This is a genomic window from Paenibacillus hubeiensis (assembly GCF_032334105.1).
GTDB classification, from domain to species: domain Bacteria; phylum Bacillota; class Bacilli; order Paenibacillales; family Paenibacillaceae; genus Paenibacillus; species Paenibacillus hubeiensis.
In genome coordinates this window covers 115,343-230,685 of sequence record NZ_JAVYAE020000004.1, presented here as the reverse complement: position 1 = coordinate 230,685, position 115,343 = coordinate 115,343, and the positions used below count along the sequence as shown (strand labels likewise).

At 51.7% G+C, this 115,343-nt stretch carries 125 protein-coding genes, 1 riboswitch and 1 other annotated feature (2 of these 127 running past the window's edge); of the genes, 120 read left to right on the top strand and 5 right to left on the bottom strand.

What is annotated here, in order from left to right; all coding sequences use genetic code 11:
- The 3 genes from RSX24_RS14385 to lipB form a co-directional block, all read left to right on the top strand.
- On the top strand, positions 1–807 hold the 3' portion of the coding sequence (locus RSX24_RS14385; RefSeq protein WP_236419924.1) for an alpha-ketoacid dehydrogenase subunit beta. The gene continues 180 nt to the left of window position 1, outside the view; the window shows 807 of its 987 coding nt (coding positions 181–987); its start codon lies off the left edge, out of view; the stop codon is at positions 805–807.
- A gap of 138 nt (positions 808–945) precedes the next feature.
- Positions 946–2,409 carry a dihydrolipoamide acetyltransferase family protein gene (locus tag RSX24_RS14380; RefSeq protein WP_343260980.1) on the top strand — a complete coding sequence of 488 codons (1,464 nt, stop codon included), beginning with the start codon at positions 946–948 and terminating at the stop codon, positions 2,407–2,409.
- Between the two features lie 118 nt (positions 2,410–2,527).
- Entirely contained in the window at positions 2,528–3,232 is a 705-nt protein-coding gene (gene lipB / locus RSX24_RS14375; RefSeq protein ID WP_343260979.1) for a lipoyl(octanoyl) transferase LipB, read from the top strand.
- Positions 3,233–3,261: 29 nt separating this feature from the next.
- Here lipB and prli42 read toward each other — a convergent pair whose 3' ends face one another.
- Positions 3,262–3,363 (bottom strand): stressosome-associated protein Prli42, encoded by a 102-nt coding sequence (gene prli42, locus RSX24_RS14370; RefSeq protein ID WP_236419919.1) that lies wholly within the window; start codon positions 3,361–3,363, stop codon positions 3,262–3,264.
- Between the two features lie 99 nt (positions 3,364–3,462).
- Here prli42 and RSX24_RS14365 point away from each other — a divergent pair, with 99 nt between their 5' ends.
- Positions 3,463–4,596, top strand: coding sequence for a tripeptidase T (locus RSX24_RS14365; RefSeq protein ID WP_236419916.1), 1,134 nt, complete (start codon positions 3,463–3,465; stop codon positions 4,594–4,596).
- Positions 4,597–4,825: 229 nt separating this feature from the next.
- On the opposite strand, the gene RSX24_RS14360 is transcribed toward RSX24_RS14365, so the two are convergent.
- Positions 4,826–4,960 carry a Z-ring formation inhibitor MciZ gene (locus RSX24_RS14360; RefSeq protein ID WP_236419912.1) on the bottom strand — a complete coding sequence of 45 codons (135 nt, stop codon included), beginning with the start codon at positions 4,958–4,960 and terminating at the stop codon, positions 4,826–4,828.
- Between the two features lie 129 nt (positions 4,961–5,089).
- On the opposite strand from RSX24_RS14360, the gene RSX24_RS14355 reads away from it, so the two are divergent.
- The 35 genes from RSX24_RS14355 (at position 5,090) to RSX24_RS14185 (ending at position 38,293) form a co-directional block, all read left to right on the top strand.
- Entirely contained in the window at positions 5,090–5,683 is a 594-nt protein-coding gene (locus RSX24_RS14355) for an NUDIX hydrolase (protein WP_236419911.1), read from the top strand.
- A 2-nt stretch (positions 5,684–5,685) separates the two neighbouring features.
- Positions 5,686–6,921 carry an endonuclease Q family protein gene (locus tag RSX24_RS14350; RefSeq protein WP_343260978.1) on the top strand — a complete coding sequence of 412 codons (1,236 nt, stop codon included), beginning with the start codon at positions 5,686–5,688 and terminating at the stop codon, positions 6,919–6,921.
- Positions 6,922–7,056: 135 nt separating this feature from the next.
- Complete coding sequence (gene spoIIM, locus RSX24_RS14345) at positions 7,057–7,686, top strand: stage II sporulation protein M (protein WP_343260977.1); 630 nt, start codon at positions 7,057–7,059, stop codon at positions 7,684–7,686.
- 106 nt (positions 7,687–7,792) lie between these two features.
- Positions 7,793–8,260, top strand: a complete 468-nt coding sequence (gene fur / locus RSX24_RS14340) for a ferric iron uptake transcriptional regulator (RefSeq protein WP_236419905.1) — start codon at positions 7,793–7,795, stop codon at positions 8,258–8,260.
- A 211-nt stretch (positions 8,261–8,471) separates the two neighbouring features.
- Positions 8,472–8,714 (top strand): DUF4227 family protein, encoded by a 243-nt coding sequence (locus RSX24_RS14335; protein WP_343260976.1) that lies wholly within the window; start codon positions 8,472–8,474, stop codon positions 8,712–8,714.
- 76 nt (positions 8,715–8,790) lie between these two features.
- Positions 8,791–9,681, top strand: a complete 891-nt coding sequence (locus RSX24_RS14330) for a tyrosine recombinase (RefSeq protein ID WP_343260975.1) — start codon at positions 8,791–8,793, stop codon at positions 9,679–9,681.
- Between the two features lie 176 nt (positions 9,682–9,857).
- Positions 9,858–10,682 (top strand): purine-nucleoside phosphorylase, encoded by an 825-nt coding sequence (locus RSX24_RS14325; RefSeq protein WP_339273307.1) that lies wholly within the window; start codon positions 9,858–9,860, stop codon positions 10,680–10,682.
- A gap of 280 nt (positions 10,683–10,962) precedes the next feature.
- Positions 10,963–12,138, top strand: a complete 1,176-nt coding sequence (locus RSX24_RS14320; RefSeq protein ID WP_290371482.1) for a D-alanyl-D-alanine carboxypeptidase family protein — start codon at positions 10,963–10,965, stop codon at positions 12,136–12,138.
- A 170-nt stretch (positions 12,139–12,308) separates the two neighbouring features.
- Entirely contained in the window at positions 12,309–12,656 is a 348-nt protein-coding gene (spoIIAA, locus tag RSX24_RS14315; protein ID WP_438286834.1) for an anti-sigma F factor antagonist, read from the top strand.
- Positions 12,653–13,108: an anti-sigma F factor gene (spoIIAB, locus tag RSX24_RS14310; RefSeq protein ID WP_236419895.1), complete on the top strand. Its 456-nt coding sequence runs from the start codon at positions 12,653–12,655 to the stop codon at positions 13,106–13,108. Before spoIIAA ends, spoIIAB begins: the two co-directional genes overlap by 4 nt.
- A gap of 11 nt (positions 13,109–13,119) precedes the next feature.
- Entirely contained in the window at positions 13,120–13,875 is a 756-nt protein-coding gene (sigF, locus tag RSX24_RS14305; RefSeq protein ID WP_236419893.1) for an RNA polymerase sporulation sigma factor SigF, read from the top strand.
- A gap of 288 nt (positions 13,876–14,163) precedes the next feature.
- Positions 14,164–14,820, top strand: coding sequence for a stage V sporulation protein AA (locus RSX24_RS14300; RefSeq protein ID WP_339273304.1), 657 nt, complete (start codon positions 14,164–14,166; stop codon positions 14,818–14,820).
- Positions 14,807–15,229: a stage V sporulation protein AB gene (locus RSX24_RS14295; RefSeq protein WP_343260974.1), complete on the top strand. Its 423-nt coding sequence runs from the start codon at positions 14,807–14,809 to the stop codon at positions 15,227–15,229. The genes RSX24_RS14300 and RSX24_RS14295 overlap by 14 nt, the downstream gene beginning before the upstream one ends.
- Before the next feature lie 84 nt (positions 15,230–15,313).
- A complete protein-coding gene (locus RSX24_RS14290) occupies positions 15,314–16,924 on the top strand; it encodes a spore germination protein (RefSeq protein WP_236420107.1) in 1,611 nt (536 codons plus the stop codon).
- A 102-nt stretch (positions 16,925–17,026) separates the two neighbouring features.
- Positions 17,027–18,358 carry a diaminopimelate decarboxylase gene (gene lysA / locus RSX24_RS14285; RefSeq protein ID WP_236419887.1) on the top strand — a complete coding sequence of 444 codons (1,332 nt, stop codon included), beginning with the start codon at positions 17,027–17,029 and terminating at the stop codon, positions 18,356–18,358.
- A 215-nt stretch (positions 18,359–18,573) separates the two neighbouring features.
- On the top strand, positions 18,574–19,005 hold the full coding sequence (locus RSX24_RS14280) for a peptidylprolyl isomerase (RefSeq protein ID WP_236419885.1): 432 nt from the start codon (positions 18,574–18,576) through the stop codon (positions 19,003–19,005).
- A 242-nt stretch (positions 19,006–19,247) separates the two neighbouring features.
- Complete coding sequence (locus RSX24_RS14275) at positions 19,248–20,561, top strand: hypothetical protein (RefSeq protein WP_343260973.1); 1,314 nt, start codon at positions 19,248–19,250, stop codon at positions 20,559–20,561.
- Positions 20,562–20,742: 181 nt separating this feature from the next.
- Positions 20,743–20,898, top strand: a riboswitch (FMN riboswitch).
- Positions 20,899–21,269: 371 nt separating this feature from the next.
- Complete coding sequence (ribD, locus tag RSX24_RS14270) at positions 21,270–22,373, top strand: bifunctional diaminohydroxyphosphoribosylaminopyrimidine deaminase/5-amino-6-(5-phosphoribosylamino)uracil reductase RibD (RefSeq protein WP_339273294.1); 1,104 nt, start codon at positions 21,270–21,272, stop codon at positions 22,371–22,373.
- A gap of 24 nt (positions 22,374–22,397) precedes the next feature.
- The gene (gene ribE, locus RSX24_RS14265) at positions 22,398–23,066 is read left to right on the top strand and encodes a riboflavin synthase (protein WP_343260972.1); all 669 of its coding nucleotides are present in this window, start codon (positions 22,398–22,400) and stop codon (positions 23,064–23,066) included.
- A gap of 33 nt (positions 23,067–23,099) precedes the next feature.
- A complete protein-coding gene (locus tag RSX24_RS14260; RefSeq protein WP_290371485.1) occupies positions 23,100–24,344 on the top strand; it encodes a bifunctional 3,4-dihydroxy-2-butanone-4-phosphate synthase/GTP cyclohydrolase II in 1,245 nt (414 codons plus the stop codon).
- A gap of 86 nt (positions 24,345–24,430) precedes the next feature.
- Positions 24,431–24,898, top strand: a complete 468-nt coding sequence (gene ribH / locus RSX24_RS14255) for a 6,7-dimethyl-8-ribityllumazine synthase (RefSeq protein WP_236419877.1) — start codon at positions 24,431–24,433, stop codon at positions 24,896–24,898.
- Positions 24,899–25,002: 104 nt separating this feature from the next.
- Positions 25,003–25,803: a segregation and condensation protein A gene (locus tag RSX24_RS14250; RefSeq protein WP_343260971.1), complete on the top strand. Its 801-nt coding sequence runs from the start codon at positions 25,003–25,005 to the stop codon at positions 25,801–25,803.
- Positions 25,772–26,449 (top strand): SMC-Scp complex subunit ScpB, encoded by a 678-nt coding sequence (gene scpB, locus RSX24_RS14245; protein ID WP_236419874.1) that lies wholly within the window; start codon positions 25,772–25,774, stop codon positions 26,447–26,449. The genes RSX24_RS14250 and scpB overlap by 32 nt, the downstream gene beginning before the upstream one ends.
- A 177-nt stretch (positions 26,450–26,626) precedes the next feature.
- On the top strand, positions 26,627–27,355 hold the full coding sequence (locus RSX24_RS14240) for a DUF2953 domain-containing protein (protein ID WP_236419872.1): 729 nt from the start codon (positions 26,627–26,629) through the stop codon (positions 27,353–27,355).
- A 133-nt stretch (positions 27,356–27,488) separates the two neighbouring features.
- Positions 27,489–27,965: a GerW family sporulation protein gene (ytfJ, locus tag RSX24_RS14235; protein ID WP_343260970.1), complete on the top strand. Its 477-nt coding sequence runs from the start codon at positions 27,489–27,491 to the stop codon at positions 27,963–27,965.
- 154 nt (positions 27,966–28,119) lie between these two features.
- Complete coding sequence (locus tag RSX24_RS14230) at positions 28,120–29,298, top strand: D-alanyl-D-alanine carboxypeptidase family protein (protein ID WP_343260969.1); 1,179 nt, start codon at positions 28,120–28,122, stop codon at positions 29,296–29,298.
- A 75-nt stretch (positions 29,299–29,373) separates the two neighbouring features.
- Entirely contained in the window at positions 29,374–29,976 is a 603-nt protein-coding gene (locus tag RSX24_RS14225; protein WP_438286833.1) for a nucleoside recognition domain-containing protein, read from the top strand.
- Positions 29,977–29,981: 5 nt separating this feature from the next.
- A complete protein-coding gene (locus RSX24_RS14220; protein ID WP_290371481.1) occupies positions 29,982–30,515 on the top strand; it encodes a spore maturation protein in 534 nt (177 codons plus the stop codon).
- 67 nt (positions 30,516–30,582) lie between these two features.
- Positions 30,583–31,404: a S1 family peptidase gene (locus RSX24_RS14215; protein ID WP_343260968.1), complete on the top strand. Its 822-nt coding sequence runs from the start codon at positions 30,583–30,585 to the stop codon at positions 31,402–31,404.
- Positions 31,405–31,624: 220 nt separating this feature from the next.
- The gene (locus RSX24_RS14210; RefSeq protein WP_236419861.1) at positions 31,625–32,374 is read left to right on the top strand and encodes a pseudouridine synthase; all 750 of its coding nucleotides are present in this window, start codon (positions 31,625–31,627) and stop codon (positions 32,372–32,374) included.
- Between the two features lie 139 nt (positions 32,375–32,513).
- On the top strand, positions 32,514–33,041 hold the full coding sequence (locus tag RSX24_RS14205) for a redoxin domain-containing protein (protein WP_236419859.1): 528 nt from the start codon (positions 32,514–32,516) through the stop codon (positions 33,039–33,041).
- 14 nt (positions 33,042–33,055) lie between these two features.
- On the top strand, positions 33,056–34,729 hold the full coding sequence (gene resB / locus RSX24_RS14200; protein ID WP_236419857.1) for a cytochrome c biogenesis protein ResB: 1,674 nt from the start codon (positions 33,056–33,058) through the stop codon (positions 34,727–34,729).
- Complete coding sequence (gene ccsA, locus RSX24_RS14195; RefSeq protein ID WP_236419855.1) at positions 34,726–35,988, top strand: cytochrome c biogenesis protein CcsA; 1,263 nt, start codon at positions 34,726–34,728, stop codon at positions 35,986–35,988. Before resB ends, ccsA begins: the two co-directional genes overlap by 4 nt.
- A 153-nt stretch (positions 35,989–36,141) precedes the next feature.
- Complete coding sequence (locus RSX24_RS14190) at positions 36,142–36,858, top strand: response regulator transcription factor (protein WP_236419853.1); 717 nt, start codon at positions 36,142–36,144, stop codon at positions 36,856–36,858.
- 55 nt (positions 36,859–36,913) lie between these two features.
- The gene (locus RSX24_RS14185) at positions 36,914–38,293 is read left to right on the top strand and encodes an ATP-binding protein (protein ID WP_343260967.1); all 1,380 of its coding nucleotides are present in this window, start codon (positions 36,914–36,916) and stop codon (positions 38,291–38,293) included.
- 195 nt (positions 38,294–38,488) lie between these two features.
- Here RSX24_RS14185 and serA read toward each other — a convergent pair whose 3' ends face one another.
- Entirely contained in the window at positions 38,489–40,084 is a 1,596-nt protein-coding gene (serA, locus tag RSX24_RS14180) for a phosphoglycerate dehydrogenase (RefSeq protein WP_236419852.1), read from the bottom strand.
- A 207-nt stretch (positions 40,085–40,291) separates the two neighbouring features.
- Positions 40,292–40,523 (bottom strand) — a binding site (T-box leader).
- Between the two features lie 326 nt (positions 40,524–40,849).
- Here serA and RSX24_RS14175 point away from each other — a divergent pair.
- The 24 genes from RSX24_RS14175 (at position 40,850) to RSX24_RS14060 (ending at position 61,725) form a co-directional block, all read left to right on the top strand.
- Positions 40,850–41,443 carry a type II CAAX endopeptidase family protein gene (locus RSX24_RS14175; protein WP_236419850.1) on the top strand — a complete coding sequence of 198 codons (594 nt, stop codon included), beginning with the start codon at positions 40,850–40,852 and terminating at the stop codon, positions 41,441–41,443.
- Positions 41,440–41,904 (top strand): hypothetical protein, encoded by a 465-nt coding sequence (locus RSX24_RS14170; protein ID WP_236419848.1) that lies wholly within the window; start codon positions 41,440–41,442, stop codon positions 41,902–41,904. The genes RSX24_RS14175 and RSX24_RS14170 overlap by 4 nt, the downstream gene beginning before the upstream one ends.
- Positions 41,905–41,990: 86 nt before the next feature.
- A complete protein-coding gene (locus tag RSX24_RS14165; protein WP_236419846.1) occupies positions 41,991–42,341 on the top strand; it encodes a hypothetical protein in 351 nt (116 codons plus the stop codon).
- 185 nt (positions 42,342–42,526) lie between these two features.
- Positions 42,527–43,141: a genetic competence negative regulator gene (locus RSX24_RS14160; RefSeq protein ID WP_339273274.1), complete on the top strand. Its 615-nt coding sequence runs from the start codon at positions 42,527–42,529 to the stop codon at positions 43,139–43,141.
- 42 nt (positions 43,142–43,183) lie between these two features.
- On the top strand, positions 43,184–43,876 hold the full coding sequence (gene prsW / locus RSX24_RS14155) for a glutamic-type intramembrane protease PrsW (protein ID WP_236419842.1): 693 nt from the start codon (positions 43,184–43,186) through the stop codon (positions 43,874–43,876).
- A 346-nt stretch (positions 43,877–44,222) separates the two neighbouring features.
- Positions 44,223–45,572: a germination protein YpeB gene (gene ypeB, locus RSX24_RS14150; protein WP_236419840.1), complete on the top strand. Its 1,350-nt coding sequence runs from the start codon at positions 44,223–44,225 to the stop codon at positions 45,570–45,572.
- A gap of 124 nt (positions 45,573–45,696) precedes the next feature.
- Positions 45,697–46,350 carry a flagellar brake protein gene (locus RSX24_RS14145; protein WP_236419838.1) on the top strand — a complete coding sequence of 218 codons (654 nt, stop codon included), beginning with the start codon at positions 45,697–45,699 and terminating at the stop codon, positions 46,348–46,350.
- Positions 46,351–46,426: 76 nt separating this feature from the next.
- The gene (locus tag RSX24_RS14140; protein WP_343260966.1) at positions 46,427–46,651 is read left to right on the top strand and encodes a hypothetical protein; all 225 of its coding nucleotides are present in this window, start codon (positions 46,427–46,429) and stop codon (positions 46,649–46,651) included.
- A 212-nt stretch (positions 46,652–46,863) separates the two neighbouring features.
- Positions 46,864–47,568 carry a (d)CMP kinase gene (gene cmk / locus RSX24_RS14135; RefSeq protein ID WP_236419835.1) on the top strand — a complete coding sequence of 235 codons (705 nt, stop codon included), beginning with the start codon at positions 46,864–46,866 and terminating at the stop codon, positions 47,566–47,568.
- Positions 47,565–48,152 carry a lysophospholipid acyltransferase family protein gene (locus RSX24_RS14130; protein WP_236419833.1) on the top strand — a complete coding sequence of 196 codons (588 nt, stop codon included), beginning with the start codon at positions 47,565–47,567 and terminating at the stop codon, positions 48,150–48,152. Before cmk ends, RSX24_RS14130 begins: the two co-directional genes overlap by 4 nt.
- A gap of 142 nt (positions 48,153–48,294) precedes the next feature.
- The gene (gene rpsA / locus RSX24_RS14125; RefSeq protein ID WP_236419831.1) at positions 48,295–49,509 is read left to right on the top strand and encodes a 30S ribosomal protein S1; all 1,215 of its coding nucleotides are present in this window, start codon (positions 48,295–48,297) and stop codon (positions 49,507–49,509) included.
- 285 nt (positions 49,510–49,794) lie between these two features.
- On the top strand, positions 49,795–51,117 hold the full coding sequence (gene der, locus RSX24_RS14120) for a ribosome biogenesis GTPase Der (RefSeq protein WP_236419829.1): 1,323 nt from the start codon (positions 49,795–49,797) through the stop codon (positions 51,115–51,117).
- Between the two features lie 11 nt (positions 51,118–51,128).
- On the top strand, positions 51,129–51,752 hold the full coding sequence (gene plsY, locus RSX24_RS14115; protein ID WP_343260965.1) for a glycerol-3-phosphate 1-O-acyltransferase PlsY: 624 nt from the start codon (positions 51,129–51,131) through the stop codon (positions 51,750–51,752).
- Complete coding sequence (locus RSX24_RS14110; RefSeq protein ID WP_343260964.1) at positions 51,745–52,785, top strand: NAD(P)H-dependent glycerol-3-phosphate dehydrogenase; 1,041 nt, start codon at positions 51,745–51,747, stop codon at positions 52,783–52,785. The genes plsY and RSX24_RS14110 overlap by 8 nt, the downstream gene beginning before the upstream one ends.
- A 110-nt stretch (positions 52,786–52,895) precedes the next feature.
- Positions 52,896–53,171 (top strand): stage VI sporulation protein F, encoded by a 276-nt coding sequence (locus RSX24_RS14105; protein ID WP_236419824.1) that lies wholly within the window; start codon positions 52,896–52,898, stop codon positions 53,169–53,171.
- A 163-nt stretch (positions 53,172–53,334) separates the two neighbouring features.
- Complete coding sequence (locus RSX24_RS14100; RefSeq protein ID WP_343260963.1) at positions 53,335–53,514, top strand: DUF2768 family protein; 180 nt, start codon at positions 53,335–53,337, stop codon at positions 53,512–53,514.
- A gap of 92 nt (positions 53,515–53,606) precedes the next feature.
- Positions 53,607–54,224, top strand: coding sequence for a hypothetical protein (locus RSX24_RS14095; RefSeq protein WP_343260962.1), 618 nt, complete (start codon positions 53,607–53,609; stop codon positions 54,222–54,224).
- 11 nt (positions 54,225–54,235) lie between these two features.
- Complete coding sequence (locus RSX24_RS14090; protein WP_343260961.1) at positions 54,236–54,586, top strand: 2Fe-2S iron-sulfur cluster-binding protein; 351 nt, start codon at positions 54,236–54,238, stop codon at positions 54,584–54,586.
- A gap of 62 nt (positions 54,587–54,648) precedes the next feature.
- On the top strand, positions 54,649–55,428 hold the full coding sequence (locus RSX24_RS14085) for a YphF family lipoprotein (RefSeq protein ID WP_343260960.1): 780 nt from the start codon (positions 54,649–54,651) through the stop codon (positions 55,426–55,428).
- Between the two features lie 386 nt (positions 55,429–55,814).
- The gene (gene spoIVA, locus RSX24_RS14080) at positions 55,815–57,293 is read left to right on the top strand and encodes a stage IV sporulation protein A (RefSeq protein ID WP_236419814.1); all 1,479 of its coding nucleotides are present in this window, start codon (positions 55,815–55,817) and stop codon (positions 57,291–57,293) included.
- A gap of 217 nt (positions 57,294–57,510) precedes the next feature.
- Entirely contained in the window at positions 57,511–58,608 is a 1,098-nt protein-coding gene (locus tag RSX24_RS14075; RefSeq protein ID WP_236419812.1) for a sugar ABC transporter substrate-binding protein, read from the top strand.
- Positions 58,609–58,736: 128 nt separating this feature from the next.
- Entirely contained in the window at positions 58,737–60,260 is a 1,524-nt protein-coding gene (locus RSX24_RS14070) for a sugar ABC transporter ATP-binding protein (protein WP_343260959.1), read from the top strand.
- A complete protein-coding gene (locus RSX24_RS14065; protein ID WP_236419808.1) occupies positions 60,250–61,236 on the top strand; it encodes an ABC transporter permease in 987 nt (328 codons plus the stop codon). The genes RSX24_RS14070 and RSX24_RS14065 overlap by 11 nt, the downstream gene beginning before the upstream one ends.
- A 144-nt stretch (positions 61,237–61,380) precedes the next feature.
- Positions 61,381–61,725: an HU family DNA-binding protein gene (locus RSX24_RS14060; RefSeq protein WP_438286832.1), complete on the top strand. Its 345-nt coding sequence runs from the start codon at positions 61,381–61,383 to the stop codon at positions 61,723–61,725.
- Positions 61,726–61,813: 88 nt separating this feature from the next.
- Here RSX24_RS14060 and RSX24_RS14055 read toward each other — a convergent pair whose 3' ends face one another.
- Positions 61,814–61,969, bottom strand: coding sequence for a hypothetical protein (locus tag RSX24_RS14055; RefSeq protein WP_236419804.1), 156 nt, complete (start codon positions 61,967–61,969; stop codon positions 61,814–61,816).
- A gap of 166 nt (positions 61,970–62,135) precedes the next feature.
- Between RSX24_RS14055 and mtrB the strand changes: the two genes are divergently transcribed.
- The 32 genes from mtrB (at position 62,136) to RSX24_RS13895 (ending at position 90,331) form a co-directional block, all read left to right on the top strand.
- Positions 62,136–62,357 (top strand): trp RNA-binding attenuation protein MtrB, encoded by a 222-nt coding sequence (gene mtrB, locus RSX24_RS14050; protein WP_236419801.1) that lies wholly within the window; start codon positions 62,136–62,138, stop codon positions 62,355–62,357.
- A 211-nt stretch (positions 62,358–62,568) separates the two neighbouring features.
- Positions 62,569–63,120, top strand: a complete 552-nt coding sequence (locus RSX24_RS14045) for a hypothetical protein (protein ID WP_236419799.1) — start codon at positions 62,569–62,571, stop codon at positions 63,118–63,120.
- Positions 63,121–63,220: 100 nt separating this feature from the next.
- A complete protein-coding gene (locus tag RSX24_RS14040) occupies positions 63,221–64,081 on the top strand; it encodes a heptaprenyl diphosphate synthase component 1 (RefSeq protein ID WP_343260958.1) in 861 nt (286 codons plus the stop codon).
- Positions 64,082–64,092: 11 nt separating this feature from the next.
- Positions 64,093–64,812, top strand: coding sequence for a demethylmenaquinone methyltransferase (locus RSX24_RS14035; protein WP_236419795.1), 720 nt, complete (start codon positions 64,093–64,095; stop codon positions 64,810–64,812).
- 1 nt (position 64,813) lies between these two features.
- The gene (locus RSX24_RS14030; RefSeq protein WP_236419793.1) at positions 64,814–65,680 is read left to right on the top strand and encodes a UbiA-like polyprenyltransferase; all 867 of its coding nucleotides are present in this window, start codon (positions 64,814–64,816) and stop codon (positions 65,678–65,680) included.
- A complete protein-coding gene (locus RSX24_RS14025; RefSeq protein WP_343260957.1) occupies positions 65,681–66,298 on the top strand; it encodes a UbiX family flavin prenyltransferase in 618 nt (205 codons plus the stop codon).
- A gap of 348 nt (positions 66,299–66,646) precedes the next feature.
- A complete protein-coding gene (locus RSX24_RS14020) occupies positions 66,647–67,621 on the top strand; it encodes a polyprenyl synthetase family protein (protein WP_236419789.1) in 975 nt (324 codons plus the stop codon).
- 167 nt (positions 67,622–67,788) lie between these two features.
- Positions 67,789–68,232, top strand: a complete 444-nt coding sequence (gene ndk / locus RSX24_RS14015; RefSeq protein ID WP_236419787.1) for a nucleoside-diphosphate kinase — start codon at positions 67,789–67,791, stop codon at positions 68,230–68,232.
- Positions 68,233–68,256: 24 nt separating this feature from the next.
- Positions 68,257–69,048, top strand: coding sequence for a CheR family methyltransferase (locus tag RSX24_RS14010; RefSeq protein ID WP_236419785.1), 792 nt, complete (start codon positions 68,257–68,259; stop codon positions 69,046–69,048).
- A gap of 243 nt (positions 69,049–69,291) precedes the next feature.
- Positions 69,292–70,461: a chorismate synthase gene (aroC, locus tag RSX24_RS14005; protein WP_339273244.1), complete on the top strand. Its 1,170-nt coding sequence runs from the start codon at positions 69,292–69,294 to the stop codon at positions 70,459–70,461.
- A gap of 1 nt (position 70,462) precedes the next feature.
- Complete coding sequence (aroB, locus tag RSX24_RS14000; protein ID WP_343260956.1) at positions 70,463–71,557, top strand: 3-dehydroquinate synthase; 1,095 nt, start codon at positions 70,463–70,465, stop codon at positions 71,555–71,557.
- A gap of 5 nt (positions 71,558–71,562) precedes the next feature.
- Positions 71,563–71,940 carry a chorismate mutase gene (gene aroH, locus RSX24_RS13995; protein ID WP_236419779.1) on the top strand — a complete coding sequence of 126 codons (378 nt, stop codon included), beginning with the start codon at positions 71,563–71,565 and terminating at the stop codon, positions 71,938–71,940.
- Between the two features lie 523 nt (positions 71,941–72,463).
- Positions 72,464–74,032, top strand: a complete 1,569-nt coding sequence (gene trpE, locus RSX24_RS13990; protein WP_343260955.1) for an anthranilate synthase component I — start codon at positions 72,464–72,466, stop codon at positions 74,030–74,032.
- A gap of 34 nt (positions 74,033–74,066) precedes the next feature.
- Positions 74,067–75,140, top strand: a complete 1,074-nt coding sequence (trpD, locus tag RSX24_RS13985) for an anthranilate phosphoribosyltransferase (protein WP_339278441.1) — start codon at positions 74,067–74,069, stop codon at positions 75,138–75,140.
- The gene (gene trpC, locus RSX24_RS13980; protein ID WP_343260954.1) at positions 75,130–75,921 is read left to right on the top strand and encodes an indole-3-glycerol phosphate synthase TrpC; all 792 of its coding nucleotides are present in this window, start codon (positions 75,130–75,132) and stop codon (positions 75,919–75,921) included. Before trpD ends, trpC begins: the two co-directional genes overlap by 11 nt.
- Before the next feature lie 107 nt (positions 75,922–76,028).
- On the top strand, positions 76,029–76,655 hold the full coding sequence (locus RSX24_RS13975; protein ID WP_438286831.1) for a phosphoribosylanthranilate isomerase: 627 nt from the start codon (positions 76,029–76,031) through the stop codon (positions 76,653–76,655).
- Entirely contained in the window at positions 76,652–77,851 is a 1,200-nt protein-coding gene (trpB, locus tag RSX24_RS13970) for a tryptophan synthase subunit beta (RefSeq protein WP_236419773.1), read from the top strand. Before RSX24_RS13975 ends, trpB begins: the two co-directional genes overlap by 4 nt.
- Entirely contained in the window at positions 77,848–78,654 is an 807-nt protein-coding gene (trpA, locus tag RSX24_RS13965) for a tryptophan synthase subunit alpha (RefSeq protein ID WP_236419771.1), read from the top strand. The genes trpB and trpA overlap by 4 nt, the downstream gene beginning before the upstream one ends.
- A gap of 81 nt (positions 78,655–78,735) precedes the next feature.
- Entirely contained in the window at positions 78,736–79,836 is a 1,101-nt protein-coding gene (gene hisC / locus RSX24_RS13960) for a histidinol-phosphate transaminase (RefSeq protein ID WP_343260952.1), read from the top strand.
- A gap of 23 nt (positions 79,837–79,859) precedes the next feature.
- Positions 79,860–80,954: a prephenate dehydrogenase gene (locus tag RSX24_RS13955; RefSeq protein ID WP_236419767.1), complete on the top strand. Its 1,095-nt coding sequence runs from the start codon at positions 79,860–79,862 to the stop codon at positions 80,952–80,954.
- Positions 80,955–81,515: 561 nt separating this feature from the next.
- The gene (locus RSX24_RS13950; protein WP_236419765.1) at positions 81,516–82,109 is read left to right on the top strand and encodes an RNA polymerase sigma factor; all 594 of its coding nucleotides are present in this window, start codon (positions 81,516–81,518) and stop codon (positions 82,107–82,109) included.
- Complete coding sequence (locus tag RSX24_RS13945) at positions 82,106–82,756, top strand: anti-sigma factor family protein (protein ID WP_236419763.1); 651 nt, start codon at positions 82,106–82,108, stop codon at positions 82,754–82,756. The genes RSX24_RS13950 and RSX24_RS13945 overlap by 4 nt, the downstream gene beginning before the upstream one ends.
- A gap of 23 nt (positions 82,757–82,779) precedes the next feature.
- The gene (locus tag RSX24_RS13940; RefSeq protein ID WP_236419761.1) at positions 82,780–83,379 is read left to right on the top strand and encodes a histidine phosphatase family protein; all 600 of its coding nucleotides are present in this window, start codon (positions 82,780–82,782) and stop codon (positions 83,377–83,379) included.
- A gap of 223 nt (positions 83,380–83,602) precedes the next feature.
- On the top strand, positions 83,603–84,721 hold the full coding sequence (locus tag RSX24_RS13935) for a hypothetical protein (RefSeq protein WP_236419759.1): 1,119 nt from the start codon (positions 83,603–83,605) through the stop codon (positions 84,719–84,721).
- A 44-nt stretch (positions 84,722–84,765) separates the two neighbouring features.
- The gene (locus RSX24_RS13930; protein WP_236419757.1) at positions 84,766–85,272 is read left to right on the top strand and encodes a gamma carbonic anhydrase family protein; all 507 of its coding nucleotides are present in this window, start codon (positions 84,766–84,768) and stop codon (positions 85,270–85,272) included.
- A 23-nt stretch (positions 85,273–85,295) separates the two neighbouring features.
- Positions 85,296–85,475 carry an IDEAL domain-containing protein gene (locus RSX24_RS13925; protein ID WP_236419755.1) on the top strand — a complete coding sequence of 60 codons (180 nt, stop codon included), beginning with the start codon at positions 85,296–85,298 and terminating at the stop codon, positions 85,473–85,475.
- 236 nt (positions 85,476–85,711) lie between these two features.
- Positions 85,712–86,134, top strand: a complete 423-nt coding sequence (locus RSX24_RS13920) for a DUF2487 family protein (RefSeq protein ID WP_236419753.1) — start codon at positions 85,712–85,714, stop codon at positions 86,132–86,134.
- 193 nt (positions 86,135–86,327) lie between these two features.
- The gene (locus tag RSX24_RS13915) at positions 86,328–86,873 is read left to right on the top strand and encodes a QcrA and Rieske domain-containing protein (protein WP_236419751.1); all 546 of its coding nucleotides are present in this window, start codon (positions 86,328–86,330) and stop codon (positions 86,871–86,873) included.
- Positions 86,874–86,888: 15 nt separating this feature from the next.
- Positions 86,889–87,560, top strand: coding sequence for a menaquinol-cytochrome c reductase cytochrome b subunit (gene qcrB / locus RSX24_RS13910; protein WP_017687726.1), 672 nt, complete (start codon positions 86,889–86,891; stop codon positions 87,558–87,560).
- A gap of 21 nt (positions 87,561–87,581) precedes the next feature.
- Positions 87,582–88,472: a c-type cytochrome gene (locus RSX24_RS13905; protein ID WP_343260951.1), complete on the top strand. Its 891-nt coding sequence runs from the start codon at positions 87,582–87,584 to the stop codon at positions 88,470–88,472.
- Positions 88,473–88,749: 277 nt separating this feature from the next.
- A complete protein-coding gene (locus RSX24_RS13900) occupies positions 88,750–89,376 on the top strand; it encodes a DUF1405 domain-containing protein (RefSeq protein ID WP_343261063.1) in 627 nt (208 codons plus the stop codon).
- A 79-nt stretch (positions 89,377–89,455) separates the two neighbouring features.
- Positions 89,456–90,331, top strand: a complete 876-nt coding sequence (locus tag RSX24_RS13895; RefSeq protein ID WP_236419747.1) for a sporulation protein YpjB — start codon at positions 89,456–89,458, stop codon at positions 90,329–90,331.
- Positions 90,332–90,430: 99 nt separating this feature from the next.
- Here RSX24_RS13895 and RSX24_RS13890 read toward each other — a convergent pair whose 3' ends face one another.
- Entirely contained in the window at positions 90,431–91,300 is an 870-nt protein-coding gene (locus RSX24_RS13890; protein WP_236419745.1) for a YitT family protein, read from the bottom strand.
- Positions 91,301–91,512: 212 nt separating this feature from the next.
- Between RSX24_RS13890 and RSX24_RS13885 the strand changes: the two genes are divergently transcribed.
- From RSX24_RS13885 to RSX24_RS13765, 25 genes are all read left to right on the top strand, one after another.
- Complete coding sequence (locus tag RSX24_RS13885) at positions 91,513–91,842, top strand: nucleotide pyrophosphohydrolase (RefSeq protein ID WP_236419743.1); 330 nt, start codon at positions 91,513–91,515, stop codon at positions 91,840–91,842.
- A gap of 52 nt (positions 91,843–91,894) precedes the next feature.
- The gene (locus RSX24_RS13880; RefSeq protein WP_236419741.1) at positions 91,895–92,419 is read left to right on the top strand and encodes a tetratricopeptide repeat protein; all 525 of its coding nucleotides are present in this window, start codon (positions 91,895–91,897) and stop codon (positions 92,417–92,419) included.
- Positions 92,420–92,496: 77 nt separating this feature from the next.
- Positions 92,497–93,300 (top strand): 4-hydroxy-tetrahydrodipicolinate reductase, encoded by an 804-nt coding sequence (gene dapB, locus RSX24_RS13875; RefSeq protein ID WP_343260950.1) that lies wholly within the window; start codon positions 92,497–92,499, stop codon positions 93,298–93,300.
- A 15-nt stretch (positions 93,301–93,315) separates the two neighbouring features.
- A complete protein-coding gene (gene mgsA, locus RSX24_RS13870) occupies positions 93,316–93,756 on the top strand; it encodes a methylglyoxal synthase (protein WP_236419736.1) in 441 nt (146 codons plus the stop codon).
- The gene (bshB1, locus tag RSX24_RS13865) at positions 93,753–94,448 is read left to right on the top strand and encodes a bacillithiol biosynthesis deacetylase BshB1 (protein ID WP_236419734.1); all 696 of its coding nucleotides are present in this window, start codon (positions 93,753–93,755) and stop codon (positions 94,446–94,448) included. The genes mgsA and bshB1 overlap by 4 nt, the downstream gene beginning before the upstream one ends.
- A 113-nt stretch (positions 94,449–94,561) precedes the next feature.
- Positions 94,562–95,722, top strand: a complete 1,161-nt coding sequence (bshA, locus tag RSX24_RS13860) for an N-acetyl-alpha-D-glucosaminyl L-malate synthase BshA (RefSeq protein WP_236419732.1) — start codon at positions 94,562–94,564, stop codon at positions 95,720–95,722.
- 54 nt (positions 95,723–95,776) lie between these two features.
- Positions 95,777–97,087: a CCA tRNA nucleotidyltransferase gene (locus RSX24_RS13855; RefSeq protein WP_343260949.1), complete on the top strand. Its 1,311-nt coding sequence runs from the start codon at positions 95,777–95,779 to the stop codon at positions 97,085–97,087.
- Positions 97,074–98,051: a biotin--[acetyl-CoA-carboxylase] ligase gene (locus RSX24_RS13850; protein ID WP_343260948.1), complete on the top strand. Its 978-nt coding sequence runs from the start codon at positions 97,074–97,076 to the stop codon at positions 98,049–98,051. Before RSX24_RS13855 ends, RSX24_RS13850 begins: the two co-directional genes overlap by 14 nt.
- Positions 98,052–98,542: 491 nt before the next feature.
- Entirely contained in the window at positions 98,543–99,418 is an 876-nt protein-coding gene (gene panB, locus RSX24_RS13845) for a 3-methyl-2-oxobutanoate hydroxymethyltransferase (protein WP_236419728.1), read from the top strand.
- Positions 99,415–100,317 carry a pantoate--beta-alanine ligase gene (gene panC, locus RSX24_RS13840; RefSeq protein WP_339273209.1) on the top strand — a complete coding sequence of 301 codons (903 nt, stop codon included), beginning with the start codon at positions 99,415–99,417 and terminating at the stop codon, positions 100,315–100,317. The genes panB and panC overlap by 4 nt, the downstream gene beginning before the upstream one ends.
- Positions 100,310–100,693: an aspartate 1-decarboxylase gene (panD, locus tag RSX24_RS13835; RefSeq protein WP_236419724.1), complete on the top strand. Its 384-nt coding sequence runs from the start codon at positions 100,310–100,312 to the stop codon at positions 100,691–100,693. Before panC ends, panD begins: the two co-directional genes overlap by 8 nt.
- A 93-nt stretch (positions 100,694–100,786) precedes the next feature.
- Positions 100,787–101,419 carry a tetratricopeptide repeat protein gene (locus RSX24_RS13830; RefSeq protein WP_339273206.1) on the top strand — a complete coding sequence of 211 codons (633 nt, stop codon included), beginning with the start codon at positions 100,787–100,789 and terminating at the stop codon, positions 101,417–101,419.
- Positions 101,420–101,581: 162 nt separating this feature from the next.
- Positions 101,582–104,440 (top strand): ATP-dependent DNA helicase DinG, encoded by a 2,859-nt coding sequence (gene dinG / locus RSX24_RS13825; RefSeq protein ID WP_236419720.1) that lies wholly within the window; start codon positions 101,582–101,584, stop codon positions 104,438–104,440.
- A gap of 166 nt (positions 104,441–104,606) precedes the next feature.
- Positions 104,607–105,314 carry a redox-sensing transcriptional repressor Rex gene (locus RSX24_RS13820; RefSeq protein ID WP_290371477.1) on the top strand — a complete coding sequence of 236 codons (708 nt, stop codon included), beginning with the start codon at positions 104,607–104,609 and terminating at the stop codon, positions 105,312–105,314.
- Entirely contained in the window at positions 105,301–106,605 is a 1,305-nt protein-coding gene (locus tag RSX24_RS13815; protein WP_343260947.1) for an amidohydrolase, read from the top strand. Before RSX24_RS13820 ends, RSX24_RS13815 begins: the two co-directional genes overlap by 14 nt.
- A gap of 43 nt (positions 106,606–106,648) precedes the next feature.
- Positions 106,649–107,185 carry a cell wall elongation regulator TseB-like domain-containing protein gene (locus RSX24_RS13810; RefSeq protein WP_236419714.1) on the top strand — a complete coding sequence of 179 codons (537 nt, stop codon included), beginning with the start codon at positions 106,649–106,651 and terminating at the stop codon, positions 107,183–107,185.
- Between the two features lie 293 nt (positions 107,186–107,478).
- Positions 107,479–108,006: a hypothetical protein gene (locus RSX24_RS13805; RefSeq protein WP_343260946.1), complete on the top strand. Its 528-nt coding sequence runs from the start codon at positions 107,479–107,481 to the stop codon at positions 108,004–108,006.
- Positions 107,999–109,501, top strand: coding sequence for an AAA family ATPase (locus RSX24_RS13800; protein WP_343260945.1), 1,503 nt, complete (start codon positions 107,999–108,001; stop codon positions 109,499–109,501). The genes RSX24_RS13805 and RSX24_RS13800 overlap by 8 nt, the downstream gene beginning before the upstream one ends.
- A 134-nt stretch (positions 109,502–109,635) precedes the next feature.
- Positions 109,636–110,508 (top strand): 3-hydroxyacyl-CoA dehydrogenase family protein, encoded by an 873-nt coding sequence (locus tag RSX24_RS13795; RefSeq protein WP_339273196.1) that lies wholly within the window; start codon positions 109,636–109,638, stop codon positions 110,506–110,508.
- Positions 110,505–111,710 (top strand): acetate/propionate family kinase, encoded by a 1,206-nt coding sequence (locus RSX24_RS13790; protein WP_236419706.1) that lies wholly within the window; start codon positions 110,505–110,507, stop codon positions 111,708–111,710. Before RSX24_RS13795 ends, RSX24_RS13790 begins: the two co-directional genes overlap by 4 nt.
- 100 nt (positions 111,711–111,810) lie before the next feature.
- Positions 111,811–113,106 (top strand): asparagine--tRNA ligase, encoded by a 1,296-nt coding sequence (gene asnS / locus RSX24_RS13785; RefSeq protein ID WP_236419703.1) that lies wholly within the window; start codon positions 111,811–111,813, stop codon positions 113,104–113,106.
- Between the two features lie 14 nt (positions 113,107–113,120).
- On the top strand, positions 113,121–113,825 hold the full coding sequence (locus RSX24_RS13780) for a DnaD domain protein (RefSeq protein WP_343260944.1): 705 nt from the start codon (positions 113,121–113,123) through the stop codon (positions 113,823–113,825).
- Positions 113,826–113,999: 174 nt separating this feature from the next.
- The gene (locus tag RSX24_RS13775) at positions 114,000–114,587 is read left to right on the top strand and encodes an RNA polymerase sigma factor (protein WP_236419700.1); all 588 of its coding nucleotides are present in this window, start codon (positions 114,000–114,002) and stop codon (positions 114,585–114,587) included.
- Entirely contained in the window at positions 114,580–115,026 is a 447-nt protein-coding gene (locus RSX24_RS13770; RefSeq protein WP_236419699.1) for a hypothetical protein, read from the top strand. The genes RSX24_RS13775 and RSX24_RS13770 overlap by 8 nt, the downstream gene beginning before the upstream one ends.
- Before the next feature lie 28 nt (positions 115,027–115,054).
- Positions 115,055–115,343, top strand: the start of a protein-coding gene (locus tag RSX24_RS13765) for a multi-tm2 domain protein (protein ID WP_343260943.1). It continues 962 nt past the right edge of the window; the window shows 289 of its 1,251 coding nt (coding positions 1–289); it begins with the start codon at positions 115,055–115,057; its stop codon lies off the right edge, out of view.

The window sequence follows — 115,343 nt, the reverse complement described above, 5'->3', positions numbered from 1 at the left end:
TCGGCGATTGCAGGCGTAGCGATCGGGGCTGCCATGTACGGCATGAAGCCGATTGCGGAAATGCAATATTCGGACTTCATGCTTCCGGCAACCAACCAGATCATCAGCGAAGCGGCCAAAATCCGATACCGTTCCAACAACGATTGGAGCTGTCCGGTCGTGATCCGTGCGCCGATCGGCGGCGGTATCTTTGGCGGCCTTTACCACTCCCAATGTCCGGAATCGATCTTTTTTGGCACACCGGGCTTGAAAATCGTTGCCCCGTACTCGGCATACGACGCCAAGGGCCTGCTGAAGGCGGCTGTACGCGATCCGGATCCCGTCCTGTTTTTCGAGAACAAAAAATGTTACAAGCTGATCAAGGAAGATGTGCCTGACGACGATTACATCGTGCCGATCGGCAAAGCGAACGTACTGCGCGAAGGCGCCGACATTACCGTCATCGGGTACAGCCAGCCGCTGCATTTCGTGATGCAGGCTGCCGAAGAGCTTGAGCGTGAAGAGGGCATTACCGCGCACGTTCTCGACCTGCGCACGCTGCAGCCCCTCGACCGCGATGCGATCATTGCTTCCGCTCGTTTGACGGGCAAAGTGCTCATCGTGCATGAAGACAACAAAACCGGTGGGGTGGGAGCAGAGGTTGCGGCCATCATCAGCGAGGAATGCTTGTTCGATCTGGATGCGCCGATTCAACGTCTTTGCGGTCCGGACGTGCCGGCGATGCCGATCAGCCCGACGCTGGAAAAGTTCTACATGCTGAGCAAAGACAAGGCTAAGGAAGCGATGCGTGCATTGGCACAGTATTGATTGCTTTGCCTATATGTTCGGGGACGGTTACAAGAGAGAAAGGATTGATATACATTCAATCCCGATGTTGCCCCGTTACGGCGTGCGTAACGTGATGGCAACGGCTTAGATACAAGCAAAGTTAGGAGTGATATCGAAATGGCTGAACGCATGAAATGGATCGAGGTCATTATGCCGCAGCTGGCGGAATCGCTGGTATCGGCGACGATTGCAAAATGGTTGAAAAAACCGGGCGATGCGGTCGAGCAGTACGAGCCGATCTGTGAAGTGATTACCGATAAAGTGAATGCCGAGATTCCGTCCACCGTGGATGGAATCATGGGCGATCATCTCGCTGAGGAAGGCGCTACGATTGCCGTTGGCGAAGCGATCTGCCATATGCAGGTCGCTGTTTCCGGGGAAGAGGCAGCGGAGCAAATTACCGAGAACCGCCAGCCGTCTTCTGCTGCGGCGGGATCGGCATCGCAAACGGGAACGGACGCCCGAACTGTCGTTAATACCGGCGTACCTGCTCATGATCCCGACCAGCCGATGCGCGGACGTTACTCGCCGGCAGTTCAAACATTGGCTGCAGAACATGGCGTGAATCTGCAGCATATTCACGGAACAGGCATGGGGGGGCGCATTACGCGCAAAGATGTTCTGTCCTACATCGCGCAGGGCGGAGCTGCATCTTCGCCCCCCGTTCAGCAGGTCGCCGCTCCTGAAGCAGCGGCGCATGCGACGGAGTCGGCAGCATCTCCGTTCAGCGGCATCAACCGCGGGCCGGTGGAGCCTTCCGCTGCCTCAACGCGCGAAGGAATTCCGGTGGCTGACGCGGGTGTGCCCGTCAGACATTCAGGCATTCATTTGACCGAAAGCCCGAAAATCCCGCAAATCGAGGTGGAAGGCGGCGGACAAGGACGTTCCGAGTACTTTATCGACGTGACGCCTGTCCGCAACGCCATTGCCCGCAATATGCGTCAAAGCGTATCCGAAATTCCGCATGCATGGACGATGATCGAGGTCGACGTAACCAATCTGGTCTTGCTGCGCAACAAGCTGAAGGATGAATTCAAGCGCAAGGAAGGCATTAACCTGACGTATCTGTCCTTCATGATGAAAGGCGTCGTCAACGCGATCAAGGACTATCCGATCATGAACTCGGTGTGGGCCGTGGACAAAATCATCGTGAAACGGGACATTAACCTGTCCATGGCGGTAGGTACGGAGGATTCGGTGCTGACACCTGTCATTAAACATGCCGATCAGCGGAATATTGCGGGACTGGCCCGGGAAATCGATGATTTGGCGCGCAAAACCCGTGAAGGCAAACTGAAGCTGGACGATATGCAGGGAGGAACGTTCACGGTCAACAACACCGGCTCGTTCGGTTCGATCCTTTCCCAGCCGATCATCAATTATCCGCAGGCAGCCATTCTGACATTTGAATCCATCGTCAAGAAACCTGTGGTGATCAACGATATGATCGCGGTTCGTTCGATGGCCAACCTGTGCCTCTCGTTGGATCATCGGATTTTGGACGGCGTCATCTGCGGAAGATTCCTGCAGCGCGTCAAGGAGAATCTGGAAGGTTATAACATGGAAACGACAGTGTATTAACAGAATAGAAGGGTTATGGGAAAGTGTATGTGCCGGAGGCCGTGCACTTTTCCCGTTGTTTGTCGTTTGGTTGATCCGTCAGCACATCAACAATGAAGCAGAAGGGTGAGGAGATATCATGCATAAGCCGCTGGATGTTGCATACATACCGATGCTTGAATATGAAGAAGCCTGGAACACTCAAAAATCAATTGTACAGCAGTTGGATGAGGGAGAAGGGAACGAGCGGTTGCTGCTGCTTCAGCATCCACCGACGTATACGATCGGTTCGCAAAATCATCCCGAGCACCTGCTTCTCAGTCAAGAGCAGCTTCGGGAGCAGGGCATTTCATTGTTTCAGATTGATCGTGGCGGAGATATCACCTATCATGGGCCCGGACAGCTTGTGGGTTATCCGCTGATTGTTCTCGGCCGCGACGAGGACCTTGACCTGCACGGGTATTTGCGTAAGCTTGAACAGGTCATTATCGATTATCTGGCCGATCAGGGGGTCGAGGCCGGACGCAAGGAAGGCTACACGGGTGTATGGATCGGGGATTTGAAAATTGCCGCCATCGGCGTCAAATTCAATCGCTGCAAGCGTCGGCGCGGCTTCGTGACGAGTCACGGGTTTGCTTTCAACATCGCATCGGGGATCCAGCATGAAGGTTTCCAGGGAATTGTTCCTTGCGGCATCCAGCAATACGGAGTGACGTCGTTGGAAGATATTACGGGCAAAGCCTTTTCCGTGGAGTTGGTTGCCAAGGAGATCGTCTCCTATTTCAGCCGGCATTTTTCTTATGACATCCGTTGGGTAGACGAAAAAGAAGCCCTTCACCGCTAATGATTCAAAATGGTGCAAGGGCTAGGGGATTATCCGTAAAACAACGGTTCGAGCGCGATAAACAAAGTGGACCCCACCATCGCGATCAACATGATGTAAATGAAGATGCGAAACCATTTTTTATTTTGCATGATGCGAGGACTCCTTTCATCAAATAGTTATGCCGGACCCGTAAGAAAACGCCCACAATATATGTATTGTACCCTATCATTAAAGGAGAGAAAAGCCTTATGATCAAGCAACAGCGGATTGTCGAGCAGTTCATGGAACTGGTGCAAATCGATAGCGAAACGAAACACGAGCAAAATATCTCAACCGTCCTGAAAGAGCAGTTCGCCCGTTTGGGACTTCGCGTTTATGAAGACGATACGACGGCCAAAACCGGTCATGGAGCGGGAAATTTGGTCGTCACTTGGGAAGCTGAGGGAGCATCGGATGCTCCTGCAATTTTCTTTACATGCCATATGGACACGGTGACGCCGGGTAAGGGCATTACGCCTATACTGGGTGAGGATGGCTGGATTCGCAGCGATGGAACGACGATCCTGGGCGCGGACGACAAAGCGGGCATTGCCGCCCTGTTCGAAGCGATCCGCGTCATTCAGGAGAACAACCTTCCACACGGCAAAATCCAGTTTGTCATCACGGTCGGAGAAGAATCCGGCCTGGTTGGGGCGCGCGCAATGAACCCGCAAGATATCGATGCCGAGTTCGGTTATGCGCTCGATTCGAACGGCGCTGTAGGCACAATCTGCGTTGCTGCACCGGCCCGGGCCGAGATTCAGATGAATATTTACGGCAAATCCGCACACGCCGGGGTGAACCCCGAAGATGGCATCAGTGCCATTCAAGTGGCAGCCAAAGCGATTGCGGCGATGAAGCTTGGCCGGATCGACGATGAAACAACGGCGAACATCGGCAAATTCCAGGGCGGTTCGGCGCTGAACGTCGTCTGCGATTTCGTGCAGATCGAGGCGGAAGCACGCAGCATCGTTCAGGAGAAAGTAGAGCAGCAAGTTGCAAAGATGCGGGAAGCGCTCGAAACAACCTGCGACAAATTTGGTGCCAGAGCCGAATTCCACAGCGAAATATTGTATCCTGCATTTGGATTCCAGGATGATCATGAGGTGGTGCAGCTTGCACAGCGAGCCATTCGCGGCCTTGGGCTGGAGACGTCGACGTTTATGTCCGGCGGCGGCAGCGATGCCAACATCTTCAACGGCTTTAACATTCCGACGGTGAACTTGGCCGTAGGTTACGAAGAAATTCATACAACCAATGAGCGCATTCGGGCCGAGGATCTCGCCAAGCTGGCGGAAGTCGTCGTGGCCATCGTGCAGGAAACGGCTGCCGTCCGGAAATGATTGCAGCAGCCTCCGGTTAAGCAATAGCGTGGATTCGGCATTATGCATGGCATGCCACCGTCAACCGGAAGCGGCTTGGCTGAAACCAGGTGCGCTCCACAAGTTGAATAAAGTCCGAATCCGGCGCAAGCCGATTCGGACTTTTTGCAAAAACGCAAACAAGCGATTGAACATGCAGAAGGGTTGGATTGAATCGGCCGCCATGCTGAAATACTGAAATAAAGGGGCGTTATTTCCGCCCTGCGATCAGGTCTGCAACACGGGCATCCGGTCCCCATTCGTTAAGCCACTGTTTAAGGATCAGTTTTACTTGCCGGGCCTGTCCTACCAAATGCACGGATTGTTTGGTGTAATAACTGTTCATCGGTTGTCCCCCTGATTGGTTATCTTTATGACCGGGTGTGGTATAAAATCACCATATGCCAAAACAGGAAGGTTTATACCGCACGAACACGTTGAAATTCAAACTCGTAGAACGGAGCTGAACTAAGTCATGAACAACGCAAACACGTCGCAAGCGAATATTTCCGCCAAATCGTCCAACCCGAAGCTGGATGAAAAAACGATCTCCACGGAGCAGATGTTCGAGGGGAGAGTGATCTCCCTCCAAATCGACACGGTGGAACTGCCTAACGGTCAGAGGGCGACCCGGGAAGTCGTTCGCCATCCCGGAGCCGTCGCTGTTCTCGCCTTGAGGGGCGATAAAATGCTGGTCGTCGACCAGTACCGGCAAGCACTGGGCCGGACGGAAGTGGAAATTCCCGCTGGAAAGCTGGATCCGGGCGAAGCGCCGGAAGTGGCAGCGGCACGCGAACTGCGCGAAGAAACCGGATATGCGGCCAAATCGCTGCGCCATCTGCGTTCCTTCTACACTTCCCCCGGTTTTGCGGACGAAATCATCCATCTTTATCTGGCCGAGGACCTGGAAGTAGGCGAGATGGAGCCGGACGAAGACGAATTTCTGGAAGTGTCCGAAATCACGTTGGATGAGGCTTATGCGTTAATGGACCAAAACCGGATCAGCGACGCCAAAACGATGCTGGCCGTGTATGCATGGGATCTGTACCGGGCCACGGGGCGGTTCTGACCATGGGGAATTCCATGGCATCTGCAAACGATTGGCAGCCTACCTACGCGGACCTTCACATCCATATCGGCCGGACTTCCCGAGGGGAAGCGGTCAAAATCAGCGGCAGCAGGGACCTGACGTTTGAAAATATTGCCCGCGAAGCTTCCGGACGCAAAGGGATCCGGCTGCTCGGGGTCATCGACTGCCACGCCCCCGTCGTGCAGCTGGACATCGAACAGCTGCTGGAGAAAGGCACCATGACCGAACTGGCGGGGGGAGGCATTGGGTACAGGGATACGACGATTTTGCTGGGGACGGAACTGGAGCTGCGGGAACCGGACAGGCGCGAGTTCCATATGTTGGCTTATTTCCGGGACCTGGCCACGATGAAGTCGTTCACGGCGTGGATTGCTCGTCACATGAAAAACGTCAACCTTAGCTCACAGCGGATCTATGTTCCCGCGCGGGAGATGCAGGCCGAGATCAGAGCCCGGGGCGGGTTGATCGTGCCGGCACACGTCTTCACTCCGCATAAAGGCATCTATGGCAGCACGGCCGCGCGAATGGCCGAGGTGCTCGATACCGATATGATCGACGCCGTCGAGCTCGGGCTCAGTTCCGATTCGTCCATGGCCAGCCATATTACGGAGCTGGACCCTATTCCTTTTTTGACCAACTCGGATGCACACTCCCTTGGCAAAATCGGCCGTGAGTACAATGAATTGCTCATTGCCTCGCCTTCGTTCGACGAATTTCGGTTGGCCCTGAAGGGTATGGAAGGCCGGAAAATCCGGGCGAATTATGGACTGAACCCGCGGCTTGGGAAATATCACCGCACCTATTGTGCGGCCTGCGGCAGCATCATGGACGAACAGGAGCTCTCTGCAGAACGCTGTCCTTATTGCGGCAGTCTCAAGCTGGTCCAAGGCGTGCTGGATCGGATACTGTCCATCGCGGATCGGAATGTTCCTGAAGTTCCGGCCTACAGGCCCCCTTACTGCTACCAAGTGCCGTTGGAGTTCATTCCCGGCTTGGGGAAGGCCAAGTTGAAGCAGTTGCTGGAACGCTTTGGTACGGAGATGAATGTATTGCACCGCACAAGCGAGGAGGAACTGGCGCAAGTGGTAGGATCTCATTTGGCCGGCATGATCGTGGCAGCGCGGGAAGGTCGCCTGGAATTGGATTCAGGAGGCGGCGGCACGTACGGCAAAGTGAGCGTGCAAGGAAAAGAGCCTGGCATGTCCAAAGATCGTTAATCGGGAAAAGGACAAGAAGTCATACGAAGGGCGTCTCTATCATACGTATGGTTACATGGAAAATTGGAACGGAACATCCGCTCCCAAACATCGATGAACGTTGTTCATGTAACCGGAAAGGAGACCCTTGCTCGTATGCGTTCTTCTCACTTCACTTTCAAAGGCCAAACTTCGCTCTATGTATTCGTGGCCGTCCTGTTTCTGGTTGGTGTCATTTTCGGTGCCCTGATGGTCAATGCACTGTCGCTGGAGCAGCGTCAGGATCTCGAAGGGTATTTGGGCAATTTTTTCGTTACGGTTCACCATGGCACATCCGGAGGGGAGACCGGAGCTTATTGGGACATTGCGATGCTGCATCTGAAGTGGATCGGATTGATCTGGATTTTGGGCCTGTCCGTCATCGGATTACCCGGCATATTGGTTCTCGATTTTATGAAGGGCGTGCTGATCGGATTCACGGTGGGATACCTGGTGGGGCAGTATTCATGGAAAGGCTTGCTGTTCGCGCTTGTATCCGTTGCTCCCCACAATTTGTTCGTCATCCCCATCTTGCTTGTATGCAGCGTTGCGGCAATGACCTTTTCAATCTACATCATTCGCAACCGGCTGCTCGCGCAGCGAGCTCCTGCAGGGCAGCGGCCGTTTGCCTCTTATCTTCTCTTGACGTTGGTTATGGCCGGGCTTTTGCTGGGCGTGGCTTCCTTCGAAACCTGGGTTACCCCGGCAATGATGCGCTGGGTCACGCCGATGCTGCTGCCCGTCTAGCTTGATAGCAATGTGTAAATTGTTGACTTTGATTACGCACTCCCCCTATAATGAAAGAAGTGGGTTAAGTTGCAGTGTGCAGTGATTTCCTAGGGGGAGGGAGAAAATGGAAGCACGGATCGATAAAATCAAGCAGCAACTACAGTCCCAAGGATATAAATTAACGCCCCAGCGGGAAGCCACCGTCAGAGTACTTCTTGAGAATGAAGAAGATCATCTGAGCGCGGAAGACGTATTCATGCTTGTTAAAGAAAAAGCTCCCGAAATCGGTCTGGCAACCGTGTACCGTACCCTCGAACTGCTGAGTGAGCTGCATGTTGTAGAGAAAATCAACTTCGGCGACGGTGTAGCGCGTTATGATCTGCGCGGAGATACGTCCAAGCATCATCACCATCACTTGATCTGCGTTCAATGCGGAAGTGTGGATGAAATTCGTGAAGACTGGCTCGGACCGCTTGAAGAGCGCCTGGAGCAGGAATTCAATTTTTCCGTCGTGGACCACCGTCTGGATTTCCACGGGATTTGTTATCGTTGCAAAGCTAAAAATGACCAGAAGCCCAAAGATGAAGAATAACATAGCGTGTCTTCAAGCTCTCACCGGAGGTTTTGACGGGGGAGCTTTTTTGGTCACGCAGGGTATGGAAGGTTTGCGCTTTCATATCATATCTCGGCAAATCCCGGCATAGGCTGATTCTGAACGCTTTCCTGAGCAAGACAAGCAGGTGCTGGAGCATCTCGCCCTGAATACAGGAAAGGAAGGGAACGAATCGGGAGGGGGATTGCCCATGGTTATTTCGATGCGGAAAGGGCTTCGTTTTTTTCGGTTTATTCTGATTTTTGCAGCATTGGTCTATCTGTTCTATCATGTTCTGGATTTGTTCAATGGCTGGATTTCGCCTGTGGACCAATACCAGGCGCCTGTGGGAAACGCGGTCAAAGTATTTCAGGAAACGGCTTGGCCAGGCACTGGCGAAGAGCGTCCCGCGTTTGCCGAACGCCTGCGTTTGTTCTATTGGTATGGGGAATAGCCGACTTGAACACCTGGGATGCAATTACGGATGCAGGCTGCCCTTCGGGCAGTCTGTCAGATGAGGAGCGTTGTGCATGAAGCAGACGATACACGCCTATGCTTTATACCTTGAAGAAGACAAGGGAATGTCGAGCAGCACATTGGAATCGTATCTTCGGGACGTGGACAAGTTTATCGAATTTGCGGACAAAGAATACGGGATTCGGGAGGCGGATCAAATACGCCGCACCCATGTGGTTCTGTTTATAGGCAAGCTGAAGCAGGCGGGCAGAGCCAATGCAACCATTGCCCGCAGTATCGTTTCCCTGCGCTCCTATTTTCATTTTTTGATGCGGCGCGGAGCGTTGATGCAGGACCCGACATTCGATGTGGAGGCTCCAAAGGCCGACAAGACACCGCCGCAGGTGCTCAGCGTGGGGGAGATTGAGCTGCTGCTTGCCGCGCCCGATACGGCTTCGGCTCAGGGCGTTCGCGACAGGGCCATGCTGGAGCTTCTGTATGCGACGGGCATTCGCGTCTCCGAGCTGATTGCGCTTGATGTGCGGGACATACATACGGATATGCGCTTTATTCGTTGCGGGGGTGCAGGTAAAGAACGCATTTTGCCCATTGGAGCTCCTGCAGCCCATTGGGTCAATACGTACATCCGTGATTTTCGCGGCGAGCTGCTCAAAACGGATGCGGACGAGCAGGCACTGTTCGTGAATGTCTCGGGACGGCGTTTGACACGCCAAGGTTTCTGGAAATTACTTAAAAAGGCTGCGCTCGACGCCGGCATTTCGGGGGAGATCACGCCTCATACGCTGCGCCATTCCTTCGCCGCCCACCTGATTGCGAACGGAGCGGATACCCGGGCAGTTCAGGATATGCTTGGACATGTGGAGCAATCCAACAATCCGTACGGCAACCACGGGCGGCGAACGATGAAGGAGATTTATGAAAATCATCATCCGAGGGCGAAGTAAGCGAAGGGAGCGCACATCGTCCATGAGCCGGTGACTGGGTAGATCGGAGTTGCATCGGTTAGTGCAGCGGCGTTTTTCTTGGGACGAGTTCAGGAGGATATACATGCATATCCATTCGTTGATGGCGAATACTTGGGTGCATGACAAAACAGCACGATATTAGGAGGAGCATTTTAATGACAGCATTGAATCAACAAATGATTACGGAAGCGGCCGCTTATATCCAAAGCAAAAGCGAGATCAAACCAGAGGTGGGCCTGATTCTCGGATCGGGCCTGGGAATCCTGGCAGACCTGATCGAAGATGGCGTGAGCATTGCTTATCAGGACATTCCGCATTTTCCGGTGTCGACGGTTGAAGGACATGAAGGCGAGCTCTTGCTCGGCACGATCAAAGGCCGTGCAGTCGTCATGATGAAGGGGCGTTTCCACATGTATGAGGGCTACGGTCCCGAGCTGACCGCGTTCCCGGTACGCGTCATGAAGCAGCTGGGCGTTGCTTCGCTGCTCGTGACGAATGCAGCCGGCGGTGTAAATACGTCGTATCAGCCGGGAGACTTGATGCTCATTTCGGATCATCTTAACCTGACGGCCAAAAATCCGTTGATCGGGCCGAATGATCCGGCATTGGGCGTGCGCTTCCCGGATCTGTCGGAAGCGTACAGCCGCCGTTTGCGCGCTTTGGCGAAGGAGACGGCGGCTTCGCAAGGCTTCGACGTGCGCGAAGGCGTTTACGCAGGCCTGCTTGGCCCGAACTACGAGACGCCGGCGGAGATCCGTATGCTCCGTACGTTGGGTGCGGATGCCGTAGGCATGTCCACCGTATCTGAAGTGATCGTGGCCCGTCATGCCGGCATTGAAGTGCTGGGCATTTCCTGCATCAGCAATATGGCTGCAGGCATTTTGGACCAGCCTTTGTCTCATGACGAAGTCATGGAAACGACGGAACGTGTTCGCGAATCGTTCCTGAGCCTGGTGCTTGCGGTCATCCCGCAAATGTAATATACACAGGCCCTGGCTTGATAAAGAAGCGCAGCCTTTCCAAAAAACAAGCAAACAGCCTCCCCAAGCAAACGGTGCTTCGGGATAGGCTGTTTTTTTGTTGAGTTCAGCTCTGGAAAAAGTTTGGAAAAACATGATTTGCATGGAATAATTTGCTGTAAACGCGCCGACAATGATTAGCAGTACTTGCATGGAACATGCAGTAAGAGACTGGGGCGAAAAAAGTACCTCTTATTTCGTCGCAGCTTCTAAGCCTAGTCATTCAAGGAGGTTATTCACTGTGAAGAAACGAATTATGGCATCGTTCATGACGATTTGTATGCTGCTATCCGCTATGACCTCTTCGGTGTTCGCCGAAGAAACGCGCAAACCGGCAGAAGGGGCAGACCTGGCCCCGTCGGCGCGTTCGGCGATTCTGATGGATGCGGATACCGGAACGATCATCTATGAAAAAAACAGCCATGACCAACTGCCGCCGGCCAGCATTACCAAAATCATGACGATGCTGCTGACGATCGAGGCCGTCGATGCAGGCAAGCTGAAGCTGACCGACAAGGTCAGAACAAGTGAATATGCCGCTTCCATGGGCGGGTCCCAGATCTTTCTGGAGCCTGGCGAAGAGATGACCGTGGATGACATGCTGAAAGGGATTGCGATGGCCTCCGGCAATGACGCTTCGGTCGCGATCGCCGAGAAGATCGGCGGTTCGGAACAAGCTTTTGTGCAGATGATGAACGATCGGGCTCAAGAGCTTGGCATGAAGGATACCCGGTTTGTCAATCCAAATGGACTGCCTGTCAAAGGTCACCATTCGTCCGCTTACGATATTGCGCTGATGAGCCGGGAGCTGCTTAAGCATCCTTCCATTACCAAATACACCGGAGCATATCAGGATTACTTGCGCAAGGATACGGCGAAGCCCTTTTGGCTCGTCAATACCAACAAGCTGGTTCGGTTTTACTCCGGAGCTGACGGATTGAAAACGGGATATACGTCCGAAGCGAAGTTCTGCCTTTCAGCCACTGCCTCGAAGGACGGATTGCGCACGATCGCGGTCGTGCTTGGCGAGCCGAACACCAAAACGCGCAATAGCGAAGTGTCTGCCATGTTCGATTATGCGTTCAGCCAATATACGATGAAACCTCTATACAAAAGCGGAGAGATGCTCGGTCAGCTGAACATCGAAAAGGGCGAAGTGGCGCAGTTGCCGCTGAAGGCCACGCAAAATTACAGCGTGCTGATGCGCAAAGGCGGCAAATCCGAGGAAATTCGGCATGAGCTTCAGCTCCAGCCAAGCATAAAAGCGCCAGTCAAGGCCGGGCAAAGCGTTGGAAAGCTGGTTGTTTATCAAGGCAGTGAGGTCATTAAGGAATTTGACATCAAGGCACCGCAGGACGTGAACAAAGCGGGCTGGTGGAAGCTGTTCAAACGAACGACGAGCAATTTGTTCGATTGAGTATGTGGCGGCAGCCTTTGAGAGCATGACTGCTGCTTTTCCTGGATGAACTGGAACATTTTTTGTAGTTAAATAGGGGTTTTCTTCTAGTTTTGTCGTGGGGAAGGAAAAGCCTTCGAGGGCGTAGAAATCCTTGTTCATGACAGGGAGGAGAGTGAGCTAACGTGAACATGCATGTGGATATGGAGCATCACCGTGGGGTTCTGATCGTACGCTTATCGGGGGAATTGGATCACCATACCGCTGATCTGGTCCGGATGCAAATGGATGAGGCCATCCAGCGCAGACAATGCGAGCATCTGATTCTCAGTCTGAAGGACCTGCAGTTTATGGACAGTTCGGGTCTGGGCGTCATTTTGGGCAGATACAAGCTCATTAAAAATAAAGGCGGCAAAATGGTGGTATGCGACGTGAACCCGCCGGTGTACCGTTTGCTGGAAATGTCGGGATTGTTCAAGATTATGCCGATTTACGAAAATGAGGGAACTGCCCTCTCGGGTCTGGAGGTCGTCTCATGAGTGAAGGAAACGGTACAAATTTCATGAATTTGCAGTTCGCGGCCAAATCGGAGAACGAATCGTTTGCGCGTGTGACCGTTGCGGCTTTTATCTCCCGGCTTGATCCTACGATGGACGAGCTTAGCGACCTGAAGACGGTCATCTCGGAAGCTGTAACCAACAGCATCATTCACGGCTACAACAACAATCCCGAAGGCGTCGTTACCATTCAGGCGCAGATTCGCGATGACATGGTCACGATCATCGTCGAGGACCGGGGCCAAGGGATCGAGGATCTCGAACTGGCCAAACAACCGCTGTACACGTCCAAGCCGGAACTTGAGCGATCGGGCATGGGCTTCACGATTATGGAAAACTTCATGGATGAATTCGAAGTCAGCAGCGAGCCCGGCAGGGGCACCTCCATCAGGATGATGAAAAGGATTGAATCCAAGAAAGCATTGTTTAATTAGGAGCTGGTCTTATGGATGCTGAAGTGAAATCATCTTCACAGGCCTACTTGGATGATGCCGAGGTCAAACGGCTGATTGCGCTCAGTCAGTCGGGTGACCATGTCGCCCGGGATACGCTGGTGAACAGCAATATCCGGCTTGTCTGGTCCGTTGTACAGCGGTTCATGAACAGGGGGTACGAACCGGAAGACCTGTTCCAAATCGGCTGTATTGGCCTGCTTAAATCGGTGGACAAATTCGATCTGAGCTATGACGTCAAGTTTTCTACGTATGCCGTGCCGATGATCATCGGGGAAATTCAGCGATTCCTGCGCGATGACGGCACCCTCAAGGTCAGCCGTTCCTTGAAGGAGATGGCCAACAAAGTCCGCAAGAAACGCGACGAGCTCTCCAAACACCTCGATCGGCTGCCCACGATTAAGGAAGTGGCCGAACAATTGGGCGTGACGCCGGAGGAAGTGGTATTCGCGCAGGAAGCGAACAAGCCGCCAACCTCGATTCATGAGACGGTGTTCGAAAACGATGGCGATCCGATCACATTGATGGATCAGATCGCCGACGAATCGCAGGAACGCTGGTTCGACAAGCTGGCGCTCAGCGAGGCGATCGGCGGGCTGAGCGAGCGGGAGCGGTTGATTGTTTACCTGAGGTATTATCGCGATCAGACGCAATCTGAAGTGGCGAGCAGGCTGGGGATTTCCCAGGTTCAGGTATCGCGGCTGGAGAAAAAAATTCTGCAATCGATTCGCGACCAGATCGCGCAATGAATCGTCAATAAACGACAACTAACAACCTTCTAACGCATATAACATGCGTGGAAGGTTGTTAGTTTTTATGTGAATAAGCGATCAAAGCAACGTTACCACAACCACATTCACGCAAAATGAAGACGGTCATTGGAAAGTTTCATGGATCGATTGAACGACAATGGCAGGTTGGCCCGGTTTGCCGGTCCGGCCTTTTTTCATGCATAAAAGGAGAATATTCTCTTTTCGTAATAAATTTGCACGATTTTCAAATACTAAGCGAAATTACGCAGTAAAGGAGTGTTTCGGATGTCTCTGGCACCCACTCCAACGGTCTACATTCGTCTGCGCAGCCGCATTCGCATTCCGAGAGGCAAAGGGGTCACGCTTGGCGATATCGCCCATTTGCTTACTTCACCGGAACAGGAGGAGGCGAGATTGCATGAGCTCGAGCTGCTGCATCCCGGACCGATGGACGGCAATCTGATCCTGATCGACGTCTTGCAGGTCATTCCGGCAATTCGGCGGGTTCTGCCGCAAGCCAACGTCGAGCTCATCGGTTCGGGTCACACCCTGGTGGAAGTGATCGAAGGGAACGGCAAACCTTCCAAATCATTGTTCGTTTTGGTTTGGATCCTGCTTTTTTTTGGTTCGGCCCTGACCATCATGAATTTTCATGCGGATGTGAACATGCAGGAGGTCCAGATCCGGATTGTGGAAATGCTCACGGGCACCCGGGACGAGCATCCGTATCTGTTTCAGATCGCCTATTCCCTCGGCATCGGTTTTGGCATGACCGTCTTCTTCAACCATTTATTCAAGAAAAAGTGGAATGAGGAACCTACCCCGCTGGAAGTCGAGATGTTCTTATATCAGCAAAACGTCGACCAATATGTCGTGATCGAGGAAAGCGAACGTTTGTTGGAACGGGATAACAGGGAGATGAGCACCGATGAGCGTCCTTAATGGTGCTATCAGCATCGTGCTCGGGGTTGCTGGAGGAATCGCCGTCGGCAGCGGGATTATCGCGCTCATTCTGGTCCTCGACATGATTCCGAGGCTTGCTCAGCTGACGAGAACTTATGATAAAAGCCACTGGTACGAAGGCGCCTTGATTGGAGGATGCCTGCTTGGCACGGTCGCGGATTTCTGGCATTGGAAAGTAAACGGAGCGATGCTGCTCAGCCCGATTGCCGGCTTGTTCTGCGGCGTATTCATCGGCCTGTTGGCCGCGGCTCTGACCGAGGTGCTTAACGTGCTTCCGGTGCTGGCCAAGCGGCTTGGCATGAAGCCTTATTTGTTCGGTTTGCTTCTGGCGATGATTTTGGGCAAGATGACGGGGTCTATGTTTGACTTTTTTATATATCAGCGTTAGATCACGATGCGGAGGAGGAAGGACAGAATGGAAACAAGATCCGATCATACCGGACAGGAAACGGTCGAAGGCCTGCCGGGGGACATGGCGGGCAAATCGCCTTACGAAATCCGGAAGGAGGAAGAAGAAAAGGCATACCTCGAAAAAAAACAGGATGAAATGTCCGACAGCGTCGAGGAATCGGTGCATTATTGGCAAAACAACGACGATATTTCCCCGCGTATGAACGACAACAAATATACGCTCAAACAAATCATGGGTCTCGGCGAGTCGTTCGACGTGAACCTTCGGGAGATGGTGATGGGCGGCAAACAGATCGGGCTGCTGATGCTGACCGGGTTCGCCAAGGATGAAATTCTGCTTGAGGTGTTGAAAAGATTGACGTATCTGTCGCCGGACCAAGTGTCCGGGCATGCACTCAAATCGTATTTCGATTGTTACGTTCCGCACATTCAAGTCGAGCGGGTCGAGAAAATGAGCCAGGTCATCAGCAAGGTCCTCATGGGCATGAGCGCCATGTTTGTCGAAGGAGACCGCTCCGCCCTTGTAATGGATACGCGGAATTATCCCGTAAGGTCTCCGGAAGAGCCTTCACTGGAAAGGGTGGTGCGCGGCTCGCGCGACGGTTTCACCGAAACGCTGTTAACCAACGTAACCTTGGTGAGGCGCAGAATTCGCGACCCCGGATTGAAATTCGAGCTCATGCAGGTGGGCCGCAGGACGCAGACCGACGTCTGCGTCGTGTATATCGACGATATTGTGGACAAAGTACAGGTCGATTCCGTCCGTGAAAAGATCAAGCGGCTTGACATCGAAGGCATTCCCGCAGCCGACAAGCAGTTGGAGGAGGCGATCATCAACAAAGGCTGGAACCCTTTTCCGCTGGTTCGTTACTCCGAGCGTCCAGATGTGACGGCCTCTCATCTGCTCGAAGGCAGGGTGGTCGTCTTTGTTGATACGTCGCCCAGCGTGATGATTTTGCCGACGACCTTTTTCGACCTTTGCGAACATGCGGAGGAGAACAGGCAAACGGCCTTTATGGGCACGTACTTGAGATGGGTGCGCTTTGCGGGTATTCTGATTTCCTTGTTCCTGCTGCCGCTGTGGTTGCTGATGGTCATCGAACCGTCCCTCAAGCCACCTGGCCTGGAATTCATCGGCCCGCAGCAGAACGCCAAGCTGCCGCTCATTCTTCAGTTCCTGCTGATCGAGCTGGGGGTCGACTTACTGAGGATGGCCGCAGTGCATACGCCGACACCGCTAGCGTCGGCGATGGGCTTAATCGCAGCCATTCTCATTGGAGACATTGCCGTAAAAACCGGTTATTTCGTCAATGAGGTCGTCCTGTACATGGCCATCGCGGCAATCGGCATGTTTGCGACGCCGAGTTATGAGCTCGGGCTAGCCAACAGGTTGGTCAGGCTGGTTTTGCTGGCGGCCGTCGCCATCTTCAAGGTGCCGGGCCTAGTAGTTGGAACAACGCTGCTTATTCTTGCGCTGACGCTTCGTCGTTCCTACAATTCCTCTTATCTGTGGCCGTTTATACCGTTTAATGCAAAGGCCTTCGGCAACTTTTTATTCCGCTTGCCACTTCTGGAAAGCAAGAAACGACCATCTTTCAATAAGGCGCGGGACAACACCAAAATGTCCCAGGACCCGGATGGTGAATTGCGGAAAAGTAAAAAACACAAATGATTTGCCGAAAAATCCATTTTTCTTTGCTCCGAATTTGGTATACTGGTTTAAAATCCTTGGAATAGTCACTGTTCCAGTATATAAAAGTGAGGAATGAAAAATATGCATTTGCACGGTACAAGTAAAATAAATGATCAAGGACATCTGGAAATCGGGGGCATGGACACCACCGTCATGAAAGAACAGTTCGGTACCCCGCTGTACATCGTGGATGAGCAGCTTGTTCGCCAGCGCTGCAGAGAGTACATGGATGCGTTCCGCGCTTCCGGATTGGGCTTCCAGGTTGCTTATGCAAGCAAAGCGTTCTGCGTGATGGCCATGTGTGCCCTTGCTGCGGAAGAAGGCCTTTCCCTCGACGTTGTGTCCGACGGCGAGCTGTTCACTGCACTGCAAGCAGGTTTTCCGGCTGAGCGCATTCACTTCCACGGCAACAACAAAACGCTGGAAGAGATCGAGATGGCTCTGGACGCCGAAATCGGCTGTTTCGTCGTCGACAATTTCAACGAACTGCATCTCTTGCAAGCGGTAGCGGCGGACAAAGGGCGCAAGGTGAACATTTTGCTGCGCGTCACTCCGGGCGTGGAAGCACATACACACGAGTACATTTCCACAGGCCAAACCGACTCCAAATTCGGATTCGATATCGGCAACGGAACCGCGTTTGAAGCGATCGAGCTGGCCTCGAAGCAATCCAATCTCGTTTTGCTTGGCGTGCATTCCCATATCGGTTCGCAAATTTTCGAGGTGGAAGGTTTTCAAATGGCGGTTCAACGCGTGGCTGAATTCGCCGCAAGCGTGTACGAGCGCCTGAATGTTGCGTTCAAAGTCGTAAACCTTGGCGGCGGTTTCGGGATCCGCTATATCGACGGAGATACTCCGCTTCAAGTCTCCCAATATGTTAAAGCGATCACGGATGCGGTTAAAAACCATTTTGCCCAAATCGGTTATGACGTGCCTGAAATCTGGGTAGAGCCAGGCCGCAGCATTGTCGGCGAAGCGGGAACGACCCTCTATACGGTGGGTACGAGCAAGGATATTCCCGGCGTGCGCAAATATGTTGCAGTCGATGGCGGCATGACCGACAACCCTCGTCCGGCGCTGTATGAGTCCAAATATGAAGCGATTTTGGCCAACCGCGCGAACGAAGCGTCCGAAGAGACCGTATCGATCGCCGGCAAATGCTGCGAGAGCGGTGACATGCTGATCTGGGATCTCGATTTGCCGAAAGTGCAAAGCGGCGATCTGCTGGCGGTATCCTGCACGGGTGCATACAACTATGCCATGGCAAGCAACTACAACCGGATTCGCCGCCCGGCGGTCGTATTCGTTAAGGATGGTCAAGGCGATGTCGTCGTTCGTCGCGAGAGCTATCAGGACATCATTCAAAATGACCTGGTTCCTGCGCGCCTCGGCAAACAGCCTGTAGTGCGTTAATTGCAGTTGAACTGAAATCGAAGGCAAAAAGAGAGAACTTGCGGGACGGTACCCACTTGTTCTCTCTTTCTTATTCTGGCGGGGAAAGAAAAAAAGTTTGTCCATTTTTTTGCGATGGAACGATTTTCGGTGTACACTAAGAAAAGTGCTTAGGGTTTGGCGAAAGCGGTCCTTGGCATCATGAATGCTGTAAATATGAAAGGAGTCATTTACATATGGCGAAACAAGCGAAAATCAAAATGGCAAACGGCGGAGAAGTCGTTATCGACCTGTTCGATCAAGACGCTCCAAACACGGTAGCAAACTTTGAGAAATTGGCGAACTCCGGCTTTTATAACGGTCTGGTATTCCACCGCGTCATCCCGGGCTTCGTAGCTCAAGGCGGATGCCCTAATGGAACAGGTACCGGCGGTCCTGGTTACACCATCAACTGCGAAATCAACCCGAACAAACACGAGCGTGGTACATTGGCTATGGCACATGCCGGCCGCAACACGGGCGGAAGCCAGTTCTATATCTGCTACCAACCGCAGCCGCATCTGGATGGCCAACACACGGTGTTTGGCAAAGTGGTTAAAGGCATGGAATTCGTTGATGCTTTCGAAGGCCGTGACAAAATGGAAACCGTTGAAGTGGTGGAAGCTTAATCCCCATTTTCATTTCAACTTAAGAGAGCCGTTTCGCGATATTTGCGAAACGGCTTTTTTTATAAAACAGCGGTATATAACGAACGCATCAAAATGAGTCGAAGTACCCCTATTTCCATTGATGGATGGGTGTGAAGCCTGCTGATCTTGTCCATCAATGATTCTATAATATAGAGTGAAGTAAGCAGGATATAAGAAGGCTTGATTGTATCGACGATTTTCCGAGGAAGGTGGTAAACACAATGGATGTAGTCCATCAGTTATGGCTTTTAAAGCAAGTATACAGTCAACGTACATATTGGGATGAGGAAGTAGAGGCATCTTGGCATCCTGTGCCGGGAACGATCGCAGAAACGGAGATGAAAGGGCTTGAGGCAGCAGGGCATTCCCCGAACCAATTCATGCGGCCGCAGCATGAGCAGACGATTGTCGCACTGAAAAAACTCGCCCAATCCTGGAACGTTGCCGAAGCAGCGCAAGCTTTTGTATCCTCCTTATGGTCCGCGCCGTTCATTTGGCGTTCGCTGCTAACGGGGAAGCTGCTCGCGGACGGAGTTCCGGAACATGAATATACCCCCTATCCGTCCTCAAGCATTTGCCAAATTTGCGGATTGAATGTGAATGAGGCAACGGATACAAGTCTGCAATGGTATTGGCGCATGACCAATGGAACGCCGCTGGACGGCAATCTATTCGGGCACGTGCTGGCACTGGAACAAATTGCTGAGGAAGATCAGATTCCGGCACCCAACGATTATGATCGCTGGACGTTTCGTGCCATACTGACCGTACTTCGCTCGCTGCCTCCCAAAACACGCTACAGCAAAGCGGCGCAAGCGCTTAAAAAGGAACGCCTTCTGCCTACGCGCAGCGAGTACGCTTACCGTGACCTGCTCGAGACGCTGGCGCTGATCGGTATACTGGATACGAAGGACTACCCTGGAATGGCCACGGAATTTACGACCTATGTCAAGCGCGACCAGCGGCCCAACATTCGGGTTGAAGTCCAGGCCCCGCTGGCGTGGTGGGATTCCTCCATCGGAATCAACGAACGTGTTTTGGCAAAGCTTTTTGAAGGGTTTGATCTTACTGATATATCTTTTGAGGAAAGGCCCGAACAGGACCCTGGCGTTAAGGAAACGGTGGTTGGAGCGTTCGAGCACAAAAGGGCGGCTCGGACTAGCGTCCCCAAAGCCTCCCCAGATGCCGGAAAAGGAGAAGCCAAGGCAGGGGATGTATACGCCATTCGCGTCAGGGAAGGATTGTGGATCACGGTGTATTGCCATCAAATTGAGGACAAGCGGGTCAAGGTCGAATATTTGGACGGGATCTACGAGGAGATGCCTCCCAAAGCAGAATTAAGCTTGTCGTTTCGTCCGAGAAGGGATGGGCGTTGGCAAAGCCTGGTAAGTGCGCTGGATTCGACAAGCTGGGTCAGACGGGTGGCAAGGGATGTGCCGTGCCCGGCATCTCGGATGCCGGAGCCTGAACGCGTTCCTTTTCAACGCGCAAAAGATTTGAAACATTTGGCAAGCTGGTGTTTTCCTGAAATTTAAACTGTCGCTCATCTCAGAGGTTGAATGGACCGCAATAGAGGAAGGAAAGGAGCCACAATCTGGTAACGGCTAAATGTCCTGCCAGTATTCATTGCTTATTAAAAGTTAGTATATGACAAAAAGGAATAAAAAACGATTGATTTTTTACCGTTAAAGTGCTAACATCCAAATTAACAAAACAACATTCCTTCGGGGCAGGGTGCAATTCCCTACCGGCGGTGATGCAGCGCACCACAATGATGAATGCTGCAAAGTCCGTGACCCGTTTGCCAAGGCAGACGGCTGATCTGGTGCGATTCCAGAACCGACAGTATAGTCTGGATGGGAGAAGGAGCGGATGCGGCCTATGGCCGCGTTTGGCAAAATGTTGCGCATGGTACTGTTCGTTATGCGAAAATGCAGACAGTTACGAGAATTTTTCTTGTGCTGCCTTCAACCATATGCGAAATGACTTTAGAGAAATCACTGCAGCTTTGACGGGGATTCTATCTTTGGGCATGTGTTGATTTTCACTTGCTTGAATCCGCAGAGCCTTTGTTTTCGGGTACCCATGTATCAACGTTCCATCCGCTAGCAGCAGCGGATCTCTCATCATCCCCATTGAACAGACTGTTCGATGGGGATTTTTTGGATTTTGCATGATTGGCTGAACGCAGCCTCATTGAACAGGCTATTCCTGACATATTAGACATAGCGGGGTGAACTGACTTGGAAATGATTAACGACGAATTTTATATGGCGCTTGCACTGGATATGGCAGAACGGGCGCAAGGACAGACGGGAATCAACCCGGTTGTAGGTTGTGTCGTTGTGAAAGACGGCCGCGTAGTCGGTCTCGGAAGTCATCTGAAGCGCGGCACGGGCCATGCGGAGGTTCATGCGCTGAATATGGCTGGCAGCGATGCGGAAGGAAGTACCGTTTACGTCACGTTGGAGCCGTGCAGCCATTATGGCAAAACTCCGCCGTGCAGCGAACGACTCATTCATGAAAAGGTGAAACGAGTCGTAGTATGCTGCGAAGATCCGAATCCGCAAGTATCCGGCAGAGGCATATCCATGCTTCGCCAGCAGGGCATTGAAGTAGAGGTCGGGGTTCTGCGCGAGCGTGGAAGACGACTGAACGAAAAATTCATCAAATATATTACGACAGGATTGCCGTTTGTCACGTTAAAAACCGCTTCCACGCTGGATGGAAAAATCGCAACCCGCAGCGGGGACAGCAAATGGATTTCCAATGAATCCGCGCGTGAGATCGTTCACGCCCTCCGCCACCGTCATCAAGGCATCATGGTCGGCGTCGATACGGTGATCGCAGACGACCCGGAACTGACGACACGCTTGCAGGTGGAAGGGATCAACCCGGTACGGATCGTGGTTGACTCGAAATTGCGTCTTCCTTTGACTTCCAAATTGGTAAAGGATGGATTGGCGCCGACCTGGGTACTGACAACCGATGAAGCAAGTCAAGAAGCGGCCGAACGGCTTGAAGCTTATGGCGTGGAGATCATTCGCTGCGGGCCCGGGCCGCGTGTGGATCTGTTGAACGCGCTCAGCAAGCTCGGAGAACGGGAGATCGGTTCGATTTTGCTTGAAGGCGGCGGCACGCTGAATGGTGCGATGTTAGAGGCTAAACTGGTGGATCGGCTGCTCATGTTCATTGCCCCCAAAATCGTTGGCGGATACGACACGCCAGGAAGCTTCCGCTTCGAGGGCGTCGAGCGTATGAGCCAGGCGATCCAGCTGTGCCAATTGGAAATCGAGCAAGTGGGGGATAATATCAGCATCGGCGGAATTCCGGTCTGGGCTGAATAACGTAATCAGGAAGGAGGCCGCAGCATGTTTACCGGCTTGGTGGAAGAAGTCGGCCACATCCGACGGATCGGTCGAAAAGGCGAAGCGATGGTGCTGAACGTTGGCGCTTCCCTCATTATGGATGACCTGAAAATCGGCGACAGCGTTGCCGTTAACGGCGTATGCCTGACTGCGACAACGCTTGAAGGCGGAGGTTTTACCGCTGACGTCATGCCGGAAACGTACCGTCACACCAACCTGGATAAGCTCCAGTCCGGCAGCAGGGTCAACCTGGAACGGGCCATGCAATCGGGGGGACGTTTCGGAGGCCATATCGTGCAGGGCCATGTGGACGGTACGGGTACGATTGTCCGAATGACGCGCGATCAGAATGCGGTTGTATTCGAAATTCATCCGGATGATCCAGGATTGTTCAAATATTTGATTCCGAAGGGTTCCGTCACTTTGGACGGGATCAGCCTGACGGTGGTTCAGACGATGCAAACGTCTTTTACGGTGTCGATCATTCCCCATACCATCGGGGAGACGGTGTTGAATTACAAAAAAACGGGCGACTCCATGAATATCGAATGTGACATTTTGGGGAAATACGTGGACCATTTACTCCAATACGGCAGAGGTATTCAGGCAGCGCCTTCTGAGAAACCACAGAGCATCAGCGAACAATTTTTGGCGAATCATGGATTCGCATGAAAGATATAGACGACAGAACCGGGAGGTGGAATGATGTCCGATCAATCCATACTGGACACCATTGAGGAAGCAATCTACGATCTCATGCGAGGCAAACCGGTTATCGTGGTAGATGACGAGGACCGGGAGAATGAAGGAGACTTCATCGCCTTGGCGGAGAAAGCAACGCCTGAAGTGATTAATTTCATGATTACGGAAGGCCGCGGGCTTGTCTGCGTGCCGATTACGCAACAACGGGCAGATGAGCTCGACTTGAAGCCGATGGTGCAGCAAAACACCGATTTCCACGGCACGGCCTTTACCGTTTCGGTCGATCATACAGACACCACGACAGGCATTTCGGCGCATGAACGTTCCATTACGGTTAAAGGACTGATCGATCCGAATGCCAAAAGCGGCGATTTCCGAAAGCCGGGACATATGTTCCCGCTCATCGCCAAGGATGGGGGCGTGCTGCGTCGTGCAGGGCATACCGAAGCCGCGGTAGATCTGGCCATCATGTGCGGCGCTTATCCTGCGGGCGTCATCTGTGAAGTCATCAAGGAAGATGGCACGATGGCGAGACTGCCCGACCTGCAAGAAATTGCCCGCAAGCATGATTTGAAGCTGATCAGCATTCAGGATATGATCAAGTATCGCAACGAAAAAGAAAAGCTGGTTCAGCGCGAGGTAGCCGTACGCATGCCTACCGACTTCGGCGAATTCCAGGCAGTTGCTTATACCAATGCGGTGGATAATAAAGAGCATGTGGCTCTGGTCAAGGGTGAAATCGACTCTTCCAAGCCTGTATTGGTAAGGGTGCACTCGGAGTGTCTGACAGGCGACGTATTCCACTCCCATCGCTGCGATTGCGGACCACAGTTCGATGCGGCCCTCAATCAGATCAATGAGGAGGGCAACGGGGTTCTTCTCTACATGCGCCAGGAGGGCCGCGGAATCGGGTTGATCAATAAATTGAAGGCTTACAAACTGCAGGAGGAAGGTTTGGATACGGTCGATGCCAACCTGAAACTTGGTTTTGCGGCAGATTTGCGTGATTACGGCATCGGAGCGCAAATCCTGAAGGATCTGGGCGTGCGCCAAATCAGGCTGCTTACGAACAATCCTCGCAAAATCAAAGGCCTTGAAGGCTACGGACTCGAAGTCGTTGAACGCGTGCCGATCCAGATGCAGGAGAACGAGGACAATACGGCTTATTTGCACACGAAACAAGCGAAGCTGGGCCACATGCTCAAATTCGACGACATCGAGCAAAATGAGGAAAAGAACGAAATTTAATTGCAGCAAGCCAGAAAACGGGAAAAATCACGGCTGCGCCAGCGGCGGCGGCACAATATGAAAAACAATTTTGGGGAGATGACAGCATGCCTAACATTTTTGAAGGACATTTAGTATCCGAGGGATTAAAATACGGAGTCGTTGTAGGTCGTTTTAACGAATTCATCACGAGCAAACTGCTGAGCGGAGCGCTTGATGCGTTCAAACGCCATGGCGTAAAAGACGAGGAGATCGATGTAGCCTGGGTACCGGGCGCATTCGAAATTCCGCTGATTGCCCAAAAAATGGCCGAAAGCGGCAAATACGACGCCGTGATTACGCTGGGCACGGTCATTCGGGGCTCAACCACCCATTATGATTATGTTTGCAACGAAATGGCCAAAGGGGTTGCGGCGATCAACCTCAAAACAGGCGTACCTACGATCTTTGGCTTGGTAACGACGGAGAATATCGAACAGGCCATCGAACGTGCCGGAACCAAAGCCGGGAACAAAGGATGGGATGCGGCTACGGCGGCAATTGAGATGGCGAACTTGACGAATCAGCTAAAATAGTGCTTAGTTAATGTAGTGCCCTGCTTTGCGCAGACGAAAACGGGAGACCGGATTTCGGCGGCTTAGCGGGGTTTTGTATTTTTTTTTGCAGGAGGATTCGTTTCGTGACGGTAGTTACCTACAAACTGGAGACCTTTGAAGGGCCGCTTGATCTGCTGCTGCACTTGATCGACAAGGCCGAAATTGATATCCAGGATATCCCCATCAGCGATATTACGGACCAATACATGGCATATTTGCATTCTATGCAGGAGCTGGAGTTGGATATTACGAGCGAGTTCCTTGTCATGGCAGCGACACTGCTGTCCATCAAGAGCAAGCTGTTGCTGCCGAAACCGCCGCTGATCGAGGACTTCGAAGATTATGATTATGGGCAGGACGATGATTATGATCCACGTGCTGAATTGGTTGCACGTCTGATAGAATATCGCAAATACAAAGGCATTGCGCGGCATCTTCATGAACGGGAATGGGAGCGCAGCCTTATTTTCTCGAAAGAGCCTGAGGATCTGCGCCCGTACATGCCTTTGGAGACCGAATCGAACCCGGTGGAGGGATTGCATGCGGCCGACCTGATTGCAGCTTTTCAACGTGCCCTGCGCAAGGCGGAGAAGCGAACGACGGTAGCCCGGATTCAGCGTGATGAAATTTCGGTCAAAGACCGGATTCGGGACGTGGTACAGGTTTTTAAGAAGCTGGAGCCGGGAGGCAGGATGCTGTTCTCCGGATTGTTGGAGGGACAGACGTACCGCCATGAAATTGTCGTGACGTTTCTGGCGGTGCTTGAGCTGATGAAGATGAAACAAATTGTCTGTTACCAGGAGCGGACATTTGAGGACATTGTGATGGAGTGGAGAGGGGAAGCAAGGAATCATGGATTTTCCGAAATTGAAGTCGATTATTGAAGGCCTGTTGTTTCTGTCCGGGGAGGAAGGCCTGAGCATCAAACAAATCTCTGAAATCGTGGACGTATCGGAAGAACGGATATCGGATGCCATCGAAGAGATGAAAACGGAATTTGCGGAGCATGGCAGAGGCGTGCAAATTTTGAAAATTGCAGGCATGGTTCAATTGGGGACACTGCCCGAACATGCTGTCTATTTCGAGAAACTGGCCTACTCGCCGGCACGAACGACCCTTTCCCAAGCGGCACTCGAAACGCTCGCCATCGTTGCATATCGCCAGCCGATTACGAGGGTGGAGATTGAGGAGATTCGCGGCGTAAAGTCGGAGAGGGCCATCCACACCCTGGTGAACAAGGATCTGATCGTGGAAGTGGGACGCGCTGAAGCGATCGGGAGGCCTATTCTGTATGGGACGACGAGAGCTTTTTTGGATTACTTTGGCTTGGGTTCGCTCAGCGAATTGCCTGAGCCGGGGCTGTTTGAAGATACGGACAATCTGGAAGAAGAGACCCAGATGCTGTTTGACAAGCTGGATGCGCAGCAATCCGAGCTCGATAGCCTGGAGCAGAGCATGGAAGAAGGAACGGAAACATCGAATGATCGGAGCGATGCGGAAAACGAGCCCGATATGAAAGAATCGGATTAACGAACGAAGCAAACCAATTAAAAATGGCGGCAATATTGGATCGGCTCCAGCACTGGAGCCTTTTTTTTATGCGAAAACCTTTTTCGTGCAGCGGGATTTTAACGTGTCCAGTGAATTTTTTCCTATTTGCGGTGCATACTAAACTGGAAAAGAATCGAGGGCTTGGAGGTAAGGCCTGTGTTAATTTGGCTCGGAGGAATCGGTGCGGCGGTCGTGCTGCTGCTTGCTGCAGTTCTCGTCTCGAATGTTCATATCCACGTCTCATTCAGTAAACATAAGAGCGATGATTTTGCCCGATTCAACGTACGGCTCCTATATGGTCTGATCCGCTTGAATTATGAGATCCCCTCCATCGTTTTCAAGAATATGAAGGAAGGCTTTCTTGTGAAAACGGAGCAGAGAGCGAACACGACCCGTAACGAAAATAAAGGAAGCGAGCGGGTAAACAAACGCAAAATCGAAAAATGGAGCGACGATGTCAGCGTCATGCTTAGAAGTACGGCTGAATTAAAACAATGGATCAGGCAAACGCTGGAACGAGTACATATGATTCGATTTATTTGGACAACCCGGGTCAGTCTGGGGGACGCAGCGCATACGGCGATGCTCACAGGCTGGTTATGGGGGGTCAAATCCGGTATCGTTGGTTTTTTGTCTTACCAGATCCGCTTCGATCAGCCGCCTCAATTGGACATTATTCCCGAGTGGAGTGACGAAATGGAGTTCCGCACGGATTTGGATTGCCGTATGAAAATAAAAATATGGTCGATCGTTGTTGCAGGCATAAGGCTAACGACCAGAGTCCTTGTTGTTCGGGGAGGATGGCGTATGTGGATGAGGCTGTTAAAGCAGCGGAGACACGGCCAACGGAGAGTAAACCGGCAACGGGGAGATTCCCGGGTATAGCGAACATGCCTGTAAAATACAGGAGGAAGTGCATTCATATTCACCCAATTGATGCTGTACATAAGTTCATCTGGGTCTGGAGAGAATAGGGTTAGGCTGAACCTAGTTCAAAATGAAAGTGGAGGGAATCAAAATGTCCGATCATCCAATACAAGGTTTAATGGAAACTGCAATGGAAAACATCAAGGCGATGGTGGATGTCAACACGATTGTTGGCGATGCCGTCGAAACGCCGGATGGAACCGTCATCTTGCCCATCAGCAAGGTAGGCTTCGGTTTTGCTGCGGGCGGGAGCGATTTTAATGTGAACGGCGACCGATCGCACAGCTCTAATTCCGGAACCAAAACGGAGCATGCACAATCTGCGACAGTTGCTTCACCGTTTGGCGGAGGCAGCGGCGGAGGCGTCTCCATCCGTCCGATCGCGTTTCTGGTCGTGGGCAAGCAAGGCGTTCATATCGTGCCGCTGGACAACTCCACGCATCTGTTCGAGAAGATCATCGATTCCGCACCTCACATGCTGGATCGCATTCAGAGCATGATTCGCGGCAACACGGACGAGGAGCATACCCGGGTAACGGTTACGTCGGAAGGCACAGCGTATAATTAATACCCTTGATTCAAGGCATGGCTTGATTTAAAACAGTGCCCTGTCGCAGCTTCGGCCGCGGCAGGGATTTTTGCTGTATTTTAAGGGATGGGACATACTTCATGTGGACAAAACATAGGCTAGTACAAGATTCCAAGTACCCGGAGGAATGAACATGCGAAATGGATTAAAAGTGATTGTGTTAATACTTATCCCCCTGCTGGCATGGCCGTCATGGATTCGAGCGGAGATGGCCGCAGAGCTGTCCAAACCGTCGACGCACGCGGAGAGCGCAGCGCTGATCGATGTGACTTCCGGGCGGATTTTGTTCAGCAAGGAGGGGGATAAACAGATGCGGATCGCCAGTTTGACCAAAATCATGACCGCAATCGTGGCGATCGAAAACGGGAAGCTGGATGACAAAGTCAAGGTGAGTGCAGCCGCATTCGGCAAAGAAGGCTCCTCCATATACCTCAAGTTGGGAGAGGAAATGTCGCTCGAAAACATGTTGTACGGCTTGATGCTCCGGTCGGGAAATGATGCGGCCACGGCCATTGCGGAGCATGTGGGCGGTTCGGAAGAAGGGTTCGTGCTGATGATGAACCAAAAAGCGGAGGAAATCGGATTAAGGGGCACGCATTTCATGAATCCGCATGGATTGGACGCCGATGGGCATTATTCTACCGCGAGCGATATGGCCCGCTTGACGGCATATGCGCTGCAGAACCCGGTTTTCAAGCGGATTGTGGCCACCGAACAAAAATCTGCCCCGAACCCGAATGAGAGCTGGGATTATTCGTGGCATAACAAAAACAAGATGCTCCGATTGTACGAAGGGGCCGACGGCGTCAAAACGGGGTATACCAAAAAGGCATTCCGGTGCTTGGTCAGTTCGGCCACGCGCAATGGGCAGCAGCTTGCTGCCGTTACCTTGAATGACGGCGACGACTGGAACGACCATGCTCGCATGCTGGACTTCGGATTTAAACATTTCCCGCTGGTTGAGATTGCCAAGAGGGAACAACAAGTGGAAGGAACCGATGTGATTACAGGTCGCAGCTTCAAATATCCGCTTGCGGAGGGCGAAAAAGGAGCTTTGAACAAACGTCTTGTGCTGCAGAGCCAACCGAAGTCTGGAGGAGAGGGGGCATCTTCCGATCCGGCATTTGGTCTGGCGGGCCGCATTCAGATCGAACTCGAGGGGCGACAGATCGGTTCGATTCCGGTCTATCGCAAAGGCAGCTATATTCCCAAGGAGCCGCAGCTGGACGATGCCGCTTTTGCAGAAGAAACCGGATCCAAGGCCTGGTCGTCGGCATGGAAAGCCGTGATTAGCCGATTGTTGTCCCCGTGATATGGTGCAAGCCAGCAAAACGAAAATCGTTTTTGGAAAGGAGGCCAGCTTGTGATTAATATCATTTGGCTGCTGATGATTGTGACGGGATTTGCGTTTGCAGCCGCTAAAGGCAATATTGAAGTGGTTACCCAGGCGGCATTCGATGGGGCGGCAACGGGCGTCACGGTATGTTTGGGACTGATCAGCGTGCTCGTCTTCTGGATGGGCATGATGAAAATGGCGGAGGATGCCGGATTGCTCGGCAGAATCGCGAAATTGTTAGGCCCTGTCGTCGCGTTCCTGTTTCCGGACGTGCCTCGCAATCATCCGGCAATGGGATATATCCTGTCCAATATGAGTGCCAACTTGCTGGGACTGGGGAATGCGGCAACCCCGATGGGCATCAAGGCGATGCAGGAGCTGCAGGAGCTTAATCCGGACAAACAGACGGCTTCTCCGGCCATGTGCACGCTGCTGGCATTGAATACGGCAAGCATAACGATTATTCCGACCACGCTCATCGCGATCAGGCTGAATTATCATTCGGCGAACGCGACCGAGATTGTAGGCACAACGTTGATGGCCACCGTGATCGCGACTGTGGCTGCTCTCGGGGCGGATCGATGGTACAGGAGAAGAGCGATGAAAAGACCGCCAAACGTGCATTCAGGCGGCAAACCACTCATGAAAGGATGAGTCTTGTGTTAACCTTCATCAACTGGATTTCGGTCTGGGCCATTCCGGTTATCATCGCGTTTATACCATTATATGCGTTCGCCAAAAAGGTACCGGTTTATGAATCCTTTGTTGATGGAGCCAAAGAGGGATTCGGAACGGCGATCAGCATCATTCCGCATTTGGTGGGCATGATGGTAGCCATCAGCGTGTTTCGCGCTTCGGGTGCGCTCGATTTCGTCATCAGCCTGATCGCCCCGCTGTTTTCCTGGATGGGGGTCCCGGGCGAAGTGCTGCCGCTGGGCATTTTGCGCCCGCTGACCGGCACGGGATCACTTGCTTTTACGACAGATCTGATCAAAACCTATGGGCCCGACTCCATGATTGGCAGAATGGCTTCGACCATCCAGGGAAGCACGGACACGACGTTGTATGTGTTGACCGTCTATTTTGGAGCGGTGGGCATACGAAATGGCCGGTATGCTCTCAAAGTGGGGCTCTTTTCCGACGTTGTCGGATTCATCGCTGCGCTTGCCATCTGTTTGATTGTGTTTGGTTAAAAAATGTTGCTTCTCTTCCGATATATCAGATATGCTAGATGGATAGCGTGGGAGAGGAGAACAACAGATGCAGAACCAATGGAAACGTGTGCTTCGATTCGGCATGTCGGGAATGGTTGCAATGGCGCTGCTTACGGGCCAAACGGGCATGGCTGCCGCCCAGTCCACAAGCACCATTCATTTTACGGGTTATTTCGATCAACAACTGCGCGAAAAGCTGGCGATCTCGGCCGACTCTTTTCCTGTTGTGAACGTTCGATGGATCAAACAGGACGAGCCTGACGCGGTTTATTACGATGTCGGTACGTCCATCCTGGTTGCTAAAGATATGGTGTTGACCAACTATCATGTGGTGCAGGATTATGCGGAGCTTCCGAAAGGCGATGAGGCGACGTTATCCATTGCCAGTCCGGCCGATCCGGAACAACCCATCAAAGCGGCCATTATCAAAACCGACCCGGTGACGGATATGGCCCTGCTGAAGTTGGAGAAACCGCTGGATGCACAGCCGGTTACGTTCGCCAATGCCAAAGACAACCAGATCGTTTACACGATCGGTTTTCCGGAAAATCCGGACGGCGATTTGTTGTTGTTAGGAGAGGAGTTTCCTTCCACCTATAACACGATTGCCAAGAGCCGTGTAGCCGATGCAGCCGCAACGGACGTTCCGGGCAAAAAGGGCATCGGCAGCATTGTGAAAGCGATGGCTCAAGGAAATTCCGGCGGCCCGGTGCTTAATCAGAACAACCAGGTTGTCGGGATGATGACCTTTACGTACGGGGGACGCACCTATTACATCACATCAAAAACGCTGCAGTCCTTTATTAACGGCGGCGCATCCGCCACTTCATCCAAACAAACGGTGGTTGTGCAAGGAAAAGTGAACTAAACGATTTCTGATCGATTTGGCGGCACCATATTGAGCTGGTCCGGAAAAGACTCGTTTTTCAAGCCTGTTCCTATGCAGGAGCTTGAAGGCGGGTTTTTTATTTGGCAGCATTATGAGAAGAATAGAAAGCATGAGCGATATCCAGTTTGCCATTTGAACGGATATTTCTTGTGATTTCTGCCCTTGATGGGTATCATTAGGGTGAGGTGACATGACAAACATGGAAAGATTACAAAAAATTATTGCACAGGCAGGAATTGCATCCCGCCGCAAAAGCGAGGAACTGATCCTGTCCGGCAAGGTTGAAGTTAACGGGGAGGTCGTAACCGAACTGGGTACGAAAGCGAACCCCGACGAGGATATTATCACGGTAAACGGCAAACCGATCCGCAGCGAGAAGAAAGTGTACTTGCTGATGAACAAACCGAAAGGCGTCATTACAAGCGCATCCGATCCGGAGGGCCGCAAAATCGTATCCGATTATCTCAAAGGTGTGAAGGAACGGGTCTATCCTGTAGGCCGTCTGGATTACGATACCGAAGGGCTGCTGATCCTGACCAATGACGGTGAGTTTGCCCACTTGCTGACGCATCCGAAGCACCATGTTCCCAAAACGTACCTCGCTACGGTGAAAGGTGTGCCGCACGGCAGCGAATTGGAGAAATTAAGGGACGGCATCATGCTCGAAGACGGGATGACCGCACCTGCTGAAGTGGAATACAAGGATGTGGACCCGAATGGCAAAGAGGCTGTCATTTCGATTACGATCTACGAAGGCCGTAACCGTCAGGTCAGACGTATGTTCGAAGCGATCAACCATCCGGTGACCCGGCTGAAGCGGATTGCGTTTGGCGGCATTTTGCTGCAAAACCTGAAGAGAGGGCTCACGCGTCCGCTTACCAAAGAAGAGGTGAACAACCTGATCCAGCTCGCCAAATCGGAACCAGCCAAAAAAATGAAAAAAAGGTAAACGAAGGACACACAAAATTCATAAAACCGCCGCGGATTTGTGACGAAATTCGTTATAATTGTTCATAGGATGTTCACAGAAATATCGATGAACAGGAAAAAGCATGGGAAGAACCAGTCATTCAAAAGGGGAGCGGCACATGGGGAAATCAAGAAGAACGGTGCAAATCGTCATTTTGTTATTGATCCTGGTGTTGGGCGGATACGCCATTTCCACGTCCGTATCCGGCTCGAACGGCAAGCCGAGAGAAGGAGACAAGGCTCCTTCTTTTGAATTGCTGGGCCTGGATGGTCAGGTACATGCGTCCGATGAGTATGAAGGGAAGGCCTTGGTCATTAATTTCTGGGGAACTTGGTGCGAGCCTTGCGTCAAAGAAATGCCTGCCCTTCAAGCTCAAGCGGACAAATGGAAAGACAAAGGCGTTCAATTCATCGGCATTAATGCTGGCGAGGATCGGATGACCGTTGAAAATTTCGTGCAGCAGCTTGGCATTACATTCCCGATTATGCTCGACCGCGACAAAACTTCGATCCGGAATTATGGCATATCGCCGATGCCAACCACGTTTTTTGTATCGAATACGGGCAAAATCTCGACCATTCACATCGGTCAGCTTGATCTGAACACGCTTGACGCGAAAATTTCGCAACTGGCCAATCAGCCCTGACAGGAGGTCTAGTCGTGTTCCAAAATACGAAATGCGAATGCGGACACCAGAATCCGACCGGCACCGTGTTGTGCGAAGCATGCGGAAAGCCGCTGCTGGAGGCGGAAGCCCAATCGAACGAAGTGCTCGAGATGCGTTATGACGGCATGGCGAGACGTTCACAACGAAAGAATCCCAATATCATCGATCGCGTTTGGAACTTTTTTTCATCCGTCAAGATCGCCGTGTATTTGATCGTGCTCACGCTGCTCGGCTCGATGCTGGGAACGATTTATCCTCAGGAAAGCACTTTTCTTAATATCGATCCTTCCGTGTATTACAAAGAAACCTACGGGCAATTGGGGCATGTTTATTATTTGCTGGGGTTATCCCATACATATGAGTCATGGTGGTTCATTCTGCTGCTTGTCATGATCGGTGCTTCGCTGGTTATATGCAGCCTTGACCGGGTCCTTCCGCTGTACAAGGCACTGAACAAGCAAAAAATACGTAAACATATGCAGTTTCTGACGAGGCAACGACTCACCTACCAAGGCCACATTGATGAGGCTGCCGAAGATTGGATTACGAAAGCGGTTACGCCGCTGAAAAAGAAAGGATATCGCGTACACACCGAAGGCGGTGCATTGCTTGCCGAGAAGCAGCGATTCAGCCGATGGGGACCTTATGTCATTCATATCGGCTTGATCATTTTTTTGCTGGCCGTGCTTGCGCGAGGTTTGCCTGGTCTGAATCTGGACGAGCATGTCGCTTTTCCGGAAGGGGAGATCCGAAAAATCCCCAATACGTCCATGTACTTGAAGAACGAGAAGTTTACGGTGGAATTTTACGACGAGAACGAGGTGCCGGAGCAGTTCCGCAACTTGAACAAAACCGTGCCGAAACTGTTTGAAACCAAAGCGGTCTTGTACGAATGTACGGCCGATTGTTCCGATTTAACCAAGGAACCCCGGCTCGTCGAGGTTGCGAGGCATGATATCAGGGTGAATGACCCTTTGAATTACAAGGGCTTGAAGGCATATCAATTCGATTATGATTTAACCCCGACCCTTCGTTCGGTTACCCCGGAGCTGGTCAGCGCATCGACAGGTGAAAAGTTCGGCTCGATTAAGCTGGATATGGTGGATACACAGCAACAATTTGAAGCTGGGCCGTATACGATCGAGGTCAGGAAAAAATTTATGGATTTCGCGCTTGACGAGCAGGGCGAGCCGATATCCAAATCACCATCGCCGAATGCACCCGCTTTTTTATTGCACATTGCGGGCCCGGAGCTCCCGGATGACGGCATCCAGTATTTGTATTTTCCAAAACAGATCGACCAGCAGCGGTTTCAACAGGACGAAATCAACAAACAGCTTGTCGGTGGAGAGGTGCCGCTGCGGCTGGAAGTGGACAGCATGGACAACGTTGACATCATCCCATCGATAAGCTACTTGAACATTCGTGTCGACAAAGCAATGCCCTTCGTTTGGGTCGGGGCCGCAATTATTATGCTTGGTTTGATTATGGGATTTTATTGGAACCACCGCCGCATATGGATACGCATCGACGACGGCCGGCTTACGCTCGGGGGACACACGAATAAAAACTGGTTCGGTTTCCGGCGTGAAGTTGCTGCCATTTTACAGCATATGAATCTGGAGGCGCACGAAAAGTCGTTGGATAACGGGGGGAATCGGGCATGAGCTTATTGGATTTCAGCAGCGATGCATTTATCGTATCCTTTTTTCTGTATTGTGCAGCGTTTTTGTTATATGCCGTCGCCGTAATGGGCAAGAAATGGAGCAATCGCGAACCCGAAAAGCATGTTGCGCAGTGGGGCAAAAGGGCTTTCGTTGCTTCCATCGTTGCACTGATCGCCCACTTGGCATTTTTTGCGACCCGCTGGATGGGAGCGGGACATATTCCCGTCAGCAACATGTACGAGTTCATGAGCTTTCTCTCCATGATGATCATGGTTGCGTTCATCGTCGTCTATGCGATTTACCGCAAATCTTTGCTTGGTTTGTTCGCTTTGCCGCTGACCATCCTCATCATGGCCTATGCCGCCGTGTTTCCGCAGGAGGTGCAGCCGCTGATTCCTGCGCTGCAGTCGATCTGGCTGAAAATTCATGTAACGCTGGCTGCGCTCGGCGAGGCATTTTTCGCCGTCGGTTTCGCCGCCGGCTTCATGTATTTGCTGCGCACCGTAGATTTCAGCGGCAAAGACAAAAACTCGCGCCGCCAGCGCGGCTGGGTCGAGTTCACGATGGTCACCATCGTCGTTGTGATTGGTTTTATCGGCGTGGTTTTCGCATTTCGCGGTGCGGGATATGAAGCAGTATTCGTGCAAAAGCCTGCTGCCATTGACACAGAGGTACAGGAAAATAGTACAATAGATAAAGTGATTTATCGCATGCCCCCCATTTTTGGACCATACAATAGTGAAGTGGAGAGCATGAAACCGTTTCTCGGCATGAAGCAACCGCTGCTGGAGACACCATCCTGGATGAACGGGGTCAATGCGGGACGCAAACTAAACACCGTAGTTTGGTCCATCATCGTTGGCCTGATTCTCTACGGCATCATCCGACTGATTGTAAGAAGGCCGTTAGGACAAGCTTTGCAACCGCTGCTGGACGGCATCGATGCGGACGATCTGGACGAGATCAGCTATCGGGCCATCGCGATCGGTTTTCCGATTTTCACACTTGGGGCATTGATCTTCGCGATGATCTGGGCACAGATTGCCTGGAGCCGGTTTTGGGGGTGGGATCCCAAAGAGGTATGGGCGCTCATTACATGGCTATACTATAGCGCTTATCTGCATTTGCGTTTATCCCGCGGATGGCAGGGGCGGAAATCGGCATGGCTTGCAGTACTGGGATTTTTGGTCGTCATGTTTACGCTGGTCGGCGTGAACTTGATTATTGCCGGCCTTCATTCCTACGCTGGAGCGGACTAGGACGAAAAGTCGGGCGTTTGCTCTACGTTCCGGCAAGAAACGATGGAATACACATGCGGCTCCTGCGTTCAATCGGGGCATTCAAATATTGTTCGCAAAGTCGAACATAATAGAAGTGGATAAGCAGTTATTGCAAAGGGGCTGGATTTTGGAATGGCAGAACATGAGAACCGCATTCTGGTCGTGGATGACGAAGAGCGAATCCGCAGACTGTTAAAGATGTATCTTGAAAAAGAAGGATATGAAATCGATGAAGCCGAGGATGGGGAAACGGCGCTGCGAAAAGCGACTTCAGGGGAATATGGGTTGATTTTGTTGGACGTCATGCTGCCAGGCATGGATGGTGTGGAAGTATGCACCCGTTTGCGACAGGTCAAGTCGACCCCTGTCTTGATGCTTACGGCCAAGGGAGAAGAGATTAACCGGGTACAGGGCTTTGAGGTCGGAGCCGATGATTATGTCGTTAAACCGTTTAGCCCGCGTGAAGTCATTTACCGGGTAAAAGCGATCCTGCGACGCTCTTCCGCGACGGCTTACCTGTCCAAAGAAAGCAATTCCAGCAACAATATCGTCTTCCCTCATCTGGTCATCGAACACGATGCACATCGCGTGACAGCCGGCGGGGAAGAGATCAGTCTGACGCCGAAAGAATACGAATTGTTGCATTATCTGGCAACATCGCCCGACAAGGTATTCTCCAGAGAAGAACTGCTTAAAGATGTTTGGAATTACGAATTTTTCGGTGATCTTCGTACCGTCGATACACATGTCAAGCGCTTGCGCGAGAAATTGAACAAAGTATCGCCGGAGTCGGCAGCGATGATTACGACCGTTTGGGGTGTCGGGTATAAACTGGAAGTTCCGAAGTAGTTTCGCTTTCTGGAGGTCACTGGTCGGGAAGCTGTGGCTAACCATTATTAGCCTTGTGGGTTGTGTACTTATTGCGTTAGGTCTTTTTTTGCTGCCTTATATCGATACCAATTTTGCGGAATCCGAGTCGCGTGACATCAAACGTCTGTTTACTTATGTCTGCATCATCGGATTCAGCTTGACGACATTTTTTGCGCTCTTTTTGTTTACGAAAATCACGCAGCCGATGCAGCAGCTGATTCAGGCGGCCAATGCCATTCGAAAGGGAAACTATGGCACGCGTTTGTCTCTGGTTACAAGCGACGAAATCGGAGAGCTCGCCAACACGTTCAATCACATGGCGGCACAATTGGAAGACAACATTCGCAACCTGAATCATGAAAAGGAGCATTTGGCCAGCGTCCTGAGGAGCATGACGGATGCAGTCGTGACATTTGACGGCGAAGGCAAGATTATATTGACCAACCCGCCTGGAGAGAAGATTATGCAGGCGTGGGAGTCGCTGGACTGGGCCGGAGAAGAGGAGGCAGGCGAACCGGCACATAGGGGCGCTTCATCCCGGGATGTTCCCGAGCCGTTGATCCCTTTGTTCAAAAAAGTGATGGAAGATGGCGAGGATCAGAGTTCGAACGTTCATGTCCAGCAGGGCGTCTGGTCCGTGCAGATGGCTCCGCTGTACGAGGACAGCGTGGTTCGAGGAGCGGTTGCCGTACTTAGGGACGTTACCGAGGAAGTCAGGATGGAAAAGATGCGCCGCGATTTTGTCGCGAACGTGTCTCACGAAATCCGTACTCCTTTATCCATGATGCAAGGGTATAGTGAGGCTTTGTTAGACGGGATGGCGGCTTCGCCGGAAGAAAGCGAAGAACTGATCCAAGTTATCCACGACGAATCGCTGCGTATGGGCAGATTGGTCAAGGATCTCTTGGATCTGGCCCGCATGGATGCGGGACACACCGATATGGCCATGAGGGAAATCAATCTGGTCGAGTTATTGGAACGGATATACCGCAAGTTTTCGGTACGTGCAAAGGAACAGGGGATTCAGCTTCATTTGCGCTGCGAGCAGCCTGTCATCACGCTTTACGAGGCGGACGAAGATCGGTTGGAGCAAGTGTTCACCAATCTGCTCGACAATGCCTTTCGCCACACGCCTTCGGGCAAAAATGTATACATTGAGGCTGGCGGACTGACAGACAATCGTACCAAATCAGCCAAGATTGTCATTCGCGACGAAGGAGCCGGCATACCGCCATCGGATGTCCCGTTTATATTTGAGCGGTTTTACAAGGCGGACAAAGCGCGTGTACGCGGCGAAAGCGTAGGGACGGGGCTTGGCCTCGCCATCGTGAAGAATATCGTCGATGCCCATCAAGGCTCGATTACCGTCAACAGCGCGCTTGGGAAAGGAACCGAGTTTATTCTGCTTGTTTGAATTCCCGAAAGAACTGCAAAATTCGGTAGAATCCCTACCTATGAGCAGTCTTTATACAATAAATGCGAAAACACCCTCTCTTCCAGGGGTGTTTTTTTGTTGAACGCTACCGTTTAATCTTGTTCAACGTGGAACACAAAAAAGAGTCGAACCTTTGAAGGGTCGACTCTTTTCCTAAAAATACAATATGAATGACTACTCCAACACAATCTCTACCGCCGTATTCAATTCCGGCAGTGCAGTCAGCTGGACGAGCACCTCTTTCGGCACTTCCTTGTCGACCGTCAGAATCATGATGGCCTCGCCGCCGATGATTTGGCGTCCAACCTGCATGGAGGCGATATTCACATCATTTTGACCAAGCAGTGTGCCGACACGTCCGATAATCCCAGGCTTATCGTTATGCGAAATAAGGATTTGATGGCTTTCCGGAGCGATATCTACCGGGAATTTGTCCAAACGGACAATGCGTTCTCCGTAGCCTGCGAGCAAGGTGCCTGCCACGCGCCGCTCTTGTGCATCCTGGGTCGTTACGAGCGTTACCGTGATCAGGTTTGTGAAACCTTTGGTTTTCGACGTTTGGCTTACGACGACGTTAAGATCGCGCGTTTTAGCCAAATGCATGGAATTGACGATGTTGGCTTCCGGTCCGAGATGTCTTGCAAGCACGCCTTTGACAATGTAGCGAGTTAGAGGAGAGATGTCCACCTCTGCCAAATCGCCGGCATATTCGACGCGAATTTCCTGAACGGCTTGCTGCGTGATTTGAGCGGCGAAGCTGCCAAGGGTCTCGCCAAGTTTGAAGTATGGCTGCAATTTGTTCATGACGGATGGAGCCACGGCTGGCATGTTTACCGCATTTTTAAACGGCTCGTTGCGCAAAATATGCAAAACCTGCTCCGAAACGTCAATCGCTACGTTTTCTTGGGCCTCAACGGTCGAAGCTCCCAAATGCGGTGTCACGATGATGTTTGGATGGTTCAGAAACGGGTGGTCTGCAGCTGGCGGTTCCACTTCAAAGACGTCGAATGCCGCACCGGCTACGATGCCTTGATCGATCGCTTCAACCAGCGCCATTTCATCAATGACTCCGCCACGGGCACAGTTGATCACGCGCATTCCTTTTTTCATGACTTCAAATTGTGGTCTGGAAATCATGTGGCGGGTTTCCGGCGTCAACGGCGTATGAACCGTCATGAAATCCGCATTGCGGATAATGTCATCCACGCTTGCCAGCTTGACTTGAAGTTTCTCCGCGCGTTCTTCAGTCAGGAACGGATCATAAGCAAGAATATCCATGCCGAACGCTTTGGCGCGTTTGGCCACCTCGCTGCCGATTCTTCCCATTCCCAGCACGCCGAGCGTTTTGTTGCGCAATTCGACGCCAAGGAAGGTTTTGCGATCCCATGTACCTTGTATCGTTTTGGCATAGGCCTGCGGGATATGGCGTGCCAAAGCCATCATCATTGCGAATGTGTGTTCACAGGTTGTGATGGTATTGCCGTCAGGTGCATTAATCACGATGATTCCGCGTTGAGTTGCGGCTTGAAGGTCGATATTGTCGACGCCAACGCCGGCACGTCCGATCACCTTGAGATTCGAGCCTGCTTCCATGATGCGTTCCGTTACACGCGTCTGGCTGCGAACGAGGAGAGCGTCATATTCGCCAATGATGGCAACCAGCTCGTCTTCGCTAAGCCCGGTCTTTTTCTCAACTACCACATCATTTGCTTCCACCAGCTGCTGAATTCCCAGATCGCTGATCGGGTCTGATACTAACACTTTGTACATGGTTTCTTCCTCCTTGAAATGGTTATCTATGATCGTCAAGGTCCAGTCCCTATCAAAAAGGTCTTTTCCTTAAAACCGGATGGATTCTTCCGCTCGACAACGCGGTGTCGCAGTAGAGAAGGCGGGTATAGAAAATAGGATGGTGACCATACCTGCTATTCTTCATGCGAAATCAAAAAAACTCCCAATCCACATACTGCTTGCGCAATAAGGGACGAGAGTTATTCGTGGTACCACCCTAATTCACCGTCGCTTCGCAACGACAGTCTTAGCGGTCATATAGACCGAAGAGGTTAACGGGTCTTAACCGGCTGCACCTACTCCAATTTCAACGCAGCAACTCAGGAGCGCTCAAGAACATTTGCCTGCCACCGATTTGCACCAACCATCGGCTCTCTGAATGTACAATGCAATGTCTTTTTTCCATCATCGTGTTTGGCTTGACTAATTTTTTCATAATGTATCATGGCTGACATGAGCATGTCAATAGGCTTGAACATTTTCATGGAGATGCGGATATTGTCGATGTAACAAGGATTAGAAACCATGATAAGACATTATTCGAACAATAAAATAAGGGTTTGTTTTTTTGGGGAAGTGAAAATGGATGAGCCATCGTTCTTTTTGGCCGAAAATCCCGAAAAACCGGGACTTGAGGCAGGTCTTGAATCGAATTGTTTTTTTGGATATCATTTAGTATACTATCCAGTTGGGCAAACATGGTTTGTTACGACAAATATGAAATCAAAAGGACATGCATCCAGGATGAAAAAGCCGAAGTTTCGCAAATTCAAGTTTCAAAAAGTGCAGCCGCAGCAGCTCACCGAACGTTTGCTCTTGGTGAATCTGTATTTTACGCAAGGTTTGACATTGGTTATCGGGGTCATCTGGGTTTTGTTGCAAAAAAGAAACTTGCTGGAAGTGCTGGCTTTGCCTGAACAAATCCATTTTGTCTGGTGGGGGCTTGGTTTGGCCGGCGTGATGCTTGTGATGGATCTTGTGCTTTCCTATGTCATTCCACAGGAAAGCATGGACGACGGCGGAATCAATGAGATGCTTTTCAAACATCGCCCGGTGTGGCACATCATATGCATCGCGGCCATCGTCGCGATATGTGAAGAATTGTTGTTTCGTGGTGCAATCCAGCATGCGATCGGGCCTTATTGGACCAGCATCGTTTTTGCAGTGATCCACATTCGCTATTTACGCCATTGGATTCCAACGGGATGGGTATTTGTTTCGAGCTATGGGTTGGGATACATCTACATACAATCCGGAACCCTGTGGGCACCGATCTTGTGTCATTTTGTCATTGATCTGGTGTCCGGTCTAGCCATACGTTTTCGGAGGGGATCATGAATCAGCAGTTAAGCAGAATAAAGACATATGGCAGTCAGCGTACTCGCCAATCGGAGAAAAGCAAGTCGCAAGATCGCTTGCTCGAGCCTCACGAGGTGGTCTCTGTCGTCGAAACAGCCGTGATCGCTGAGGAAGCAGGCCAAGTGCAATTGACTTCCATATCCGTGCCGAGATCAAAGCGCAAGGCGCTTGCCTCTTCTTTGGAAAGCCCTGTGCTTCCAAGTCGAATTCCTGCTCGTTCCAAAAAAACAAAACAAGCGAACGGGGATGAGGAGTCGACGGTTGTCGCTGAAGAGCTGCCGACGCGTACCCAGTTGCATCCGTCCAGACGTTTACGTTTCAGCAAACGTTTTGTCAACTCGCTCATTTTTATCTTTGTGATGTTGACCATCAGCTTGGTATGGTGGGGGATTAAGGGGGCACCTGCGCCAAGCACGTTCTTGCCTTGGTGGCCTTCATAATGGCATTTTCCTGTTTTTATGCAGAATGAGTTGGCGTCTTCACGCAAACAATACTCTTGCTTTTACAAAATGAGGAGGTTGGTTTGATGAAGGCGTCATCCTTTTTATTTGGAGTGGTCATTGGAGCTGTGGCTAGTTCCTGGCTGGCCAAGGGCAAAATCCCGATGTTTTCCTCCGGTTCTTCCCGCATGATGGATCAGGCCAAGCACAAAATGATGGAAATGACGTTCCCCGGCATGGATGGGTTCAGTGCCAAACAGAACGGGCACCACGACTCTGATCGGAATTCGGCGAAAAAAGCCGCCAGAACCGTATCTCCGAAAGAAAAAGAAGAGAACATGGGCATGCTCATGGATTTCATACGAACAAATCCGGATGTCAAACGTGAAGTAGAGCAGATCTTGAGCCAAACCAACACGACAATTCCCGGATTATAATCGTAAATTCGGATTGGGAATCAACCACAGCTTTATTTTTGTGGATTGATTCTTTTTTTGTCGATTTTACTTCGTGCAATTGAAGGCATAAAATGATAACATGTCTACATAGATTTATTTTCAGCACATATTGTTTGGTGCTTCATAATCTGTTATAAGACTTGCTTATAAAGGGGAGATCCTGTATGAAAATAGAACGTTTAAGTCACGATAAGATACGGATTTTCCTGACCTTTGACGATCTGAGCGAGCGCGGAATACAAAAAGAAGATATGTGGCAGGAAATACCCAAGGTTCATGAACTGTTCACCGAGATGATGGATCAGGCCTATTCCGAGCTTGGATTCGATGCTACAGGTCCGCTTGCCGTTGAAGTGTTTGCACTTCCCGCTCAAGGCATGGTTGTCATTGTGACCCGTGGGAAATACGATCCGCAGCAATATGGCTCAGGTCATGAAGATGATCTGCCTGAGGAAGTATACGAAATGGAAGTTACTCTGGAGCAGAGCGATTCCATCGTGTATGCGTTCAAAGATTTCGAGGTGCTGATCGAAGCGGCTCATATGCTTCGTGAGCATGTTACGAATGCAGGAAGACTATACTCTTATAAGGATCGCTGGTTCCTGCATTTTGAACCAGACGAAGTTGATTCGAATAAACATGCGGCATTGATCGCGCTGCTCGCCGAATTCGGCGAAGGCTCTTCCGTTACTCCGGCAGTGATGGAAGAATACGGAAAAGTGGTCATGCCTGAGCAGGCCATTGAAGTGATCTGCACGCATTTTAAACGTCAGGATTAAGTTCCAGTTGTATACGCGTCTTAGTCAGGGGAGGGAATTTCGGTGCTTTTGTTTTCGGTTTTAGCGGCAGCAGTAGCTCCGGGTCTCGCCTTGTTAACATATTTTTATTTGAAAGATCGTTATGATTCCGAGCCGCTTCATATGGTGCTGCGCGTGTTCATCATGGGGGTCCTGATGGTACTGCCCGTCATGATTATCCAGCGAGGCATGATGATGTGGCTCGGCGAAAACCCTTACCTTGAAGCTATCGTCATTTCAGGCGGGGTCGAAGAATTCGTCAAATGGTTTGTGATTTACCATATTATTTATAACCATACCGAATTCGACGAGCCTTATGACGGCATTTTGTATTCCGTGGCAGTTTCGCTTGGGTTTGCTACGGTAGAGAACGTGTTATACGCTTTTGCGGGCAACGCCTCCGTATCCGTCATGTTCCTTAGAGCATTGCTGCCGGTATCGGGGCATGCGATGTTCGCGGTCATTATGGGGTATTACCTGGGCAGGGCCAAGTTCACGCCAGACAGGAAACGCTGGTTTCTTGCACTATCCCTGATCCTTCCATTCTTTTGGCATTCGCTGTACGACGTCATCATGAACACGATGGTGAACAATTGGTTATGGTTCATTGCACCGTTGATGGCAGGGTTGTGGTACGGGGCCATTGGCAAGATTACGCGGGCAAACAACCGCTCACCTTTCCGTTATTTGAAGCGGGAGGAAGAGGTTAAATTGTGAATATTTGGACACACTGGTGGCATGGAACGCTTAACGCGTTACGGAGCCTCGGTGTGTTTTTTAATGCCCGGGAGTTTGAAAGAGTGGAAACGGAGAGTCAAAAGTCATGAGGATCAAAATCAAAATCAGATGCCAACGGTGCGGAGAGCGATTCACGTTAAGGGGCAAGAGGGAGCGGGGGAAAATCGAGACGGGATTCAAGCAATGCCTCTGCGACAACCGCGATCAATTCGAAATTGAAGAGGTTGGTGACAGTTCTCTGGCCTAGTACTGGAATTCGATGCATAAGAGCCCTTTCTTCGATCCACAATATAGACAGTGGTCCAGAAGAAAGGAGACTATACCGATGTATAAACGTCTAAGCTCAGTCATGTTCCCGGTATGCGCGATCCTGTTGATCGGTGCCCTGGTGTGGGGCTACCAAGAGAATCAGGAAAAAAACGCGATACTGATCAAAGCGGAAAACCAGTATCAGCGCGCTTTTCACGATCTGTCTTTTCATATGGACAAGCTGCATTCCGAGATCGGCAATACGTTAGCGGTTCATTCGACCTCGCATGGAATGCATCGCAAAGGCTTGATGAACGTATGGAGGCTTACGAGCGAAGCGCAGAATGAGATCAACCAGCTTCCTTTGACCATGCTGCCGTTCAATCAAACCGAAGACTTTCTGTCCCGCATTTCGAATTTTGCCTACAAGACATCCATGAGGGACTTATCGAAAGAGCCGCTGTCGGAGAAAGAAATCGGGAATTTGAAACGATTGTATGAAAATTCATCCGAGATCACAAAAAATTTGCAAGACGTTCAACAAAAAGTCATCTCGAACCGGTTGCGCTGGATGGACGCTGAAACCGCCATGGCCACGGAGGAAAAAGCGATGGACAACACCATCGTGGATGGCTTCCGTACCGTTGACAAAAAAGTTGGTGAGTACCCTGAACTGGATTGGGGACCATCGGTGGCCAGCATCTATTCCAAACGCACGGTAAAAAAACTGAGCGGTCCGCCCATGACCAAAGAACAAATCAAAGAAAAGGCTGCCAAGTTTGCCGACGCGGACGCCAGCAAGGTTCAAGTTCAAGAAAACGGCAAAGGGACGGAATGGGAATCTTACACCGCCACGGTCGAACACGCCAAAGACAAAAGGGTAACTATGGACTTCACCCGTAATGGCGGGCTGCTGATTTCATATAATGACACCCGTCCGGTGGGAACGAAAAAGATTTCACGCCAGGAGGCCGTGGCGAAGGCAGAGCGCTTCCTCACCAATAAAGGATACAAAAATATGAAGGCCGTGAACTATGACGAATTCGGAAACATGGGAAATTTGACATTTGTGCGCCAGGACGGGGACACGTTGATCTATCCTGAGAAGATGGCCGTTCGCGTAGGTCTCGACAACGGTGATGTGACCGGTTTCCAGGCTAGCGATTTCGTGTATGAGCACAATGACAAGCGCCAGATTCCCAAAGCCAGCATGACCGCAAAACAGACGCGCGAAAAGCTGAATCCGGATTTCAAGGTCAATTACGCCCGTAAAGCGTTGATCAAAAACGATGACGGCAAGGAAGTATTGTGCTACGAATACGGCGGCCGGATCAATGGCTCCAAGTACCGCATTTACTTAAATGCCGATAACGGTGTTGAAGAAGCGATCGAACAAATCAAACCTATTAACGCTGCAACGCGTTGAATTGAGTATAAGACAAAATGACAGGCCTTTTCGGGCCTGTTTTTTTGTTGTCCAATGTGAGAAGCATCATGGTATAATACTTTCGTACATACGAAGATTATAAGGCTAAGGTGGCGGTGACAGCTTGTATCCCAAAATCAATGAAGTTCTATATATTCAGATTGCGTCTGCAGACGAGAAAGAAGCCGGCAAGGAATTCAAATCCCGCATCGCCGACGAAGACCAGAACAGTTTTTTGATCGAGGTCCCGATGCAGCAGGGTAGCAGCCGACTGAAAAGGCTCTATTTTGGCGAAGAGTTGTCGATTTATTACATGAATGAAGAAGGCGTGCGGCATTTTTTCAATACTTACGTAACCGGCTTTGAGGAAGACGTCGTCCGATTGGTAAGAATTCGCAAGCCGCAAGCGGACGATATTACCAAAATCCAGCGTCGCAGCTTCTTGCGTGTTCGCGCCAGCCTTGAAATCGCCATCCAGGCAGAGGATTTGAACCGGGCGGTGGCCCTTACTGATGACATTGGCGGGGGCGGTCTATCCATTTTTGGCGAATCCGGGTTCTCCATTTCGGAAGGACAGAAGCTGAATTGCTGGCTGCTCATCCCTTACCGCAATTCCACGATCGAACACGTCCCGTTCGAAGCCGAGGTGGTTCGGATCAAAACGCTGGAAAGCGGGAGGCTGCTGCACATGCTCAAATTCACCCAGATCACGGATTCCGAACGGCAGAAAATCATTAAATTTTGCTTTGAGCGGCAGCTTGAGTATCGAACCAAATAAAGCTTCTGCGTGTTTCGCGCGTTGGAATAAAAAGGAGTTCCGCCGGGCAACGTAAAAGAAAAACGGGGGATTAGCCTTGGAACGAGACCATACATCTCATCGCCGTGTAAGGCTGTATTGCGAACTGTCGGACCGATTGGAAAAAGGGGCACTTAAACTGATCGGCATACTTGTGGTACTTCTCGTCGCGTATCAATTGCTGATGCAGGTGCCTTGGTTGAATAAGTACCTGACCCCGATCGGCCGTATGGAGGGCACGCCCGTCCGCATGCAGGATCCAGCCGAGGTTCAAGGCCATTGAACTTGCCTGTTTTTGCATCCATGTGCATAGTGTGGTATAATTTTCACGATGCAGGCAATGCCTGTGTTTTTTAAATATCAGACAAGAAACAAGCCCGAGCGCTTATGCTTGCTGATATTGCAAGATAAACTGCCGCTAATCGCGGTCCGGCTTCAGCAAAATGCATTATTTTGGCGTTTTTTGAAGCTTATCGTTTGAGGAGGAATGCCCCGTTGGCAAGCCAGAACACATCAGAGAACGGGAAGATGAACGTTGCGATTGACGGACCTGCTGGTGCCGGTAAAAGCACCGTAGCCCGCTTGGTCGCAGAAACGCTAGCGTATGTTTACGTCGATACCGGCGCAATGTACCGTGCGGTAACTCTGCACATGCTGCGGCATGACATCATGCCGGACAACGTGCCGGAGGTACTTCGGGAAGCCCGCGAGCTGAGCATTGATTTACAACCGGACCCCTCCGGACAGAAAGTGTTCTGTAATGGGGAAGATGTAACGATGGAAATCCGCTCTCGTGAAGTAACGGGAATCGTGTCCCGATATGCGCAAATCGAGGGGCTGCGTGCACAACTCGTGGATACCCAGCGGCAAATGGCTTTGCGCAAGGGCGTCGTTATGGATGGACGCGATATCGGAACAACGGTGCTGCCGGATGCAGAAGTGAAGATTTTCATGACCGCAAGCGTACAGGAGCGAGCTCTTCGGCGCTTCAAGGAGCTGGACCCTTCAGATGGATTGACATTGCAGCAACTGGAACAAGATATTGCCACCCGTGACAAACTGGATGCAGAGCGGGAAATTTCGCCGCTTCGTTGTGCCGAGGACGCCATAGTTCTGGATACAACCGAAATGAGCATCCGTGAAGTGGTTGACAAAATTGTTGCTTATTGCACAATGGCCAGAGGAGAGGTAGGTCTATGATTTACACCTTTGCAAAAACGGTTCTGCGGATCCTGTACGCCATCATGTTTCGGCTGGAAGCAGTCGGACGGGAAAACATTCCCCGCGAAGGCGGCGTATTATTATGCTCCAACCATATCAGCAATTTCGATCCGCCGACCGTAGGGATCATGATCCATCGTCAAGTGCGTTTTATGGCCAAAAGCGAGCTGTTTGACATCCCGGTCTTAGGTAAAGTCATTCGGGCGGTTGGCGCTTTTCCCGTCAAGCGCGGGGGCGTTAGCAAAGAGTCCATCAAAACGTCGCTGAATATTTTGCGCGATGGTGAAGTGTTGGGGATTTTTCCTTCGGGCAGTCGTCACAATGACGGCGGGATCGGAAAAAAGGGAGCAGCAAGTTTTGCTCTCCGGAGTGGCGCAACGGTCATTCCGGCTGCTATTATTGGCAATTATAAATTATTTCGTAAGATGAAAGTGGTGTATGGAGCACCTGTCGATTTGGAAGAATTCAAGGACGACCAAGCCGGCGATGCGCTGGAAAGGGCGACCGAGAAAATCATGTCCAAAATCAACGAGATGGTGCGGACAGGCAAGCCGAGCCAATAAAGGTCTGCTTGGAACGACTGAATGCATGATTTCAGGGGGCTGAGGGAAGCTAAGCCTGAACGTTCAGTGCTGAAAGTGTTTTGAACTCTGCCAAGGCAGGTTTGAATATAATGGGGTTTTTGAATTGAGGAGGGTATTTGACATGTCGGAAGAAATCAAGAATCAAGAAGCAACCCAAGATGAGTTGGATCAATTCGTTTCCTTGAAAAAAGGAGATACGGTTAAAGGAACCATCGTCAAATTGGAAGATAACCAAGCTTATGTGAGCATTGGATATAAATATGACGGTATCATTCCAATCCGCGAATTGTCTTCCTTGCATGTGGGCAGCGCATCCGAAGCCGTTGAAGTAGGACAAGAAGTTGAAGCTAAAGTTCTTAGCATCGACGACGAGAAAGAAAAGCTCGTACTGTCCAAACGCGCGATCGACAGCGAAAATGCTTGGGATCAACTGCAGAAGCACTTTGAAGATCAGGATGTATTCGAAATTGTTGTGGCTGACGTCGTTAAAGGCGGACTGGTTGCTGACGTGGGCGTTCGCGGTTTCATCCCGGCTTCCATGGTTGAGCGTCACTTCGTTGAAGATTTCAGCGATTACAAAGGACGCACGCTGCGCGTTAAAGTCAAAGAACTTGACCGCGAAAACAACAAAGTGATCCTGTCCCAAAAGGATGTGCTTGAAGCTGAATTCGAAGCTAACAAAGCACAAGTTATGGCAAGCCTGCAAGAAGGCCAAGTCATCGAAGGTACTGTGCAGCGCCTGACTCAATTTGGTGCATTTGTTGACGTTGGCGGCGTAGACGGTCTGGTTCACGTTTCCGAGCTGGCTTGGACTCATGTGGACAAACCATCCGACGTTCTTTCCGAAGGCGACAAAGTGACCGTAAAAGTGCTGAAAGTTGATCCGGAAAAAGGCAAAATCAGCTTGAGCATCAAAGCGGCGCAACCAGGACCTTGGGAAACTGCCGGCGACAAATTCAACGCTAGCGACATCGTAACTGGTGTGGTTAAACGTTTGGTTGATTTCGGTGCTTTCGTTGAGATTGCTCCAGGTGTTGAAGGACTTGTGCATATTTCGCAAATCTCCCACAAACACATCGGAACACCGCATGAAGTACTGAAAGAAGGTCAGGAAGTTCAAGTCAAAATTTTGGAAATGAACCCTGCCGAACAACGTGTAAGCTTGAGCATCAAAGAAACGGAAGAAGCTCCTGCTCCAGCGCCAAAAGCAGAAAGACCTGCGAAAAACAGCGCACCGCGTGAAGAAATCAACAACCCGAACGTTTCCTTGAGCAATCAAGGCATGAGCACTACGCTTGGCGAACTGTTCGGCGACAAACTCAGCAAATTCAAATAAGCTTTAATCAATGCATGGTTCTTAGTTTATACTGCATATTTTGCTGAACAATAAAGCAAGATCGGCGAGCCCGCTAGGGTTCGCCGATTGTCGTTATATAAAAAAACAACGTACTGAAATTCGCATCATGGAAGGCGAGGGGACTTCCGATAACCGTGGATTCCCTTACTGAAAAACCATTAGCCGAGGCATTTTTCCTTCAGATACAATGTGATGAAAAGTTAGCCAAGACATGCGTTTTTTGCTATGATGGGTATCGAAGTATGGACAAGAGGAGTGGAATGTATGGCAAGACCCGTTGTGGCGATTGTCGGTCGGCCGAACGTGGGCAAATCCACGATTTTTAATCGGATCATCGGCGACAGGTTGGCCATTGTGGAAGACAAGCCGGGAATTACCCGTGACCGTATTTACGGCATCGGGGAATGGAACGGCAAACCATTCAGCATTATCGATACAGGTGGTATCGAAATTGATGGTGAGGACGTTATTATTAAGTCCATCCGGATGCAGGCAGAGCTCGCCATTGAAGAAGCGGATGTTATCGTATTCATGTGTGATGCGAAAACCGGCGTGACCCAAGCCGATGAGGAAGTTGCGCAAATGCTGTACCGCTCGGGCAAACCCATCGTTGTAGCCGTCAACAAAGTAGATAATATCGGGCGAAGCGAGCTGATTTATGAATTTTATTCATTCGGTTTCGGCGACCCTATCGGAGTATCCGGCAGCCACGGTACAGGTATTGGCGATTTGCTGGATGCCATCGTGGAGAATTTGCCCGAACTGGAGGACGATCAATACGACGACGACGTCATTCGCGTAGCCTTGATCGGACGTCCGAACGTTGGGAAATCTTCGCTTGTTAATGCCATCCTGGGTGAAGAACGGGTCATTGTCAGTGACGTTGCCGGCACGACACGCGATGCCATCGATACTCCTTTTGAAAAAGATGGGCAGCGCTATGTGTTGATCGATACGGCAGGTATGCGCAAACGCGGCAAAGTGTACGAGACCACGGAAAAATACAGCGTGATGCGCGCCATGCGCGCCATTGAGCGTGCGGATGTCGTTCTTGTGGTCATCAACGGCGAGGAAGGCATCATCGAGCAAGACAAGCATATAGCCGGTTATGCATTCGAAGCCGGTAAGGCTTCCCTCTTCGTTGTCAACAAATGGGATGTCGTGGACAAAACCGATAAAACCATGCATGAATTCGAGAAAAAGATTCGGGATCATTTCCTCTTCATGACGTATGCTCCCGTGGTATTTTTGTCAGCCAAAACAAAACAACGCTTACAAAAATTGCTGCCGGTTGTGCAGCATGTAGCGCAACAGCACGCTATGCGTGTACAAACGCATCTGCTTAACGACGTCGTATCCGATGCAGTTGCCATCAATCCGCCGCCTACGGACAAAGGACGCCGCATGAGAATCAACTATGTGACGCAGGTTGCCGTCAAACCGCCGACCATGGTTATTTTCGTGAACGATCCGGAATTGATGCACTTCTCGTATGAGCGCTACCTCGAAAACAAAATCCGCGGCGCGTTCGACTTTGAAGGCACGCCAATCCGCATATTTACTCGGAGGAAGTCCGACGAAAGTTAGGGGAGAAGTTTGTGATCTTACAAATCGCAGCGATTGTCCTGAGTTATTTGCTAGGTTCAATCAGCTTTAGTGTCCTGCTGGCAAAAGCAATCCGGGGCATTGACATTCGGCAGCACGGAAGCGGCAATGCGGGTGCAACCAATACACTTCGCATCTTGGGCAAAGGCCCGGCCATTCTTGTACTGTTGCTGGACGTGGTCAAAGGGATTGTGGCTGTATGGCTTGGGATATGGCTTGGAAACGGTTCGGAGTGGACGCCTGCATTTGCAGGTATCGCAGCAATTGCTGGGCATAATTGGCCTCTCTATTTCCGTTTTCGTGGCGGGAAAGGCATTGCCACGGCGATCGGTGTATTGGCGACATTGGCCTTTCCACCCGCATTGTGCGCGGGAATCATTGCGATCCTTTCCATCGTATTCACGCGTTACGTATCGCTCGGCTCGCTCATTTTCGTGGCGTTGACTCCGATTTTCATTCTGGTATTCCCCGGGTACTCCATGACGATGTTCTGGGGCAGCCTGATTATTTGCCTTTTCGCCTTCTGGAGGCATCGTACGAATATTGTCAAGCTGGCGAAGGGACAAGAAAACAAATTGGGATCGAAAAACGCCGGAGGAGGGAAACGCGTTGTCTAAAAAAGTTGCCGTTCTCGTAGCAGGCAGCTGGGGAACCGCGCTTGCCAGCGTTTTGGCAGCCAACCAGTTGAATGTGGTCATGTGGACGCGCAGCGAGGAACACGCTGCCGAAATTAACGATACGCATGTGAATTCACGCTATTTGCCTGGCGCACAGCTCCCGCCGAACATTCGGGCGACGACAATTATGGCAGAGGCTGTCGAAGGTGCATCCGCGGTGTTGATCGTAGCTCCGTCTTCAGCAATGCGCTCGGTGACCCACCAACTTAAGGCATATTATCGACCCGAAATGTTAATTATACATGCAACCAAAGGCTTTGAGACCGAGTCGCTGAAACGCATGTCCACGGTCATCGCCGAGGAACTGGAATGCGAGGAAGGAAACATTGTCGTACTGTCAGGGCCAAGCCATGCCGAGGAAGTGGTGAAGCGTTGCCCTACAACGGTCGTTGTTGCCTCCCTGAATCAGAAAGCGGCTGAAGCTGCCCAGGCGTTGTTCATGAACTCGTTTTTCCGCGTGTATACGAATCGGGATATGCTTGGCGTGGAGCTTGCCGGGGCTTTCAAAAACATCATCGCTCTTGGCGCAGGCATGTCCGACGGACTGGAGTTTGGCGATAACGCCAAAGCCGCTCTTCTTACGCGCGGACTCGCCGAAATTACGAGAATCGGCGTTGAAATGGGAGCCAATCCGCTGACCTTCTCCGGCTTGGCGGGTGTTGGCGACCTTGTCGTCACGGCCACGAGCCAACATAGCCGGAATTGGCGAGCTGGCTCGCTGCTGGGTCAGGGCAAAAAGCTGGATGACGTGCTCGGCTCAATGGGCATGGTTGTCGAAGGGATTCGAACCACAAAGGCCGCCTATTTTATTTCCGAAAAGTACGGCGTGCAAATGCCGATTGCCGATCAGCTGTACCATGTTCTGTTCCAAGGACGGGAGCCCCGCGATGCGGTTGAGGCATTGATGGGAAGGGATCCCAAAACGGAGATGGAGAGCATGAAACTCGAAACGTGGGAGCAATGGCATTCCTGATGGATCTGAATAAGACAAGGGGGCCGCGGACTGCGTAGTGGAAGCTTATTCACCCTTTACCTGGTGGACTCATATAATGCACATGAGTATTGCCGGAGGAGGGGAGACGAATGAGCAACATTTCCAAGGATGCACTGAAAGCGATCAATAAAAAAACGGGCAAAACGATTACGGAAGGTGCCGTCAAGAAACTGGCAAGCACGGTTAAACCAACCACGATGCAGAATGAGGCCCAGCTTCGCCAATTGATCAAGCAAGTATCCGCCATGGCCAAGGTTCCGGTATCGGAAGATACGGTGAAGGAGATCGTGAGTGCAGTCAAAAAGAGCGGACTAAACCCAAGCAACATGGAAGCTTTGATGAAGATGATGATGAAAAAACAATAAATCGATTCTGCGTACGCGGATCGTTTTACGAGACAAAACAGGCCGGATCATTCCGGTTTGTTTTTTTGTCTTTTTTTTGGAAAGATGAGCGATGTTTCATGATATAATGTGTGCAATTGTCACTTTCAGTGATGAATGACGGATCGAAGGGGAGACGCTGAACATGAGCGCAATGGACAAGATGTGGCTGTCATTGGTGGCCATTCTAATTATGGGCTTGTCGGTTTTCCTGATTACTTTTGCAAGGGCCAAAACCAAGGGCATTGTACGGGGCATACTGTCGTTAATCGCGTTTCTGGTCATGCTGATTGGGTTTATCGGTGGAATGGCTGCCTTGATTTGACGGGCATGCCTGACATGCCCGGCATTGCATCCGCATACGCACATCATGGGAGTTGGCACAATGAATACGGATGAAGAAGGGAAGGCTGACGGATGGGAGCACATGAAACGGAGGGTCTAACGACTCGATATCCTGATCTGCACGCCGCTTTGCTGGAAACGGCCGCGGCTTGGATCAACCAACCGTACACCTGGTTGTTAGGAGGCAGCTGCGGGTTGCTGTTGCAAGAAGTAGAGCTGAATCAGGCTCCAAGGGATATTGATATTTATGCGGATATTGCCGCAGCAAAACAACTTCATGGCGTGGCGCCTGGACGGAAATTGGACGAACCTGCTGTGGATACAACGGGACCCTACGCTTCCCTGTTAAGCCATTATCAAGTCGGAGCGTGCGCAATGGAGCTGGTCGGCGGATTTGAGATGTGGTCACGCAACAATTGGTATCGAACCGAAATCGAACGTGTACTTGCATTCCATGCGCCGTCCGTTCGGTTGGGCTCGCATCATGTTCATTTGATGCCCCTTGCGCACGAATTGCTGTTCAACCTGCTTCGAGGCCGGGCCGATCGGTATGAACCGATAGCCCAAGCGATTCGAAAACAACCGCAAAAGCACCAGCCGCTGCTGGATGAGCTCGGCAAGCAAAATGTGTGGACAAACCTTTTTCGGGAGCAGGTGCAGGAGCTTGTTGGTTTTTCATGGAGCATTTAAGGGGGAGACATATGGATCAGACGGTTACTTTTCTGCCTCAAAACAAAAGCATTCGGGTCAGATCCGGCACGAACCTGCTAAGTGCGGCGCGACGTGCAGGCATAAAAATAACGACTCGTTGTGACGGCAAAGCCGCATGCTTGATGTGCAAAGTGAGGGTAGATGCAGAACAGCTCAAGGGGCTTGAGCCTCCGGCTGATGCAGAGAAGCGAAAATTAGGAATGCTGCTGGAACAGGGAACGCGTTTGGCATGTCAGGCAAAAGTGAGACATGATGTAAAAGTACATGTACCTGAAGATCCGCTGAAGGCAGCGATCCGCAAACAATTGGAACGGCAAAGGCAAGAAGACGATTGGTTGTAAACGTCTCACTTAATGAAGAGGGGCATACACGAAGCCATGCATCAGATTCGAGGAGGGTGCACATGATCATCGATTGGATTAAACATGCAAAGAGTCATGGGAGGTCAGGTCTGGGGCGCCAGACCTTTGCAATGCTTTTATTCATACTGAGCGGTTTTGCCTTGAGCGGATGCATGTACCCTTCCCAGGCTGTTACCGAGCCCAAAACGGCTTACCGTGAAAGCGTAAACCGCATTCAGGATGCCGTGGAGGCTTTTCAGCAGGACCAGGGGGTTCTCCCGATGTTGAATGCGGACATGAGCACCCCGAAATATGAAAAATTCAGAGTGGATTTATCCAAATTAAAGCAGCAAGGGTATCTGGAAGATATCCCGGTGACCGCGTTTGAGAATGGCGGCAGCGCTTACTTTTTGATTCAAAACGAAGAAACGGAGCCTGCAGTCAAGGTCATGGATCTGCATACCGTGCAGAAGGTGAATGACGTGCAGCGGATGGTGGACCGATACAAGGCACAGCATAACAATGAGCTGCCGAGAGGAGAAGAACTGTACGACGGACTGTTTGCGGTGGATATGCAAAAGGCTGGGCGCCCTGAGACAACGGAAGTGAGGTTGAACAGCGTGTATTCCGGTCAGGAGCTGCCGTTCATCATGGATGAAGCGGGAAATGTATACGTGGACTATGCGTTTGACATTATGCAGGCCGTGGAGAAAGAGGGCAAAGCTCCGGCGGAGACCGAAGATGCCCGGGAGGTCCTGTTGGAGCATTCCTATTTTGTTCCGGTCAAATCGGTAGCCTATGTATGGGAGAATAATACGCCTGTTGCCAGACTAATAGAATAATTCAATTCTGATAGAGATATTCCTGTGTTAGGGGTATCTCTTTTTAATTTCGCATAAAAGCACGACCAGTCTCATAAAGTAGATTGAAATTAAGGCGTCATACTCCGAAAAGAGGCCTTAATCCCGCGAAAAGGGGTTGGACAAAAAATGAAAAAACGCGTCATATTGCTGCATACGGATACATAAGATGATACTAGTCCAATTGCATGTACGAGTTAACGCCGCTTTCACCGGTTTCATCAGAATGCAATGTTCGGCGGCGGACGACTTCCGGGCACTCACAAAGGCGGCTCTACCGTTGCAGGGATTTCAGTCTTCTGATTGAAAAAACGAAGCGGATGCTCTTTAGCATTTTTCCTTCGGAGTATTTTAGGGAGGGGATTTCATTGGAGAAAGTGGACATTTTTAAGGACATTGCCGAGCGGACCGGAGGGGACATCTATCTCGGGGTTGTTGGCGCGGTCCGGACGGGGAAATCAACATTTATCAAACGTTTCATGGAAACGATCGTACTGCCCAACATCACGAATGAAGCGGATCGTGCCCGGGCAGTGGATGAATTGCCTCAAAGCGCTGCGGGTAAAACGATTATGACGACCGAACCTAAATTCGTGCCGAATAACGCGGTTCAGATTAAGGTGACGGAAGGGCTGGAAGTCAATGTTCGGCTCGTCGACTGCGTAGGATATGCTGTGGAAGGGGCCAAAGGTTACGAAGACGAAAACGGGCCAAGAATGATCTCCACGCCTTGGTTCGAAGAGCCCATTCCGTTCCAGGAAGCGGCCGAAATCGGCACGCGCAAGGTGATCCAGGAACATTCGACGCTTGGCGTCGTCGTTACTACGGACGGCACGATTGCGGAAATTCCCCGCAGTTCCTATGTCGAGTCCGAAGAAAGGGTCATTGCCGAACTGAAAGAAGTGGGCAAACCGTTCGTCCTGGTCATCAACTCGACGCGTCCTCGCAGCGACGAAACGCTGCAGCTGCGTTCCGAGCTTGCGGCTAAATACGACATCCCGGTCATGACCCTCAGCGCGGCGACGATGACGGAGGATGATGTCACGGGAGTTCTTCGTGAAGTGTTGTACGAATTCCCGGTGCATGAAGTCAACGTGAACCTTCCCAGCTGGGTCATGGTGCTGAATGAGAATCACTGGCTGCGCAGCAACTATGAAAACTCGGTGCGCGACACCGTCAAAGATATCCGCAGATTGCGGGACGTGGACCGCGTCGTGTCGCAATTCATGGAGTATGAATTCATTGACCGTGCGGGCCTCAGCGGCATGAACATGGGGCAGGGCGTGGCGGAAATCGACTTGTACGCTCCGGATGAGCTGTACGATCAAATCCTATACGAAGTCGTCGGGATCGAAATCCGGGGCAAAGACCATTTATTGCAGCTGATGCAGGAGTTCACCCATGCCAAGCGGGAATACGATCGCTTCGCCGAAGCGCTCGAGATGGTCAAAACGACCGGTTACGGCATTGCGGCGCCATCTCTCGCCGAGATGGCACTGGATGAACCGGAACTGATCCGCCAAGGCACGAAATTCGGCGTTCGCTTGAAGGCAACTGCCCCGTCGATTCATATGATCCGCGTTGACGTGGAGTCCGAGTTCGCGCCGATTATCGGTACGGAGAAGCAGAGCGAGGAACTCGTCAGATATTTGATGCAGGACTTCGAGAACGATCCGATCAAGGTATGGGATTCAGACATGTTTGGCCGTTCCCTGCATTCGATCGTGCGGGAGGGGATCCAGGGCAAAATTGCCATGATGCCGGACAATGCCCGCTACAAGCTCCAGGAAACGCTCGGCCGTATCATCAACGAAGGCTCGGGTGGACTGATTGCCATCATACTGTAAGTTGAAAAGATCGCGAGGATGATCCTTGCGATCTTTTTTGTTATTCGCTTCATGATTTTGGTTGTACTGGATATGAAAGAGTGTGAAAAGAAAAAATGTAGTGGTTTCTAGCTTTAAATTACTAAAACCTATTTACATGCTTGGAATTAGTCGTTATATTAATACTCAACTATTGTGATCCAGGTCACACAGCGAGTGAGAACAGGGGGATATAGACATGAAAACGAAAACGGTAAAATGGGCATGGTTCGGGCTTGTATTGGTGCTTGCACTGGCTCTATCCGCATGCGGAATCAAAAAAGAACCGGCTTCGACCACAGCGTCTGGGACTGAAGGGGACAAGCCTCAAACCGAAGCGGTTACGGGGCCGTTAAGCGGGAAACGCATCGCACTGATCATGGAGTTTAATACGGGAACCTTCTCGCAGCAATACGTACAGGGCGTGAAGGAAGAAATCGAGAAATTTGGCGGCGAGCTGACCACGTTCGTGGCGGATAACGACAAAGCCAAAATGGTATCGCTGCTGGACAGCGCCATCAATCAGAAATTCGATGCCATCCTGACAGACCATGGCGATGCGTTGTTGGAACCCGGCGTCAAAAAGGCCGTGGAACAAAACATTCCGATCGTCGTTTTTGATGCAGACATCAACGTCCCTGGTGCCACGGTAATGTCCCAGGATGACCAAAAAATGGCCGAGCTGACGCTGGAACAGATGAAGAAGGATATCAACGGCCAGGGGAACATCGTTAAAGTTTGGGTGGCGGGATTTGCGCCAATGGAGCGGCGCCAGCTGGCATACGGAACATTCATGGAAGCGAATCCGGATATCAAGGAAATCGCAACGTTTGGTTCCGCGCAAAACCCGGCGCTGGATACGCAGGCCAAAATGGAAGCCATTCTGAAACAATATCCAAAAGGCGAGATCACGGCGGTATGGGCCGCTTGGGATGAGTTTGCCAAAGGAGCGGCACGTGCGATCCAGCAAGCAGGCCGCGACGAAATTAAAGTATACGGCATCGATATGAGCGACGAGGATTTGCAAATGATTCAGGATCCGAAAAATCCTTGGGTGGCCTCCGCGGCCGTAGACCCGACAGACATCGGACGCGTCCAGGTCCGTTACGCCTACCAGAAGCTGAACGGGGACGAGACCGAGGACAAGGTCGTGCTGAATCCCGTGTATGTGCAGCGTGATGCGCTGCCTGATCAGCAAATCTCTACTTCGGAGCTGTCCGAATACGTGGAGGGCTGGGGCGGAAGCACGCAGGGCATCAAGGACTGGATGAAGGAATATGGCATCACTGCGAAATAAAGCAGCGTAACAGGAGCGCGCCGCAAGGCGCGTTTTTTTCAATCATATATGACAAATTAAATAGATGAAAAATTCACAATAAAGAAAGACTCCTTATGGGAGCCATAGGCGATAGGAGGTTAAGCATCATGACAGATGCGCCAATTTTGCTTCAAATGGAACAGGTCAGCAAGCAATTTGCAGGCGTACCTGCACTGAAGGACGTTGATTTTTCCGTCCGGGGCGGGGAAATCCATGCATTGCTTGGCGCCAACGGAGCCGGAAAAAGCACGCTGATGAAAATGTTGTCCGGCGCGTACCAGATGGATCGCGGTTCGATCACGCTGAATGGGCAACGTCTTCGGCTGACTTCGCCAGGCGATGCCAAGGCAAACGGAATCCACTGCGTGTATCAAGAGGTCGATGCCGCGCTGGTGCCTCAGTTGACTGCCGCGGAGAATATTATGCTGGATCAGTTGGCATCCTCTTCGCGGGGGTGGTGGAGCAGTCCGCGAAAGCAGCAGCAGCGGGCCGGGGAAGTTTTGAAACAGCTTGGGGCAAGCATCGATTTGCACAAAAAAGTAGCCGAGCTCACGCTTGCGGAAAAACAGATGATTTTGCTGGCGAGAATTTTGGTTCAGGACGCCAAAGTCATTATTTTTGACGAACCGACAGCCCCGCTCAGCCAAGAAGAGACGGATGCGTTTTTCCGGATCGTGCATCATTTGAAGGATCGCGGTGTCGCCTGCATTTTCATTACGCATCGATTGGTCGAGGTTACCGCTCACTGTGACCGTGTAACGGTCATGCGGGACGGGCAGCATGTGTTCACAGGCAATGCGCAGGAGGTGACGATTCACGACCTGGTGGGGCAAATGCTGGGCAAAACCTTTGACGAGGAATTTCCCAAAACAGAAGTGCCGCTGGGAGAAGTGCTGTTGGAGGCCAGAGGATTGCGTCGAGGCCTCAAAGTTAAAGGGGTGGACCTTTCGGTCCGAAGGGGTGAAGTGCTTGCTGTCGTCGGCCTGGTCGGAGCCGGTAAAACGGAGTGTTCGAGGCTGCTTATCGGAGCGGACAAGTTCGAGGCAGGCGAAATCTTTTTGGATGGGCGAAAGCTGCGATTATCACAGCCTGCTGACGCAGCGGCGTCAGGGATCGTTTCCGTTCCCGAGGAACGCCGCAAGCAGGGCATCCTGATCCATGAAAATGTGGAACGGAATTTGAGCTTGCCCTTGCTTGGTCGTCTTAGCACATTGGGTTTTGTAAGCCGGAAGCAGGAACGGGCAAATGCGGAATCCCTGGTGGCTCAGCTTGGCATCAAAACGGCTTCGGTGCGCCAGGAGGTCAAATATTTAAGCGGCGGCAATCAGCAGAAGGTAGCGATCGGCAAATGGCTGAATACGGATGCGGAAGTGTTCGTCTTCGACGAGCCGACCAAAGGCGTGGACATCGGCGCCAAAAGCGATATTTTCAAGTTGATCAACGAACTGGCGCAAGCCGGCAAAGCCATCATTTATTTTACCTGCGAGTTGGACGAAGGGCTGGGCATCGGAGATACCATCGCCGTCATGTGCGAAGGAACGATCGTGAAGCATTTCAAGCGGGGAGAAGCCAATCAAGAACAACTGCTATATTACGCAAGCGGTGGACAAGAGGTGCGACATGAAGGATAAAACTATGGATTTCGCGTTCCGATACGGAGCGATTATCGTTATTATTGCGGTTATAGCCTTTTTTGGCATACGCCTGCCTTATTTTTTTACGTACAGCAATATGACGGATATTTTAGGTTCCATCTCAATCGTAACCTTTGTTGCGATCGGCGTAACCTTATCTCTCATTGTGGACGGTTTTGATCTGTCCGTAGGCGCTACAGTTTCATTGACGACGGTAGTCACGGCCTCGCTCATGATTTGGTATCAACAGCCGCTCGCGGTCGTTATCATTGTCCCGCTGGTGCTTGGGGCGATAATCGGACTGCTGAATGCACTATTGATTGTAAAACTGCGCATCCCGGACTTGCTCGCCACGCTGGCCATGATGTATATCATCGGCGGTATTCACAAGACGTATGCTCAGGGGTATACCATTTATAATCATATGCAGTTCCCCGACGGCAGCAAGGCTGCAGGCGAGATGGATCCGACTTTCCTGCAGCTTGGGCAGGGCAAATGGCTCGGCATGCCGATATCGGTCATTCTGCTGATCATCGCGGTGGTTGGCGTGCACATTTTCCTGACGTATACCAAGTATGGACGGCAGATGTATGTGACGGGCGGCAATGAAGAAGCGGCCAGACTTTCGGGCATCAAAGTGAAAAAGGTGAGGACGCTTGCTTATGTGGCTGCCGGCGTATTTGCCGCGATTGGCGGCATTCTGTACGCTTCCAAAGTAGGTTCGGGCCAGATCGATGCGGGTTCGCCGCTGCTGATGGAATCCGTTGCTGCCGTATTTGTCGGTTTTTCGGTATTCGGAGCCGGCAAACCCAACGTCATTGGCACATTTATCGGTTCAGTGCTGATTGGCGTGCTGGTCAACGGCCTGACCATGATGAACGTGCAGTATTTTGCTCACGATATCGTCAAAGGCGGCGTACTCGTGCTGGCTTTGGCTGTTACATTTTACGTACTGAACCGCAACCGGACTTGAAATTGTGGGCTGTCTGTATTAGTATAAAATTTGTTCGGCGCCTGAAATGCTTGATTTCAGGCGATCTCATTGCCGGAAATGACTGTCTACCGGAAGCGCAGATTTTCGTTTGTGAAGCAGAGATGGGATTGACATTTTTTGCGGATGAACGTATATTTCGCTATAAAACGGAAACACAGTATAACATTCAGGATATTGATCCAGGAGGTGAAAATAATGAATAAATCGGACCTGATTAACCACGTGGCCGAAGCGACTGAATTGTCCAAAAAGGATGTAACGAAAGCGGTTGATGCCGTATTCGAAGCGATCTCCGAGGCTTTGCAGAACGGAGACAAGGTGCAATTGGTGGGCTTCGGGAACTTCGAAGTGCGCGAGCGTTCTGCACGTAAAGGACGCAACCCGCAAACGGGGGAAGAAATCGAAATTCCTGCGAGCAAAATTCCTGCGTTCAAACCAGGCAAAGCGCTCAAAGACGGAATTAAATAAGATTTCTACATATTCCATATGCCAGCAAAAAGACCGTGACTTGTTCACGGCCTTTTCTTTTGCCTTTGAATCCGTCCGCGCAGAGCCTTCAGCGGCCTGAATCGGGGAGCTTGCTTTTGTCTTCGGCTTGCGGAGCATAAGCTACCAGAACCAGCGGTTCGCCAGTAACTTCGGTGAATTGCCGCTCCAGCTCCCGAAGCTTGTGAACATGTTCTTCCGAAAGCGGTGCAGGGTCATATTTCATGTCGTTTGCTCCTTTCCCTTTGAGGCTGATCGTAGTATGCCCTTGGGGGGAGAATTGCATCGCTCCAAAACGACGAGATTCCAGAAAGGCAAGCAACGGGTTGACAAATGAATCGTTGTTGCCCATCATTAACGCTATTGAACCAGGAGAGAGGGGACGTTACGCCATGGACCATCCAACCGGTAGTGATTATATCGTTATCAAGGCAGAGGAGAACGGCGTGCAGGTCATCGGGTTGACCCGTGGACAGGACACGCGTTTCCACCACACCGAGAAGTTGGACAAGGGTGAGGTCATGATTGCCCAGTTCACGAACCATACCTCGGCGATTAAAATCCGCGGCAAAGCCACGTTGATCACCAAGCATGGCGAGCTTCAGTCCGAGTAATGACAGAAGCGTATTAAGATCCTGATTTTCCAAAGGATCGACACAGGTATGCATCATGTTTTCCTTGTATGCTCAGCGACCTGAACGATGGAGTTCTGACCTTTCAAAAATGATGAAAATTGCAGGCATAGCCTGCTTTTTTTCGTTGTACAATGAGGTATGAGCCTTTACTGGACAGACTACACTATCATGTAGGGACGAGGAGGCATATATGAAACCGCGGTTGATCGTAACTGCTTCGGTTCTGGCAACCTTTGCGGCCGTCTTTTTGCTTGTGGCTTTGCAGTCCATGCAGCATCGCACGCTGGGAGGAGAGCATGCCCGGCCCGTGACCGCGGCCCAGCAGCCGCGCGAGCTTACGCAGGACAACTTGGTGGACGCCTTGGCATCGATGCAGCTGGCTGCGCCGATCGCCAAAGTAGAATGGGATAAATCGATATTGAAATTGGACCTGAAGGTCACAGGCACCGATATTGGATATCAAAAAATTTATGGCAGCATGGCAGACGTTGCCGAACTGTCTTTCGGTGGTTTCTCCAACGTGGAGCAGGTGCTGCTCCGCGTTCTGGCCGAGGACGAATGGACCCGTCAACGGCATCTGCTGCTGGCTGCGGATATTCGGCGCAATCAATGGCCCGAAAGTGCCATCGGCGAACTGCGCGGCTGGTCAAGCCCCAAGCTGTCGGATAATTTGAAGGAATGGTTCCATATCATGGAAACGGCATTGTGGAAGAAGCAATTCGAAAGGGCAAATCAAGGGTAAATGAATGTCAGGATTCAGTGCGTGCCGAAGAAACATATGCTATAATATATAAGATTGTAGTGCAGAATGGGTTTTACAATGAAAGGCTCGGAGGCTGAAAATGAATTCATACCGCGTACCTGAACTAGCAAAAAAATATACCGAATACGACATGATTCGACGGCACACGGAAATACCGCCATTCCCGGATAGCCGTGCGCGCCTGCTTCAGGTTTTTGTGGGAAGGACGGATGAAAGGGGACATGACGAGCTGTACGCTCTCGCCACGTCGCTGGTTCAATTGGCCATGGATACGCATGACCTGATCGATACGGATGCCGGGGAACGCAAAGAGCAGGAAATGCGCTCCAGGCAGCTGAATGTGCTTGCCGGCGATTATTTAAGCAGCCGCTTCTATCAACTCCTTGCCCATGCGGGGCGCATCGAGATGATCGGCAAGCTCAGCGGGGCGGTTTCCGAAGTCAATGTTCGCAAGATGAGTTTGTATGCACGGATGCAAAAATTTTTCGTTTCTGCTGATGAATACATGCGTGAAACGGTGCAGCTGAAAATGCAGCTGTTTCTTTCATTTGGGCATATGATCAAATCCGGGGATCGCAAGATCTGGGAATGCCTGCTTGAGGAGTTTAGCCGCTGTGAAACGATCGTGACGGAGCTGCATCGTTTGAACGACGGCCATTTTGTTCACAGTTATGCCTTCTGGCATGTATATGAGCAAGGGTCCAACGAAGAACGGCATGCACTGCGCCAATCCGACCCGGCACCGGACGTTCGGAGCAACATGCTGAAAAAACATCGGGTCGAGGACATTTTGCTGGACAAGCTTCGCAGTACCGTGAACCGCGTGCAACTGCTGCTGCAGGACGACGCAAAAGAGCATGGGCTTGAGGAAGTGCATTTGATTCTTGAGCCTTACCTGGCCTATTTGCAGCCTTCGCGCGCGGCAGCGGGGGAGAATTGAGGGGGAGACGAATGGGTAACGCAGAGACAAAACCGAAAGAGGAATTCGTCCATTCGGTATTCGAGAGCATCGCGGGGAAATACGACATCATGAACGACATTTTGAGTTTTCGCAGGCACAAGGCCTGGCGCAAGTTCACGATGAAAAAAATGAACATGTCAAAAGGGGATACCGGCCTGGACCTTTGTTGCGGTACTTGCGACTGGACCCTTGCCATGGCGGAGGCAAGTGAAACGGGGCACATGCACGGCCTGGATTTCAGCAACAACATGCTTCAGGTCGGGCAGGGAAAAGTGAACGCCGCAAATCGTCAGAATCAGATCACGCTTGTGCAGGGAAACGCCATGTCGCTCCCCTTCGAAGATAATTCGTTCGATTATGTCACCATCGGTTTCGGGCTGCGCAACGTGCCGGACCTGAGACAGGTGCTGTCGGAGATGAAGCGCGTCGCGAAACCGGGCGGCATGGTTGTGTGCCTTGAATTGTCGAAGCCGACCTGGCAGCCGTTCAAGGGCATTTATTATTTTTATTTCGAACAGGTGCTGCCGAGACTTGCCAAGTTGTTTGCCAAGCGTTACGAACAATACAAATGGCTGCCGGATTCGTTGGCGCTATTTCCGGGAAGAAAGGAACTGGCGCACATTTTCGAAGAAACCGGATTAAAGAAAGTGCAGGCCTACCCCCTGACCGGAGGCATCGCGGCACTGCATATTGGGACCAAGGAGAATTAGCATGTTTAGGAAAATTCGCATCTTTTTAGAAATGATCAAAATCGAGCATACGCTCTTTGCATTGCCATTTGCCTTCATGGGAGCCATCCTTGGCTCGATGGTGGTCAACAACACGTTTCCAAGCTGGCTCGAAATCATGTGGGTGCTGCTGGCGATGGTCGGTGCCAGAAGCGCCGCTTTCGGGCTTAACCGCATGATCGACCAGGTGATCGACGGCAAAAATCCGCGGACGGCGATGCGTGCCATCCCCGCGGGGTTGTTGAAAAACGGAGAAGTCATCATTTTCGTTATCGTATCGTTTATTTTGCTGTTCTGGGCTTCATATAACCTGAACGTGCTTTCGATGAAGCTGCTGCCAATCGCGGTATTTATGCTCGTCATTTATTCCTATACCAAACGCTTCACGTGGTTGTGCCATGTTGTGCTGGGCATGACGATCGGACTGGCGCCGCTGGGCGGATGGGTAGCCGTGACCGGTACCATGGACTGGACGGCCATCGTGTTCTATGTCACCATCGTGTTCTGGACGGCAGGTTTCGATATCATTTATGCGTGCCAGGACCTTGAGTTTGACCAAGACGAGGGACTCCATTCCATTCCCTCGCGCTTCGGACTGCACAAATCTTTGCAGATCGCGAAGTTTTTCCATGTGATTACCGCCGTCGGATTTTTGGCGCTGCTTCTGATGACCGATCTGAGCTGGTGGTATGGCGCAGGCATGCTGATTACTTATGGCATCTTGTTCTATGAGCACTACATTGTGTCGCCGAACGACATGAGCCGGGTTCAGACCGCATTCTTTACGATGAACAGCGTGCTGAGCATTGTGGTATTTACGTTTACCTTGATCGACCTGGCGGTGAAATAAATGTTCCAACTGGACAACAAACGGCTTGTTGTCGGAATTACGGGAGCCAGCGGCAGCATCTACGGCATCAGGCTGATCGAAACGCTGCTTGATCTGGACTACGAGGTGCATCTGGTGATCTCCAACGCCGGCTGGCGCGTACTAAAAGAAGAGCTGGATTGGGAAGTAACGAATCGCGAGCGGATCCTGGACGAAAAGTTTGGGGGCCGCTCCGGTTCCCTGATCTACCATCCGGTAAGCGATATAGGAGCTTCGATTGCGAGCGGCTCTTTTCTGGCGGACGGCATGATTGTCATGCCATGTTCCATGGGGACGCTCTCTTCCATCGCGCAAGGCGCCTCCGATAACCTGATGGCCCGCGCTGCGGATGTCATGATGAAAGAAGGAAGGCCGCTCATTCTGGTGCCGCGCGAGACGCCGCTGCATGCGATCCATCTGGAAAACATGCTCAAGCTTTCGCGCCTTGGCGTGCGCATGATTCCGGCCATGCCGGCTTTTTATTACAAACCCCGAACGATGGACGACTTGATCATGTTTCTGGTGGGCAAGGTGTTGGACAGCTTGCGTATTCCACACCAGTTGTTCCGGAGATGGGGAGAACCGGATTCAAGGGATTAAACCGGAGATATCCTTTTTTTGCATGGGCGATATGCCGTTGCAGCGTGAGGTCGGATCTGTTTTAATCCCGGATTTTCCGGGGTATGGGTGAAAGTTGAGCAGCGTATAGTGTACTTAGTCAGCCTTGACCCATGCTCCGGCAGCTTCTGTATAATTTTTGTTTCAGAAATCGTCGCAGAGTTTAATTCCCGGTGTCGGCCAGACGGCGGGAAATGGCGTGATCGAACATGGATGAGCATAAGCAGGAAGGGCGGGCGGATGATCATTGAAGTCGTCTGCCCATCGACCTGTTGGAAGGGAAGGTAGCATGGAATTAGGGACTGACAATACGCTGACACGGGTGAACGAATGAAACTACTGGATATTTTCGGGTTGCTGAAGAAGGATATGGATTACATTGAAAAAGAACTGTACCGCAGCGTTGAAGGGGAGCAGCAGCTGTTAAGCGAAACATCCCTTCATTTGCTTAAAGCGGGTGGGAAACGTTTGCGTCCCGTGTTTGTGCTGCTTGGCGGCAAGTATGGTACATACGACATTGAACGCTTGAAATTGATTGCGGTTCCGCTGGAATTGATCCACTCCGCTTCATTGGTGCATGATGATGTGATTGACAATGCGGAGACGCGCCGCGGTAAACCAACCGTGAAATCAAAATGGGATAACCGGATTGCCATGTATACCGGCGACTATATCTACGGTAAAGCATTGCAATTGACGGCCGGGCTGTCCGATCCGGCAATTCATCGTATTCTGGCCAAGGCCATGGTGCAGATGTCCATCGGCGAAATGGAACAGATCCGCGACTTTTTCAACACCGGGCAAAGCGTACGCAATTACTTGCTGCGCATCCGTCGCAAAACAGCACTGCTGATCGCGGTCAGCTGTCAGCTTGGGGCGCTCGCTACCCGCGCGCCTAAACAAGTGTCCTCGCTGCTCTATACTTACGGATACAATGTGGGCATGGCCTTTCAGATTCAGGATGACGTGCTCGACCTGGTGGGAACGGAAAAACAATTGGGCAAACCGCCAGGCAGCGACATGAAGCAGGGCAACATAACGCTGCCGGTCCTGTATGCCTTGGAGGAAGAGCGTTTGAGAGAGCCGCTGCTTGCCGAGATTTCCCGCGTTAGACAGGAAGAAGGGCGCGCAAGCGCATCGGACGCGATTGGAATGATTCGCGAAAGTCAAGGAATCGCTAAAGCCGAAGCACTGGCTGACCGATATATGAAGAAAGCGCTCGATGCTCTGGATCAGCTGCCAAAGATCAAAACCAGCAAAAATTTGCGCGACATTGCGCATTTCGTCGTCAAACGCACTCATTAATTTTCCATTGAACCGTTACGGGCCTGCCTCTTGGCGACTACTGGCGCAAAAAATGTACTTGGATGTGATGTTTCTCATTGGGAGGAATTGGACATCTATGTTACAATCAAGAAGATTGCGTCTACATATTTGGTAATAATTATGAGCCGTGAGTGAGGAGTGATCCCGTGGATCGTACATTTTTGATGGTGAAACCGGATGGCGTGCAGCGTGGTTTGATCGGACGTATCGTTAGCCGCCTGGAGGACAAAGGGTTTAAAATGGTGGCAGGCAAATTGGTGCAAATGACCGAGGAGCAGGCCAAGCGTCATTATGCGGAGCATGAAGGAAAGCCGTTTTTCGATGAGCTCGTCCGATTTATTACTTCCGGCCCCGTCTTTGCGATGGTTTGGGAAGGGGACGACATCGTGTCCCTGGCGCGCATCGTCATTGGCAAAACCAATGTGAAGGAAGCTGCCCCGGGGACCATTCGTGGGGATTTTGCCAGCCATACGCCGCATAATCTGATTCATGGGGCGGACTCTCCGGAGAGTGCCGAACGTGAAGCAGCGAACTTCTTTGCACCAGAGGAATTGGTAGCGTACGACAAGAGCATCGCAGCCTGGTTGTAATTTTTTAGCCAGAAGGGTGATACGATGCTGGAGCAGGAACAATTGGATCAGGATTACGCCGGATTTATCCGGAAAATCAAAGAGAGCACAGGCATTGATCTTGCTCAATACAAGGAAGGCCAGATGAAAAGAAGGCTGACCACGCTTCGCAACAAAAACGGGTTTAATACGTTTGCGTTATTTTTCGACGCCATGCAGAAGGACAAGGCACTTTTTTATGAGTTTTTGGATCGCATGACCATCAACGTTTCGGAGTTTTGGCGCAACCCCAACCGCTGGGAAGTGCTGCGGGACGACATCCTGCCTGACCTGATCGGGTCCAAAAGGCGTGCCAAAGTGTGGAGTGCCGCTTGCTCCACTGGAGAGGAGCCCTACACCCTTGCGATGATTTTGGACATTCTGGGCGTGTTGAAGGACAGCTCCATCACGGCAAGCGACCTCGATGAAGGCGCATTGGCCAAAGCCAAGGAAGGTCGGTACATGGAGCGTTCGCTCAAGGATGTGCCCCAAGACGTGGCAAGCCGATATTTCCGTCAGGATGGCTTAATGTATCGAATCGACGACAAGCTGAAAAGCTCCGTCAAGTTCATGAAGCAGAATCTGCTGACGGACCGTTTCGATGAAGGGTACGATTTGATCGTGTGCCGGAATGTCATGATCTATTTTACCGAGGAAGCGAAAAACTTGCTGTACCATAAGTTCGCAGCCAGCCTGCGGCCGGGGGGCATTCTTTTCGTAGGCAGTACGGAGCAAATTTTTTCCCCGGGACAATACGGTTTGGAAACGGCAGAAACGTTCTTTTATCGCAAAAAATAGGATTCGCCAACGGTTAACCGTTCGGTTGCACATTGCGATGTGCCCGGGCGGTTATTTGCACATAAGCCGTTGCCTGAATTTCCTTGGATGCAGCGACCGGGCGCGGATCGGCCGGAATGTTGTCTTTACATGCAGCGAAAAGGCGGACTTTCTTGTCAAAGCCGGTCAGCTATACTATAATGAGCAAAGAAATTATGGGATTTTAGCAATGCGCAGTTTAACAGTTTAAAGGGGGAACGTAAAATGAGTTTACGCTATTTAACCGCAGGGGAAACGCACGGACCCCAATTGACCGCCATTATCGAAGGATTGCCAAGCAATTTGCATATTGATTTCGAAGAGCTGAATTTCCAGCTGCACCGTCGCCAAAAAGGGTATGGACGCGGACGCCGGATGCAGATTGAAAAAGATCAGGCGAACTTTGTCGGCGGAGTGCGCCACGGATATACGACGGGAGCTCCGGTTGCGCTTGTGGTGCAGAACAACGACTGGAAGCATTGGCAGAACATTATGAACATTGAGCCGATCGAGGGCAGTGACGAAGAAAAACGCCGGGTGCACCGTCCTCGTCCGGGCCATGCCGACTTGAACGGCGGTTTGAAATATAACCTGAAAGACCTGCGCAACGTGCTGGAGCGCTCCAGCGCGCGCGAAACGACGGTACGTGTCGCTTGCGGCGCGTTGGCACGCCAGTTCCTGGCCGAATTCGGCATCAAGGTGGCAGGCCGCGTACTGCGCATCGGCGAGATCGAAGCGCCATACCAGGATCTGCCGATCGACGAGTTGATCGAAATTACAGAGGCTTCTTCCGTACGAGTGACCGACAAGGAAACCGAGAAAAAGATGGAAGAGTACATCGACTTGATCAAAAAAGAAGGCGACTCCATCGGCGGCATCGTGGAATGCATCGTGGAAGGTGTTCCTGTTGGATTGGGCAGCCACGTGCAGTATGATCGCAAGCTGGATGCACGCATTGCCCAAGGCGTTATGTCGATCAACGCATTCAAAGGTGTGGAAATCGGCATCGGTTTTGAAGCAGGCACGATCCGAGGTTCGCAAGTCCATGACGAAATCCTCTACAGTGAGGAGCGCGGATACCACCGCGCGACGAACCGTCTTGGCGGATTCGAGGGCGGTATGACCAACGGTATGCCGGTTGTCGTTCGCGGCGTGATGAAGCCGATTCCGACGCTGTACAAACCGCTGCAAAGCGTGGATATCGATACGAAGGAAGCTTTCACCGCTCAAGTCGAGCGTTCGGACGCTTGTGCCGTTCCTGCAGCCAGCGTGGTGATGGAGCATGTCGTGGCATGGGAGATCGCCAAAGCGTTCCTTGAGAAGTTCGGCGGGGATTCCATGGAAGAGATCCGCTCGAATTACGAGAGCTACAAGGCACAATTGGAGAGCTACTAAGATGCGCCAGCTAACGGTTCAGCTCGGCGAGCGTTCTTACCCGATCCTGATCGGCAGCGGTTTGCTCGGACAGGCGCCGCGTTTCTTTGAACAGTATGGTCTGACCAAAAAGAGCCCGCTGCTGATCATTACCGATGACAAAGTAGGTCCACGATACCTGCCTGCACTGGAACAGGCACTTCAGGAAGCCGGATTTACGGTCGTTTCGGCCGTGGTTCCTTCCGGCGAAACGTCCAAATCGCTGGCCGTCTATCAGGATATGATGACGGCAGCCATCGAAGGCAAGCTGGATCGCAGCTCGGCGATCATTGCCCTCGGCGGCGGCGTTGTGGGTGATCTGGCCGGATTCGTAGCGGCTACATACATGCGCGGCGTCAAATTCGTTCAAGTGCCGACCACGATTCTGGCGCATGACAGCAGCGTTGGCGGCAAGGTGGCGGTGAACCATCCGCTAGCCAAGAACATGATCGGCGCGTTCCATCAGCCTGAACTGGTGCTGTACGATGTGGACACGCTTCAGACGCTGCCTCCGAGGGACGTTTCGGCCGGATTGTCCGAAATGCTGAAGCATGGGCTCATTCGCGACGAAGCCTTCGCGCACTGGTGCGAGGAGAATGCGGAGAAGCTGCTCGCGCTTGACGCGGAAGCACTCGGTTATGGCCTTGAACGCGGCTGTGCGATCAAAGCCGAAATCGTATCCAAGGACGAGCGGGAGAACGGAGAGCGCGCCCTGTTGAACCTGGGGCATACGATCGGCCATGCCATCGAAGCCATCGCCGGATACGGTGAGTTTTTGCATGGCGAGGCCATCTCGATCGGCATGGCGGGTTCGGCGCTGCTGGGCGAGAAGCTGGGTGCGCCGGCCGGGCTGCATGAGGAAACGACCCGCATGCTGCGCGCATTGCGCCTTCCGGTGACGATGCCGGAACATTTGGACACGGATGCCTTAATGGATGCAATGATGCATGACAAGAAATTCCGTGAAGGCCATATGGTCTTTATCATACCCGATCGCATTGGATCGGCAAGAATCGAGAAAGACGTTCCCGTAGCCATGGTTCGGGACGTGATTGAATTGCTCAAGAAAGGAGTGTAAAGCCAATGGTAACACGTGGAGTCCGCGGGGCTACGACAGTCACGCAAAACAACGAAGAAGAGATTTTGCGCGAAACGGCGGTATTGCTGCGCGAAATCGTGGATCGCAACGGTATCGTGCCGGAGGATATTTGCAGCGTGTGGATCACGATGACCGGTGATTTGGATGCGGCATTCCCGGCCAAAGCGATTCGGCAACTGGAAGGCTGGGAGCTTGTGCCGCTGATGTGCGCTTTGGAGGTGCCGGTTGCCGGTGCTTTGCCGCAATGCATCCGCTTTATGGTGCATGTAAATACGGAAAAGGCACAGCATGAAATCAATCATGTGTACCTGAACGGCGCGCAGGCTTTGCGCCCCGATCTGGTTGCACCATCCAATTCGTAAGATTGCGGTTGTCAAATCTTCCGCATTCCTGTATAGTGATAAACAGTTGAGTAGAGTATGAGTTTGAGCTGAGATTAGTTGAGATAGTGGAGCATGCAGCAGAGTCCAGCGGGTGATTGCCGGGGAAGGATCCGGTTAATTGATTCGCGGTACGTCTGGTTGCAAGATGAGACAGAGCAGGGATAAAAACGTGTTTGGACGATGCGTTCAATTTCGGACCATTTTCGTCTGTACAATCCGCACACCTTTTTCTGATTTTGGGATCGAGGGTCGGATTGTAAGGATTGACGGATCACGAAGCTGGCGTCTGGATTCCGTAGGACACGATGGAATGATGGATCGTTCTTCCCATGACCTGTGTATCTTATTTTGCAGCTGCAGTACGTATAGGGATCTGTTCACGAATGGAATGCCACCTAATCAAATTCAGCAGATAAACGAAGTCTCTACCAGATGGTAGAGGCTTTTTTGTTGTTAGTTTAACCGTACCGCCTCGCCACCCAAATTGAAAGGACGTGATCTGATGATAACGCCAAACGTGAACCAAGTGCTGAAAATGTCGAATGAATATAATCTGATTCCGGTCGTCAAACGGATTTTGGCAGACATGGAGACCCCGATTCGGATTTTCCGCAGATTTGCTGACAACGACCGGGCATTCCTGCTGGAAAGTGTAGAGGGTGGGATCCAATGGGCGAGATATTCCTTCATCGGCACGGATCCGTTCCTGATGATTTCGGCGAAAAAAGGCCGTATCGTGGTGGAAGAGGCTGGCCGGACGCGGGAGCTGCCGGGCAAGCCGGTAGAAGAGCTCAAGGCGTTACTGCGGAAGTATCGCAGCCCCAAAAGCGATGAGCTGCCTCCATTCACGGGCGGGGCCATCGGATTTTTCGGCTACGACCTGCTTCAGTATTACGAGAAGCTTCCGGCGCATGCGCTGGATGACCTGAATATGGACGACATTCGTTTTATGTTTTGCGACCAGATCGTAGTGTTCGACCATGTGAAGCAGCAGATGCTGCTGGTAGGAAACGTACATGTGAAAGATGGGGCGACCGACGAAGAGATCCGCGAAGCGTATGCACGCACGTCGGAGAAGCTGGAGTTGGCCGCAGAGCGGCTGCAGCAGCAAGGGCCGGGCGAAAATCTTAATCCGCGTTCCATTCCGGGTCATGTGGAGCTCGGTGATATTCAATCCAATGTCACGAAAGAACAGTTCATGGCGAATGTGGATCGGGCCAAGGAGTACATTCGGGCAGGGGATATTTTCCAGGTTGTACTGTCGCAGCGTTTCCACATCGATACCGACGTATCTCCTTTGCATGTGTACCGCGTGCTTCGGACGTTGAACCCGTCACCGTACATGTATTATTTGAAAATGGATGACGAGATCATCGTGGGCACTTCCCCGGAAGCGCTCGTAAAGGTAGACGGAACGCGCGTGGAGACGCGGCCGATCGCCGGTACCCGTCCCAGAGGGGCCACAGAAGCCGAGGATCGTGCTTTGGCGGCCGATTTGCTGCAGGACGAGAAGGAGCGTGCGGAACATCTGATGCTGGTGGATTTGGGACGGAACGACATCGGGCGGGTTTCCAAATTCGGCAGCGTGAAATGCGACATGTTCATGGAGATTGAGCGGTACTCCCACGTCATGCATATGGTGTCCAACGTGGCAGGCGAACTGCGGGACGACAAGGATTTCTTCGATGCCTTCCTCTCTTGCCTCCCGGCCGGAACGGTATCCGGCGCGCCCAAGCTGCGGGCGATGGAGATCATTGCAGAGCTGGAAAAAGAGGCTCGGGGAGCCTATGCCGGAGCGATCGGTTATCTGGGCTTCTCGGGCAATATGGATGCCTGCATCACCATCCGGACGATCATTTTCAAAAAAGGGAAAGCCTACGTGCAGGCCGGAGCCGGCATTGTATGGGATTCCGTGCCTGAGAACGAGTACCAGGAGACGGTGAACAAGGCAAAAGCCCTGCTCACGGCGATTCGGACGGCGGAAGCGATGTTCCCCGCCAAGAACAGACTGGGCAACGCCAATATGGCAAACGCGGACTATTTCGTAACTCCGGCAGCGATGCCGAACTGAGAGAGGAGAGACCGACATGAACATGAATCCGGTGATGAACGATGACTCGAAAAGCAGCGTTGCGCCCGGCGCAACTGCGGAAGGAATGAAGCAAGGGCTGACCAAAATTTTGGAGGGTCGACATCTGGAGCAAGCGGAGGCGCGGGATCTGATGACTTCGATCATGGGCGGTGAAGCTACTCCTGCTCAGATTGGCGGGCTGCTGATGGCATTGCGCATGAAAGGGGAAACGGTGGACGAAATTACGGGCTTCGCCGAAGCGATGCGCGGACAGGGCGGACGCATCCTCACCAATGGCAGCAACTTGCTGGATACGTGCGGAACGGGCGGTTCGGGCATTCACAAATTCAACATTTCCACCGCCTCTGCAATCATCGCTTCAGCCGTTAACGTACGCGTCGCCAAACATGGCAACCGCTCCGCTTCGGGCCGGGCAGGAAGCGCGGACGTGCTGGAGGCGCTTGGCGTCAATATTCACCTGAATGGAGAGCAGGCGCGCCAGTGCCTTGACGATATCGGCATCTGCTTCTGTTTTGCCCAGGTTTACCATCCGTCCATGAAACATGCGGCAGGGCCTCGGAAGGAACTCGGCGTAAGGACGATCTTCAACATGCTTGGACCGCTTACGAACCCGGCGGGAGCGGATCGCCAATTGCTCGGTCTCTACGACCGGAGCCGCACGCCGATGATCGCCGAGGTACTGAATCGTCTGGGTCTGAAGCGTGCGTTGGTTGTTGCCAGTCATGACGGGCTGGACGAAATCAGCATTTCGGCACCGACGCAGGTATCCGAGCTGCGGGGCGGCGAAGTAAGAACATACGACATCGACCCACGGGATATGGGACTGCCCCTGCACAAGTTGGATGCGGTTCTAGGGGGAGATGCGGTGCAGAATGCCGAAATCATTAAACGGATCTTCCAAGGCGAACGGAGCGCCTACCGGGATGTCGTTTTGCTGAACGCGGGAGCGTGCATTTACGTATCAGGCTTTGCGGATTCGATTGCGGATGGCGTCGTTATGGCAGCGAGGGCCGTCGATTCCGGCAGGGCTGCGGAGAAGTTGAATCAATTAATTCACACAACGGAGGCGTACAGTCATGTATCTTGATCGCATCGTAGTTACCAAACAACAGGAAGTGGAAGAACTAGGCAAAACGTTCCGCATGGAGGAAGCGCTGAAACAGATCGAAAAGCTGCCGCCCACGCGCGGATTCGAGCATGCGCTGTCGAAAGGGCGTCATCGCAAGCTGGGATTGATCGCGGAGGTGAAGAAGGCATCGCCTTCCAAAGGACTCATTCGTCCGGATTTCCATCCGGTGGACATCGCGATGGCATATGAACGGGCTGGTGCGGATTGCATTTCCGTACTGACGGACGTTTCTTATTTCCAGGGCAGCGGGGAGTACCTTCAGGCCATTCGGGATGCAGTGAACCTTCCGCTCCTGCGCAAGGATTTCATCATTGACGAGCGGCAAATCGCTGAAGCAAGGCTGCTTGGCGCAGACGCCGTTCTCCTGATCGCCAGTATATTGACGCCACAGCAGATGGAGCAATATCTTGGCTTTGCCCGGAGCATCGGGCTGGATGTGCTGATCGAGGTCCATGACCGTGCGGAACTGGAACAAGTGTTAAGTTTGCCCGAGGCGACCCTGGTAGGCATTAACAACCGCAATCTCAAGACGTTTGAAACGAGCCTGGACACCACTCTCCGATTGATGGATTTGATTCCCGAGCGTGTTACGCTGATCAGCGAAAGCGGCATTGACGGTCCTCATCGATTGGAGGCGCTGGAATCGGCCGGCGTAAGCGGCATTTTGGTCGGGGAGCATCTGATGCGCAAGGATGATGTGGAAGCTGCGGTATACGAGCTTATGGGTCCAAAAGCATGACCGAAAACATACAAGGCGAAGCAGGGAGCCGTGAAGGAATTGGGCAGCAGCAGGCTTCGACGGCGGCAAAAATTTGTGGACTTCAGGACGTTGAAGTGCTAAAATCAATGATAAACTTGCCTGTGGATTACATTGGTGTTGTCTTTGCCAAATCCCGCCGCCGCATTGAACCGGAACGGGCAGCTGATTTACACGAAGTTTTGATGGACTGGAAGGCCGGGAAACGACCCGGATTGGCGGGGGTATTTGTAAACCCTGCGCTGGAAGAGCTGGAACATATTATGAATGTGGCGCCCCTTGACGTCATTCAACTGCATGGGCAGGAAACGCCGGAATTTTGCCGCCAAGTAAAGCAGCGCTGGGCAGCGGAGGTTTTCAAGGTGTTTTCGTTTCCGAAAGATGGCTCAGGCGATGATGAGAACGATTCGGCGGTACGCGCCTTGACCCCATACGAAGGAACAGTGGACGCTGTTTTATTGGATACCCATGACCCCATGTATGGCGGGGGATCGGGCAAAACCTTTGCTTGGGAACGAATCCCTGCTTATGCCGACTGGTGCAAGGAACATGGCGTCAAATGGTTTGTTGCGGGCGGACTGCAGCCGGATAACGTAGAGGACCTGATTCGGACCTATCAACCGGATGGGGTTGACGTATCCAGCGGCGTGGAGACGGGCGGCGTGAAGGACATAGCAAAAATAACAGCATTTGTAGAAAGGGTGAAGCAGGCATGACACATACATTACCAGATCACAACGGGCGTTTCGGCCTTTTTGGAGGCCGCTTCGTGCCTGAGACGCTCATGAACGCGCTGATTGAGCTCGAAGAAGCCTACGAGCGCTTCTCGAAGGACGAGGAGTTCAACAAGGAGCTGAACTATTTGCTCAGCGAGTACTCCGGACGGGAAACCCCCTTGTATTTTGCGGAGCAGCTGACTCGCCATCTGGGCGGACCGAAAATTTACCTCAAACGCGAGGACCTGAACCATACGGGCGCGCACAAAATCAACAATGCCCTTGGACAGGGATTGCTGGCCAAACGGATGGGCAAAAAGAAAGTCATCGCCGAAACGGGCGCAGGACAACACGGCGTAGCAACGGCTACGGTTGCCGCTTTGCTCGGCCTTGAATGTAAGGTGTTCATGGGCGAGGAAGACACGCAGCGGCAGCAGCTGAACGTATTCCGCATGCGATTGCTCGGTGCGGAGGTCATCCCGGTGACATCGGGTACACGAACGCTGAAGGACGCGGGCAACGAAGCGCTGCGTTACTGGGTCAGCAACGTGGAGGATACGTTTTACGTTCTCGGTTCGGTCGTCGGGCCTCATCCGTATCCGATGATGGTTCGCAACTTCCAGCGTGTCATCGGCGACGAAACGCGTCGCCAGATTCAGGAGCTGGAAGGACGGCTGCCGGACGTCATCGTTGCCGCCGTCGGCGGAGGCAGCAATGCCATCGGCATGTTCTATCCGTTCATTAACGACAAAAATGTGAAGCTGGTGGGCGTGGAAGCTGCCGGCAAAGGCGTGGAGACCGAGTTCCATGCCGCGACCATGACCAAGGGTACGCATGGCGTATTCCAGGGCTCCATGAGTTATTTGCTCCAAGACGAGTACGGCCAGGTGCAGCCGGCGCATTCGATTTCGGCAGGGCTGGACTATCCGGGCGTTGGCCCTGAGCATGCGTATTTGAAGGATGCCGAGCGGGCACAGTACGTTCCCATCACGGATCAGGAGGCGCTGGATGCCCTGCAATTGCTTTGCCGCACGGAAGGCATCATTCCGGCGTTGGAATCCTCGCATGCCATTGCCCAGGTGATCAAGCTTGCGCCCGAATTGACGGCGGACGATCTCGTCGTGATCTGCCTCTCGGGGCGTGGAGACAAAGACGTCGAATCGATCATGAAGTATACGGGAGGTAAATTGGCATGAACTTGATGGACCAGACCTTCCAACAGCTGAAGGAGCAGAAACGCACCGCACTGATTCCGTTCCTGACCGTAGGGGATCCTGATCTGGATACTACGGTTGCCATTATCAAGGAGCTCGAAAGGGCAGGCGCCGATATTTTGGAACTTGGCGTGCCTTACTCCGATCCGCTTGCCGATGGCCCTGTCATCCAGCGTGCATCGGAACGTGCGCTTCAGAGCCAAATTTCGATTCGCACCTGCATTGAAACCGCAGCGAGAGCACGCGAAGAAGGCGTCAAAATGCCATTCGTGCTGTTCACCTACTATAATCCGGTACTGCAAACCGGGCTGGATGCTTTTTTCGAGCTATTGGTCGATAACGGAATCAGCGGTCTGATCATTCCCGATCTGCCGATCGAGGAATCCGAGGATATGCGCCGGAGATCGGAAGCCGCGGGCATCCACCTCGTTCCGCTCGTCGCTCCGACATCGAACGCACGGATCGAACGCATCGTGTCCGGCGCTCGCGGATTTATCTATTGCGTATCTTCCCTTGGCGTTACAGGGGAACGGGCATCCTTCTTCGACGGAATCGAGAGCTTCATTTCGACCGTCAAAAGCTACACGGACATTCCCGTCGCCGTAGGCTTCGGCATTTCGAGCCACGAACAAGTTGCGCGTTTTTCCCGCATCTGCGACGGGGTTGTCGTGGGCAGCGCCATCGTACGCAAAGTCGAGGAGGCCATTCCTTTGCTGAAGCAGGCCGAGACGCGCGAGGAAGGTCTGTTGCAAATCCGCAACTTTGTGGCACAATTAAAAGGTTAGTAGGAGACTAGGGGATTCTAGTGGCGCATGCTTCGGCATGCCGTTCCTGTTTATAAGCACAACATGAAGGAGGCGGTCGGATTGAAACCGAAATCCCAGATTGTCAATCTGCCTGTATACCAACCAGGCAAACCGGTTGAAGAAGTGAAGCGTGAGCTGGGGCTCGAAAAAGTCATCAAGCTCGCTTCCAACGAAAATCCGTACGGCAGTTCACCTGCCGCGATTGAAGCGATTAAGAATGAATTTGCAAACATTAGCATTTACCCGGATGGCAGCTCGGCGGAGTTGGCGAGCACGCTCGCCAAACATCTCGGCGTTGCGAGCAACCATTTGATTTTTGGCTGCGGTTCGGACGAAATCATCGCATTGATCGCCCGGGCATTTTTCCTCCCAGGCGACGAAACGATTATGGCAGACCAGACGTTTTCCGTATACAAAAGCAATGCTGACATCGAGGGTGCGGTAAGCATCGAAGTGCCGCTTGTGGATGGAAAGCATGATCTCGAAGCCATGCTCGCCAAAATCAATGATAAAACCAAAGTGGTCTGGGTATGCAACCCCAACAACCCGACAGGTACGATCGTTACCGATGCGGAACTGACTTCCTTCCTGAACCGGGTGCCTGCCCATGTCATGGTCGTGCTGGATGAGGCGTACTACGAATTTGTCAAGGATGAAGCTTATCCGCAGTCCATCCCGATGCTGGAACGTTATCCGAATCTCGTCATTTTGCGTACATTTTCCAAAATTTACGGCCTCGCTTCCCTGCGCATCGGATACGGGGTGGGACGTCCTGAGGTCATTGACATGATCAACCGTGTGCGGGAGCCGTTCAATACGTCCCGTTTCGGTCAAGCCGCGGCAACAGCCGCCTTGGCTGACCAAGCTTTCGTGCAGGAGTGTTCTGCGCTCAACCAGACGGAGCGCGACTTTTTGCAAGGAGAGTTTACGCGGCTGGGTTTGCCGTATTTCCCGTCGCAAGGGAACTTTATTATGGTGAATCTCGACATGCCTACCCAGGAAGCGTTCCAATCCCTGCTTAAACAAGGCATTATCGTTCGACCGGGCTTCCGCTTGTACCCTACTTACATTCGTGTATCTGTCGGGACGCCCGAACAGAACCGGGCTTTCGTGGCGGCGCTCGAGAATACCCTCGCGGAGAAAGCGGTAGCTCGCCCTTAGCGGGCTGCGGATAGCGAGGAACCATGACACGTAAAATTGCAATGATCGGCGTAGGACTCATCGGAGGTTCGTTGGCACTCTGCTTTAAGGGGAAGCCGGACGTGACGGTGGTGGGCTACGCCCACTTGCCGGAGCTTAAGGAGAAGTACATAGCCAGCGGCGTGGTGGATGATGCCACGCTCTCCTTGGAAGACGCGGTGAAGGATGCCGACTTTATTTTCCTGTGCGTGCCTGTAGGTTTGCTGGAATCGTATTTCAAGCAGCTTGCGGCCCTTCCGTTGAAAAAAGGGTGCATCATCACCGATGTTGGCAGCACGAAGGCTTCCATTGTGGCTTGCGCCGAGCATCTTCGTTTGAAGGACGCCTACTTCATAGGCGGACATCCGATGGCAGGGTCGGAACGTGCGGGCGTCGATGCAGCTTCTGCCGTGCTTTTCGAGAACGCCTACTATGTCCTTACCCCTTCGGCACATGTGCCCGAGGAGGCGTACGGGCGGTTGTCCGAGCTGTTGGCATACACAAGGGCGCAGATCGTCCGCGTGGAGCCGCTGCTTCATGACGACATCGTAGGAGCCATCAGCCATCTGCCGCATGTGATTGCCGTTGCGCTGGTGAATCAGGTGCGTGAGTATAATGAATCGAATCCGTTATACAAAATGCTTGCAGCAGGCGGATTCCGGGACATTACGCGCATTGCCTCCAGCGATGCCATCGTGTGGCGCGATATTCTGCTCAGCAATCGGGATGTGCTCCTTGGACTGCTCAAGGATTGGAATGGCCAGATCGCGGCGTTCACCAAAATGCTGGAGGAGCATAACGGCGAACGTATCGAGCAGGCATTCCGGGAGGCGCGCGAATTCCGCAGCGTGCTGCCAGAACGGCGAAAGGGCATGATTTCCCCGTTGTTCGATCTGTATACGGATGTACAGGATGCTCCCGGAGCGATCGGCAAAATCGCGACTGAACTCGGGAAGCATGACATTAACTTGAGCAACATGGAAATCATCGAGAACCGGGTGGACGTACCGGGTATTATGCGCCTCTCTTTCCGTCAGGAAGAGGAGATGGAGCGTGCCCGGACACTGCTGGATTCGCTTGGATATCAGGTATGGATCTAAAAGAGGGCCCGCGGGTCCTCTTTTCTTTTGTAAGTTTTAATGAAGTTTAACAAATTTTTCTCGAAGGGTTGACAAAATGAAAACGGATACATATAATAAAAGTACAGTATGGTTTCTCTCCACTCCTATCCAATAACTGTATTGCTCGGAATGAGCAATGACCGCTTATGTAAGCGGTCTTTTTTTTGTTTTTAGAAAATAAATTTCGCAAATGTGCAACCTTTTAGCAGGTATGTTACGTCATTAAATAATGTGTGAAACAAAAACCGAGCAAATCGCGGTTATGGTCGCCAAAATGGCCGCATATAAATGTCAGGTCGGACTTCACTGGATAGCACTGGATTTGCCAGAGTGCTGCAGACCGTTGTACAATATGTACTGTTATGTAGAAACGTTGGGGAAATTACCATTACATAGGGGAAATTGACGAATGACCATGCTTCGGCATGGTTTGCATATTCCATGCGGTGAATACCGCAACTTTTTTGTGCCTGTTCGGTAATAATGAGTAGAGTCGAACGGGGAGAAGCACATGGATGGGCGAGGAGGGGTCGCACTCAAATGACGGATTCCCAGTTGATTCGTGAAATCAAGGAAGGTAACCTGGAGTTATATTCCGAGCTGATGCGCCGTTATCAGCGTAAAATACTGGCTTTTGTATATCATATGTTGAAGAGTTCCAATATGGAGCTGCTTGCAGAGGATCTGTGCTCTGAGACATTTTATAAGGCGTTTCGCAGCCTGCACTCGTTTCGCGAGGTGGATGCATCTTTCTCTACTTGGTTGTACACCATCGCGCGCAACACGGTGCTAAGCGAGCTTCGCAAACAGCGCAGCGGCAACGTGCCGCTCGAAGAGAGCGGGGTAGTTCCGGTTGCTCCTTCGGAGAATGCGCCGGAGCACGCCGTGTTGCGAAGTGAACGGGTAACGCTGGTGAGAGATGCCATAAACAATTTGCCTGAGAAGCAGCGTTCGGCCATCATACTTCGTGAGTATGATCAGTTGGACTATCAGGAAATCGCCAGCATTCTCGGACAAAGCGTCAGCTCCGTGAAATCGCTGTTGTTCAGAGCGAGATCCAGCGTGAAATCCCAATTGGAGCCTTATTTCTTCGAACCGGTGTACGAGCCATATGAAGGGATGAAAAACCGATGAATTGCGATGAAGCCCAGGAGCTGTTTGCTTATATCTGGGATTTGCCGGAAAATCATCCTCAGCGGCTAGCGTTCGATGCCCATTTAGCCGGATGCAAGGAATGTTCGCAGCAGTTCGAAGTCTGGGAAGAAGCCCGGATATTGTTGCACAGCATACCTGAGCCGGTTACGGAGCAGCAAGCGGAACGAGTCAACCGCAACGTGATGGACCGGATATATGCGGAGTCTCCATGGCTGCTGCCTGAAGAGGTGAAAGTCAACCGGTTCTCTGCCGCACTTCGAAAGCACATGTCTTTGTGGATTGCCGCGTTTATGGCCATTTTCCTGTGCAGCTTTTTGTACATGGCCATGTTTAAGCCGGATGTAACGGAAGCCGAGAAGCCAAGCGTGCTCACTACGGGCATTCTGGAAACGGCTGTAGCGGGCGGAGATTCGTCTTCATCCGTGATGTATCAGTACAGCCTGTCCGGTATGGACCGGGGCAGTATTGTCGAACCACTGGTCGTAAGCATGGGGCCTGCCTATCCTCAATATTGGATGGGGCTATCCTTGCTTGCCATTGGAATGGCGTTGTTCTCGCTTGGGCGCATGCATCGGACGACGAGCAAACGGAAGCAGCGTTCCGGTCCCGAGACGACGGCTGTCTAACGAATGGAGAAATGAGGGATGAAATGCGGATTGGGCTGATTCGTCACGGTCTTACCGATTGGAATGCCGCAGGACGCATTCAGGGACAGACGGACATTCCCCTGAATGCCGAAGGCAAAAGGCAGGCAGAACGGCTGGGGAGCCGTCTGCTTGCAGAGGAACAGCAATGGGATTTCATCATTACAAGCGGCTTGTCCCGCGCGCAGGAGACGGGTGAAATTTTGTCCGGGATGCTCCATGTGCCGATGCTTGAGCCGGATGCACGCCTGAAAGAGAGAGGGTTTGGCCAGATCGAGGGCCTTACGTCCGAAGAACGTGTTTCCCGCTGGGGTACCGACTGGGAGACGCTGGATCTGGGACAAGAGAAGGTTGCCGATATTCAGCTGCGGGCAGTTGCATTTTTGGAGGATCTCTGGTGTGCCCATCCGCACAAAAACATCCTGATCGTAACTCACGGTGCCCTGCTTGCCAATTTGTTGGCCGCTTTGTTCAAGGATCGATACTCAGAACGAATCGGCAACTTGTCTTTGACCATTCTTGAGAAAGAGAAGCACGATTGGACGCCGCTGCTGTACAATTGCACACGTCATTTGACATTGGATACCGTAAAACAACCTGACTAACCCATTCAGGTTGTTTTTTTTGTGTCTTTTTCACTTCAGCATGGGATCGGGAGGTCCATATTCTTCTGAGCAACCAAATCTGAGCATAGAATAGTAAAAAAAGAATGAAAGATTTGCCGACTGCAGGTTTAGATCATGGAAATTCCGTCAACGATGTTTACAAAACCAAACTACTACAGGCCCCGAATCAGCCGACAGTAGTCAACGGCGAGGCGATGGACCCATGAATCTAGCGGATATGCTAACGTTTGCCGATATCGGCCAGCTTAACCGAATCGCGGATTATTACAACTGCAAATGCAAGCCCAATTCCAAACATGAACTCATCCAGAGCATTCTCACTACATTGGGCAACAGGCCTTTTTTTGAAAAGCAGGTTTCCGAACTGGACTGGCCCAATCGACGTTTCTTAAACCTGCTGCTGTTTGATTCGCGCCAATATTTCGGTATGGAGGAGCTCATTGCGATTGCCCGGCAATCGCTCGAGAAACAGGAGGGCGATGCCGGCATGAGTCCCCGTGACCTGATCGTGCGGTTCAGCAAAAGCGGATGGTTGTTTAACGGAACCACCCAACAAACCAAATACCTGTATCAGGTTCCGCAGGATTTGAAGGCGAGATTTCGAGACGTGCTGGCAGCCCATTTGAAAGAGGGGATCGAAACAACGGATGAACCCGCCATGTACAGGGACGAGCATCATCTGCTTGCCGAGGACCTCAAGCTGTTTTTGCAATACGTATCGAGGCATGACATCGCATTGAATGCCGAAGGCATGATGTATCGCCGTTCCCAGATGCAAATCATGGAACATCTGCACATCCGGGAGACATTGGTGGGAAAAGCGGGATGGAGATTTGGATACGGGCGTTCATTCAAGGATTACCCGGACCGTTTTGCTTTCATTTACGACTATGCCTACCACCATCGGCTTATCCGGGAAAACAGGGATGGGCTGGAGTTGACGTCGGAAGGTGAGGACAAGCTGGTTACCGAAAACGGCAGCGAGATGGTCCAGATGTTCCGATTTTGGTTAAGACTCTATAAAGGGGCCATTCCCAATTTGGCTTCCGTGGTGTACTGGATCGGGGAATGCGCGCGAGAATGGTCAACCTCGAGCTCGCTGTTTCATCAGATCGGCCCCTTGATCCAGCCTTTTTATTACGATACGCCAGAAGCCATATTCGATCAGCGGATCACCAAAATGATGCTGCACTTGGGTATGCTGCGCATCGGGGAGCACTCCGGCTTGCGCACGATGCAAATGACGGCATGGGGTTCGCGTCTTGCCGCATCCTGTCGGGCGCTATCGGGCCATCAGGCGCCAGTTGTGTTTGACAAGTGAGGGATCACTTGCTACAATCACTCCCAAATTAAGGAGTGATATGAATGATAATTCCGTACAAAGGGTTAAGCCCGATATTACATCCCTCGGTATACTTTGCTGAAGGAGCCAAACTCATCGGGGATTTGCGAATGGGTGAGGGCTCGACCGTCTGGTTCAACGCAGTGCTGCGTGCCGATTTGGCGCCCATCATCATAGGCGAGCGCTGCAACATTCAGGATAATGCGGTCGGTCATGTGAATAAGGGGCAGCCGCTGATCATGGGGGATGACGTTTCCGTAGGGCATTCGGCCATCGTGCACGGCTGCCATATTGGAACAGGTTCACTGGTCGGCATGGGCGCCATTCTTCTCAATGGAGCCGAAATTGGCGAATACACGCTGATCGGGGCCGGTTCTGTTGTTACTGAAAATGCAAAAATTCCGCCCTATACCCTTGCTTTGGGAACGCCGGCAAAAGTTGTGCGCGAATTGACGGACGCCGATTTGGAACGGATGTCCCGAACTTCAAGTGGATACGTTTCCAAAGGAAGGGAATATAGGAGCTCTTAAAACCGTTTTGGAGGTGCATCCTATTGGATAAAATGAAAGCTACGTATGAAGTCATGTTGGGGCTGGCTGCTGAGATGGTATGGGACGAAGCGCTGCGCAAACAGCGCAGTGAAAAGCTGTATATGGAAATCGACAAGGCGTTGGCTACAGGAGACAAGGTAGCTTTCCGGAATCTGACGGATGAACTGAAGGCCATAAACTGAAGAGCTGAAAGTAAAAAAATATCTAGTGTTGTAAAGTAACCACAATCTATAAAAAGAGAATGCGCAACCGGCGCATTCTCTTTTTATATGAAATTCTAAGTGCCTGGCTTTAAGGCCTATATAGCTATATAGACTGTCTTATATAAGCATTAAGTGAACGATAGAAAACGCTATGAATATATCCAGTGTTCAGGTATAATATGGAAATAAAATGGATGGAAAGGAGTCTTCGGGAAATGAAATTCAGTGAAATGTCAAAGGATAGCTGGGCTGAACTGCAGTTATACATGGACACTTGCCTGATTCCTTACACGGCGTTGTCTGGAGGGAGTTCCCCGGCGGAGGCAACCGAAGCATTGGAACGGCTCAGAGATTTTCTGGATTTGGTTGAAATTCCTTTCAAAGGTCGAATCATGACGTATCCGGCTGTTCATTACACGTTTCCGGAAATGTCAAGGAATTTGAACTTGCTTGCTGAACAATTGAAGGCTTCCGGATTCAAATTCGTGGTGATCATGTCTGCCGACGGCGAGTTGAACCCGAAACAGATTCCCGCTGCAGATCTTGTTTTTTGCCGTTCTGAAGGTGTTCGGGAGGCTGGAGAGCAGGCGCTAAGTACATATATCGGCGAAAAAATTCGTGAGTTGTGGAGAAAGTGAATTTCTGGTGACAAATGTGACAAATTATCAACAATTTTATAATAACGCTTACAACACTACCTTAAAAATGTGTGACAAATTCTTGACGGTGTTCTAGGGCTACTATATGATTATGTATGTTCTAGTAAGTCATGGAATTTATGAAAATGAAAACGTATGCGAAACTTGGCTGAAAAAGGGGGTTGGAGACATTATGAGCAGCGAGCATGATGACCAGCACGAAGCCATGGACAAACCGCCAAGCCGAAAGGAAATGTCGCGCAGGCAGTTTTTGACCTACACGCTTGGAGGAGCCACGGCCTACATGGCCGCTGGCGCCATTCTTCCCATGGTCCGTTTTGCGGTGGATCCGATTTTGCAGCACAAGGGCGAAGGAACGTCCGTCAAAGTGGCAGAAATCAGCAAGATCACGAACGAACCTCAGGAATTTACGTTTGAATTAAAGCAGCAGGATGGCTGGTATTTGAGCAATGCCTCGTTGGTAGCCTGGATCCGTAAGGATGAGCAAGGCAAAATTTATGCGCTCTCGCCGATTTGCAAGCATCTGGGCTGCACCGTCGGATGGAACAGCGACAAAAATTATCCCGACGAGTACCATTGCCCCTGCCATGGCGCGCACTATGACAAGGAAGGAAAGAATCTGGCCGTTGCCCCGAAACCGTTGGACGAATACGTCGTCAGAGAAGAGCAGGGCTGGGTGTATCTCGGCGAGATCATTCCGAATACCCGGGTGAAATAGGAGGCGTGAAAGCGGATGTTTAAAAATGTCTATGACTGGATCGACGAACGTCTTGATATCACGCCCATATGGAGGGATGTCGCGGACCATGAAGTTCCCGAGCACGTAAACCCCGCGCATCATTTCTCGGCATTCGTGTATTGTTTCGGCGGATTGACGTTCTTTATTACCGTAATTCAGATTTTGTCAGGGATGTTTCTGACGATGTACTATGTGCCCGATATCATCAATGCCTATGCCAGCGTCGAGTATTTGCAGACAAAGGTTGCCTTTGGACAAATCGTGCGCGGGATGCATCATTGGGGAGCCAGCCTGGTTATCGTCATGATGTTTCTACATACGATGCGCGTGTTTTTTACCGGTTCGTATAAAGCGCCGCGCGAGATGAACTGGGTTGTCGGCATGTTGATCTTTTTTGTAATGCTTGGTTTGGGATTGACAGGTTATTTGTTGCCTTGGGACAACAAGGCGTATTTCGCGACCAAAGTGACGCTCGAAATCGCCAACACGGTTCCATGGCTGGGACCGATCATCAAGGAGTTCCTGCAAGGCGGTACCATCGTTGGTGCGCAGACGCTGACACGCTTTTTTGCCCTGCATGTATTCTTCCTCCCCGCAGTGCTTCTGGTGCTTCTGGTCGGACACTTCATCATGATCCGCAGACAGGGCATTTCGGGACCTTTATAAACGTAGAAGGGAGGAATTGCGATGGCTCACGGACACAAGTCCGATCAACCGGAGAAGCAGGAAAAAGTCGTTTATGTTGGCGACTCGAGGGTCCGTAAAGGCAGCGGCTTTATTACTCCGCCCGACTATACGGCGTATCCCGGCAAGTCCGAAGCGTTTATTCCTAATTTTCTGTTAAAGGAATGGATGGTTGGCGTCGTTGTACTCGTCGGCATATTGGTTCTGACCATTTCGGAACCGGCTCCGCTCGGATATCCGGCTAACCCGAGCGCATCGGTCATTCCGATGCCGGACTGGTACTTTTTGTTTCTCTATCAGTATTTGAAGTACCCGTACGCCTCAGGCGACTATGTGTTGCTTGGCGTGTTAGGCGTCAGCGGCGTTGCTTTTGGAGCTTTGTTGCTGGCACCGTTTCTCGACACGGGCAAGGAGCGTCGGTTTTATAAACGCCCTATTGCGTCCTCGCTTATGATTTTGTCGGTGATTTCGGTATTCTATCTGACCAATGTCGCTTGGACTCATTACAAGCATGAACTGGAGGCAACCGGACAGAAACCGGAACATATCCAGCGTGAAGAGGAAGCCCGAGAGAAGCACGAACAGGGGCTTCCGACGTCCAATGCCCCGGGCCAACAGCAGGACATCGCGATCGTGGATAAGGACAATCCGGCAATGGAAACGTTCAAAAAGGCTGGTTGTGTGAATTGCCATGCAGCGGACTTGAAGGGATCTGGCGGACCTACGCTTCGCGGCGTAGGCGACAAGCACAGCCAGGAGGAAATCCTGACCATCATCAAGGAAGGTTACAACAGCATGCCTGCCCAGTATGAAAACGCGATAGCCCAAGGCCTGACGGATGAGGATATCAATCAGTTGACGGCATGGTTAGCCAGTCAAAAGGCGGAACAATAAACATCGGCACTCTAATGAAACCTGATCGTGGATACGGTCAGGTTTTTTTGGTAAGATCAAAAGGCGCGGCAATAGGCTGAAGCCGCAGGAAGAAAGTATAGCAAGCCGCAAGAAACATACACACGTTAACGGAGAGGCAGAACCAATCTGGAGAAGCAAAGGGATTATAGCGGACGGAAGATGGTAATGCACTCGCAGTGACCGGGAGTGATTGATTAGTGCGGTTTCTATGTTTCTATAGCGCATAAAGGAAGTTTGAATGGAAGGGGCAGCGACATTGGCTTTATCGTATTTTTGGAGTCGGGAATTTTTGACGAATCGTTATTTTCTATGGCTTCTTTTTTGGTGCAACGCAGTAGGAACGGTTTATGGATACATATGGTACGGAGACCAGCTTGAACAGACCTTGGCCGAACAGCCCTTGTGGCAAATCGTGTTTGTGCCTGACAGCCCGACGGCAAGCCTGTTTTTCACCTTGTCGCTGCTGTGGGTGCTTTACAAGCCGCAATCCAGGTTTCTAAACCGAATCGGCCATGTCATTCAAGCATTGGCGGTTGTCACTTCGGTTAAATACGGTGTATGGGCCAGTTCGATTATTTTTGCAGGCTGGTCGTTTGGCGGACCGGTCTCCTGGCAGCACTGGATGCTGATTGCCTCTCACGGAGCCATGGCGGTGGAAGCATTGTTTTACGTTCGATTCTTTGGTTTTCGCTGGGGAGCGCTTCTCTTTGCAAGCGTATGGACGTTGTTGAACGATACGATGGACTATACATACGATATTTTCCCATGGTTGCCGGGAGCGTTGATGCCATACGTGGCTGGCGTTCGAAACTTCACCATTGGACTCACGCTGGCAAGCATTCTGGCTGCCTGGCTTGCGTTGAGACAGGCAAAGCGAGCTTAAGCGATCCGATCCAGATCTTACTTATGGCTTTGTTCTAAGGGCAAGTCCTCTGCCATACATTGATGGTGGGGGGATGTCCATGGAAAAAAAATTGATTGCTCAACTGCGACGATTGGCATTGTTGTTCACCGTGCTGTCGGCATGGACGTGGACAAACTTGTCATCCAGCGTGTCTGCACAGGATAGCGGGGAAGTTGGTCGAACGGATCAGGGAGTAACGGTCAATCATTCGATTCAGCAGCTGAATGAAGCCGCGGCAGCCCTTTACAGGCATGTGTTGGACAAGGATATCGAACAGGTGCAGGAGGGCATTTCGCGCATTAGCCAAAGGCTGGAGCATATTTCGTTTGACGGTCAGGCCACCGTGGAGGGAATTCATGCGTTAACCGAAACGGTGGTTGAAGTGAAGGAGGCGGCAGCCCGGGTCAGAAACGATGAGGTTTCCTTGCAGCAGGCCTCCGCCAAACTGCGGCTGGCCGCTGACAGCCTTGCGAATCCGGCCAAGCCCTTGTGGCTGCAATATTTCAAAATTATGCAAAATGACCTGCAGGCATTAACTCTCGCTGCGGAACAGCGCGTTCGTTCTGACGAGCTCGCAGGTCTATTCAATGCGTTGGAGGAACATTACGAGACCATTCGGCCTGCTGCACTCATTCGTCGTGAGCCTTCCCAGATTGAGCAGCTGGATGCATGGCTTTCCCATATCAAAGGGTTGGTCACGTCCAAACAAACTGATTGGGGACAGCTGAGAAGCATGTTTGAACATGGAAGCGAGCAAGTAAACCTACTGTTCGGCAGGGAAAAGGACGAGAGTGCTTTCGTCGCTTTCGTGGATGGACCTGACCGAAGAACGGCAGGATTGCTGATCACTTCTGTGATCGTCATCGCGCTCGGATATGCCGGATATCGAAAATACCGGGCGCAGCAGGATGGAATCGTACCATTTCAACGCTGACCGCCGAACAACCTCTGTTCACAAGAAGCCTTTCGCGGAGAAGCCTTCTTGACGGCAGAGGTTGTTTGTTGTCGTTACGCATCGTATCCGGGCTGAATGTCAGCTTTCTTTAAAACCTTCGCCATGCACATCATGCACGTCGTTAATAATGACAAATGCACGAGGGTCGATGGAGCGGACGATCGTTTGCAAACGCCTGAATTCCTGACGCGAGATCACGCAATACGCCATATGTTTTGCTTGCTTGGAGTATGCCCCGATGGCTGGAATAAGTGTGACGCCGCGGTCCATATCACGCGTAATCTGTTCCGCGATCTCGGGCGCGTAATCGCTGATAATCATGAATGCACGCGCCGAGTAGGCCCCTTCCTGAATGAAGTCGATGACCTTTGAAGCGATGAACACAGCAACGAGCGTGTACAATATTTTTTCTTTGGGAATGTAGATCAAGGAAAGGCCGATGATAATAAAGTCGATTCCCAAGAGTACTCGGCCCATGCTCCAGCCATACCTGCGGTTTAAAATGCGGGCGATAATGTCGGAGCCCCCTGTCGTACCCCCCCAGCGAAACACAATGCCCAGACCTGCGCCCAAGGTGACGCCGGCATACAGGGCTGCAAGCAAGAGATCGTTCTCTGTATGGAGGGGCTCGATCCATCCTCCGTGAATCATCTTCTCGAATAACCATAGAAACACGGTAAGGGAGCCGATTCCGATCCCCGTGTAGATCATCTGTTTTCCGCCAAGAATTTTTAAACCCAGCAAGAACAGGGGGATATTGATAATCAAGGTCGTGAGTGACGGCGAAATGCCGAACGCGTAATTCAGAAGCACAGTGACCCCGGTGACTCCGCCTTCCATCAGCTTGTTGGGAATGATGAAATACAGGAGGCCGAATGCATATAACGCCGTGCCCAGCAAAATGGGCAATACGATTTTGAATTGCGACCAGACTTTGGCATTGCTCATAGGTTTCTCACTCCAATATGTAAATTGATTTATATTCCTTCGCGAATATGTGATTGATTAGTGCGATTTATATAGTATACCTGTTTAACGGTGGTTTCAAAAATGATTTGTGCACGCCGATGGTGGAAGTAAAACGCAATAACTGATATATTAGGAACAAATGAAAGTTGAAAAATTCAATATGATTAATTTCAAAAGGGGAATCCGTTCTCATGGAGAAAAGCATCGCAGAAATGCAGCGCGAAGTAGACCGTTACATATCCCAATTCAAGGAGGGATACTTCAGTCCGCTGGCGATGCTTGCCCGCATGTCTGAAGAAGTGGGCGAGCTGGCACGGGAAGTCAATCATCAATTCGGTGAAAAGCCCAAAAAGGCTACCGAAGAGGACAACTCCATTGAGCTTGAACTCGGCGATATTTTATTCATTACGATTTGTTTTGCGAATTCTCTGGGGATCGACCTTGCGGAGGCGCACGACAAAGTCATGCATAAATTCAATACCCGGGACGCTAATCGCTGGACGCCAAAAAACACCGATTAGGCCTTGATTACATATGCTGTACCATCACCCTATAGGGGGAGGGACAGTGTGCATGATGAAACCCGAGGACTATTTGCAGCGGGCCTACCGTTGTATTTTGCAAAATGATTTTGAACAGGCGATCCGTTGGTTCGAGACAGCCATCCTTGCTTATCCGGGACATGCGGAACTGTATTACCGCTGTTCGATTACGCAGGCCCGCAGCCAGCATTTGAGCTCTGCGCTTGAATATGCTCGAAAAGCGGTGGATTTGTCCGGCGGTACGGAAGAGTATCTTCTTCATTTGCATACGCTTGAGGCCAAGCAGCGGACCAATCAAGCTAAGGCCTTGTTGGAGCAGGGGGACGGCAAATCGCCGGAGCACTGCGTACAGGCAGTCGCACTGCTGTCAGAGGCGATCCGTTTGGATTCGTTGCAATTGGAAGCGCATGTTTTGCTTGCGCTTGCGTATATCGAGCTGAACGAATTCAAACGTGCATTGAGCACGGTGCGCGAAGCGCTTGCGCTCGATCCTCAGAATGTACAGCTGCAGCAGCTGTTACAGCAGATCAAACAACGTATGAAGTCCATTCATTAGAAATCTCGCCCGTGAGCATTTCACGGTCACGAGAAGGGAAAACATCGAACGAACAATAGTGAGGAGTTGCAGCTAAGATGAGTGAAGTAATTCGAGTTGCCGTAATCGGAGCGGCAGGCCGCATGGGCCGGGAAGTTGTAAAATTGGTCCTCCAGGATCCAGAGCTTGAACTGGTCGCGGCGGTCAACCGTTCCGGTGCGGGCCTCGATGCAGGCACTTTGGTAGGTTTGCCTGAATGCGGGGTTATCATTACAGACAATATCGAACAGGCTTTTGCACAGGCAAAACCCGAGGTCATGGTAGATTTCACCATCCCTAAATTCGCTTACCAACATACGGAAATTGCCATACGTCATGGCGTCAGACCTGTAATGGGAGTGACCGGTTTTACGCCAGAGCAAATTGAACAGCTGGACAAGTTGTGCACCGAAAAAGGAATTGGCGGACTGATCGCACCCAACTTCTCGATCGGCGCCATTTTGATGATGCGTTTCGCGGCGATGGCGGCCAAACATATGCCGAATGTCGAGATCATCGAATATCATGGTGATCAGAAGCTGGATGCGCCTTCGGGAACGGCCGTCAAAACGGCCGAGTTGATCGCGGAGACACGCAAAGAGTTCCGTCAGGGAAATCCGAACGAAGAAGAGATCATCGAAGGATCGCGCGGAGGCTACTTTAACGGGTTCCGAATTCATAGCGTGCGCTTGCCGGGGGTGTTTGCACAACAAGAAGTAGTGTTTGGCGATTTCGGGCAGACGCTGAAAATCAGGCATGATTCTTACGAACGCGCAGGCTATATGCCAGGCGTCAAGATCGGCATACAGAAAGTGATGCAGTATACGGGGCTTATTTATGGATTTGACCATTTTATCGACTAAAAGGAGACCGTCATCATGTTAAAAATCGCATTTATCGCCCATGATCGCAAGAAAGAGGAAATGGTGAATTTCGTGACCGCCTACGAATCCGTATTCGATGGTCACCAATTGTACTCGACGGGCACGACGGGGCTTCGCATCATGGAAGGCACGTCGCTGCAAATTCATCGCTTCGAATCCGGCCCGCTTGGCGGAGACCAGCAGATCGGCGCGCTCGTTGCCCAAAATGAGATGGATTTGATCATATTTTTGCGTGATCCGTTGATGGCCCAGCCGCATGAGCCTGACATTAACGCACTGCTTCGTTTGTGCGACGTACAAGGCATTCCGCTGGCAACCAACATCGCGACGGCCGAAATATTGGTGAAGGCGCTGGATCGCGGTGATTTCGCTTGGAGGGAACTCGTACATAAATACAAGCCCGAAGCGGGAGTAAATGCAGGGGATTCCCAATGAGCCTCGATATCCTTGTTTTCGGGGCGCATGCGGACGACGCCGAGATCGGCATGGCCGGAACGATTGCCAAACATACCGCGTTGGGATTGAAGGTCGGGATATGCGACTTGACGCGCGCGGAAATGTCGTCCAACGGCACGGTAGAGCGCAGGGCCGAGGAAGCGGAGGAAGCCTCCCGCATCCTCGGTCTTTCGTGTCGAACCAATCTGGCTTTGCCAGACCGGGGGTTATATATTACGCCGGATAACGTGCAGGCCGTGACCGCCGAAATTCGCCGCCAAGCTCCTCGCATCGTGTTTGCGCCTTATTGGGAGGATCGTCATCCCGACCATGTCATGTGCAGCAAACTGGTGCAAGAAGCCGTATTTAACGCCAAACTGAGAAATTACATGCCGGACATGCCTGCCGTGCAGGTGAAGGAGCAGTATTTTTATTTTATCAACGACATTGGACCTACGGATTTGATCATGGACATTACGGAATACTACGCGCAAAAGGAGAATTCGCTGCGAAGTTACCGCTCCCAGTTCGAGATGGAGGCGGGTTCTGTAGCTACGCCGCTGAATGCGGGTTACGTGGAACGGGTAAAGGCCAGAGATTCCTTACTGGGGCAGCGGAGCCAGATCGCATATGCCGAAGGTTTCGCAACGCTGACGCCTTACGTCGTTCAAAGGTTCGGCGATTCCGTTTAAAATCATCGTTGTCAATCAGGCAAGATAGCCTGTTGTGAATGCATATATTTTATTTTCCGTTGCATCATTATCAACCTGCAGATCAGCAGGAGAACAAGGGGGCGTCCAACCGGATGGATCAAAAGCTGAAAATCGGGATTACCTGTTATCCGTCCCTCGGAGGGTCTGGCGTTGTCGCAACGGAGCTCGGCAAATTGCTTGCCGAACAGGGGCATGAGGTTCATTTCATAGCGAACAGCATCCCGTTTAGATTGGGCACATTTCAAAGAAATATTTTTTACCATGAGGTGGAGGTCAACGATTACTATGTATTTCGATACCCGCCTTACGACCTGTCTCTTGCGACCAAAATGGCGCAGGTAGCCAAATCTCAACAACTCGATCTGTTGCACGTGCACTATGCCGTACCGCATGCCGTTTGTGCCTTTTTGGCCAAGCAAATGGTCGGCGACGATCTTAAAGTCGTAACGACGCTGCATGGGACGGATATCACCGTCCTGGCTCAGGACGAATCGTTGAAGGACCTCATCCGTCTGGCCATAAACGAAAGTGATGCCGTAACCGCCGTTTCCCGCGATCTGATCCGGGAAACCGTGGACTTGCTGGATATTCAGCGGCCCATCGACCTGACGTACAATTTTATCGATAAAAGGGTGTATTACCCGCGTGACGCCGCCAGTTTGCGCAGGGAATTCGCCGCTCCGCATGAAAAAATACTGATGCATATTTCCAATTTCCGTCCGGTAAAGCGGACGCAGGACGTCGTTGAAGTGTTCCGTCAGGTGCAGGAGCAGGTTCCGGCGAAGCTGCTGTTTGTCGGAGAAGGACCGGACTTGCCGAAAATCCAATGGAAAATCAACGATATGGGACTGGGCGACAAAGTTCAGTTTCTGGGAAAACAGGACGATATCGCTCAAGTGATCTCCATGGCTGACGTGCTGCTGCTCCCTTCCGAAAAGGAAAGCTTTGGACTCGTGGCCCTCGAAGCCATGGCCTGCGGCGTGCCGACCATCGGATCGCAAGCAGGAGGCATTCCGGAGCTTGTGCTTCACGGCAAAACGGGCTTCCTGTCGCCGATCGGCGATACGGCTTCCATGGCCGACAACGCGATCCGTTTGTTGACGGATGACCGTTTGACCGCTGAGTTTAGAGAAGCTTGCCTGAAACGGGCTCACCATGATTTTTGCAACGACGCCATTCGTCACGAGTATGAACAAATTTATTATCGGGTGCTCGGGCGTGAAGTGCCTGACCTGAAACCGGTTTGCGGTTGATTCCAAAGGGTAGAGGCCGTTGGAACGAAGCAGCCGCTGCCGGGAAGTAATGAGGTGAATGATGTGATCCAGTGGACACATGTAGAAGATCGGGAGATGGCACGGCAAAGCGAAAACGTGTTGCGCATATTGAACGAGAATGGTTATGAAGCGTACTGGGTTGGAGGATGCGTTCGGGATGAACTTCTCGGCCGAGCCGTGGACGATATGGATATTACGACTTCGGCCGCTCCGGAACAGGTGATGGAATTGTTTCCGGACTGCATCCCGACAGGGCTGCAGCACGGGACGGTGACGGTGCGGTCCGGAGGATGCTTTTTTGAGGTAACGACGTTTCGAACCGAATCGGAATATAAGGACAGCCGCAGGCCGTCCGCCGTGCAATTCGTCAAGGACGTGAAAGAAGACCTTCAGCGGCGGGACTTCACGATGAATGCGCTGGCCATGGACATAAACGGGAAGGTCGTTGACCCTTTCGGAGGACAGGACGACATTCGTCATCGGTTAATCCGGTGTGTGGGTGCACCGAACGAACGCTTTGGCGAGGATGCGCTGCGAATGCTTCGCTGCGTCAGGTTTTCCTCTGTATTCCATTTTCGGATCACCTACAATACATGGAAGGCCCTTGTGTTGCAGCGTGAGCTTCTGCAGCATATCGCGATGGAGCGGGTCCGCACGGAAATGGTTAAAATGATGGCAGGACCGCATCCGTTACGCGGTTTGGAGCTGTTGTTCCGGAGCAAGGTGCTGGAACATGTCAAAGCTCCGGTCAGCGCTGAACGGTTCTCCCGAAAACGTTTGGGCGAGCTCGGTAAACTGGCCGGTGAACGTGCCATCTTGCGCTGGTCGCTGTTGCTGTTGTCCGGTGGTTATGCGTGGGACGAAGCGGATGTCCTGCTTCGCGATTGGACATTTTCGAATGACGATCGTGCCCGCATTACCGGCGTATTGCGAGTGGAAGATCACGTTCGTAATCTGATCAAGGTTCATCATGACGATCGGGGCTTACGGTCCGAATGGATTACCGGCGTGTTGACCTACGGAGATCGGGCGACCCGGGATTGGCTTCACATCCAGCCGCTTCTTCCTGAGCGTTGGCGGGACGAGAAGGAAGAGGAAAACGCGCGGCTTAGGGTTTTGCATGCACATGCTGCAGAGTGGAGCGATTCCATGCAGGTTCATGCATTAAAGGACCTCGATGTTACGGGGGAACATGTGTTACGGCTGCTTGATCGCAAGGGAGGACCTTGGCTTGGGCAATTGATGAAACACTTGCTGAAGGAAGCAGCGATCGGAAATATAGCGAATCAGCAGGAAGCGCTGGTCGCTGAAGTAAAGCGGGTGAGTAAGCTTGACCAAGCATGAGGAATTGCTGAATATGCTGCTGAATTCCGGAGACGAATTCGTGTCCGGGGAGGAAATCAGCCGCAACTTGTCTATTAGCAGAGCAGCGGTCTGGAAACAGATCAACAAGCTGCGGGAGCTGGGGTATGAATTTGAGGCAGTATCCCGCAAAGGATATCGGCTCGTTTCCAAGCCGGCCAGCATTGACGCAGCCGCGCTCCAGTTGGCCCTGAAAACGACCGTTTTTGGCAGAAAGACGGTCCTGCTGAATTCGACCGTATCGACGCAAGGCGAAGTCCAGAAGCTGGCCGAGGAAGGGCATGAAGAAGGCATCGTTGTCCTGGCAGAGGAGCAAACTGGGGGCCGGGGCCGCTTTGGTCGAAAGTTTTATTCCCCTGCAGGAAAGGGTATCTGGATGAGCTTGCTGCTGCGTCCGGATCTGCCCCTGCAAAGCACGCCTCAGCTGACACTGCTGGCGGGGGTGGCTGTCTGCAGGGCCATTCGGGCATGCACAGGGGCGGACGTCGGCATCAAATGGCCGAATGACCTGTTGATCGGCGGCCGCAAAATGTGCGGCATATTGGTGGAATCGGCGGTGGAGGACCACGTCCTGCGCTATTGCGTGGCCGGCATCGGCGTGGACGTCAATTTCGAGGAGAACGACTATCCGGAAGAGCTGAGATCGATCGCCACCTCCATTCGAATGGAGACGGGACACGTGGTCGATCGAGCCCCACTGGCGGCAGCCATTCTTAACGAGCTGGAAGGGTTATATTCCATGTACAAAAAAGATGGCTTCGGCATCATTGCCTCGCTCTGGGAAGCGTTATCGGTTACCGTTCACCGGCAGGTGAAGGTGTATAATGCGCAAGGCTCGATCGAAGGCCGTGCGATCGGCCTTGATCCTTCGGGCGCTCTGCTCGTGGAACAGGATAACGGAGAACGCGTTATGGTCGTTTCGGGAGAAATATCGCTGATCGACTGAAAACATTGTCGAATATCGGCAACTGAAGTGAACATTTACGCGTGAAGTTTGGGCAGAACTCTGGTATACTGTCTTCGTGAGGCGATATCGGTTAAAGACATGCCGAATTGCACTCCGGGGCAGTATGCCATTTTGCGATGAAACGCAACATAAGCAATGCGCCGTTTAAGCTGATGGATGAAGAACGAGCTTCTGCATTACCAGCTTCGGGCGCGGTTAAAGTGAGTTGTTGGATTCTGCTCTGAGCCGAAGAGGACCGAGACAGAAGGGACGATCGCAGGTGATTCTTTTTTGATAATATCAGTGGCGCGAACCTCGAGGTTTCGACTCGTTCCTGGTATTGCAAGAATATTTCCGCTGCAAGCGGTCTGTCTCCTTTCAGAAAGCGCGTCGTTGGACGTTTTTTCTAACTTTTCGGGACCTTTTTAGTGGGAAACTAAAAGGTTTTTTTGTTTTGTTTGAAATGAAAAGGAGAAAGGAGCCATACAAGAATGGCAAACAAACAGGCGTTAAACATCGTGAAAATGAAAAAATACAAACAGGACGGAATTCCGCTCAGCATGATTACGGCGTACGATTATCCGACCGCCCTGCTTGCGGAAGAAGCGGGAATCGATCTTATTCTCGTTGGCGATTCATTGGGAAACGTCGTCCTTGGATACGACTCTACCTTACCCGTCACGCTGGACGATATGGTGTATCATACCCGCTCGGTTGTCCGCGGAGCCTCCCATACGTTTATCGTGGCCGACATGCCGTTCATGACGTATCACGGCAGCGTGGACGAGACGTTGAAGGGCGTGCGCAGGCTGATGCAGGAAGGCCATGCTCATGCCGTGAAGCTCGAGGGCGGACTCGAAATCGCAGATACGGTTAGAGCCGTCGTTCAGGCCGGTGTGCCTGTGCTCGGTCATATCGGCTTGACCCCGCAATCGGTCAACCAAATCGGCGGATATCGCATTCAAGGCAAGGATGCTGCGGACGCGAAACGTCTGATGGATGAGGCAAAGGCGTTGGAAGCGGCCGGCGCCTTCGGCATTGTGCTGGAACTTGTCACCGAAGAAGTCGCGAGAGCGATTTCGCAGGAACTTTCCATTCCGACGATCGGCATCGGTGCGGGCAGAGGCTGCGATGGCCAGGTGCTTGTATTCCATGACGTGGTTCAATACGCGTCTCCTTATATGCCGAAGCGGTTCGTGAAAACCTATGGAGACGTTGGAACGCTTATTCGCAATAGCATCGGAGCTTACGTCAAGGAAGTTAAAGAACGTTCCTTCCCTGCCGAAGAACATGTATTCAATGCTGCCGACGGCGTTGTCGAGCAGTTGTACGGACATCGCAAAGAGAAGGTGGGAAGCAACGCATGAAGGTTATTCGTACAATCGCGGAATTAAGACGCGAGATCGGCTTGATGCGCAAAGCTGTGTTATCCGAAGGAAAAGAACCTATCGTAGGCCTGGTTCCAACGATGGGATACCTGCACGAGGGACACGCCAGCCTGATGCAGGCTGCCAGGGGCCAGAGCGACATCGTGGTGCTGAGCATCTTCGTCAACCCGATTCAGTTCGGTCCCAACGAAGATTTTGACAGCTATCCGCGGGACGAAGAAAGAGATCTGAACACGGCTCAAGCTCAAGGCGTTGATCTGGTGTTCATCCCTTCGGTGGATGAGATGTATCCTCGCCCAACGCAAACGACCGTGTCGGTATCCCGTTTGACGGAGCGCCTGTGCGGCGCTTCCCGTCCGGGTCACTTTGACGGAGTTACGACGGTGGTCTCCAAACTGTTCCATATCGTGCAGCCGGAGCGTGCATTTTTCGGCATGAAGGATGCGCAGCAGGTTGCGGTTATCCAGCAAATGGTCAATGACCTCAATATGCCGGTTACCGTTGTACCGTGCCCGATCGTGCGTGAGAGCGACGGGTTGGCCCTGAGTTCGCGCAATGTTTACTTGAGCGCAGAGGATCGGCAGGAGGCTTTGGTTCTGTCCAAGGCGCTGCGTTCCGCCGAAGATGCCGTTCGTGCCAAAAAGGACATTACTGCCGGAGATATTCGCCGCATTTTGCGTGAAGAAATCGGCCGTTCACCGAGAGCGGTCATTGATTATGCCGAAATTCAGGCATTTCCAAGTCTGGAACCTCTTGCGGATGAGGCGCTAGTCCATGGCAGGGACGATCTCTTGATCGCGCTCGCCGTAAAGTTCGGCAAAACCAGACTGATCGACAATACCATGCTGCAAACTACGGAGGTGCCATCTCATGTTTAGAACACTCATGAAATCGAAAATCCATCGGGCGACCGTAACGGAAGCCAATTTGAATTATGTGGGCAGCATTACCATCGATGAGGATTTAATGGAAACGTCAGATCTGATGGAGAATGAGAAGGTACAGATCGTCAACAATAACAATGGCGCTCGCCTGGAAACGTATGTGATTCCTGGTCCGCGCGGCAGCGGCGTAATCTGTTTGAACGGTGCGGCGGCGCGCCTGGTACAGCCGGGCGACACGGTCATTATCATTTCATATGCAATGATGTCCCAGGAAGAAGCAAACGTTCACCAGCCTACGGTTGTCTTCGTCGACGAGCATAACCGACCTGTACAAACGTCTAAAAAGGAAGTTCACGCCACGGTGATGTAATCGGCTGGGAACGAGAATGAAAAGGGACCCCCCTGCAAAAAATGAGTACAGGTCACTGCACTAATCCATTTTTTCAAGGGTGGGGATGCAACGATGTTCCAGCATGTTTTCGCGGAAATGAATGACATGTTAGATGAGATTATCAAGCGCTACCCTTCTGCCGAGGGCCTGAAAAAACAGGAATTGCTGCAAAAGTGGAATTTGCTCAAGCGGATGAGTGATAGCGTCATCGACGAATGGCTGATGTTCGAGGAGAAAATGAGCCAGGTTCGCGAGCAGGACATGAGGCCTGCGGCCAAGCTTGAACCGGAACAGGAAGCAGTGACGGCCCTTCCGGAATTGCATTTGGAATGTTTCAGTCGTGGCCAAGGATACTTTAAGCTGCAAATGTACCCGCAAGCGATCATGCAATTTTCCCGTGTGGTGAATGACTATCCCGACAGCGCGCTGGCCCGTTATTATTTGGGGCTTTCGCATATTCATCTCGAGCAGAACGCCGATGCGCAAGAACACCTGCAGCGCATTCTGCATCTGAATGGGTCCCCGAGGCTCAAAGGTCTTGTGTGTAATGCCCTTGGCTGCATCGAAGCCAAACAGGCAAACACCAAGGCAGCACAGATGTTGTTTGCGCAGGCCCTGCAGCATGACCCGACTTTGACCGAACCGCTGTACAATATGGACGCCTGCAGGCGCAGCAGCGGACCAATGCAATATGGAATCAGCTGACGCAAGGCATAGCCCGCAGGGCGTGCCGGCCGGCGAGCGAAAAACGGTGTCCCCTCCTTTGGCATAGCGGATGGGACACCGCTTTTTTGTCAGTTAATTTTCAAAAGCCCTTTTTTTTGCTATGCTGTAACATAGACTGAAATGAAGGGACCGTAAATTGCAATGAAATTTGCCGTTTTGGATTTTGAAACAACCGGCACACAGTCCGACGGCGAGATTATTCAGGTCGGGCTTGCCATAATAGATCATGACTACAGCATTTCTCAAATATACAGTTCGTATGTAAATCCGGAAGTTCCGATCCCGCCGTTCATTACGGGGTTAACGGGAATCACGGACGAAGATGTGGCGGACGCGCCATCATTGGAAGAGATGATGATGGAAATGGTGCCGCTGCTGGATGATGTCGTGCTGGTCGGGCACAACGTCGCCTTTGACTTTCATTTTCTCCAGAACGCGCTGGACCGCTGCGGTTATTTGCCGTTCACCGGCCGCATTCTGGATACGATCGATTTTCTTAAAATCACGTTCCCCTCGCTGAGCTCGTACCAGCTCGGGTACGTCTCGTCCGAGTTCGGCTTTCAACATGATCGTCCGCACCAGGCGGATAGCGATGCATTGGCTACGGCATACGTGCTGTTAAAGTGTTTTGACGAGCTGCGTGAATTGCCGCTCATTACGATCCAGCGCCTGAGCGACCTTTTTGCCCCCGAGGACAGCGATCTGGGGTGGTTTTTTGACGGGCTGCGCATGGAAAAGGAAGCCGAGCCCATTCAAGATTTGGATGGACATACCTATTATCGCCAACTCGCGCTCAATGTAAGCGATTGGACCGAAATCGGCGCGCCTCGCGACGAGAAGGACGGTAATCCGCTGGCAGGCATCAGCTTTGAGCAATATATGGAGCAGGTTCGGAGCAACCTGCAGAATACGCTGGAGCATTATGAAGAACGCGAGGCGCAGACCCAGATGTTCAGCAGCGTCCGGCAAGCCCTGAGCGAGGATAAACACCTGCTCATCGAAGCCGGAACGGGCACGGGGAAATCGCTCGGTTACCTGCTGCCAGCCATCTATGAGAGCGTGAAGCAGGAACAAAAGGTAATGGTCAGCACGCATACGATCAACCTGCAGGAACAGCTGCGGGAGCGGGATATTCCTCTTTTGACCCAAGTTGTGCCTTTTCCTTTTAAAGCTGCGGTATTTAAAGGACGAGGACACTACCTGTGCCTGCGCAAATTCGAGCACAAGATTAACGGCCGCGAATTTTCGACGCCGAAGGAAGATTATTTTACCGCGGCGCAGATGATCGTCTGGCTTACCCAGACCGAGACCGGGGACGACGAGGAACTGAATCTCAGCGGCCGCGGCGGGGACTTCTGGGAGACGGTGCAGAGCGAATCGGAATCCTGTCTGGGGCGCTCCTGTCCTTGGTTCCGCAAATGTTATTATCACCGGGCCAAGCATGAAGCAGGCTTATCGGACATCGTCATCACGAACCATTCGAAGCTGTTTACCGACGTAAAGGCCAGCCATCAGCTGCTGCCGTCCTACGAGAGCCTTGTCATCGACGAGGCCCATCACTTGGAAGATGTAGCAGGAAAACATCTTGGACTTCATATGAAATATTTCACATTGGTGCATACGTTAACGCGTTTGTTCAAAGACAGCCGCAACGGACAGCTTCCGCTGCTGCGTTCTCAGCTGTCGGGACATGAACGTTCCGTCGAATGGGGATCGGCCATTGACCAGATGTTCCCGATTGCGCTGGAAGCCAAAGAAATATGGGATCGGCTCAGCGAGGCGCTGTTTAACCTGCTGCCGGAACGGACCGACGCTTCTCCGGGAGAGACGGGACAATTTTCCCTGCGTTTGAAGAGCACGCAGAAGCCGGCCAAGTGGGAGGAATTGCAGAACGAGGAGAATCAGCTTTACGTCACGCTTGGCGATCTCATTCGCAAGGGAGACAAGCTGATGCTCGAGCTGAAAGAGGATCAGGACGACTATCAGTCGGACAGCTTGATCACGGACATTACGGGCTTGTTCAAAGACCTTTCCACGCTGCGCGAAAACCTGCGCTTCTTCATGCGAATGGACGATGCTGCCACGGTGTATTGGATGGAAGCAAGCGGCCAGTTCCGCAGCAAATCGCTGCAATTGTATGCCGTTCCCGTGGACGTGAGCGCGCAGCTGAAGGAAATGTTTTTCGATAAAAAAAGAAGCGTCGTGCTTACGTCTGCCACACTGTCCGTGGATAAGTCGTTTCAATTCATGATTGACCAGCTTGGCCTGCAGGAAGCCGCGGAGCATGATCGTTTGCTCACGGCGATGCTGCCGTCTCCGTTCCGCTACCGCGATCAGGCGCTGCTGGTGATACCGCGCGATTTCCCGAGCGTGAAAGGGTCGATCGGGGACGCGCATTTCGTGGACATGCTGGTACGATCGTTGGCCGAGACGGCCATCGCTACGCGCGGGCGCATGATGGTGCTGTTTACGTCTTACCGCATGCTGCGCCAAGTGTATGACCCGCTTAAGGAAGCATTGTCCGGAAACGAAATCTCCTTGCTCGGTCAGGGCGTGGACAGCGGCAGCCGGTCCAAGCTCACCCGCAGGTTCCAAGACGCCAAAGCGACGGTGCTTCTCGGGACGAGCAGTTTTTGGGAAGGCGTGGACATACCTGGGGATGCATTGACATGTCTGGCTATTGTCAGGTTACCGTTCCAGCCGCCGAATCATCCGCTCCTGGAAGCCAAAAGTGAATTATTGCAGCAGCAGAAAAAAAACCCGTTCATGAAGCTGTCTGTGCCTCAGGCGGTCATTCGTTTCAAGCAAGGATTCGGAAGGCTGGTTCGCACAGCCAAGGATCGCGGCGTTGTTATCGTATACGATACGCGGGTGATCGAATCATATTACGGAAAATACTTTTTATATTCCTTGCCTGGGCCAAAAATGGAACACATGCTGACCGAGCAAATGGTTCCGCGCATCAGCGAATGGCTCGAACAAGACGTTGAACAAACCTAATTCAGGTAGAAACGACAGAACATTTTTCGGCAATGTTGCGAAACGCCTGCAAAAGGCGGTACACTTGTTGAGATTACATGGCTGCGGGTTGATACGTTAAAGAAGTACATCAAATATAAGGCGGCATCCTTCCTCTAAAATGATTCGAATTAGAGTACACGGCGGGATGCCTCCCTTTTCATCTATTTATCGCGCTTTGGCAAGGAGGAGCAAAAAAAACATGAAATCAGATAAAATTTCGGAAGCCGTCGTGAGGCGGTTGCCGGTATATCTGCGTTATTTGAGTGAATTGCACCAACGTGAGGTAACGACGGTTTCTTCGCAGGAGCTGGGACAGCGCCTGGACCTCAATCCGGCCCAGATCCGCAAGGATTTGGCCTATTTCGGCGATTTTGGCCGCAAGGGCATCGGGTATGACGTATCGTATCTCATTGAGAAAATCCGCCATATCCTGAAGATCGACCAGCAAATCAATGTTGCGTTGGTAGGAGCCGGTAACCTGGGTCATGCCTTGTCCAACTATAATGCTTACTTGAAGGACAACATGAAAATCGTGGCTGTATTCGATGCGTATGAACCCAAGATCGGCACCCAAATCAACAGCTTGAAAGTGCAAGCGATGAATGAGCTGACGGAATCGGTCAGAAACCTTAATATTCGCATCGGCATCATCACCGTCCCCGATACCGAAGCGCAGAATGTGGCCGACCGGTTGATCGAATCCGGGATCGAAGCCATCCTGAATTTTGCGCCAACCATCTTGAAAACCCCGCCGCATGTTCGTATTCATAATGCGGACTTTACGACGGATTTGCTAAGCCTTGCGTATTATTTGGAAAATGGAAAGGACGACGAGCAGGATGACGACAAATAAATGGGTTATACACAACGGCAAATTCGCCGTAAACAAAGGTTTGGAATGGAACGTGGTTCAAGGATACATGGTGGTGGAAGACGACAAAATTCAGTATATCGGCGAATCCTTGCCGGCAGAAGATGAAAGCCTGCCGAAAGTGGACGGAAAAGGATTGCTCTTTCTGCCAGGTTTGATCAATACGCACGGACATGCCGCCATGTCGCTGCTGAGAGGCCACGGGGATGATCTGGCGCTGCAGGTATGGCTGCAGGAGAAAATGTGGCCGATGGAGGCGAAAATGACGTCTGAGGACGTTTATTGGGGGGCGTCCTTGTCGGTGCTTGAGATGCTCAAAGGAGGAACGACGGCTTTTTTGGACATGTATGATCACATGGATCAGGTTGCCAAAGTCGTGGAGCAATCCGGCATTCGTGCAGCGCTCGCTCGCGGCGTCATCGGTCTTTGCTCCGAAGAGGAACAGAAGCACAAGCTCGGCGAAGCGGCTGCGTTTGCCCGCGACTGGAACGGGAAGGCAAATGGACGGATTACTGCCGTAATGTCTCCGCATGCGCCTTATACGTGCCCTCCGGATTACATAGAAAAGTTTGTGCAGGTTGCCCATGATCTGAATTTGCCGCTTCATACCCATATGTCCGAAACGCTGCGCGAAGTGGAACAGAACGTGACCGATTACGGTCTGCGTCCTGTAGCGCACTTGGAGAAGCTTGGCTTTTTCTCGCGGCCTTGCCTCGTGGCTCATGCCGTGCATTTAAACGATGAGGAAATCGAGATTTTGGCTCGCCATAACGTTGCAGTATCTCATAATCCGGGCAGCAATCTGAAGCTGGCTTCCGGCATTGCGCGAGTTCCTGAGCTGCTGAAAGCGGGCGTGACCGTTTCTTTGGGAACAGACGGACCGGCGAGCAATAACAATTTGGACATGTTTGAAGAGATGCGTCTGGCGGCATTGATTCATAAAGGCGTGTCCGGTGATCCGACTGCGGTTCCGGCCGGCGAAGCGCTTCTGCTTGGAACGGCATACGGAGCACGCTCGATTTTCCTCGACAATACCGGCTTGCTTGAAGCGGGAATGAAGGCGGATTTCATCGGGGTCAACATAGACCAGCCTCATCTGTACCCGCATACCGATCTGATTTCCCATGCCATTTATTCGGCGTCGGCCAAAGACGTGGAGCATGTGTGGGTAGATGGCAAACAAGTGGTGAAACATGGCGAGTGCCTGACGATGGACGAGGAACGCATTTTGCGTGAAGCTCAATCGGCGTTTGAGGGCCTGCTCGCCCGTTAATTTCTCATGGGCGCAGCCTCATCAGGGAAAGGGAGTTCGGCTTTTGAAGAAAAAGAAAAAGAAAAAGTGGATATGGATATCGCTGCTGATCCTGATCGTGGCGTTGATTGTATTGCAGCGCTATTACGTCTATGTGACCAAGGACCAGCGCAATCAGGAGGCGCTCGCCCTGCAGGCCGCCCAGCAGCAGCTGGAGCTGACGTCCTACGATAATTTTCAAAAATTCGTATGGGGACAGAAAGAGGGCGAAGACAGCATCTATTGGACGCTGAGCGGCACCAATAAGGATAACCAGGACGTCATTGTGTGGGTCAAGTTCGACGAGACGGGGAAACCGTTGTCCGGGGCGGGGGCAGTGCATAGCGAGCTGCTGCAGAACGGAATGTCCGAAGCTCAAATTCGCCAAAGATTCGCTTCCGAAGTCCCGAATGGCGAAATCAAGCGAATCCTGCCTGGCGTCGTGAACGGAATTTATGTATGGCAAGTTTATTATCATGATGATACACACAGTTATTATCGTTTCTATCGTTTTAGCAATGGGGAGCAAGTGGATCTGGTATATACGATTCCGAACAGCTGACATGCTTACGACCAAACAACCGACAGCGAATGTTGCTGATCGGTTGTTTGCCGTACTTTGATGAAAATTTTGGATTTAAGTAGTTAAAATTAATAAATTCTTCAAATAATCGCCTTCGAAATCGTATATACGATGTGATATACTCAGATATGTACTTGTTGTGCAAATTCGAATGACGGAAATGCTGGAATTTTAGCAAGATGCACGTGCTTGTCGGCTTGCAGCATTTCCGCAGATGACTATACAACGCCCTGTATGGATTCATGCGGGCTAATTTTGGAGGGGAAGCACACTTGAAGTTAAAAGTATTGCCTATTGCTTTAACTGTCGTGATTTCAGCCGTCGTATTGTTTGGAGGTTGGTTTGCATATCGTCAGGTTGCCGTGCATAACCCCATTGAAAAAATGGTGACCCAGTATGACGGGGTCAAAGACGCTCAAATAACCATTAACCGCAATGACGTGTTGTTGAAACTTGATTTGCAGCCGGATGTCGATCTGGGCAAGCTGGTTCAATATATTCATAAAAAAGGACAAACCTTAATCGGTTCACGTTCCATCAAACTGGACGTCGTCGACCGTTCCAACGAAACGCTTGACAACTGGTGGGGAGAGGCGTTGTTCACCGTGGCTCAGGCTATGGAAAACAAACAGTATGCTGAAATTACGCCAACGCTAAGCAAGATGGCTACAGGCGGCATTAAGGTCAATACAGCGATGGACGATAAAAACGTATACGTTAGCCTCAGGGACGGAAATGCGAGCAAGTTTGTCATTTTGCCGCGTGTTCCGGGACAGATAGGAGTGTGGCCGAATGCCTAAATGGACAAAGGAAATTATCATTGGATTCATACCCGTGTTGCTGATTTTTCTCGCATTTATAGGGTTTAATATCATTCCCGTTCTCATTGCAGGTTTGCTGGTCGGAGCGCTGATTCTGACGATGCAAATGCGCGGAGGAATCACGGTTGGAGCCGGGCAAGAGCGCAAACGCAAGAAAAAAGGGCCTTCCAAGCTCACCTTTGAGGAAATCGGTGGTCAGGACAGCGCCAAACAAGAGCTGCGCGAAGCACTGGACTTTTTGATTCGTCACGAGGAGATTCGGAAGTTCGGCATTCGGCCGTTGAAGGGCATTTTGTTGACAGGGCCTCCGGGAACGGGCAAAACGCTGATGGCCAAAGCGGCGGCTCACTATACGGATTCCGTGTTCGTAGCAGCATCGGGCAGTGAGTTCGTTGAGATGTACGTTGGCGTCGGCGCCGGCAGAATACGTGATTTGTTCCGTGAAGCAAAAACGCGTGCTGCCAAAGAAAACAAGGAAAATGCCATTATTTTCATTGATGAGATCGACGTCATTGGCGGCAAACGCGAAGGCGGCCAGCAACGCGAATACGACCAGACGCTCAACCAGCTGTTGACCGAGATGGACGGGATTTATTCCTCCGACACGCCGCGCATTTTGCTGATTGCAGCTACCAACCGCAAGGAGATGCTTGACAGTGCGCTCACGCGTCCTGGACGCTTCGACCGTCACATTCAGGTTGATCTGCCCGACAAGAAGGGACGGAAGCACATTCTGGAATTGCACGCGGCCAACAAGCCGTTGACAGAGGATGTGGACCTTGAGAAAACGGCCGAGGAGTCGTACGGATTTTCGGGAGCCCAGTTGGAAAGTGTCATGAACGAAGCGGCCATTTATGCGATGCGCGAAGGATTGCCGCTGATCGAACAGCGTCACCTGTCCTTGGCGATCGATAAGGTCATGATGGGCGAAAAGACCGACCGCGAGTCCACGGTGGAAGAGAAGAAACGGGTCGCCATTCACGAATTGGGCCATGCTATTATGGCCGAACTGGTACGGCCGGGAAGTGTCAGCCAGGTGGCCTTGAGTCCTCGCGGACAGGCTCTTGGATATGTGCGGCACAATCCTCAGCAGGAGCAATTCCTGTATACGAAACGTTTTTTGGAAGAACAGATCATGATTGCGCTTGGCGGCGCAGCTGCCGAAGAGATGTATTATGGCGGCCGCAGTACGGGATCGCGCAATGACTTCGAGCAGGCAACCAACGTCGTGCAGACGATGATGTCTTCCGGGTTGACGTCGCTGGGCATCGTCAACATGGACATGGTGACGACCGAAGAGCTGATGCGGGAAAATAAAGAGATTCTGCAGGCCCTGATGGATGAGACGAAACGCTTGCTTGAAGAACAGAGACCGATCTTCGACAACTCCCTGGATATCCTCATGAAGGAGGAAGTTTTGTCAGGGGAGCAATTTCGTTGTCAATTTCGTGACAACGCCCTTTTACCGGCATAATTTGTGTATGCCGGTTATTTTTTTTTACTTTTTACTCGTGCTAAGATATTATTAGTTGTTGGGTCGAAATTTGTAATTTTCGGCGAACAGGGTACAATAGAGAAATAGAGAAGCGAAAGGATGGAGCAGAAACCATGTTTTTCAAAAAAATAGGAGTTGTCGGCGGCGGCACGATGGGGCAAGGGATTTCCCAAATGCTCGCAGCCAAAGGACTGGATGTGCTTCTGGTAGAAAAAACGGCGGAGAAGCTGGATCATGCCTACGACATGATCGAGACGAACCTCGATAAACAACTGGAGAAATGGGCCATTACGAAGGCCGAGAAAAAATTGATTCTCTCCCGGATTACCAAGGTAGCGCACTTGGCCGAGCTGGGTTCTTGCGATATGGTGATCGAAACGGTTTCCGAGGATCTCGAAGCCAAAAAGGCTGTATTCAGCAAACTGGACGAAGTTTGTCCTGCAAACGTCATTCTTGCAAGCAACACATCCACGCTGAGTTTGACCGAGCTAGCCAGCTCGACCAAATATCCGGAGCGTGTTATTGGCATGCACTTCATTCACCCGGTATCCCGGGTTGATCTTGTAGAACTTATTCGCGGGTTGAAAACTTCGGACGGCACCTTTGACGAAACCAGAAGGTTCGTTGAAGAGGTCCTGGACAAAAAAGGCGTCATGATCTATGAATCCCCTGGATTCGTTACTTCCCGCCTGATCTGCCTTCTGATTAACGAAGCGCTGCACGTTCTGCAGGAAGGCGTCGCTTCCGCAGAGGACATCGATGACGCGATGCGCATCGGATACAACTTCCAGCATGGACCGCTCGAAATGGCCGATCGTTTCGGTTTGGATTCCGTTGAAGCGGCTCTGGAAAGAATGTTCCGCGAATTCGGCGAACTGAAATATCGTCCTTCCACCGTGCTCAAAAAAATGGTACGCGCCGGACATCTCGGCGTGAAAACGGGCGAAGGTTTCTTCAAGTACGACAAGGATGGTGACCGGCTGTGAAATTACTCGTAATCAATGCGGGAAGTTCCTCGCTTAAATATCAATTGTACGACATGACGGATGAATCCGTATTGGCCAAAGGACTCGTTGAACGGATCGGCATGGATTCTTCGATCCTGACCCATAAACCGACAGGTTTCGAGGACGTAACGGAAGTCAGCGAAATTTTGGAACACACCACGGCGATCCGCAAAGTTATCGACATGCTTACCCATGCGGAATACGGCGTCCTGAAATCGGTCGAAGAGATCGAAGCCGTCGGCCACCGCGTCGTTCACGGCGGGGAAGCGTTCAAGGCATCCGCGCTGGTTGATTCTGAAGCGAAGTCCGAGATTCGCCGTTTGTTCGATCTGGCGCCGCTGCACAACCCGGCTGCCATGATGGGGATTCGCGCGGCTGAAACGAACATGCCTGGCGTTCCGCAAGTCATGGTATTCGATACGGCGTTCCACCAAACGATGCCTGAAAAGGCTTATTTGTATGCCATTCCGCGCGTGCTTTACAAAAAATACAAAGTTCGTCGCTACGGTGCCCATGGTACTTCCCATGATTACGTAAGCAAGACTGCGGCGGAATATCTGAACCGTCCGCTGGAAGATCTGAAAATCATCACTTGCCATATCGGTAACGGCGGCAGCGTAACAGCGGTTAAAGGCGGGGTTTCCGTGGATACATCGATGGGGATGACACCGCTGGAAGGCTTGATGATGGGAACGCGCAGCGGTGACCTTGATCCGGCGATCGTTCCATACGTCATGAACAAGGAAGAATTGAGCGTAAGCGAAGTCAGCTCCATGTTGAACAAACATAGCGGTTTGCTTGCCATTTCCGGCATCAGCAGCGACATGCGCGAAATTACGGAAGGCATGGAAAACGGGGATGCCAATTCCACGCTCGCTTTCGAAATGTACGAGTACCGTCTGCGCAAATACATCGGTTCTTATGCCGCTGCAATGAATGGCGTCGACGTCATCGTCTTTACGGCCGGAGTCGGGGAAAACTCCGTGGTGCTGCGTCAGAAAGTATGTGAGCAGCTGACATATCTGGGCGTTGAGCTGGATGAAGCATTGAATGCCATCCGTTCGGGCGAACCTCGCCGAATCACGACTGCAAACTCCAAAGTGGAAGTTTTGGTTATTCCGACCAATGAAGAATTGGTGATTGCGAGAGATACGCATCGAATCGTATTGAATTCCAAGTAATTGGATTGTAAAGTGGATATAGCAGCATCAGGAAGTGCAGGGGCAGGCAAACGCCTGCCTGCTGCATTTTCAAATTCAGGAATCAAGGAGAGATATGGGCATGACTACGAATTGTGTTATTCGTAACGTGAACGAGCATGTGGGCGAAACCGTAACGATCGGTGCCTGGATCAACAACAAACGCTCCAGCGGCAAAATCCAGTTTTTGCAACTGCGCGATGGAACCGGATATATTCAAGGGGTCGTTGTCAAAAGCGAAGTTAGCGAACAACTCTGGAACGACGCTAAAAGCTTGACGCAAGAGAGCTCCTTGTACGTGACCGGCATTATTCGCGAAGAGCCGCGCAGCAATTCCGGCTATGAGATGACGGTAACGGGCATCGAGATCATCCATTTGACCGAAAACTATCCAATCACGCCGAAGGAGCACGGGGTCGATTTTCTGATGGATCATCGCCATCTGTGGCTGCGTTCCCCGAAACAACGCGCGATCATGATCGTCCGCGCCGAAATCGTGCGCGCTGTTCAGCAGTTTTTTGATGATAACGGATTCACTTTGGTTGATCCTCCGATCCTGACACCTTCGTCCGCGGAAGGAACGACGAACCTGTTCCACATCAAATATTTCGACGAGGATGCTTATTTGACGCAAAGCGGTCAGCTTTACATGGAAGCGGCTGCGATGGCACTCGGCAAAGTGTATTCGTTCGGGCCGACATTCCGTGCCGAAAAATCGAAAACGCGCCGCCATCTGATCGAGTTCTGGATGATCGAGCCGGAAATGGCGTTTGTAGATCATGAAGAAAACTTGCGCGTGCAAGAACGTTTCATCGCTCACGTGGTACAGTCCGTGCTGAAAAACTGCCGTACCGAGCTGGAAACGATCGGACGCGACGTATCCAAGCTGGAACGCGTAATCGCTCCGTTCCCGCGCATTACGTATGATGAAGCGATCGAGTTCCTGAACGGACAAGGCTTCGATATTCCTTGGGGAGAAGACTTCGGTGCCCCGCATGAAACGGCGATTGCCGAGAAATATGAAACACCGGTATTCATTACGCATTATCCGGCCGAAATCAAGGCATTCTACATGAAACCGGATCCGAATCGTCCGGAGGTTGTTCTCTGCGCAGACATGATTGCGCCGGAAGGTTATGGCGAGATCATCGGCGGATCGCAGCGGATCGATGACCCTGAACTGATGCAGCAGCGGTTTGAGGAGCATAAATTGTCCGAAGAGGCGTATCAATGGTACATGGATTTGCGCAAATACGGATCGGTTCCGCACTCCGGCTTCGGTCTGGGATTGGAGCGGACGGTAGCTTGGATCTGCGGTTTGGATCATGTGCGTGAGACGATTCCATTCCCGCGCATGCTGTATCGTCTGTACCCTTAATGCTGAACCGTGGCATGATGGGGGAATTCGGCGCCAACGACTGGGTTGACGGCATGGCGTACGGCATGGCATCGGGGACTGTCCCATTACCATACGCACTGCTTCGCTATTACCATCAGTTGGGATTAACGGATGCAGAGGTGCTTCTGCTCGTCCAACTGCTTGGATTCCGCCAAGTGGAATTCAATGCATTCCCAACGCTGGAAGAGCTCGCGCTACGTACGGGACAACCTCCCGAGGGCATCGCGAGAATGCTGCAGCGATTGATGAAGGACGGTTATATCCGCATTGAGGAATATCAGGACGAAGACCGCGACATCCAATATGAGCGTTACGATCTGTACGGCCTGTACGCCAAGCTTGCGGCATGTTTGGCGGAAGAGAGCAGAACAAGCCAAAATGCGCGAAGCTTTGACAACGTACGACTGAATTCGAACAGTGTTCAAATAGAAGAGGAAGAACGCAACATGTTCTCCATTTTCGAGAAGGAGTTTGGTCGTCCCCTCTCCCCGATGGAGTGCGAGACGATCTCGGGCTGGCTGGACCAGGACCGCTATCCGGAAGAGCTGATTTTGATGGCGTTGAAAGAAGCGGTATTTGCAGGGAAGGTTCACTTCCGGTACATCGATCGCATTTTGCTGGAATGGAGCAGGAATCGGGTCAAAACCGCCCAGGACGCCAAAGCGTATACCCAGCGTTTCCGCAGCGGCGGGCGCTAATCCGAGATCCCTTTATAATCGTTAGATTCGTGCACAAACAGGGCCAGGGCATAGTCTGGTCCTGTTTTTTTGTTGCACAGGGAGGGAGTCCCGCCAAAAAGAACGTAAGCTTTTCAGGCAAATGAACAATTTTTTAAAATGGTTTGGTAAAATGTGCAGGGGTGACCGGGACAGATGTCGTCTATACATGTGGAGAAGGAGGGGAGAGTCATTGACGAAGCGCGCTTAATCGAACAAATCCGCCAAGGAGAAACATCCTTGTTTCGTCTTTTGGTCGACAAATACAGCCAGCATGTGTACCATGTGGCCTATTCCGTTCTGCGGAACGACCAGGATGCCCAGGATGCGGCTCAGGAGGCGTTCATTCAGATCTATAAGTCTCTCTCCGACTACCGATCCGAAGGGTTTAAAACCTGGATCACAAGGATCGCCTTCCATAAAGCGATAGATGCCAAACGCAAGCTGAGCAGGCGAATTCCCGAAGAAGCCGGTGGAGACGAACGATTGGCCAGTCTGCCGGGGGGCGAAGAAGACATTCTCTCCCGCCTTGTGCGTGAAGAGCGCAAAGCATTTCTGAGGGAGCGGATCAATCAACTGCCTGCCCAGCATCGGGACATTATCACCGCGTTCTATCTGAGCGAGAAAAATTACGAGCAGATTGCCCACGATGCCCAAGTCGCCGTAAAGACGGTGGAATCGCGTTTATACCGGGCGAGGCAGTGGATACGAAATCATTGGAAGGAGGAAGAGTGGCGTGAGTAAAGAGGTATTTGGAGCCCATGAATGGTCGGATTATATCGAAAACCGTTTGAAGGCTGATCAGATGGAACGCATGGAGCAGGCTTTGCTGGATGATCCGCAAGCGATGGAACACTATCTCGGAGCGCTGGATCGCCAGCAACAGCGACCTAGCCTTGCCGATCCCGCCCAATTTGCCGAGAACGTCATGGACCGAATTGGGGAGTTGGAATCGGCCAAACAGAAGCGCGTTTCCCGATCAAACCGTCGTCGGCGCTTACTGGAGCACAAGGTATTTCATTATGCGGTTGCTGCATGCCTGACACTAATCTTCCTCTCATCCGGAGTCTTTGACAGAATGGCCCCTTACCATAAGTTCCAGACTGAACACGGGAGCTCTTTCACAGAAAAATGGACGGAGGCGGCCACGTCGTGGCTGGATCGCCTCAAGCCCAAACCATAAACATTATCGCATTGCCTGAAAAGAAAGGATGACGACTGTGCAACCTGAACGCAGCAGATTACTCGCTTTTTTGTTTAATTTCATTCCGGGACTCGGCTTTTTATATTGGAGGCGTCCAGTAAAAGCCGCGATCTATCCGCTACTCTTTTTTGGAACATTGGTCGGTTCCTTCATGCTGGCCATCGTGTCACATGACGGGGGAGTAGTGATGCTTGCTGGCTGCATTGCGGCCGCGTTCTTCTGGGGCATCAACATGCTGGATATGTTGATCGTATTATTGCGTACGCCGGCCCGACATCATGCCTATCTGAACACAT

Excerpts from the sequence above, each read along its gene's own strand:
- RSX24_RS14380 (WP_343260980.1), top strand. The coding sequence starts at position 946 with ATGGCTGAACGCATGAAATGGATCGAGGTCATTATGCCGCAGCTGGCG.
- lipB (WP_343260979.1), top strand. The coding sequence starts at position 2,528 with ATGCATAAGCCGCTGGATGTTGCATACATACCGATGCTTGAATATGAA.
- prli42 (WP_236419919.1), bottom strand. The coding sequence starts at position 3,363 with ATGCAAAATAAAAAATGGTTTCGCATCTTCATTTACATCATGTTGATC.
- RSX24_RS14365 (WP_236419916.1), top strand. The coding sequence starts at position 3,463 with ATGATCAAGCAACAGCGGATTGTCGAGCAGTTCATGGAACTGGTGCAA.
- RSX24_RS14360 (WP_236419912.1), bottom strand. The coding sequence starts at position 4,960 with ATGAACAGTTATTACACCAAACAATCCGTGCATTTGGTAGGACAGGCC.
- RSX24_RS14355 (WP_236419911.1), top strand. The coding sequence starts at position 5,090 with ATGAACAACGCAAACACGTCGCAAGCGAATATTTCCGCCAAATCGTCC.
- RSX24_RS14350 (WP_343260978.1), top strand. The coding sequence starts at position 5,686 with ATGGGGAATTCCATGGCATCTGCAAACGATTGGCAGCCTACCTACGCG.
- spoIIM (WP_343260977.1), top strand. The coding sequence starts at position 7,057 with ATGCGTTCTTCTCACTTCACTTTCAAAGGCCAAACTTCGCTCTATGTA.
- fur (WP_236419905.1), top strand. The coding sequence starts at position 7,793 with ATGGAAGCACGGATCGATAAAATCAAGCAGCAACTACAGTCCCAAGGA.
- RSX24_RS14335 (WP_343260976.1), top strand. The coding sequence starts at position 8,472 with ATGGTTATTTCGATGCGGAAAGGGCTTCGTTTTTTTCGGTTTATTCTG.
- RSX24_RS14330 (WP_343260975.1), top strand. The coding sequence starts at position 8,791 with ATGAAGCAGACGATACACGCCTATGCTTTATACCTTGAAGAAGACAAG.
- RSX24_RS14325 (WP_339273307.1), top strand. The coding sequence starts at position 9,858 with ATGACAGCATTGAATCAACAAATGATTACGGAAGCGGCCGCTTATATC.
- spoIIAA (WP_438286834.1), top strand. The coding sequence starts at position 12,309 with ATGCATGTGGATATGGAGCATCACCGTGGGGTTCTGATCGTACGCTTA.
- spoIIAB (WP_236419895.1), top strand. The coding sequence starts at position 12,653 with ATGAGTGAAGGAAACGGTACAAATTTCATGAATTTGCAGTTCGCGGCC.
- sigF (WP_236419893.1), top strand. The coding sequence starts at position 13,120 with ATGGATGCTGAAGTGAAATCATCTTCACAGGCCTACTTGGATGATGCC.
- RSX24_RS14300 (WP_339273304.1), top strand. The coding sequence starts at position 14,164 with ATGTCTCTGGCACCCACTCCAACGGTCTACATTCGTCTGCGCAGCCGC.
- RSX24_RS14295 (WP_343260974.1), top strand. The coding sequence starts at position 14,807 with ATGAGCGTCCTTAATGGTGCTATCAGCATCGTGCTCGGGGTTGCTGGA.
- RSX24_RS14290 (WP_236420107.1), top strand. The coding sequence starts at position 15,314 with ATGGCGGGCAAATCGCCTTACGAAATCCGGAAGGAGGAAGAAGAAAAG.
- lysA (WP_236419887.1), top strand. The coding sequence starts at position 17,027 with ATGCATTTGCACGGTACAAGTAAAATAAATGATCAAGGACATCTGGAA.
- RSX24_RS14280 (WP_236419885.1), top strand. The coding sequence starts at position 18,574 with ATGGCGAAACAAGCGAAAATCAAAATGGCAAACGGCGGAGAAGTCGTT.
- RSX24_RS14275 (WP_343260973.1), top strand. The coding sequence starts at position 19,248 with ATGGATGTAGTCCATCAGTTATGGCTTTTAAAGCAAGTATACAGTCAA.
- ribE (WP_343260972.1), top strand. The coding sequence starts at position 22,398 with ATGTTTACCGGCTTGGTGGAAGAAGTCGGCCACATCCGACGGATCGGT.
- RSX24_RS14260 (WP_290371485.1), top strand. The coding sequence starts at position 23,100 with ATGTCCGATCAATCCATACTGGACACCATTGAGGAAGCAATCTACGAT.
- ribH (WP_236419877.1), top strand. The coding sequence starts at position 24,431 with ATGCCTAACATTTTTGAAGGACATTTAGTATCCGAGGGATTAAAATAC.
- scpB (WP_236419874.1), top strand. The coding sequence starts at position 25,772 with ATGGATTTTCCGAAATTGAAGTCGATTATTGAAGGCCTGTTGTTTCTG.
- ytfJ (WP_343260970.1), top strand. The coding sequence starts at position 27,489 with ATGTCCGATCATCCAATACAAGGTTTAATGGAAACTGCAATGGAAAAC.
- RSX24_RS14230 (WP_343260969.1), top strand. The coding sequence starts at position 28,120 with ATGCGAAATGGATTAAAAGTGATTGTGTTAATACTTATCCCCCTGCTG.
- RSX24_RS14225 (WP_438286833.1), top strand. The coding sequence starts at position 29,374 with ATGATTGTGACGGGATTTGCGTTTGCAGCCGCTAAAGGCAATATTGAA.
- RSX24_RS14215 (WP_343260968.1), top strand. The coding sequence starts at position 30,583 with ATGCAGAACCAATGGAAACGTGTGCTTCGATTCGGCATGTCGGGAATG.
- RSX24_RS14210 (WP_236419861.1), top strand. The coding sequence starts at position 31,625 with ATGGAAAGATTACAAAAAATTATTGCACAGGCAGGAATTGCATCCCGC.
- RSX24_RS14205 (WP_236419859.1), top strand. The coding sequence starts at position 32,514 with ATGGGGAAATCAAGAAGAACGGTGCAAATCGTCATTTTGTTATTGATC.
- ccsA (WP_236419855.1), top strand. The coding sequence starts at position 34,726 with ATGAGCTTATTGGATTTCAGCAGCGATGCATTTATCGTATCCTTTTTT.
- RSX24_RS14190 (WP_236419853.1), top strand. The coding sequence starts at position 36,142 with ATGGCAGAACATGAGAACCGCATTCTGGTCGTGGATGACGAAGAGCGA.
- serA (WP_236419852.1), bottom strand. The coding sequence starts at position 40,084 with ATGTACAAAGTGTTAGTATCAGACCCGATCAGCGATCTGGGAATTCAG.
- RSX24_RS14175 (WP_236419850.1), top strand. The coding sequence starts at position 40,850 with ATGAAAAAGCCGAAGTTTCGCAAATTCAAGTTTCAAAAAGTGCAGCCG.
- RSX24_RS14170 (WP_236419848.1), top strand. The coding sequence starts at position 41,440 with ATGAATCAGCAGTTAAGCAGAATAAAGACATATGGCAGTCAGCGTACT.
- RSX24_RS14165 (WP_236419846.1), top strand. The coding sequence starts at position 41,991 with ATGAAGGCGTCATCCTTTTTATTTGGAGTGGTCATTGGAGCTGTGGCT.
- RSX24_RS14160 (WP_339273274.1), top strand. The coding sequence starts at position 42,527 with ATGAAAATAGAACGTTTAAGTCACGATAAGATACGGATTTTCCTGACC.
- ypeB (WP_236419840.1), top strand. The coding sequence starts at position 44,223 with ATGTATAAACGTCTAAGCTCAGTCATGTTCCCGGTATGCGCGATCCTG.
- RSX24_RS14130 (WP_236419833.1), top strand. The coding sequence starts at position 47,565 with ATGATTTACACCTTTGCAAAAACGGTTCTGCGGATCCTGTACGCCATC.
- rpsA (WP_236419831.1), top strand. The coding sequence starts at position 48,295 with ATGTCGGAAGAAATCAAGAATCAAGAAGCAACCCAAGATGAGTTGGAT.
- der (WP_236419829.1), top strand. The coding sequence starts at position 49,795 with ATGGCAAGACCCGTTGTGGCGATTGTCGGTCGGCCGAACGTGGGCAAA.
- RSX24_RS14105 (WP_236419824.1), top strand. The coding sequence starts at position 52,896 with ATGAGCAACATTTCCAAGGATGCACTGAAAGCGATCAATAAAAAAACG.
- RSX24_RS14100 (WP_343260963.1), top strand. The coding sequence starts at position 53,335 with ATGAGCGCAATGGACAAGATGTGGCTGTCATTGGTGGCCATTCTAATT.
- RSX24_RS14095 (WP_343260962.1), top strand. The coding sequence starts at position 53,607 with ATGGGAGCACATGAAACGGAGGGTCTAACGACTCGATATCCTGATCTG.
- RSX24_RS14090 (WP_343260961.1), top strand. The coding sequence starts at position 54,236 with ATGGATCAGACGGTTACTTTTCTGCCTCAAAACAAAAGCATTCGGGTC.
- RSX24_RS14085 (WP_343260960.1), top strand. The coding sequence starts at position 54,649 with ATGATCATCGATTGGATTAAACATGCAAAGAGTCATGGGAGGTCAGGT.
- RSX24_RS14075 (WP_236419812.1), top strand. The coding sequence starts at position 57,511 with ATGAAAACGAAAACGGTAAAATGGGCATGGTTCGGGCTTGTATTGGTG.
- RSX24_RS14070 (WP_343260959.1), top strand. The coding sequence starts at position 58,737 with ATGACAGATGCGCCAATTTTGCTTCAAATGGAACAGGTCAGCAAGCAA.
- RSX24_RS14065 (WP_236419808.1), top strand. The coding sequence starts at position 60,250 with ATGAAGGATAAAACTATGGATTTCGCGTTCCGATACGGAGCGATTATC.
- RSX24_RS14060 (WP_438286832.1), top strand. The coding sequence starts at position 61,381 with ATGAACGTATATTTCGCTATAAAACGGAAACACAGTATAACATTCAGG.
- RSX24_RS14055 (WP_236419804.1), bottom strand. The coding sequence starts at position 61,969 with ATGAAATATGACCCTGCACCGCTTTCGGAAGAACATGTTCACAAGCTT.
- mtrB (WP_236419801.1), top strand. The coding sequence starts at position 62,136 with ATGGACCATCCAACCGGTAGTGATTATATCGTTATCAAGGCAGAGGAG.
- RSX24_RS14045 (WP_236419799.1), top strand. The coding sequence starts at position 62,569 with ATGAAACCGCGGTTGATCGTAACTGCTTCGGTTCTGGCAACCTTTGCG.
- RSX24_RS14040 (WP_343260958.1), top strand. The coding sequence starts at position 63,221 with ATGAATTCATACCGCGTACCTGAACTAGCAAAAAAATATACCGAATAC.
- RSX24_RS14035 (WP_236419795.1), top strand. The coding sequence starts at position 64,093 with ATGGGTAACGCAGAGACAAAACCGAAAGAGGAATTCGTCCATTCGGTA.
- RSX24_RS14030 (WP_236419793.1), top strand. The coding sequence starts at position 64,814 with ATGTTTAGGAAAATTCGCATCTTTTTAGAAATGATCAAAATCGAGCAT.
- RSX24_RS14025 (WP_343260957.1), top strand. The coding sequence starts at position 65,681 with ATGTTCCAACTGGACAACAAACGGCTTGTTGTCGGAATTACGGGAGCC.
- RSX24_RS14020 (WP_236419789.1), top strand. The coding sequence starts at position 66,647 with ATGAAACTACTGGATATTTTCGGGTTGCTGAAGAAGGATATGGATTAC.
- RSX24_RS14010 (WP_236419785.1), top strand. The coding sequence starts at position 68,257 with ATGCTGGAGCAGGAACAATTGGATCAGGATTACGCCGGATTTATCCGG.
- aroC (WP_339273244.1), top strand. The coding sequence starts at position 69,292 with ATGAGTTTACGCTATTTAACCGCAGGGGAAACGCACGGACCCCAATTG.
- aroB (WP_343260956.1), top strand. The coding sequence starts at position 70,463 with ATGCGCCAGCTAACGGTTCAGCTCGGCGAGCGTTCTTACCCGATCCTG.
- aroH (WP_236419779.1), top strand. The coding sequence starts at position 71,563 with ATGGTAACACGTGGAGTCCGCGGGGCTACGACAGTCACGCAAAACAAC.
- trpE (WP_343260955.1), top strand. The coding sequence starts at position 72,464 with ATGATAACGCCAAACGTGAACCAAGTGCTGAAAATGTCGAATGAATAT.
- trpD (WP_339278441.1), top strand. The coding sequence starts at position 74,067 with ATGAACGATGACTCGAAAAGCAGCGTTGCGCCCGGCGCAACTGCGGAA.
- trpC (WP_343260954.1), top strand. The coding sequence starts at position 75,130 with ATGTATCTTGATCGCATCGTAGTTACCAAACAACAGGAAGTGGAAGAA.
- RSX24_RS13975 (WP_438286831.1), top strand. The coding sequence starts at position 76,029 with ATGATAAACTTGCCTGTGGATTACATTGGTGTTGTCTTTGCCAAATCC.
- trpB (WP_236419773.1), top strand. The coding sequence starts at position 76,652 with ATGACACATACATTACCAGATCACAACGGGCGTTTCGGCCTTTTTGGA.
- trpA (WP_236419771.1), top strand. The coding sequence starts at position 77,848 with ATGAACTTGATGGACCAGACCTTCCAACAGCTGAAGGAGCAGAAACGC.
- RSX24_RS13955 (WP_236419767.1), top strand. The coding sequence starts at position 79,860 with ATGACACGTAAAATTGCAATGATCGGCGTAGGACTCATCGGAGGTTCG.
- RSX24_RS13950 (WP_236419765.1), top strand. The coding sequence starts at position 81,516 with ATGACGGATTCCCAGTTGATTCGTGAAATCAAGGAAGGTAACCTGGAG.
- RSX24_RS13945 (WP_236419763.1), top strand. The coding sequence starts at position 82,106 with ATGAATTGCGATGAAGCCCAGGAGCTGTTTGCTTATATCTGGGATTTG.
- RSX24_RS13940 (WP_236419761.1), top strand. The coding sequence starts at position 82,780 with ATGCGGATTGGGCTGATTCGTCACGGTCTTACCGATTGGAATGCCGCA.
- RSX24_RS13935 (WP_236419759.1), top strand. The coding sequence starts at position 83,603 with ATGAATCTAGCGGATATGCTAACGTTTGCCGATATCGGCCAGCTTAAC.
- RSX24_RS13930 (WP_236419757.1), top strand. The coding sequence starts at position 84,766 with ATGATAATTCCGTACAAAGGGTTAAGCCCGATATTACATCCCTCGGTA.
- RSX24_RS13920 (WP_236419753.1), top strand. The coding sequence starts at position 85,712 with ATGAAATTCAGTGAAATGTCAAAGGATAGCTGGGCTGAACTGCAGTTA.
- RSX24_RS13915 (WP_236419751.1), top strand. The coding sequence starts at position 86,328 with ATGAGCAGCGAGCATGATGACCAGCACGAAGCCATGGACAAACCGCCA.
- qcrB (WP_017687726.1), top strand. The coding sequence starts at position 86,889 with ATGTTTAAAAATGTCTATGACTGGATCGACGAACGTCTTGATATCACG.
- RSX24_RS13905 (WP_343260951.1), top strand. The coding sequence starts at position 87,582 with ATGGCTCACGGACACAAGTCCGATCAACCGGAGAAGCAGGAAAAAGTC.
- RSX24_RS13895 (WP_236419747.1), top strand. The coding sequence starts at position 89,456 with ATGGAAAAAAAATTGATTGCTCAACTGCGACGATTGGCATTGTTGTTC.
- RSX24_RS13890 (WP_236419745.1), bottom strand. The coding sequence starts at position 91,300 with ATGAGCAATGCCAAAGTCTGGTCGCAATTCAAAATCGTATTGCCCATT.
- RSX24_RS13885 (WP_236419743.1), top strand. The coding sequence starts at position 91,513 with ATGGAGAAAAGCATCGCAGAAATGCAGCGCGAAGTAGACCGTTACATA.
- RSX24_RS13880 (WP_236419741.1), top strand. The coding sequence starts at position 91,895 with ATGATGAAACCCGAGGACTATTTGCAGCGGGCCTACCGTTGTATTTTG.
- dapB (WP_343260950.1), top strand. The coding sequence starts at position 92,497 with ATGAGTGAAGTAATTCGAGTTGCCGTAATCGGAGCGGCAGGCCGCATG.
- mgsA (WP_236419736.1), top strand. The coding sequence starts at position 93,316 with ATGTTAAAAATCGCATTTATCGCCCATGATCGCAAGAAAGAGGAAATG.
- bshB1 (WP_236419734.1), top strand. The coding sequence starts at position 93,753 with ATGAGCCTCGATATCCTTGTTTTCGGGGCGCATGCGGACGACGCCGAG.
- bshA (WP_236419732.1), top strand. The coding sequence starts at position 94,562 with ATGGATCAAAAGCTGAAAATCGGGATTACCTGTTATCCGTCCCTCGGA.
- panB (WP_236419728.1), top strand. The coding sequence starts at position 98,543 with ATGGCAAACAAACAGGCGTTAAACATCGTGAAAATGAAAAAATACAAA.
- panC (WP_339273209.1), top strand. The coding sequence starts at position 99,415 with ATGAAGGTTATTCGTACAATCGCGGAATTAAGACGCGAGATCGGCTTG.
- panD (WP_236419724.1), top strand. The coding sequence starts at position 100,310 with ATGTTTAGAACACTCATGAAATCGAAAATCCATCGGGCGACCGTAACG.
- RSX24_RS13830 (WP_339273206.1), top strand. The coding sequence starts at position 100,787 with ATGTTCCAGCATGTTTTCGCGGAAATGAATGACATGTTAGATGAGATT.
- dinG (WP_236419720.1), top strand. The coding sequence starts at position 101,582 with ATGAAATTTGCCGTTTTGGATTTTGAAACAACCGGCACACAGTCCGAC.
- RSX24_RS13820 (WP_290371477.1), top strand. The coding sequence starts at position 104,607 with ATGCCTCCCTTTTCATCTATTTATCGCGCTTTGGCAAGGAGGAGCAAA.
- RSX24_RS13815 (WP_343260947.1), top strand. The coding sequence starts at position 105,301 with ATGACGACAAATAAATGGGTTATACACAACGGCAAATTCGCCGTAAAC.
- RSX24_RS13800 (WP_343260945.1), top strand. The coding sequence starts at position 107,999 with ATGCCTAAATGGACAAAGGAAATTATCATTGGATTCATACCCGTGTTG.
- RSX24_RS13795 (WP_339273196.1), top strand. The coding sequence starts at position 109,636 with ATGTTTTTCAAAAAAATAGGAGTTGTCGGCGGCGGCACGATGGGGCAA.
- asnS (WP_236419703.1), top strand. The coding sequence starts at position 111,811 with ATGACTACGAATTGTGTTATTCGTAACGTGAACGAGCATGTGGGCGAA.
- RSX24_RS13780 (WP_343260944.1), top strand. The coding sequence starts at position 113,121 with ATGATGGGGGAATTCGGCGCCAACGACTGGGTTGACGGCATGGCGTAC.
- RSX24_RS13775 (WP_236419700.1), top strand. The coding sequence starts at position 114,000 with ATGTCGTCTATACATGTGGAGAAGGAGGGGAGAGTCATTGACGAAGCG.